Annotated in this window: 110 protein-coding genes, 1 tRNA gene, 1 rRNA gene and 1 pseudogene (1 of these 113 running past the window's edge); 80 read left to right on the top strand and 33 right to left on the bottom strand. The window is 66.8% G+C overall.

Translation table 11 applies throughout. The annotated features are described in order from the left end of the window. The 4 genes from rrf to IBX22_RS35720 all read left to right on the top strand — a co-directional run. A 5S ribosomal RNA gene (gene rrf / locus IBX22_RS35705) occupies positions 1–101 on the top strand; the annotation flags it as partial. A 104-nt stretch (positions 102–205) separates the two neighbouring features. After that, positions 206–811, top strand: a complete 606-nt coding sequence (locus IBX22_RS35710) for a hypothetical protein (protein ID WP_194820259.1) — start codon at positions 206–208, stop codon at positions 809–811. Positions 812–877: 66 nt separating this feature from the next. After that, a complete protein-coding gene (gene argS, locus IBX22_RS35715) occupies positions 878–2,638 on the top strand; it encodes an arginine--tRNA ligase (RefSeq protein WP_194820260.1) in 1,761 nt (586 codons plus the stop codon). 177 nt (positions 2,639–2,815) lie between these two features. Further along, a complete protein-coding gene (locus IBX22_RS35720) occupies positions 2,816–3,634 on the top strand; it encodes a hypothetical protein (RefSeq protein ID WP_194820261.1) in 819 nt (272 codons plus the stop codon). Between the two features lie 3 nt (positions 3,635–3,637). Here the strand turns inward: IBX22_RS35720 and IBX22_RS35725 are convergent, their stop codons facing one another. Next, entirely contained in the window at positions 3,638–4,783 is a 1,146-nt protein-coding gene (locus IBX22_RS35725; RefSeq protein ID WP_194820262.1) for a hypothetical protein, read from the bottom strand. 211 nt (positions 4,784–4,994) lie between these two features. Here IBX22_RS35725 and IBX22_RS35730 point away from each other — a divergent pair, with 211 nt between their 5' ends. From IBX22_RS35730 to hisI, 5 genes are all read left to right on the top strand, one after another. Beyond that, positions 4,995–5,501 carry a hypothetical protein gene (locus IBX22_RS35730; protein ID WP_194820263.1) on the top strand — a complete coding sequence of 169 codons (507 nt, stop codon included), beginning with the start codon at positions 4,995–4,997 and terminating at the stop codon, positions 5,499–5,501. Between the two features lie 94 nt (positions 5,502–5,595). Continuing rightward, positions 5,596–6,327 carry a bifunctional 1-(5-phosphoribosyl)-5-((5-phosphoribosylamino)methylideneamino)imidazole-4-carboxamide isomerase/phosphoribosylanthranilate isomerase PriA gene (gene priA / locus IBX22_RS35735; protein WP_194820264.1) on the top strand — a complete coding sequence of 244 codons (732 nt, stop codon included), beginning with the start codon at positions 5,596–5,598 and terminating at the stop codon, positions 6,325–6,327. A gap of 4 nt (positions 6,328–6,331) precedes the next feature. Next, on the top strand, positions 6,332–7,153 hold the full coding sequence (locus tag IBX22_RS35740; RefSeq protein ID WP_194820265.1) for an inositol monophosphatase: 822 nt from the start codon (positions 6,332–6,334) through the stop codon (positions 7,151–7,153). Between the two features lie 4 nt (positions 7,154–7,157). Then, the gene (gene hisF / locus IBX22_RS35745; protein ID WP_194820266.1) at positions 7,158–7,931 is read left to right on the top strand and encodes an imidazole glycerol phosphate synthase subunit HisF; all 774 of its coding nucleotides are present in this window, start codon (positions 7,158–7,160) and stop codon (positions 7,929–7,931) included. Beyond that, entirely contained in the window at positions 7,928–8,275 is a 348-nt protein-coding gene (gene hisI, locus IBX22_RS35750) for a phosphoribosyl-AMP cyclohydrolase (RefSeq protein ID WP_194820267.1), read from the top strand. Before hisF ends, hisI begins: the two co-directional genes overlap by 4 nt. On the opposite strand, the gene IBX22_RS35755 is transcribed toward hisI, so the two are convergent. The 4 genes from IBX22_RS35755 to IBX22_RS35770 form a co-directional block, all read right to left on the bottom strand. Further along, entirely contained in the window at positions 8,272–8,682 is a 411-nt protein-coding gene (locus IBX22_RS35755; RefSeq protein ID WP_194820268.1) for a MarR family winged helix-turn-helix transcriptional regulator, read from the bottom strand. The genes hisI and IBX22_RS35755 overlap by 4 nt on opposite strands. Before the next feature lie 177 nt (positions 8,683–8,859). Continuing rightward, positions 8,860–9,468: a permease gene (locus IBX22_RS35760; RefSeq protein WP_194820269.1), complete on the bottom strand. Its 609-nt coding sequence runs from the start codon at positions 9,466–9,468 to the stop codon at positions 8,860–8,862. Positions 9,469–9,540: 72 nt separating this feature from the next. Beyond that, the gene (locus tag IBX22_RS35765; RefSeq protein WP_194820270.1) at positions 9,541–10,002 is read right to left on the bottom strand and encodes a peroxiredoxin; all 462 of its coding nucleotides are present in this window, start codon (positions 10,000–10,002) and stop codon (positions 9,541–9,543) included. 96 nt (positions 10,003–10,098) lie between these two features. Then, a complete protein-coding gene (locus IBX22_RS35770; RefSeq protein WP_194820271.1) occupies positions 10,099–10,407 on the bottom strand; it encodes a hypothetical protein in 309 nt (102 codons plus the stop codon). 203 nt (positions 10,408–10,610) lie between these two features. On the opposite strand from IBX22_RS35770, the gene IBX22_RS35775 reads away from it, so the two are divergent. From IBX22_RS35775 to IBX22_RS35825, 11 genes are all read left to right on the top strand, one after another. Continuing rightward, positions 10,611–12,161, top strand: a complete 1,551-nt coding sequence (locus tag IBX22_RS35775; protein ID WP_194820272.1) for an anthranilate synthase component I — start codon at positions 10,611–10,613, stop codon at positions 12,159–12,161. A 5-nt stretch (positions 12,162–12,166) separates the two neighbouring features. Continuing rightward, positions 12,167–12,910 (top strand): TIGR02234 family membrane protein, encoded by a 744-nt coding sequence (locus IBX22_RS35780; protein WP_194820273.1) that lies wholly within the window; start codon positions 12,167–12,169, stop codon positions 12,908–12,910. 183 nt (positions 12,911–13,093) lie between these two features. Next, positions 13,094–13,912: an indole-3-glycerol phosphate synthase TrpC gene (gene trpC, locus IBX22_RS35785; RefSeq protein WP_194820274.1), complete on the top strand. Its 819-nt coding sequence runs from the start codon at positions 13,094–13,096 to the stop codon at positions 13,910–13,912. 2 nt (positions 13,913–13,914) lie between these two features. Next, the gene (gene trpB, locus IBX22_RS35790; RefSeq protein ID WP_194820275.1) at positions 13,915–15,162 is read left to right on the top strand and encodes a tryptophan synthase subunit beta; all 1,248 of its coding nucleotides are present in this window, start codon (positions 13,915–13,917) and stop codon (positions 15,160–15,162) included. Beyond that, the gene (gene trpA / locus IBX22_RS35795; RefSeq protein ID WP_194820276.1) at positions 15,159–15,959 is read left to right on the top strand and encodes a tryptophan synthase subunit alpha; all 801 of its coding nucleotides are present in this window, start codon (positions 15,159–15,161) and stop codon (positions 15,957–15,959) included. The genes trpB and trpA overlap by 4 nt, the downstream gene beginning before the upstream one ends. Positions 15,960–16,021: 62 nt before the next feature. Continuing rightward, positions 16,022–17,179 carry a prolipoprotein diacylglyceryl transferase gene (gene lgt / locus IBX22_RS35800; RefSeq protein WP_309234933.1) on the top strand — a complete coding sequence of 386 codons (1,158 nt, stop codon included), beginning with the start codon at positions 16,022–16,024 and terminating at the stop codon, positions 17,177–17,179. A 91-nt stretch (positions 17,180–17,270) separates the two neighbouring features. Then, positions 17,271–17,762 carry a TM2 domain-containing protein gene (locus IBX22_RS38450; protein ID WP_194820277.1) on the top strand — a complete coding sequence of 164 codons (492 nt, stop codon included), beginning with the start codon at positions 17,271–17,273 and terminating at the stop codon, positions 17,760–17,762. A gap of 147 nt (positions 17,763–17,909) precedes the next feature. Further along, positions 17,910–18,665 (top strand): amino acid ABC transporter substrate-binding protein, encoded by a 756-nt coding sequence (locus tag IBX22_RS35810; RefSeq protein WP_194820278.1) that lies wholly within the window; start codon positions 17,910–17,912, stop codon positions 18,663–18,665. Positions 18,666–18,716: 51 nt separating this feature from the next. Further along, positions 18,717–19,343, top strand: coding sequence for an amino acid ABC transporter permease (locus IBX22_RS35815; RefSeq protein WP_194820413.1), 627 nt, complete (start codon positions 18,717–18,719; stop codon positions 19,341–19,343). An 88-nt stretch (positions 19,344–19,431) separates the two neighbouring features. Beyond that, entirely contained in the window at positions 19,432–20,850 is a 1,419-nt protein-coding gene (pyk, locus tag IBX22_RS35820) for a pyruvate kinase (RefSeq protein WP_194820279.1), read from the top strand. A gap of 1 nt (position 20,851) precedes the next feature. Continuing rightward, positions 20,852–21,760, top strand: a complete 909-nt coding sequence (locus IBX22_RS35825) for an acyl-CoA thioesterase II (protein ID WP_194820280.1) — start codon at positions 20,852–20,854, stop codon at positions 21,758–21,760. Between the two features lie 45 nt (positions 21,761–21,805). On the opposite strand, the gene IBX22_RS35830 is transcribed toward IBX22_RS35825, so the two are convergent. The 5 genes from IBX22_RS35830 to IBX22_RS35850 all read right to left on the bottom strand — a co-directional run bounded on the left by IBX22_RS35830 (position 21,806) and on the right by IBX22_RS35850 (position 27,467). Then, complete coding sequence (locus IBX22_RS35830; protein WP_194820281.1) at positions 21,806–22,216, bottom strand: hypothetical protein; 411 nt, start codon at positions 22,214–22,216, stop codon at positions 21,806–21,808. A gap of 127 nt (positions 22,217–22,343) precedes the next feature. Next, positions 22,344–22,961, bottom strand: a complete 618-nt coding sequence (locus IBX22_RS35835) for a low molecular weight phosphatase family protein (RefSeq protein ID WP_194820282.1) — start codon at positions 22,959–22,961, stop codon at positions 22,344–22,346. Positions 22,962–23,095: 134 nt separating this feature from the next. Then, positions 23,096–24,271 carry a lipase family protein gene (locus tag IBX22_RS35840; RefSeq protein WP_194820283.1) on the bottom strand — a complete coding sequence of 392 codons (1,176 nt, stop codon included), beginning with the start codon at positions 24,269–24,271 and terminating at the stop codon, positions 23,096–23,098. 48 nt (positions 24,272–24,319) lie between these two features. After that, positions 24,320–26,104, bottom strand: a complete 1,785-nt coding sequence (locus IBX22_RS35845) for a gamma-glutamyltransferase family protein (RefSeq protein WP_194820284.1) — start codon at positions 26,102–26,104, stop codon at positions 24,320–24,322. A 10-nt stretch (positions 26,105–26,114) separates the two neighbouring features. Beyond that, positions 26,115–27,467 carry an FAD-dependent oxidoreductase gene (locus tag IBX22_RS35850; RefSeq protein ID WP_194820285.1) on the bottom strand — a complete coding sequence of 451 codons (1,353 nt, stop codon included), beginning with the start codon at positions 27,465–27,467 and terminating at the stop codon, positions 26,115–26,117. A 55-nt stretch (positions 27,468–27,522) separates the two neighbouring features. On the opposite strand from IBX22_RS35850, the gene IBX22_RS35855 reads away from it, so the two are divergent. Next, positions 27,523–28,125 carry a TetR/AcrR family transcriptional regulator gene (locus tag IBX22_RS35855; protein ID WP_194820286.1) on the top strand — a complete coding sequence of 201 codons (603 nt, stop codon included), beginning with the start codon at positions 27,523–27,525 and terminating at the stop codon, positions 28,123–28,125. On the opposite strand, the gene IBX22_RS35860 is transcribed toward IBX22_RS35855, so the two are convergent. Then, positions 28,105–28,800: an alpha/beta fold hydrolase gene (locus tag IBX22_RS35860; protein WP_255526601.1), complete on the bottom strand. Its 696-nt coding sequence runs from the start codon at positions 28,798–28,800 to the stop codon at positions 28,105–28,107. The genes IBX22_RS35855 and IBX22_RS35860 overlap by 21 nt on opposite strands. On the opposite strand from IBX22_RS35860, the gene IBX22_RS35865 reads away from it, so the two are divergent. Together IBX22_RS35865 and IBX22_RS35870 are read left to right on the top strand one after the other, a co-directional pair. After that, positions 28,799–29,005, top strand: a complete 207-nt coding sequence (locus IBX22_RS35865) for a hypothetical protein (RefSeq protein ID WP_194820434.1) — start codon at positions 28,799–28,801, stop codon at positions 29,003–29,005. The two genes, IBX22_RS35860 and IBX22_RS35865, sit on opposite strands and share 2 nt — an antisense overlap. Positions 29,006–29,172: 167 nt before the next feature. Continuing rightward, positions 29,173–30,387: a hypothetical protein gene (locus tag IBX22_RS35870; RefSeq protein ID WP_194820288.1), complete on the top strand. Its 1,215-nt coding sequence runs from the start codon at positions 29,173–29,175 to the stop codon at positions 30,385–30,387. Between the two features lie 140 nt (positions 30,388–30,527). Here the strand turns inward: IBX22_RS35870 and IBX22_RS35875 are convergent, their stop codons facing one another. Continuing rightward, positions 30,528–31,226, bottom strand: a complete 699-nt coding sequence (locus IBX22_RS35875) for a GNAT family N-acetyltransferase (RefSeq protein WP_194820289.1) — start codon at positions 31,224–31,226, stop codon at positions 30,528–30,530. A 392-nt stretch (positions 31,227–31,618) separates the two neighbouring features. On the opposite strand from IBX22_RS35875, the gene IBX22_RS35880 reads away from it, so the two are divergent. Further along, positions 31,619–31,954, top strand: coding sequence for a tyrosine-type recombinase/integrase (locus tag IBX22_RS35880; protein WP_309234935.1), 336 nt, complete (start codon positions 31,619–31,621; stop codon positions 31,952–31,954). A gap of 46 nt (positions 31,955–32,000) precedes the next feature. Here the strand turns inward: IBX22_RS35880 and IBX22_RS35885 are convergent. After that, positions 32,001–32,084, bottom strand: a tRNA-Leu gene (locus tag IBX22_RS35885). 226 nt (positions 32,085–32,310) lie between these two features. Here IBX22_RS35885 and IBX22_RS35890 point away from each other — a divergent pair. From IBX22_RS35890 to polA, 9 genes and pseudogenes are all read left to right on the top strand, one after another. Beyond that, positions 32,311–32,928, top strand: coding sequence for an ANTAR domain-containing response regulator (locus IBX22_RS35890; RefSeq protein ID WP_194820290.1), 618 nt, complete (start codon positions 32,311–32,313; stop codon positions 32,926–32,928). 246 nt (positions 32,929–33,174) lie between these two features. Next, positions 33,175–34,374: a branched-chain amino acid ABC transporter substrate-binding protein gene (locus IBX22_RS35895; protein WP_194820291.1), complete on the top strand. Its 1,200-nt coding sequence runs from the start codon at positions 33,175–33,177 to the stop codon at positions 34,372–34,374. Positions 34,375–34,478: 104 nt separating this feature from the next. Beyond that, positions 34,479–35,546 carry a branched-chain amino acid ABC transporter permease gene (locus IBX22_RS35900; protein ID WP_194820292.1) on the top strand — a complete coding sequence of 356 codons (1,068 nt, stop codon included), beginning with the start codon at positions 34,479–34,481 and terminating at the stop codon, positions 35,544–35,546. Next, positions 35,543–36,976, top strand: a complete 1,434-nt coding sequence (locus IBX22_RS35905; protein WP_194820293.1) for a branched-chain amino acid ABC transporter permease — start codon at positions 35,543–35,545, stop codon at positions 36,974–36,976. Before IBX22_RS35900 ends, IBX22_RS35905 begins: the two co-directional genes overlap by 4 nt. Continuing rightward, positions 36,973–37,926, top strand: a pseudogene (locus IBX22_RS37820) (ABC transporter ATP-binding protein); the annotation flags it as partial. The gene IBX22_RS35905 and the pseudogene IBX22_RS37820, both read left to right, overlap by 4 nt. 198 nt (positions 37,927–38,124) lie before the next feature. Further along, on the top strand, positions 38,125–38,820 hold the full coding sequence (locus tag IBX22_RS37825; RefSeq protein ID WP_228540177.1) for an ABC transporter ATP-binding protein: 696 nt from the start codon (positions 38,125–38,127) through the stop codon (positions 38,818–38,820). Positions 38,821–38,891: 71 nt separating this feature from the next. Beyond that, on the top strand, positions 38,892–40,568 hold the full coding sequence (locus tag IBX22_RS35915; RefSeq protein ID WP_194820295.1) for a DUF885 family protein: 1,677 nt from the start codon (positions 38,892–38,894) through the stop codon (positions 40,566–40,568). 85 nt (positions 40,569–40,653) lie between these two features. Next, positions 40,654–41,670 (top strand): neutral zinc metallopeptidase, encoded by a 1,017-nt coding sequence (locus tag IBX22_RS35920; protein WP_194820296.1) that lies wholly within the window; start codon positions 40,654–40,656, stop codon positions 41,668–41,670. Positions 41,671–41,726: 56 nt separating this feature from the next. Further along, positions 41,727–44,471 (top strand): DNA polymerase I, encoded by a 2,745-nt coding sequence (polA, locus tag IBX22_RS35925; RefSeq protein WP_194820297.1) that lies wholly within the window; start codon positions 41,727–41,729, stop codon positions 44,469–44,471. A 160-nt stretch (positions 44,472–44,631) separates the two neighbouring features. Here polA and IBX22_RS35930 read toward each other — a convergent pair whose 3' ends face one another. Continuing rightward, positions 44,632–45,228 (bottom strand): TetR/AcrR family transcriptional regulator, encoded by a 597-nt coding sequence (locus tag IBX22_RS35930; protein ID WP_194820298.1) that lies wholly within the window; start codon positions 45,226–45,228, stop codon positions 44,632–44,634. A 65-nt stretch (positions 45,229–45,293) separates the two neighbouring features. Here IBX22_RS35930 and IBX22_RS35935 point away from each other — a divergent pair, with 65 nt between their 5' ends. The 3 genes from IBX22_RS35935 to IBX22_RS35940 all read left to right on the top strand — a co-directional run bounded on the left by IBX22_RS35935 (position 45,294) and on the right by IBX22_RS35940 (position 47,516). Continuing rightward, entirely contained in the window at positions 45,294–46,586 is a 1,293-nt protein-coding gene (locus IBX22_RS35935) for a DUF3533 domain-containing protein (protein WP_194820299.1), read from the top strand. Positions 46,587–46,862: 276 nt separating this feature from the next. Then, positions 46,863–46,997 (top strand): hypothetical protein, encoded by a 135-nt coding sequence (locus tag IBX22_RS38105; RefSeq protein ID WP_255526605.1) that lies wholly within the window; start codon positions 46,863–46,865, stop codon positions 46,995–46,997. Between the two features lie 111 nt (positions 46,998–47,108). Continuing rightward, positions 47,109–47,516, top strand: a complete 408-nt coding sequence (locus IBX22_RS35940) for a 2-keto-3-deoxygluconate kinase (RefSeq protein ID WP_228540163.1) — start codon at positions 47,109–47,111, stop codon at positions 47,514–47,516. A 58-nt stretch (positions 47,517–47,574) separates the two neighbouring features. Here IBX22_RS35940 and trxA read toward each other — a convergent pair whose 3' ends face one another. Beyond that, positions 47,575–47,946 (bottom strand): thioredoxin, encoded by a 372-nt coding sequence (trxA, locus tag IBX22_RS35945; protein WP_194820301.1) that lies wholly within the window; start codon positions 47,944–47,946, stop codon positions 47,575–47,577. A 149-nt stretch (positions 47,947–48,095) separates the two neighbouring features. Here trxA and IBX22_RS35950 point away from each other — a divergent pair, with 149 nt between their 5' ends. From IBX22_RS35950 to IBX22_RS35965, 4 genes are all read left to right on the top strand, one after another. Continuing rightward, a complete protein-coding gene (locus tag IBX22_RS35950; RefSeq protein ID WP_194820302.1) occupies positions 48,096–49,187 on the top strand; it encodes an isocitrate/isopropylmalate dehydrogenase family protein in 1,092 nt (363 codons plus the stop codon). Positions 49,188–49,312: 125 nt separating this feature from the next. After that, positions 49,313–50,227 (top strand): ABC transporter substrate-binding protein, encoded by a 915-nt coding sequence (locus IBX22_RS35955; RefSeq protein WP_375540319.1) that lies wholly within the window; start codon positions 49,313–49,315, stop codon positions 50,225–50,227. A gap of 3 nt (positions 50,228–50,230) precedes the next feature. After that, the gene (locus IBX22_RS35960) at positions 50,231–51,187 is read left to right on the top strand and encodes an amino acid ABC transporter permease (protein ID WP_194820303.1); all 957 of its coding nucleotides are present in this window, start codon (positions 50,231–50,233) and stop codon (positions 51,185–51,187) included. Positions 51,188–51,234: 47 nt separating this feature from the next. Continuing rightward, the gene (locus IBX22_RS35965) at positions 51,235–51,987 is read left to right on the top strand and encodes an amino acid ABC transporter ATP-binding protein (protein ID WP_194820415.1); all 753 of its coding nucleotides are present in this window, start codon (positions 51,235–51,237) and stop codon (positions 51,985–51,987) included. A gap of 53 nt (positions 51,988–52,040) precedes the next feature. Here IBX22_RS35965 and IBX22_RS35970 read toward each other — a convergent pair whose 3' ends face one another. Then, a complete protein-coding gene (locus IBX22_RS35970) occupies positions 52,041–52,934 on the bottom strand; it encodes a LysR family transcriptional regulator (RefSeq protein WP_194820304.1) in 894 nt (297 codons plus the stop codon). A 71-nt stretch (positions 52,935–53,005) separates the two neighbouring features. Between IBX22_RS35970 and IBX22_RS35975 the strand changes: the two genes are divergently transcribed. From IBX22_RS35975 to IBX22_RS35995, 5 genes are all read left to right on the top strand, one after another. Further along, positions 53,006–54,361: an FAD-binding oxidoreductase gene (locus IBX22_RS35975; protein WP_194820305.1), complete on the top strand. Its 1,356-nt coding sequence runs from the start codon at positions 53,006–53,008 to the stop codon at positions 54,359–54,361. Positions 54,362–54,719: 358 nt separating this feature from the next. Next, entirely contained in the window at positions 54,720–55,523 is an 804-nt protein-coding gene (locus tag IBX22_RS35980; protein WP_194820306.1) for a GAF and ANTAR domain-containing protein, read from the top strand. Then, complete coding sequence (locus tag IBX22_RS35985; RefSeq protein ID WP_194820307.1) at positions 55,520–56,302, top strand: GAF and ANTAR domain-containing protein; 783 nt, start codon at positions 55,520–55,522, stop codon at positions 56,300–56,302. Before IBX22_RS35980 ends, IBX22_RS35985 begins: the two co-directional genes overlap by 4 nt. A 72-nt stretch (positions 56,303–56,374) precedes the next feature. Beyond that, a complete protein-coding gene (locus tag IBX22_RS35990; protein WP_194820308.1) occupies positions 56,375–57,256 on the top strand; it encodes an SPFH domain-containing protein in 882 nt (293 codons plus the stop codon). 10 nt (positions 57,257–57,266) lie between these two features. Further along, positions 57,267–57,428, top strand: coding sequence for a toxin-antitoxin system HicB family antitoxin (locus IBX22_RS35995; RefSeq protein WP_194820309.1), 162 nt, complete (start codon positions 57,267–57,269; stop codon positions 57,426–57,428). A 13-nt stretch (positions 57,429–57,441) separates the two neighbouring features. On the opposite strand, the gene IBX22_RS36000 is transcribed toward IBX22_RS35995, so the two are convergent. Then, positions 57,442–58,290 (bottom strand): class I SAM-dependent methyltransferase, encoded by an 849-nt coding sequence (locus tag IBX22_RS36000; protein WP_194820310.1) that lies wholly within the window; start codon positions 58,288–58,290, stop codon positions 57,442–57,444. A gap of 290 nt (positions 58,291–58,580) precedes the next feature. Here IBX22_RS36000 and rpsA point away from each other — a divergent pair, with 290 nt between their 5' ends. Beyond that, on the top strand, positions 58,581–60,062 hold the full coding sequence (gene rpsA / locus IBX22_RS36005; RefSeq protein ID WP_194820311.1) for a 30S ribosomal protein S1: 1,482 nt from the start codon (positions 58,581–58,583) through the stop codon (positions 60,060–60,062). 58 nt (positions 60,063–60,120) lie between these two features. On the opposite strand, the gene IBX22_RS36010 is transcribed toward rpsA, so the two are convergent. Then, positions 60,121–60,801, bottom strand: a complete 681-nt coding sequence (locus IBX22_RS36010; protein WP_194820312.1) for an NAD(P)-dependent oxidoreductase — start codon at positions 60,799–60,801, stop codon at positions 60,121–60,123. 90 nt (positions 60,802–60,891) lie between these two features. On the opposite strand from IBX22_RS36010, the gene IBX22_RS36015 reads away from it, so the two are divergent. Both IBX22_RS36015 and IBX22_RS36020 read left to right on the top strand, forming a co-directional pair. Next, complete coding sequence (locus tag IBX22_RS36015; RefSeq protein ID WP_309234936.1) at positions 60,892–61,584, top strand: TetR/AcrR family transcriptional regulator; 693 nt, start codon at positions 60,892–60,894, stop codon at positions 61,582–61,584. A gap of 51 nt (positions 61,585–61,635) precedes the next feature. Then, complete coding sequence (locus IBX22_RS36020) at positions 61,636–63,057, top strand: SPFH domain-containing protein (protein ID WP_194820314.1); 1,422 nt, start codon at positions 61,636–61,638, stop codon at positions 63,055–63,057. Between the two features lie 19 nt (positions 63,058–63,076). Here the strand turns inward: IBX22_RS36020 and IBX22_RS36025 are convergent, their stop codons facing one another. Beyond that, positions 63,077–63,520, bottom strand: coding sequence for an SRPBCC domain-containing protein (locus IBX22_RS36025; RefSeq protein WP_194820315.1), 444 nt, complete (start codon positions 63,518–63,520; stop codon positions 63,077–63,079). Continuing rightward, positions 63,517–63,822 carry a meromycolate extension acyl carrier protein AcpM gene (acpM, locus tag IBX22_RS36030; RefSeq protein ID WP_194820316.1) on the bottom strand — a complete coding sequence of 102 codons (306 nt, stop codon included), beginning with the start codon at positions 63,820–63,822 and terminating at the stop codon, positions 63,517–63,519. The genes IBX22_RS36025 and acpM overlap by 4 nt, the downstream gene beginning before the upstream one ends. 78 nt (positions 63,823–63,900) lie before the next feature. Here acpM and IBX22_RS36035 point away from each other — a divergent pair, with 78 nt between their 5' ends. The 6 genes from IBX22_RS36035 (at position 63,901) to coaE (ending at position 71,372) form a co-directional block, all read left to right on the top strand. Further along, complete coding sequence (locus IBX22_RS36035; protein ID WP_309234937.1) at positions 63,901–64,827, top strand: MerR family transcriptional regulator; 927 nt, start codon at positions 63,901–63,903, stop codon at positions 64,825–64,827. A 65-nt stretch (positions 64,828–64,892) separates the two neighbouring features. After that, positions 64,893–65,870, top strand: a complete 978-nt coding sequence (locus tag IBX22_RS36040; RefSeq protein WP_194820317.1) for an ornithine cyclodeaminase family protein — start codon at positions 64,893–64,895, stop codon at positions 65,868–65,870. An 11-nt stretch (positions 65,871–65,881) separates the two neighbouring features. Continuing rightward, entirely contained in the window at positions 65,882–67,198 is a 1,317-nt protein-coding gene (locus IBX22_RS36045; RefSeq protein WP_194820318.1) for an alanine racemase, read from the top strand. Further along, positions 67,195–68,295, top strand: coding sequence for a PLP-dependent cysteine synthase family protein (locus tag IBX22_RS36050; RefSeq protein ID WP_194820319.1), 1,101 nt, complete (start codon positions 67,195–67,197; stop codon positions 68,293–68,295). Before IBX22_RS36045 ends, IBX22_RS36050 begins: the two co-directional genes overlap by 4 nt. Positions 68,296–68,302: 7 nt before the next feature. Further along, positions 68,303–69,709, top strand: coding sequence for an MATE family efflux transporter (locus IBX22_RS36055; protein ID WP_194820320.1), 1,407 nt, complete (start codon positions 68,303–68,305; stop codon positions 69,707–69,709). 478 nt (positions 69,710–70,187) lie between these two features. After that, a complete protein-coding gene (coaE, locus tag IBX22_RS36060) occupies positions 70,188–71,372 on the top strand; it encodes a dephospho-CoA kinase (protein ID WP_194820321.1) in 1,185 nt (394 codons plus the stop codon). Between the two features lies 1 nt (position 71,373). On the opposite strand, the gene IBX22_RS36065 is transcribed toward coaE, so the two are convergent. Next, positions 71,374–71,898, bottom strand: coding sequence for a DUF402 domain-containing protein (locus IBX22_RS36065; RefSeq protein WP_194820322.1), 525 nt, complete (start codon positions 71,896–71,898; stop codon positions 71,374–71,376). Between the two features lie 114 nt (positions 71,899–72,012). On the opposite strand from IBX22_RS36065, the gene uvrB reads away from it, so the two are divergent. Next, on the top strand, positions 72,013–74,184 hold the full coding sequence (gene uvrB, locus IBX22_RS36070) for an excinuclease ABC subunit UvrB (RefSeq protein WP_194820323.1): 2,172 nt from the start codon (positions 72,013–72,015) through the stop codon (positions 74,182–74,184). Positions 74,185–74,205: 21 nt separating this feature from the next. Here uvrB and IBX22_RS36075 read toward each other — a convergent pair whose 3' ends face one another. Continuing rightward, positions 74,206–74,676 (bottom strand): glyoxalase/bleomycin resistance/extradiol dioxygenase family protein, encoded by a 471-nt coding sequence (locus IBX22_RS36075; protein ID WP_194820324.1) that lies wholly within the window; start codon positions 74,674–74,676, stop codon positions 74,206–74,208. Between the two features lie 71 nt (positions 74,677–74,747). Here IBX22_RS36075 and IBX22_RS36080 point away from each other — a divergent pair, with 71 nt between their 5' ends. From IBX22_RS36080 to IBX22_RS36090, 3 genes are all read left to right on the top strand, one after another. After that, the gene (locus IBX22_RS36080; protein WP_194820325.1) at positions 74,748–75,614 is read left to right on the top strand and encodes a helix-turn-helix domain-containing protein; all 867 of its coding nucleotides are present in this window, start codon (positions 74,748–74,750) and stop codon (positions 75,612–75,614) included. A 2-nt stretch (positions 75,615–75,616) separates the two neighbouring features. Next, entirely contained in the window at positions 75,617–76,033 is a 417-nt protein-coding gene (locus IBX22_RS36085; protein ID WP_194820326.1) for a DoxX family protein, read from the top strand. A gap of 295 nt (positions 76,034–76,328) precedes the next feature. Then, entirely contained in the window at positions 76,329–76,781 is a 453-nt protein-coding gene (locus IBX22_RS36090; RefSeq protein WP_194820327.1) for a universal stress protein, read from the top strand. A 101-nt stretch (positions 76,782–76,882) separates the two neighbouring features. On the opposite strand, the gene IBX22_RS36095 is transcribed toward IBX22_RS36090, so the two are convergent. Genes IBX22_RS36095 through IBX22_RS36105 form a run of 3 tightly spaced genes read right to left on the bottom strand, consistent with a single transcriptional unit; the run spans position 76,883 to position 80,923 of the window. Next, on the bottom strand, positions 76,883–79,150 hold the full coding sequence (locus IBX22_RS36095; RefSeq protein WP_228540164.1) for a 3'-5' exonuclease: 2,268 nt from the start codon (positions 79,148–79,150) through the stop codon (positions 76,883–76,885). Between the two features lie 43 nt (positions 79,151–79,193). Next, positions 79,194–79,520: an antibiotic biosynthesis monooxygenase gene (locus tag IBX22_RS36100; RefSeq protein WP_194820328.1), complete on the bottom strand. Its 327-nt coding sequence runs from the start codon at positions 79,518–79,520 to the stop codon at positions 79,194–79,196. Between the two features lie 11 nt (positions 79,521–79,531). Further along, complete coding sequence (locus IBX22_RS36105; RefSeq protein WP_228540165.1) at positions 79,532–80,923, bottom strand: diguanylate cyclase domain-containing protein; 1,392 nt, start codon at positions 80,921–80,923, stop codon at positions 79,532–79,534. 198 nt (positions 80,924–81,121) lie between these two features. Here IBX22_RS36105 and IBX22_RS36110 point away from each other — a divergent pair, with 198 nt between their 5' ends. Beyond that, on the top strand, positions 81,122–82,303 hold the full coding sequence (locus IBX22_RS36110; protein ID WP_194820329.1) for a beta-ketoacyl synthase N-terminal-like domain-containing protein: 1,182 nt from the start codon (positions 81,122–81,124) through the stop codon (positions 82,301–82,303). On the opposite strand, the gene IBX22_RS36115 is transcribed toward IBX22_RS36110, so the two are convergent. Continuing rightward, positions 82,300–84,045 (bottom strand): GAF domain-containing sensor histidine kinase, encoded by a 1,746-nt coding sequence (locus IBX22_RS36115; RefSeq protein WP_194820330.1) that lies wholly within the window; start codon positions 84,043–84,045, stop codon positions 82,300–82,302. The genes IBX22_RS36110 and IBX22_RS36115 overlap by 4 nt on opposite strands. A 138-nt stretch (positions 84,046–84,183) precedes the next feature. Here IBX22_RS36115 and IBX22_RS36120 point away from each other — a divergent pair, with 138 nt between their 5' ends. Further along, on the top strand, positions 84,184–84,981 hold the full coding sequence (locus IBX22_RS36120) for a sigma 54 modulation/S30EA ribosomal C-terminal domain-containing protein (RefSeq protein ID WP_194820331.1): 798 nt from the start codon (positions 84,184–84,186) through the stop codon (positions 84,979–84,981). A 4-nt stretch (positions 84,982–84,985) separates the two neighbouring features. Here IBX22_RS36120 and IBX22_RS36125 read toward each other — a convergent pair whose 3' ends face one another. Continuing rightward, complete coding sequence (locus IBX22_RS36125; protein WP_194820332.1) at positions 84,986–85,618, bottom strand: response regulator transcription factor; 633 nt, start codon at positions 85,616–85,618, stop codon at positions 84,986–84,988. Between the two features lie 487 nt (positions 85,619–86,105). On the opposite strand from IBX22_RS36125, the gene IBX22_RS36130 reads away from it, so the two are divergent. The 3 genes from IBX22_RS36130 to uvrA all read left to right on the top strand — a co-directional run bounded on the left by IBX22_RS36130 (position 86,106) and on the right by uvrA (position 92,503). Then, entirely contained in the window at positions 86,106–87,164 is a 1,059-nt protein-coding gene (locus IBX22_RS36130; protein WP_194820333.1) for a glycosyltransferase family 4 protein, read from the top strand. A 31-nt stretch (positions 87,165–87,195) separates the two neighbouring features. Further along, positions 87,196–89,289: a glycogen debranching N-terminal domain-containing protein gene (locus IBX22_RS36135; protein WP_309234938.1), complete on the top strand. Its 2,094-nt coding sequence runs from the start codon at positions 87,196–87,198 to the stop codon at positions 89,287–89,289. A 199-nt stretch (positions 89,290–89,488) separates the two neighbouring features. Then, the gene (gene uvrA, locus IBX22_RS36140) at positions 89,489–92,503 is read left to right on the top strand and encodes an excinuclease ABC subunit UvrA (protein ID WP_194820334.1); all 3,015 of its coding nucleotides are present in this window, start codon (positions 89,489–89,491) and stop codon (positions 92,501–92,503) included. Positions 92,504–92,930: 427 nt separating this feature from the next. Here uvrA and IBX22_RS36145 read toward each other — a convergent pair whose 3' ends face one another. Continuing rightward, on the bottom strand, positions 92,931–93,275 hold the full coding sequence (locus IBX22_RS36145) for a DUF1844 domain-containing protein (RefSeq protein ID WP_194820335.1): 345 nt from the start codon (positions 93,273–93,275) through the stop codon (positions 92,931–92,933). A gap of 466 nt (positions 93,276–93,741) precedes the next feature. Here IBX22_RS36145 and infC point away from each other — a divergent pair, with 466 nt between their 5' ends. The 4 genes from infC to IBX22_RS36165 all read left to right on the top strand — a co-directional run bounded on the left by infC (position 93,742) and on the right by IBX22_RS36165 (position 95,949). Beyond that, positions 93,742–94,407, top strand: a complete 666-nt coding sequence (infC, locus tag IBX22_RS36150; protein WP_194820420.1) for a translation initiation factor IF-3 — start codon at positions 93,742–93,744, stop codon at positions 94,405–94,407. 62 nt (positions 94,408–94,469) lie between these two features. After that, positions 94,470–94,664: a 50S ribosomal protein L35 gene (gene rpmI, locus IBX22_RS36155; protein WP_194820336.1), complete on the top strand. Its 195-nt coding sequence runs from the start codon at positions 94,470–94,472 to the stop codon at positions 94,662–94,664. A 74-nt stretch (positions 94,665–94,738) separates the two neighbouring features. Next, positions 94,739–95,125 (top strand): 50S ribosomal protein L20, encoded by a 387-nt coding sequence (rplT, locus tag IBX22_RS36160; protein ID WP_194820337.1) that lies wholly within the window; start codon positions 94,739–94,741, stop codon positions 95,123–95,125. 26 nt (positions 95,126–95,151) lie between these two features. Beyond that, positions 95,152–95,949, top strand: coding sequence for an RNA methyltransferase (locus tag IBX22_RS36165; protein ID WP_194820338.1), 798 nt, complete (start codon positions 95,152–95,154; stop codon positions 95,947–95,949). A 45-nt stretch (positions 95,950–95,994) separates the two neighbouring features. Here the strand turns inward: IBX22_RS36165 and IBX22_RS36170 are convergent, their stop codons facing one another. Continuing rightward, positions 95,995–96,384 (bottom strand): VOC family protein, encoded by a 390-nt coding sequence (locus IBX22_RS36170; RefSeq protein ID WP_228540168.1) that lies wholly within the window; start codon positions 96,382–96,384, stop codon positions 95,995–95,997. A 91-nt stretch (positions 96,385–96,475) separates the two neighbouring features. On the opposite strand from IBX22_RS36170, the gene IBX22_RS36175 reads away from it, so the two are divergent. From IBX22_RS36175 to IBX22_RS36185, 3 genes are all read left to right on the top strand, one after another. Further along, on the top strand, positions 96,476–98,038 hold the full coding sequence (locus IBX22_RS36175) for an APC family permease (RefSeq protein WP_194820339.1): 1,563 nt from the start codon (positions 96,476–96,478) through the stop codon (positions 98,036–98,038). 60 nt (positions 98,039–98,098) lie between these two features. Next, complete coding sequence (locus tag IBX22_RS36180) at positions 98,099–98,782, top strand: class I SAM-dependent methyltransferase (protein WP_309234939.1); 684 nt, start codon at positions 98,099–98,101, stop codon at positions 98,780–98,782. 184 nt (positions 98,783–98,966) lie between these two features. Next, positions 98,967–100,199, top strand: coding sequence for a glycoside hydrolase family 76 protein (locus IBX22_RS36185; protein WP_194820340.1), 1,233 nt, complete (start codon positions 98,967–98,969; stop codon positions 100,197–100,199). Positions 100,200–100,209: 10 nt separating this feature from the next. Here the strand turns inward: IBX22_RS36185 and IBX22_RS36190 are convergent, their stop codons facing one another. After that, positions 100,210–101,628 (bottom strand): MFS transporter, encoded by a 1,419-nt coding sequence (locus tag IBX22_RS36190; RefSeq protein ID WP_194820341.1) that lies wholly within the window; start codon positions 101,626–101,628, stop codon positions 100,210–100,212. Between the two features lie 127 nt (positions 101,629–101,755). Here IBX22_RS36190 and IBX22_RS36195 point away from each other — a divergent pair, with 127 nt between their 5' ends. Further along, on the top strand, positions 101,756–102,316 hold the full coding sequence (locus tag IBX22_RS36195; protein WP_194820342.1) for a TetR/AcrR family transcriptional regulator: 561 nt from the start codon (positions 101,756–101,758) through the stop codon (positions 102,314–102,316). Here the strand turns inward: IBX22_RS36195 and IBX22_RS36200 are convergent, their stop codons facing one another. Further along, complete coding sequence (locus IBX22_RS36200; RefSeq protein ID WP_194820343.1) at positions 102,317–102,673, bottom strand: hypothetical protein; 357 nt, start codon at positions 102,671–102,673, stop codon at positions 102,317–102,319. A 230-nt stretch (positions 102,674–102,903) separates the two neighbouring features. Here IBX22_RS36200 and pheS point away from each other — a divergent pair, with 230 nt between their 5' ends. Both pheS and pheT read left to right on the top strand, forming a co-directional pair. Next, complete coding sequence (gene pheS, locus IBX22_RS36205) at positions 102,904–103,968, top strand: phenylalanine--tRNA ligase subunit alpha (RefSeq protein ID WP_194820423.1); 1,065 nt, start codon at positions 102,904–102,906, stop codon at positions 103,966–103,968. 36 nt (positions 103,969–104,004) lie between these two features. Then, complete coding sequence (pheT, locus tag IBX22_RS36210; protein ID WP_194820344.1) at positions 104,005–106,512, top strand: phenylalanine--tRNA ligase subunit beta; 2,508 nt, start codon at positions 104,005–104,007, stop codon at positions 106,510–106,512. Between the two features lie 154 nt (positions 106,513–106,666). Here the strand turns inward: pheT and IBX22_RS36215 are convergent, their stop codons facing one another. After that, on the bottom strand, positions 106,667–107,377 hold the full coding sequence (locus IBX22_RS36215; protein ID WP_194820345.1) for a cutinase family protein: 711 nt from the start codon (positions 107,375–107,377) through the stop codon (positions 106,667–106,669). A 72-nt stretch (positions 107,378–107,449) separates the two neighbouring features. Further along, a complete protein-coding gene (locus IBX22_RS36220; RefSeq protein WP_194820346.1) occupies positions 107,450–108,028 on the bottom strand; it encodes a hypothetical protein in 579 nt (192 codons plus the stop codon). Between the two features lie 82 nt (positions 108,029–108,110). Here IBX22_RS36220 and IBX22_RS36225 point away from each other — a divergent pair, with 82 nt between their 5' ends. The 7 genes from IBX22_RS36225 to IBX22_RS36255 all read left to right on the top strand — a co-directional run. After that, positions 108,111–108,584 carry a MarR family winged helix-turn-helix transcriptional regulator gene (locus IBX22_RS36225; RefSeq protein ID WP_194820347.1) on the top strand — a complete coding sequence of 158 codons (474 nt, stop codon included), beginning with the start codon at positions 108,111–108,113 and terminating at the stop codon, positions 108,582–108,584. Positions 108,585–108,663: 79 nt separating this feature from the next. Further along, complete coding sequence (locus IBX22_RS36230; protein WP_194820348.1) at positions 108,664–108,966, top strand: DUF427 domain-containing protein; 303 nt, start codon at positions 108,664–108,666, stop codon at positions 108,964–108,966. A gap of 10 nt (positions 108,967–108,976) precedes the next feature. Then, positions 108,977–109,744 carry an alpha/beta hydrolase gene (locus tag IBX22_RS36235; protein WP_194820349.1) on the top strand — a complete coding sequence of 256 codons (768 nt, stop codon included), beginning with the start codon at positions 108,977–108,979 and terminating at the stop codon, positions 109,742–109,744. Positions 109,745–109,777: 33 nt separating this feature from the next. Continuing rightward, positions 109,778–110,284, top strand: a complete 507-nt coding sequence (locus IBX22_RS36240; RefSeq protein ID WP_194820350.1) for a hypothetical protein — start codon at positions 109,778–109,780, stop codon at positions 110,282–110,284. Between the two features lie 33 nt (positions 110,285–110,317). After that, a complete protein-coding gene (locus IBX22_RS36245; RefSeq protein WP_194820351.1) occupies positions 110,318–111,346 on the top strand; it encodes a hypothetical protein in 1,029 nt (342 codons plus the stop codon). Positions 111,347–111,648: 302 nt separating this feature from the next. Further along, the gene (locus IBX22_RS36250; protein ID WP_194820352.1) at positions 111,649–114,021 is read left to right on the top strand and encodes a nitrate- and nitrite sensing domain-containing protein; all 2,373 of its coding nucleotides are present in this window, start codon (positions 111,649–111,651) and stop codon (positions 114,019–114,021) included. Continuing rightward, positions 114,018–114,359: the 5' portion of a roadblock/LC7 domain-containing protein gene (locus IBX22_RS36255; protein ID WP_194820353.1), read on the top strand. The gene runs 90 nt beyond the window's last position; the window shows 342 of its 432 coding nt (coding positions 1–342); the start codon lies at positions 114,018–114,020; its stop codon lies beyond the right edge, outside the window. The genes IBX22_RS36250 and IBX22_RS36255 overlap by 4 nt, the downstream gene beginning before the upstream one ends.

The raw sequence follows: 114,359 nt of genomic DNA on the forward strand, positions 1-114,359 counted from the left end.
GTGGGGAAACGCCCGGTCCCATTCCGAACCCGGAAGCTAAGGCCACCTGCGCCGATGGTACTGCACTCGACAGGGTGTGGGAGAGTAGGACACCGCCGGAACATCATTGCGAAAGGCCCCCAACCATCGGTTGGGGGCCTTTTTGCGTTTCGCTATACTTCGCTCGAAACACGCTGAGCAGTATGGGATTTGGGGGGCGCGAACGATGACTGATCCTTACGGCGGATACGGCTATCAGCAACCGCCACCGCAGGGATATCAGCAACCGCCAGGGTTCGGATACCCGCCCGGTGGTTATCAGCCGCCTCCCGGCGGCTACCCGGTTCCGCCGCCGCGGCGCTCGAATACCGGCCAGATCCTTCTCGCGGTTCTCGGGGTAGTCGTGCTCCTGGTAGGGGTCGGCGTCGTCTTGGCACTGAAGCTCGGAGGTAACTCGGCCGGCGGCGGCAGCAGTCTCGCGGAACTCCAAGTCCCGGTGGTGGGCACGTGCACCGACGGGACCGGCTCGCTCACCTATGAACTGATCATCACGCAGGGCAGCATCAATGGTAAGTACGCCGTGGCGCACTCTTGCGTCGAGCCCAACCTGATCATCGGCAACTGCTACAAAAGCCTGATCGGCTACGACTACGACCCGGGCTGTGAAACCGGCCGCCTCGACCACAAAGTCGACGGCGTGCTCGACACCAAGATATGCGAGCCGCCCGCGGCTGCGGACGTCGTCTTACGCATGAACTTCATCGCCGTATCGCACATGCATTTCGCCAACAAGAAGGAGCACGCCACCTACTGCTTCGTCCCCGTCCCGTGATGCCCGAGTGGGCCACCACTGGATAATTCGATGGACCGGTCTGGTCCTGGGTGCCAGGGTGGGTGGATGGGAGATCAGGGCTCCGAAGTGTTGCCGTTGCTCGGGCAGGTTGCCGCCGCCGTGTCGGAGGCGGTCGGGCGCGTGCGACCTGAGCTGGAGGGCGTGGACCCTGTGGTCCGGCGGTCCGATCGGGCGGATTTCCAATCGAATGTTGCGCTCCCGCTGGCGAAGCGGGTTCAGGGGAAGCCGGTGGAGCTGGCCGGTGAAATCGCTGCGGTGTTGAGCGCGACGGTGGCCTCGGTGGAGGTGTCCGGGCCTGGGTTTCTGAATATCGGTGTGGCCGATAGCGCTATTTGGGCGCAGGTCGCGGCTCGGCTGGGCCATCCTCGGCTGGGTGTCGCGGCGTCGGAGGCGGGGCGGCGCACGGTGATCGATTACTCGGCGCCGAACGTGGCCAAGGAAATGCATGTCGGGCATTTGCGGACGACGATCATCGGGGACAGCCTGGCTCGGGTGCTGGACTTCCTCGGTGCGGCGGTGATTCGCCAGAATCATTTGGGGGACTGGGGAACTCAGTTCGGGATGCTGATCCAATACCTCGACGAACACCCGGACACGCACTGGCATCAGGACGAGGTGGGGAGCGGATCCAGCGCTGTGTCGGCGCTCGACACTCTGTACAAGGCCGCCCGCAAGGAATTCGACGTCGATACCGAATTCGCCGACCGCGCCCGCGCGCGGGTAGTCGCCCTGCAATCGGGTGACCCGGCCACCCGCGCCGCGTGGACAACGATTGTCGCCGAATCCGAAAAGGCGTTCGACGCTGTCTACGCGCGGCTGGGAGTGTTGCTCACGGCGGACGACTACGTCGGTGAATCCTTTTACAATTCGATGCTCGCCGACACGATCGCCGAGCTCGTGGACAAAGGAATCGCCGTCGACAGCGACGGAGCTTTGGTCGTCTTCTCCGAGACGGTGACCGGCCCGGATGACAAGCCGGTCCCCCTGATGGTCCGCAAAGGCGACGGCGGCTACGGCTACGACACCACCGACCTCGCCACCATCCGGTACCGCCTCGCACACCTGCACGCCGAACGGCTGCTGTACATCACCGACTCCCGCCAAGCCCTGCACTTCCGGCTGATCTTCGAAACTGCCCGCCGCGCAGGCTGGCTCACTCCGTCAACCGAGGCCGAGCACATCGCCTTCGGCACGGTCTTGGGCCCGGACGGCCGGCCGTTCAAAACCCGCGCCGGCGGCACCGTCCGCCTCACGGACCTCCTCGATGACGCCGTCGCCCACGCCCGCGCCATCGTCGCGGAAAAGAATCCGCATCTCCCCGCCGCCGAACTCGACGAGATCGCCGAACAAGCCGGCATCGGGGCGGTGAAATACGCCGACCTGTCCACTTCCCGCCTCAAGGACTACACCTTCGACCTCGACCGTATGGTCGCCCTCACTGGAAACACCGGCGTCTACCTGCAATACGCGCACGCCCGCATCCATTCGATCCTGCGCAAGTCCGACGCCGGTGCCTCGGCCATAGACCCCACCGTCGCCCTCCAGCCCGCGGAACGCGCTCTCGCCCTAGGCCTCGACGCCTACAACGACGCCATCACCCAGGTAGCCAAAACCCTGGAGCCGCACCACCTCTGCGTCTACCTCTACAACTTGGCCCGCACCTTCACCACCTTCTACGAAACCTGTCCGGTCCGCACCGCCCCCGACCCGATCCGCGCCAACCGCCTGGCCCTCTGCCACCTCACCGCCCGCACCCTCGCCCACGGCCTATCCCTCCTCGGCATCCCCGCCCCACACCGCATGTGACGGATGTGCGGGCCCATGCCACACCCGCACACCCTGTGCGTAATTGCTCGAGTGGGACACCACAGAGGGCGTACTCGGTGTTCAGCTCAGCCATGTCCCGCTTTGACGTGCAGATACCTGGGGTGCTCGAGTAGTCGTACGGTGTTGGTGGACAGGCCTTTCCGGGAACGTGATGCTATGAGTAAGTTCTGGGGGTTGTTCTGGGCGTCGACGGCTTTGGCGATGGTCGTTGCCGCGCTGCTTATTTGGGGGGACGTGGACGCGGCGACGGTGATCGGGGCGGCGCTGGGGTTTGTGGCGTTCTTCTGGATCGTGGTTGTGGTTACGGTGCCGTGGAATCTCTATTTTTCGGCGCGGCAGGCGCAGCATCGGATCGTTGCGGTGCGGGGGCGCGATATCGCGGTCACGGCGGAGCGTGAGGAGGAGGTGCGGGCGCTCGCCAAGCGGCTGCTGTTCGTTGCCGTTGGCGCACATGTTGTTTCGGCGGTTGTGGCGGCGGCGGTCGCGCTGGTGTCGGGGTACTCGATCGCCTATCTGGTGGCGGGGTTCTTTCTCGTCAGCATCGTGTTGCGGCCTGCCGGAGCGTATTTCGGGTATCTGCGGTATCGCATCGCCGCGATGTCGCGCGATATCTCCTATCCGCCCGATGATGTGCTGGAACTCCGGACGCAGATCACGGCAATGTCGGAGAAGCTCGACGCGCTGGAGACCAGCACAGCGGCGTGGCAGGCATCGGATGCGCGCCAGATCGATGACCTGCGTGGCGATGTGCGGCGGCAGGACGAGCGGGCGCGGGCGGAGCAGCGCACGGTGCGGGAGACTGTCGCCCACGATCATGCTGATCTGCTGGCTCGCGCCGACGCCGTCGACCAGCGGATGACGAAGATGACGGTACGGTTCGACGCGGCGCTGGACGGGGTCACCGATCAGCAGGAGATCCTGGCCGGCCTAAGGGCTTTCGCGCGGTTGATGCGGGAAGCGCCGCAGGCCGGCTGAGACTTATCGCCGGCGGAGGCAGACGGTCATGCCGTTGGTGATTTCGGCGTCCCAGGTGATCTTCGACGTCCAGCCGCCCGGGCAGGCGCCGTCCGGCTCGACCATGCGAGCGATGACCTCACTGTCTGCCGTGGGGTCCGCGCAATCCACCCGCCGGGCGCCGGCGCCGCTGCCCGCACTCGCGGACTGGGTGAGGCACTCGCCCACGTTGGAGTACAGGGCGTGGTCGTTCTCGACGGGACCCATGCACAGCGCCAACACGAAATCGACCTTCTCGCTGCTGTTCATGGAGAAGCCGATGGAGCTCGGAGCGTCCAGGCACTGCGGGCGCTCGGGGCGATGAAAGAGGGTGCGAACGGTCAGGACTCGGTATTTCGCGTCCGGGCCGGCGCAGTCCGTCAACCCGCGAGTGTGCCCGTTTACGCAGCTGCCCACCTGGGCGTTCGCGAAATCCGAGGGGTTGACGGGAACGGTGCAGAGCACGATGGCGCGCCCGCCGAGCGAGGCTTGTGCGAAGGCTTGCCGGGCTGTCGGGTGGGCGCGGCAGGCCTGGTCGACGACCGGAACCTTGTTGTGCAGCTCGGTGGCGATGACCCGGGTGGCACTGCCGTTGACGTCGCAGGTCCCTCGAGTGATCGAGTCACCCGCGCCCTTGACGTCGACGCAGTCGCCGACGGCGACCGCTCCCGGATCGGACTTGTTGTTCCGCGTGGGCGTCAGGCACAGCACCGTCGTGGGTTCCGCCCCGGTCCCGACCGGTTCGGCGACAGCTTTCGTCACGTCGGGGTACTTCGTGCACGCCATATCCAGCGGCCACACCACGTCTTCCCGGGAAGCGATGCGGTACGTCGCGCCCGTGGGGTCCGCGCAGCCGTATTCCGTCGGCACGGTGGGTGTGGTCAGCGAAACACAATCTCCCACAGCCCATTTCAACGGCTCGGGGCGCGTCAGGAAGTATCCGGTGACGGTGCCCGCCGCGGCCAGCACGGTCACCACGAACACTACGAGCGGCACCAGCCACCGCCGCCGGGATTTGGCCGGAACCGGAGGTGCCTGGAAAGGCACCATCGGTGCGGGCGGCAGTGGGTAGGTGGTCACCGGGTCGCCGGGTTCGGCCGGCGCCGTGGGCAGGTCGGATTGGTCGTGCACGGTCGAACTTTCCCCCGGGCTGCCACGAGCAGCGATCGCTTCCTCCGCGACCGCGGAGAAGTTGATCTTAGTGTTGTCCCAATCACCCGTCTACGCAGTTGTTTTCGACATGTTCGGCCGCTGTCTCGGGGTAGACCCCGAGCCGGAATGGGGGCTGATGCCGGATCCGCCCGAGCGCCGGAGAATCTAGCGTCGGTGCCAGGAGGTCGCTATGAAGTCGATCACTATCCCGCTGGCCGTACTGAGCGTGTACTCGGTGGTTGCCGCGTTCGCTTTCGCCACCACCGCCGCCGAGACGCTGCTGCTGTATCCGAATATTTTCCGGGACATCCCGGAGTCGCTGGCAATGACCGAGGACTTCATGAGCGTGGTCGCCGTCGGCGACGTGATGCGCCCGATGGGGATGATGCTGACCCTGTGCGCCTTGGCCGCGCTGGCCACGGCGCTGTGGTTCCGCCGCGCCCGAGGATGGATTGCCGCGTCGCTGGTTTCACTGATCAGCGGGCAGTTCCTGCTCTCGATCCTGTACCAGTGGCCGCGCGCGAGCATCCTGTTCGACGACCGCGATCAGCACACCCTGGACGAAATCGAGCGCGCGGCGACGGAATTCCTGATCGGCCAGGGTTTCCGGATCGCGGCGGCGCTGGCGACGGCGGTATTCGCCGTGGCCGCCGCCCTCGCCTGTTATCGCGCCAGGGTGCTCGCCACCGCGTCCTGAGTCATGGCCGGGTATGCCGGTGGTAATCGGAGACACGTTTGCGCAGGCCCGCCCGGGGACGGCGGAACGCGACGGAGCAACTAAACTGCGACGAGTGAGTCTTGTGCTGCTACCTGCTGTCGATGTCGCCAATGGTGAGGCCGTGCGCCTCGTGCAGGGGGAGGCCGGTAGCGAAACCAACTACGGTTCGCCGCTGGAGGCGGCCCTGGAGTGGCAGCGGGGCGGCGCGGAATGGGTGCATCTGGTCGACCTGGACGCGGCCTTCGGCCGTGGCTCCAACCGTGAACTGCTGGCCGGAGTGATCGGTCAGCTCGACGTTAAGGTCGAACTGTCCGGCGGCATCCGCGACGACGAATCCCTGAAGGCCGCGCTGGCCACCGGCTGCGCGCGCGTCAACCTGGGCACCGCCGCGCTGGAGGACCCGGTCTGGTGCGCCCGCGCGATCAGCGAATACGGCGACCAGATCGCCGTCGGCCTGGACGTCCGCATCATCGACGGCGAGTACCGGCTGCGCGGCCGCGGCTGGGTCAGCGACGGCGGCGACCTGTGGGAGGTGCTCGAGCGCCTGGAGCGTGACGGCTGCACCCGCTACGTGGTCACCGACGTCACCAAGGACGGCACCCTGACCGGCCCCAACCTGGACCTGCTGCGCGAGGTCTGCGCGGCCACGGACGCGCCGGTCATCGCCTCCGGCGGCGTCTCCACGGTCGAGGACCTGATCGCCATCGCCGGGCTCGTCCCGGACGGCGTGGAGGGCTCCATCGTCGGCAAGGCGCTGTACGCAGGACGGTTCACGCTGCCCGAGGCCCTCGCCGCGGTGCGCTGACCGGATGGCCGCCGACCAGATCGCAGACCTGCCCGCACTGCTCGCCACCGCGAGCGAAATCCTCGACGCCGCCATCCCGCGGTACATCGAGGGTATCGGCGCGCCGAGCGCGGTCATGAAGGGCCGCAACGACTTCGCGACCGAACTGGACTTGGAGCTGGAACGCACCATCTCCGGTCAGCTGGAACATCGGACCGGGATCAAGGTGCACGGCGAGGAGTTCGGCGGCCCGCAGCTGACCTCCGGCACCGCCTGGGTGCTCGACCCGATCGATGGCACGTTCAACTACTCCCAGGGGCATCCGCTCGCGGGCATGCTGCTGGCCCTCGTCCACGACGGTGTCCCGCTGCTCGGCCTGACCTGGCTGCCGATCCTGGGCCAGCGCTACGCCGCCAGCACCGACGGGCCGGTACTGCTCAACGATGAACCGATGCCGCGGCTGCCGCAAAGCAAACTCGCCGAGGCGATGATCGGCTTCGGCGCGTTCAACGTCGATTCCGACGGCCGCATCCCGGGGCGTTTCCGCTTCGACCTGCTCGGCCCGCTGAGCAGCCTGTCCTCGCGGGTCCGCATGCACGGCTCGACCGGTATCGACCTGGCGTTCACCGCCGCCGGAATACTCGGCGGCGCGATCGTGTTCGGACATCACCCGTGGGACAACGCGGCCGGTGTCGCGCTCGTTCGCGCGGCCGGTGGCGTGGTGACCGACCTGGCCGGCGATCCGTGGACCATCACCTCCGGTTCGGTGCTGGCCGCCGCACCCGGGGTACACGAAGAACTGCTCGACATGATCAACGCGGTGAACGACACCGACAGTGAAGGATGAGGCAATGACGTTGGCGGTACGCGTGATTCCGTGCCTGGATGTGGACGCGGGCCGGGTCGTCAAGGGCGTCAACTTCGAGAACCTGCGCGACGCCGGCGACCCGGTCGAACTGGCCGCCACCTACGACGCGCAGGGCGCCGACGAGCTCACCTTCCTCGATGTCACCGCCTCCACCGGCGACCGCGGCACCATGATCGACGTGGTCACCCGCACCGCCGAGCAGATCTTCATCCCGCTGACCGTCGGCGGCGGCGTGCGCACGGTCGAGGACGTGGACCGGTTGCTGCGCGCGGGCGCGGACAAGGTGTCGGTGAACACCGCCGCCATCGCCCGTCCGGAGGTGCTGCGCGAGATGTCGGAGCGGTTCGGTTCGCAGTGCATCGTGCTCTCGGTCGACGCGCGCACCGTCCCGCAAGGCCAGCCCGCGACGCCCTCGGGCTGGGAAGTCACCACGCACGGCGGCAAGCGCGGTACCGGCATCGACGCGGTCGAATGGGCCGTGCGCGGCGCCGAACTCGGCGTCGGCGAGATCCTGCTGAACTCGATGGACGCCGACGGCACCAAAGCCGGCTTCGACCTGAAGATGATCGAATCCGTGCGCGCCGCGGTCACGGTCCCGGTGATCGCCAGCGGCGGCGCGGGCGCGCTCGAGCATTTCGCTCCGGCGGTGCACGCGGGCGCGGACGCGGTGCTGGCCGCGAGCGTCTTCCACTTCGGCGACCTCACCATCGGCCAGGTCAAGGACTCCATGCGTGCGGAAGGGATCGTGGTCCGATGAGTTTGGATCCCGCCATCGCGAGTCGCCTCAAGCGCAACGAGGCCGGACTGGTCGCGGCGGTCGCGCAGGAGAAGAGCACCGGGGACGTGCTGATGGTCGCCTGGATGGATGACGAGGCGCTGGCCCGCACGCTGGCGACCCGCAAGGCCACCTACTACTCGCGGTCGCGGCAGCAGTACTGGGTCAAGGGGGAGACCTCCGGGCATACGCAATACGTGCACGAGGTCCGGCTCGACTGCGACGGTGACACCGTGCTGCTGGTGGTCGATCAGGAGGGGGCGGCCTGCCACACGGGCACGCACACCTGCTTCGACAGCGATGTGCTGCTCGGGGAACCGAACTAGTCGTCGGGGTTGGTCAGTGCTTCGGTGAGGCGTTTGGACAGGATCTCGCTGAGTTCGGCCAGCTGCGCGCTCTCTTCGGGGCTGAGCCCATCGAAGACGAGGTGCCGGACCGCGTCCAGATACCCGGGCGCCGCGGCGACGACCTTTTGATATCCGGCGTCGGTGAGCACCGCTTGCACCCCGCGTTTGCCCGCCTGGGTGGAGCGCTCGGCCCACCCCATCCGCTCCAGCTTCGACACCACATGCGACAAGCGCGATAGCGATGAATTAGCTTTGCTGGCCAGGTCGCTCATCTGCAGGCGATGACCTGGTTCTTCGGATAGCAGAGTCAGGACCCAATACTCAAAATGGGTAACCCCGGACTCGCGCTGCAATTGGGTATCCAAGGCGCTCGGCAGCCGGGTCATCAGCGCTACGATCGCGCGCCAAGCTCGCTGTTCAACGGGGTTGAGCCACTTCGTCACTGTGCGCCTTCTCTCGAGCGAAGTGACGTGGGTCCGTCAGATGTTCACAGTCACCCGCGCCATCGAGTTTGCCACGATTTCGCTCGATGGGCACAGAGTTGAGTGGGACGGTGAGACCTTTCACAGTCCGTCATGGCGTGTCGCCTTCGTGTCCGGGTCCACGTAGGTGGTATCCGGCTCGGCGTAGACCGTCTCGGTGCGGGCCGCGGACTTGGCTGCCTGCCGACGCCGCCAGCCGCGGCGTACGTCGAGGAACGCGATGAACAAGAAGAGCGCGATGGCAAGGAGGAAGCCGACGAGGGTGGCCCCGCGGAAGGCGGGGGCGTCGACATCGAGAATCCGCTCGCCGGCATGCGCGGCGTTGTTCCCGCCCCACACGATGGTCAGTGTCATGAGGTTGGGCAGCGCCACGATGACGCCGAGCACTGCAGCGGCCCCGGCGATGAACTTTCCGCCGCGGCGGCGCCACATCGACCCGGCGAACAGCAGCAAGAGCAAGGGGATCAGCGTGCACAGGCCGCCGAGCAGCAGACCCCACCAGATGCCCTTGGAGAAACTGCCGTGGATCGACTCGGCCAGGCGCTGGGCCCACCAGCGCGGGATGAACGCGCTGAGGATGAAGTACGCGACGACCAAGACCCCGACCACGGCGAGTGAGCCGATAAGTCGCCCACGCCAGGTGGAGGTGCTGGAATTCGCGTCGACCGGTTGCCCTTCGCGCATCGTCATACCTGCAGAGTAAGCCGCTGACCAGCTCAAACGGAGGCAGCGCGCCCGGCGTTTCGTACAAATCCGACAGGATTACCCGGCGTTCGCTCGCAGATACTGCAGGGCCTCGTCCGCGTGCACGTCGGCGCGCAGCTCACCGGTGATCACCTTGCCGACGGTGCGGTCGGTCCCGATGACGAAGGTCTGCCGCTTCACCGGCGCGAGCTTGCCGAGCAGGCCACGCTTGACGCCGAACTGCTCGGCCACCGTGCCGTCGACATCCGACAGCAGCGGATAACCCAGCCCCTGCCGTTCGGCGAACCCGGCCTGCACGTCCACCCGATCCGCGCTGATGCCGACGCAGGTGGCGCCGAGCGCCTTGAACTCGGTGGCGAGATCCCGGAAGTGGCACGCCTCCTTGGTGCACACCGGGGTGTTCGCGCCGGGATAGAAGAACAGCACCACGGGTCCGCCGGCGAGCAACTCGTCGAGGGAACGGGTGGTGCCGGTCTGGTCGGGGAGCTCGAACTGGGGAGCGAGCTGGCCTGGCTTCATGAAAACGGACAGTACCGAAAACCACGCATCCCCGGCGGCCACGGCCGTGACGAGGGGAGGAGCGGCCGGGATGCCGGGGATGCGGGACGGGTGACTTCAGACGCCGATGAGGGCGGCGACCTCGGGGTTCTTGATATCCATGACATCGAGGATGCCGTGGGCGCGCAGGAACGGCTTGAGCTCCCGGATGCGGTCGCTGTGGTCGGCGTACTCGTCCGGGAAGTGGTTGCGGTCCAGCGACTCGAGGGCCTTCACATAGGTGACGAAGGAAGCGAGCGCGTTGTAGGTACTGGCGACCTGGGGGCCACCCATGCCGTTCAGTCCGACCATCCGCGGAGGTTGGCCGGGCATCGAGCCCGGCGCGGCGTGCCGGCCCTCCGGCCCCGCCTGTTGCGAGGGGTACATCAATTGTCTCCTCTCGATCTTCGGTACCGCGTGACTGGGATCCAGCTGGTTGAAGGTGGAACGCAGCGAGTGTAGTGACGCCTGCCACATGCCATTTCAGGGCATGAGAACCGGTCGGTTGGACTTGACCGGCTCGTGCGGTTTGCCGGGAACGTCGGCGGGGCGGGTAAGGACAGCGCAGCCGGACTTGGGATGATGGTGCAATGCCTGCCGCGTCCGCTCCCACCACCACGACCCGCGCACAGTTCCATCTCCTGGCCGCGGAGCATCGGGTGGTCCCGGTGATCCGAAAGGTGCTGGCCGACTCCGAAACCCCACTGTCTGCCTACCGCAAGCTGGCCGGGGACCGGGCGGGAACCTTCCTGTTCGAGTCCGCGGAGAACGGTCGCTCCTGGTCGCGCTGGTCGTTCATCGGCGCCGGCAGCCCCTCCGCCTTGACCGTGGTCGACGGCGAAGCCACCTGGCTCGGCAACATCCCTGCGGACGCGCCGTCGGGCGGTGACCCGCTGGAGGCGCTGCGGGAGACCCTGCAGCTGCTACAGACCGAACGCCTACCCGGCCTGCCCCCGCTGACCGGCGGCATGGTCGGCTACCTCGGCTACGACGCCGTGCGCCGCATGGAACGCCTGCCGAACGTGGCCCTCGACGATCTGCAGCTGCCCGAGATGGTCCTGATGCTGGCCACCGACCTCGCCGCGTTCGACCACCACGAGGGCGCGATCACGCTGATCGCCAACGCCGTCAACTGGAACGGCACCACCGAGGGCGTCGACGAGGCCTACGACGACGCGGTGGCCCGGCTGGACCGGATGACCGAAGCGCTCGCCGCGCCCGCGGCGTCCACGGTCTCGGTCTTCGATCAGCCCGAACCGGAGTACATCCGCCGCCGCACCCCCGACGAGTTCGGTGCGGGCGTGCGCCGCCTGGTCAAGGAGATCGAGGCGGGCGAGGCGTTCCAGGTGGTGCTCTCGCAGCGCTTCGAAATGGACTACGACGGTTCCCCGCTGGATCTGTACCGGATGCTGCGGGCCTCGAATCCGAGCCCGTACATGTACCTGATCCACGTCCCGGACGGTGACGGCGGCACGGCTTTCTCGATCGTCGGATCCAGCCCGGAAGCGCTGGTCACCGTGAAAGAGGGGGTGGCGACGACACATCCGATCGCGGGCACCCGCTGGCGCGGCGTCACCGAAGAGGACGACCTGCTGCTGGAGAAGGGCCTGCTCGCGGACGAGAAGGAGAACGCCGAGCATCTGATGCTCGTCGACCTGGGCCGCAATGATCTGGGCCGGGTCTGCCAGCCGGGCACGGTGCGCGTCACCGAGTACCGGCACATCGAGCGCTACAGCCACGTCATGCACCTGGTTTCCACGGTCTCCGGGCGTCTGGCGGCCGGCAAGATCGCGCTGGACGCGGTGCGCGCCTGTTTCCCGGCGGGCACGCTCTCGGGTGCGCCGAAGGTCCGGGCGATGGAACTCATCGAGGAGCTCGAACCGACCCGGCGCGGCATCTATGGCGGCGTGGTCGGCTATCTCGACTTCGCCGGGGACGCCGACACCGCGATCGCGATTCGCACCGCGCTGATCAAGGACGGCACCGCCTACGTGCAGGCCGGCGCGGGTGTCGTCGCGGACTCGGACCCGGATTACGAAGACGTGGAGTCCCGCAACAAGGCGATGGCGGTCCTCAAGGCCATCGCCGCGGCCAAGACGGTGCGGGCCTACGGGGCCGAAATCCGAAGCGAGAACGGCTGATCCGCATGACTGCTGAACCCGATCAACCCCGATCCACCCCGGGCGCGACCCCGCCCGATGCCGGGGCCCGGACTGCGCCCCGCAAGAACGGCGTCCGTGGCGCGATCGCCCTGATGGCGCTGGCCGCCGCTCTCATGTGGGCGTCCTCCCGTTTGACCTGGTACACGGTCTCGTCCTCCGACGGCCTCACCGAGCCCCGCACGGACCACCTGAACGGCAGTGTCTGGTTCGGCGCGCTCACTCCGTTGGCGCTGGTGCTGTTGGCCGCGATCGCCGCTGTGCTGGCCACCCGTGGCTGGCTGCGCCGCCTGATCGGTGTGCTCGTCGCACTGATCGCCGCGGTGACCGCGGTGCCCGCGTTCGCGTTGTTCACCGGTTCCGGGGATCTTCCGGGACGTGCCATGGCGCTGGCGGAATTGCCCGGGCGCGCCGGTTTTACCTCCGGCTACTCCTCGGCGCTGGGCCCCGCCCTGTCCTTCGTCGCGGCGCTGGCGGCGTTCGCGGCGGGTGTCCTGCTCGCCCGCATGCCCCGCGAGGGCACTCAGCTGTCGGGCAAATACGACAATCCGTCCGCGCGCCGCGAGGCGGCCACCGAACAGGTCGAAAACCAGCGCACCGCGGACAAACCGGACGGGCAGCTCTCCGAGCGGGTGCTCTGGGACGCCCTCGACGCGGGCACCGACCCCACCGACGACGGGCCGAAACCCGGTGCGCGGGCCACTGATTCGCGCGGCGGCAAGGCCGACTGACGTGACCGAGACCACTTTCGGCATCCGATTGCCTCGAATTCGCGAGCGGCCCGCGCGCCGCCAGCCCAACCCCGGCGCGACCGGGAATCTGCCCGCCATTTATTCTTTGTCAGCATCGGTGAGACAGCGCCTGGGGGGATTCTCAGGCAGCAAGTCCGTCTCCCCAGAAAGGATTCGAGCCAGATGACGGTACTCGACTCGATTCTCGACGGGGTCCGCGCGGATGTGGCCGCTCGGGAAGCCCTCCTGGATTTCCAGGGCATCAAAGCCGCCGCGACCAAGGCCCCTTCCCCGCTCGACGCGCGCGCCGCGCTCCTCGAAGACGGCATCGGCGTGATCGCGGAGGTCAAGCGGGCCTCGCCCTCCAAGGGCGCGCTCGCCGACATCCCGGACCCGGCCAACCTGGCCAAGGCCTACGAGGACGGCGGCGCCCGGATCATCTCCGTGCTCACCGAGGGCCGCCGCTTCGGCGGTTCGCTCGACGATCTGGACGCGGTCCGCGCCTCGGTGTCGATCCCGATCCTGCGCAAGGATTTCGTGGTCGGCCCGTACCAGATCCACGAGGCGCGCGCCCACGGCGCCGACGTCATCCTGCTGATCGTGGCGGCGCTGGAGCAGGACACCCTCTCCGCGCTGATCGATCGCACCGAATCGCTGGGCATGACCGCCCTGGTCGAGGTGCACACCGAGGAAGAGGCCGACCGCGCGCTGGAAGCCGGCGCCTCGGTGATCGGCGTGAACGCCCGCAACCTGAAGACTCTCGAGGTGGACCGCGACGTGTTCGCGCGGATCGCACCGGGCCTACCCTCCGAGGTCATCCGCATCGCCGAATCCGGGATTCGCGGCACCGCCGATCTGCTCGCCTACGCGGGCGCGGGCGCGGACGCTGTCCTGGTCGGTGAAGGCCTGGTGACCAGTGGTGATCCGCGGGCCGCTGTGCTGCAGCTGGTGACAGCCGGTACGCACCCCTCCTGCCCGAAGCCCGTCCGGCGGGGCCGCTGACGATGAGCGTGCTTCCCAAGGCGAGCGACGGCGTCCACGACAAGAGCAGCCACGAACCCGATCAGGGCGGCCACTGGGGCGCCTACGGCGGACGGCATGTGCCCGAGGCGCTGATGGCCGTGATCGAAGAGGTCACCGCCGAATACGAGAAGTGCCGGACCGACCCCAACTTCCTCGATGAGCTGGATCGGTTGCAGCGCGACTACACCGGGCGGCCGTCGCCGGTGTTCGAATGCACCAGGCTGGCCGAGCACGCCGGTGGTGCGCGCATCCTGCTCAAGCGGGAAGACCTGAACCACACCGGTTCGCACAAGATCAACAATGTGCTGGGTCAGGCGCTGCTGGCCAAGCGGATGGGCAAGACCCGGGTCATCGCCGAAACCGGCGCGGGCCAGCACGGCGTCGCCACCGCCACGGCGTGCGCGCTGCTCGGCCTCGAGTGCATCATCTACATGGGCGCCGTCGACACCGCCCGCCAGGCGCTGAACGTGGCCCGCATGCGGCTGCTCGGCTCCGAGGTGATCTCGGTGGAGACCGGATCGCAGACCCTCAAGGACGCGATCAACGAGGCGCTGCGCGACTGGGTCTCGCACGCCGACGACACCTACTACTGCTTCGGCACCGCCGCGGGCCCGCACCCGTTCCCGATGATGGTGCGCGATTTCCAGCGCATCGTCGGCATGGAGGCGCGCGCCCAGGTACAGACCCAGACCGGGCGCCTGCCCGACGCGGTCGTGGCCTGTGTCGGCGGCGGTTCCAACGCGATCGGCATCTTCCATCCGTTCCTGGACGATAAGGACGTTCGCCTGATCGGTTTCGAGGCGGCCGGTGACGGCGTCGAAACCGGAAGGCACGCGGCCACTTTCACCGGCGGCACCCCCGGTGCGTTCCAGGGCGCTTACTCGTACCTGTTGCAGGACGAGGACGGCCAGACCATCGAATCGCATTCGATCTCGGCCGGTCTGGACTATCCGGGCGTCGGCCCGGAGCACGCGTTCCTCAAGGATGTCGGCCGCGCCGAATACCGGCCGATCACCGACACCGAGGCGATGGACGCGCTGCTGCTGCTGTCCCGTGCCGAGGGCATCATCCCGGCGATCGAATCCGCGCACGCCGTGGCGGGCGCGCTGCAGCTGGGCAAGGAACTCGGCGAGGGCGCGATCATCCTGGTGAACCTGTCCGGTCGCGGCGATAAGGATATGGACACCGCGGCCAAGTGGTTCGGGCTGATCGACGAGGAGCAGAAGTGAGTCAGCAGTCCCGCCTCGCGGAGACTTTCGCCGCGGCGCGCTCGGAGAACCGCGCCGCGCTCATCGGCTACCTGCCCGCGGGCTACCCGGATCTCGACGGGTCCATCGAGGTCTGCAAGGCGATGGTCGAATCCGGTTGCGACATCATCGAAGTGGGCGTCGCGTACTCCGATCCGGTGATGGACGGCCCCACCATCCAGCAGGCCGCCGAGCAGGCGCTGCGCGGGGGCGTGCGGGTCAAGGATGTCTTCACCGTCGTCGAGGCGATCACTCAGGCCGGTGGCCAGGCGGTCGTCATGACCTACTGGAACCCGGTGCTCCGCTACGGCGTGGACCGCTTCGCGCGCGACCTCGCCGGCGCCGGCGGCGCGGGCCTGATCACCCCGAACCTCATCCCCGAGGAAGCCGACGACTGGTTCGTCGCCTCGGCGGCGCACGATCTGGATCGCATCTTCCTGGTCGCGCCCTCCTCCACCGAGGAGCGGTTGGTCAAGACGCTGGAAGCCTCGAGCGGCTTCATCTACGCGGCGTCCACCATGGGCGTCACCGGCGCCCGGGACGCGGTGTCGTCGATGGCGCCCGCGCTGTGCGCCCGCGTGCGCACCCACTCCGACATCCCGATCGGTGTCGGCCTCGGTGTGCGCTCCGGTGCGCAGGCGGCGGAGATCGCTGCCTACGCGGACGGCGTCATCGTCGGTTCGGCCCTCGTCAGCGCCGCGGGCGAAAGCCTGGCCGCGGTGCGCGCGTTGACCGCCGAACTCGCCGAGGGCGTGCGCTCGGCCACCGTTTCGTCCTAGCGGCGACCGGCCCGGCCTCCCCGTCATCCCGGCGAAAGCCGGGACCCAGTACGGTTGCCAGCGTGACCGTACAAGTCTTGGCAGACACCGCGGCGGCCGGAACCAGCGTGCTGGCCTACATCCCCAGCCCGCCGCAGGGGGTGTGGCACCTCGGGCCGCTCCCGCTGCGGGCCTACGCCCTGTGCATCATCATCGGCATCGTCGTCGCCATCTGGTGGGGCGACAAGCGGTGGCAGGCGCGCGGCGGGCAACCGGGGACCGTTCTCGACGTCGCGATGTTCGCGGTGCCCTTCGGCTTGATCGGCGGTCGCCTCTATCACGTGGCCACCGACTGGCAGAAGTACTTCGGCGCCGGCAAGAACCCGATCGAGGCGCTCTACATCTGGCAGGGCGGCCTGGGCATCTGGGGTGCGGTGTTCCTCGGTGGCGTCGGCGCCTGGATCGGCTGCCGGATGTATCGAATCCCGTTGCCCGCCTTCGGTGATGCCATCGCGCCGCCGATCCTGCTGGCCCAGGCCATCGGCCGGCTCGGCAACTACTTCAATCAGGAGCTGTACGGTCGCGAGACCGATCTGCCGTGGGGCCTCGAGATCTACCCGCGCTTCGACGCGAACGGCAAGCTGGACATGATGAACGGCGTCTCCAACGGGATTGCCGAGAAGGTCGTGCAGCCGACGTTCCTCTATGAGCTGCTGTGGAACGTGCTGGTGGTTTACCTGCTGGTGCAGATCGATAAGCGCTACCGGATCGGGCACGGCCGGTTGTTCGCCCTCTACGTGGCGGGTTACTGCGTGGGCCGGTTCGTGGTGGAGCTGCTGCGCGACGACGAGGCCACCCACATCGCGGGTATCCGGATCAACAACTTCACCGCGGCGCTCGTATTCCTCGCTGCCATCGCCTATTTCGTGTTCGCCACCCGCGGCCGGGAAACCCCGGCGCAGCTGCAGCCCGGCGGGATGGAACGGCCCTGGCCGTGGCAGGTCGGTGCATTGCGCAGGGGCGGCGCGGAATCCGAAGCCGCGGACCGCGAGCCTGTCGTCACGCTCGAGAAGACCGAAACCACGGAATCCGCTGCGCCGGACAAAGAATCCGAGCCGGACGTAAACGAAACCGCGACCCCTGGCGATAAGGATCCGGAGACCGGCGACACCGAGCCGGAGGCCGAGCCGTCGGGGATCGATGCGACAAAATCGGGTGATTCGGGCAAGAATGTCACCTGATCGTCGCGGGTAACTTGTTCGCCCCGTTCGGCAGATCGACGAATGCCGGGGGCCGGCAAGGGGTACCCGCGCACGAATGAGGAGGACATCAGTGACCGACCCTTACCAGAACAATCCTGGATACGGCGGCCAGCCACAGTACGGCCCGCCCGGTACGGGTCCTGATCTGAGCAAGCAGCCTTCGGATCCCTATGCGCAGCAGCCCCAGTACGGTCAGCCGTCGGATCCCTACGCCCAGCAGCCGCAGTACGGTCAGCCGCAGTACGGCCAGCCGGGTGGCTACCCGCCGGCCGCCCCGTACGGTGGCATGCCGGGTATGGATCCGGAAGCGCCGTACGGCCGTGACATGTACGGAGTTCCGTTCTCCGACAAGCAGAAGCTGGTTGCGGGTTTGCTGCAGATCTTCCTCGGCGCGTTCGGCGCGGGCCGTTTCTACACCGGCCACACCAATCTCGCGATCGCCCAGATCGCGGTCGTCTGGCTGACCTGTGGTCTCGGTGGCATCTGGCCGCTGATCGACGGCATCCAGATGCTCATGGGCAGCGTGCCCGACGCACACGGACGCCCGCTGCGCGAGGGCTAGACTTAGGCAGGACAACACCCCACTTCGTCCGAAGTGGGGTGTTTTCGTGTGTCAAGTGTTTCGCGCGGCAAGATCGCGATACTGTGCAACGCAGCAGACCCGGAGTAGGTTGGGTCGGATTTTGGGTTGAAGAGACGAGGGATTCCGATGCGCCGCAAGCTATTCGCCGCCGCCATGCTCGCTATCGTCGCCGCCACCGGGCTGTCCGCCTGCGGTAGCGACGATTCGACTGTGCTGAAGGTCGGCACCGAGGGCACCTATGCCCCGTTCAGCTTCCAGGGGCCGGGTCTCAAGCTCACCGGCTACGACGTCGAGATCATCGAGGCGGTCGGTCAGAAGCTGGGCCGCAAGGTGGAATTCGTGCAGACCCCGTGGGACGCGATCTTCGCCGGCCTGGAGTCCAAGCGTTTCGACCTGGTCGCCAACCAGGTGACCGTCAACGACGAGCGCAAGAACAAGTACTCCTTGTCCCAGCCTTACACCACCTCCGAGGGCGTGATCGTCACCAAGGCCGACAACAACGCCATCACCACCCTGGCCGACCTGAACGGCAAGACCTGCGCGCAGTCCGCGACCTCCAACTGGAGCAAGGTCGCCACCAAGGCGGGCGCGAAGGTCGAAGCGGTGGAAGGTTTCGTGCAGGCCATCCAGTTGCTGAAGAACGATCGCGTGGACGCCACCGTCAACGACAACCTCGCCGTCGCCGAGTACAGCACCAAAACCGGCGACACCTCGGTGAAGATCGCGGGCAAGACCGGGGAGACCAGCCAGCAGGCCTTCGCCGCCCGCAAGGACGACAGCAAGCTGGTCGCCGATATCGACAAGGCACTCGGCGACCTGCGCGCCGACGGCACGCTGGCGAAGATCTCCGAGAAGTACTTCGGCACCGACGTCAGCAAGTAACCGCTGGTGGATGCGAATACGAAGGAGCTGATCTGGCAGAACCTGTGGCCGATGCTGAAGGCCACAGTGCAGATGACGTTGCCGCTCACCGCGGTCAGCTTCCTCATCGGCCTGGCGATCGCGCTGTTCGTGGCGCTGGCCCGGATGTCGCCGGTGTGGCCGCTCTCGGCGGCCGCCCGGTTCTACATCTCGATCATCCGGGGCACGCCGCTGCTGGTGCAGCTGTTCATCATCTTCTATGGCCTGCCGCAGTTCGGGATCACCTTCGACCCGATCCCGGCCGCGATCGTGGCGTTCAGCCTCAATGTCGGCGGTTACGCCGCCGAGGTGGTGCGCGCCGCGATCCTGTCGGTGGCGCACGGCCAGTGGGAGGCCGCCGAGGCGCTGGGCATGTCCTATGCGCAGGAGATGCGGCTGATCATCCTGCCGCAGGCGTCGCGGATCGCGGTGCCGCCGCTGTCGAACACCTTGATCTCGTTGGTCAAGGACACCTCGCTCGCGTCCACCATTCTGGTCACCGAGCTGCTGCGGACCGCGCAGGTCGCGGCGGCGCCCACGTTCGACTTCTTCGCCCTCTACGGTGTCGCCGCCGTCTACTACTGGGCGATCTGCCTGGTCCTGGGCTTCGGGCAGACCCGTTTGGAGACGCGACTGTCCCGCCATGTTGCCCGCTCGTAGCTTCACCCAACTGCGGTTCATTATTTTCACCCACTTTTCACCGAGGGCACGGCGTCACCTGGTACCCCTACGGGATTAGGCTCTAACCGTGATGCGACGGACGAAGATTGTGTGCACGCTCGGCCCGGCCACTGCCACCGAGGAACGGATCCGCGAACTCGTCGAGAGCGGGATGGACGTAGCGCGGCTGAACTTCAGCCATGGTGAGCACGCCGACCACGCCGAGAACTACAAGAAGGTGCGGGCGGCCTCCGACGATCTCGGCCGTGCGGTCGGCATTCTCGCCGACCTGCAGGGGCCGAAGATCCGGCTGGGCCGGTTCAAAGAGGGCAAGACGATGTGGGCGACCGGTGAAGAGGTGCGCATCACCGTCGACGAAGTCGAGGGCACCCATGATCGTGTCTCCACCACCTACAAGGAGCTGGCGCAGGACGCCAGAGCCGGCGACCGCCTGCTCGTCGACGACGGCAAGGTCGGCCTGACCGTCACGGCGGTCGACGGCAACGACGTGGTCTGCCGGGTCACCGAGGGCGGCCCGGTCTCCAACAACAAGGGCGTCTCGCTGCCCGGCATGGACGTGTCCGTGCCCGCGCTGTCCGAGAAGGACATCGAGGACCTGGAATTCGCGCTCGAGCTGGGCGTCGACTTCATCGCGCTGTCGTTCGTGCGGTCCCCGTCCGATATCGAGCTGGTGCACGACATCATGGACCGGGTCGGCCGCCGAGTTCCGGTGATCGGCAAGCTGGAGAAGCCGGAAGCCATCGACAACCTCGAGGCCATCGTGCTGGCGTTCGACGCCGTCATGGTCGCCCGCGGTGACCTCGGTGTGGAGCTGCCGCTGGAGCAGGTGCCGCTCGTGCAGAAGCGCGCCGTGCAGATGGCCCGCGAGAACGCCAAGCCGGTCATCGTCGCGACCCAGATGCTGGAGTCGATGATCGAGAACTCGCGCCCCACCCGGGCCGAGGCCTCCGACGTGGCGAACGCGGTGCTCGACGGCGCGGACGCGGTGATGCTCTCCGGCGAGACCTCGGTCGGCGCGTACCCGATCGAAACGGTGCGCACCATGGCGCGGATCGTGAGCGCGGTCGAGGCCGAGTCCACTCAGGTGCCCCCGCTGACCCACGTGCCGCGCACCAAGCGTGGCGTGATCTCCTACGCGGCCCGCGATATCGGCGAGCGGCTCAACGCCAAGGCGCTGGTGGCGTTCACCCAGTCCGGTGACACGGTGCGCCGCCTGGCTCGCCTGCACACCCCGCTGCCGCTGCTCGCGTTCACCCCGCTGCCGGAGGTGCGCAGCCAGCTGTCGCTGACCTGGGGCACCGAAACCTTCATCGTGCCGACCGTGGACAGCACCGACGCCATGATCCATCAGGTCGATGTCGCACTGCTTTCGCTGGGTCGTTATCAGAAAGGTGACCTCGTGGTCATCGTGGCCGGGTCGCCGCCGGGTACTGTCGGGTCCACCAACCTGATTCATGTGCACCGCATCGGCGAGGAGGACCACTGATTTGTCTACATCCCTAGGCGGTTCTGTCGGGCTCGGGGCGGCTTCTGGCTCGTCCGATCTCGACGTGCTGCTGGGCTTGCTCGATCTCGAGCAGGTCGACGAGGACGTCTTCGTCGGCCAGCATCCGGCGAAGGTGTGGAGCCGCACCTTCGGCGGGCAGCTGGTGTCACAGGCCATCATGGCGGCCGGGCGCACCTGCGGTGACCGTCCCGTGCACGCCGTGAACGCGCATTTCGTGCGCGGCGGCGACACCAAGCAGCCCATCGAATACCGCGTCGACCGGCATCGCGACGGCCGCGCTTTCGCCAACCGCACCGTCACCGCCACCCAGGACGGGCAGGAACTGTTCGTCATGCTGGCCGCGTTCCAGGATTGGGGCAAGGGGCTGGAGCATTCGCATGCCCAGCCGCAGGTGCCGGATCCGGAGACGCTGCCGCGGGTGGAGGAGAGCTTCGAAGGCTTGGAAGACAAGCTGGAGATGTTCGTCAAGGCGCCGCATCCGATCGACATGCGCTACACCAACGATCCGGCCTGGATTCTGAAGGGCACGGGGGAGCGGCTGAACCACAACCGCGTCTGGATGAAGGCGGACGGGAAGCTGCCCGACGATCCGCTGATCCACGTTGCGACGCTGGGCTATTCGTCGGACACCACGGTGCTGGATTCGATCATCACCACGCACGGCCTGTCCTGGGGCCTGGATCGGATCGTGGCGGCCACGGTGAACCACTCCATCTGGTTCCATCGGCCGTTCCGGTTCGACGACTGGGCGCTGTACTGCACCGAGTCGCCGGTGGCGGCGGGCTCGCGCGGGCTGGCCACCGGCCGGTTCTACTCGCGCTCGGGTGAACTGCTCGCGACGACCGTGCAGGAAGGCCTGATTCGGCACTTTCCGGCGCGCTCGCGCTAGATCGATCGCTGGGAGCCCCGTCGTCCTCGGACGGCGGGGTTTCTTTTACAGGTACTCGCGTTCGAATTCGAAGTCGAAACTGTCGCGCCGTTGTGTCCGGATCGTCCGGGGAATTTCCAGATCTGTGGTGGCTCCGGCTGTTTCGAGCATTAGCTTGCGTTCCAGGGCGGCCAGCCCGGGGGCGGTGAGATCGCGGGGCGCCCCGACGAGGCTCAGCGCGATTTCATAGGTGCGCCGGCTGCCCGGATCGACATCGGGATGATCTACCCGCCATTGCGATTCGAGGACGATATGCGCCGCGTCCTCCGGATCGACGGGGAGGGTGAATCTCCACGCGAACACTTCGCGATCTTGCAGGTGGTCGTCGACGACCTCGCGGACCGTCTCGACCACATGGTCGAGAGTTTCCGGTGTCACATAAACATGGAGCGAAACATCCGAAATGCGTTTCGGCATGTCGATTCCTGTCGTGTCCGAACCAGCTACGGCGGAAATGTGTCCGCCGGGAGTGTAGTACCGCTTTGGTACGAATCACAGAGGCGACGGCGATTTGCCCGGCGCGTCCGGTGTTTCGCATCCGGTGTCACCGGATGCGCTGTGCCGCCAGGAAGCTCGCGAGCGGGGGCGGACCGGCCTCGGGGCCTACCACCAGGCCGGGCTCGTCCTGGGCGGGGCGGCTCTGTTCCTGCGGCGCGAGCGCGACCAGCAGGGGCACAAGCGCTTCGGCGATGCGGTCGCCCACTTCGCAATACGCGGATTCGGATAACCCGACCGGGTCGGCGATGTTCTCCCGCCCGACCAGCGACAGATCATTGCGCGCCACGTGCAATTCCGCGATGGTGTGCGCCCCGGTGACTTTCGCGATCCGATGCGCCTCCAGCAGCGTGAAAGTCCGGGCCCCCACCCCGAATCCCATATCCGCGATCTGATCCCGGATCTGCTCGGTCATCGTCAGCACCAGATCGGCCCGATCGATCATTTCCGGTTTCAGTTTGCGCGCCCGAAACCCCTCCGGATCCGCCCCCAGCCCCGTAATAGTCTGCGCAGCAAGCGGTTCCACCGGAAACCCGACCAACGCCCGGGTCCCGGCGCTTTCCGCGGTAAGCCCCGCCAGCCCATATTCGACCGCCACGGACCGCGTCAGCCGCTCGGCAATCACCGACCGACAGACATTGCCGTTACAGACGAACAGGACGTGCATGCGCTCACGCTAAATCGCCCGCCCGAGTTCCAAAACCACTCCGGCCACGAATCACACCCGCGCAGAAACATATTCATCTGGGCTTAGCGCGTCGTACACCGACCGCACCGGCGGGCGCGGTCGGAGGGCGATTGTCAGTGACTCGGCAGGACCTCGGCGAGGAAGGCCGCGGTGTCGGGACGCGACTGGGGCAGCAGCGTGAAGTGGGTGGCCGAGGGGTAGAGGCGCAGGCGGCTGTCGACGTTGTTCTGCTGGAGTTGCTGCTGGAGCAGCAGCGTGGTGGGCAGCGGCTGCACGGTGTCGGCTGCGCCCTGCAGAAGTAGCAGGGGCTGGTGGTAGCCGGTGGTGGGGGCGGCCATGTAGTCGCGCAGGGCGGCAGACAGGGCCGGATCGGCGAGCGGTTTCGCGAACAACTGTCCGAAGGGCTTGCCCTTGACCGCTGCTGTCGCGGCGTCCAGGCAGCCTTCGCCGGCTTGTGCGAGGGCGAGCACCTGCCGGCCGCGGTCGCTCAGATGATCGAGCGCCGCGAGCTCCGGGCGGGCGTGTTGCAGGCCGGCCAGAATCATCAGGACCCGGACCTGCAGGCCATCGGGGAACGGCACGGCCAGGTCCGGTCCGGAGAGCGCGGTGATCAGGTCTTCGTAGTTGCTGGTCGCGCCGAAGGCGGCGGTGCCGCGCAGGTCGAGCTCCGGGGCGTAGGCGGCGGACAGATGGGCCGCGTACAGCGCCGCGTGGCCGCCGATGGAATGTCCGGCCAGCGCATAGGAGTCAGACAGTTCGGCGTCGAGGCGGTGGCCGGCGCGGACGATGTCGAGCATCGCGTGTCCTTCGGCCCGCCCGGCCAGGTATTCGTAGACGCCCGGTGCGCCGAGCCCGATGTAGTCCGTGGCCGTCACGGCGTAACCCTGGGCCAGATAGTCCGACATTTGCGGTGTTTCGTCGTGGGAATCCGCGTGTCCGCCCATGAGATTGGGTGCGCATCCCTGCGACATGCCGCTGGTGCCGTGGCCCCAGGACACCACTCGCCAGCCGCCCGGCGGGGGAGTGCCGGCGGGCAGGTAGACCGTGCCGCCGCTGACCTGCGGCTCACCGTTCTGTCCGGTGGTCCGGTAGACGATCCGAAAACCTTTGGCGGCCGCCGGGATCAGCTCGGCCGTATCCAGCGACCGGGTCGACACCAGGGTCCCCGGCGCTGTCGCCGGCTCTGCCGCGGCCACTCCGGCGGCCAGGACCGAACACGTGGCGATCAGCGGCGCCACGACCGTGCGCCGCAGGGAGAACTTGGCCTGCTGGGTTGTCGTATTCCGCATGGAACACCTCTCGTGTAGGGGTTGAAATGAACTGCTGTGTCCGGTGAATCAGCGACCGGCCGCGTAGCCCTGCATGCCGCGAGGATTGGCGGCCGCCGACAGCACGCCTGTCTCGGGGTCGCGGGCGACGGCACACAGGCGCCCTTCCGACCAGGCGTCGGTGACCGTGATCCGATGGCCGCGCCGCCGCAGTTCTGTCAAGACTTCGTCGCCGATGCGGGATTCCATGGTCACCGCGCCCGGATTCATCGCACGGGGGTAAAAGGAGCCGGGGAAGCTGTCCTGATGCCAGTTCGGTGCGTCGATCGCCGCTTGCAGATCCCACTGGCCGCCGACCCTTCCGCCGCCGAGGACGAGTTCCAGGAAGAAATGCAGGCTCCACTGGTCCTGCTGGTCGCCGCCGGGCGTGCCGAACGCCAGCACGGGCTCGCCGTCCCGCAGCGCCATCGAGGGACTGAGCGTGGTCCGGGGGCGGCGGCCCGGTGCCAGCGAGTTCGGTAGACCCGGTTCGAGCCAGGCCATCTGCAACCGGGTACCCAGCGGGAATCCCAATTCCGGCACGACCGGATTGGATTGCAGCCAGCCTCCGCTGGGCGTGGCGGCGATCATGTTGCCCCAGCGGTCCACGACGTCGAGATGGCAGGTGTCGCCGCGGGTGACGCCCGTCGCGGCCACCGTCGGCTCGCCGATGCCCAGCGAAACCTGTTCCGGTGCAACCGAAGCGGCATGGCTGCTCAGTTCCGGTGCGCGGCCACCCGGTCTGCCCGGTCGCAGCCGCAAAGACGCCTCCGGACCGATCAGGGCACGGCGCGCCGTGTTGTAGGACGGCGACAGCAACTCCGCCAACGGTATCGCCGCGCCGTCGCCGTACCAGGCCTCGCGGTCCGCCATCGCGAGCTTCGAGCCTTCGATCAGCGTGTGGTAGTAGTCGGCCGTGCCGTGGTCGAGGTGTTCGGGGAGCAGCGCGAGCTGTTGCAGGAACACCGGACCTTGGCTCCACAGCCCGGGCTTCGCGATCGTCCAGCCGTTCCAGGTGTAGGTGGCCGGATTCTCGTATGTCGCGGTGTAATTCGCGAGGTCGTCTCCGGTCATGGTGCCGGCGTGGCGCGTTCCCGAGCTGTCCATCGTGGGCCGCTCCGACGCGGCGCAGAGCGCTTCGGCGATGAATCCCTCACGCCAGGCGCGGCGCGCGCTCTCGATCTGCGCCGCGCGGTCGGCGCTCGCGGCCTCGGCGTCGGAGATCAGTCGCTGCCAGGTCCGTGCCAGAGCCGGATTCTTCAGCAATTGTCCTGGCGCGGGCGGCTTTCCGCCGGGCAGGTACAGCGCGGCCGAGGTGGTCCACTCGGTTTCGAAGAGGCGCCGCATCCAGGACACGGTGCTGGAGACGTCCTCGAGAACCGGGTGCCCGTGCTCGGCGTACCAGATCGCGGCGGCCAGCACCTCCGACAGCGGCTTGGTGCCGTGGTCGCGCAGCAGCAGCATCCAGGCGTCGAAGGCGCCCGGGACCGCGGCGGCCAACGGCCCGGTGCCGGGTACCAAATCCAATCCCAAGTCGGTGTAGTGCGCGATCGTCGCGCCCGCCGGCGCGGGGCCTTGCCCGCACAGCACCCGGGGTGTCCGCCCGGCGGAAGCGAGAATTATCGGTACCTCCCCGGCCGGTCCGTTCAGATGCGGCTCGACCACATGCAGGGTGAAGGCCGCCGAGACCGCGGCATCGAAAGCGTTGCCGCCGTTCTCCAGCACCGCCATGGCCGCCGCCGAGGCGAGCCAATGCGTAGACGAGACCATGCCGAACGTGCCCTGCAGGGTCGGCCGTGTGGTGAAGTTGCCCATTGTCGATCCTTCAGCGGAGGGTGAGAATTTCGCGGGCGGCGCGGTGCCCGGATTCGATTGCGCCATCGATGTATCCGGCCCAGCGGGTCGCGGTTTCGGTACCGGCCCAGTGCAGCGGGCCGGTCGGGCGACGCAGCTCCGGACCGAAGCGGGTCAGCGTCGAGGGGGTCGCGAAGGCGCCGTAGCAGCCGCGGCTGAAAGGTTCGCTGGCCCAGTCCTGTTCGAAGTAGTGGACGGGGTTGCGCGCCTTGGGGCCGAAATACGCCGCGAGATCGTCGAGTACGGCATCGCGTCGCGCTTTCGGCGACAGTCGCGCGGCGGTCTGCGCGTGGGTGGCTTCGAGGAATCCGACCAGGACGCCCGGGCCCGCGCCGGGCGGACCGGCGTCGAAGACGGTGCCGAGCGCGCGCCGGTCGCTGTTGGCCTGCCCGGACAAACCCTGTGCGCGCCAGAACGATTCGTCGTAGACCGCGTTGACCTTGATGGTCCAGCCCATCGGCAGCCGTTGCAGCAGCTGCGCGCGTTCGGCGGGCAGGTCCGGGGTGAACCGGATCCGGTGGGCCAGCGGCGGCGGGACCGCGACGACGGCGTGCCGGGCCCGCCACTGCCGTCGCCCGGCTCGTACCCGGACCTTGTTGTCACGCCAGTCGATTTCGGTCACCGGGGCGCGCAGGATGACGCGCTCGCCCAGCTCCTCGGCCATGGTGATCGACAGTCGCTGCGTGCCGCCCACGACCCGATCCTGTTGTGCGCCACCGGTCGTGTTGATCAGCGAGTCCAGGCCGCCACCGGAATGAATGTAGAACTGCGCCCACAGCGCCGACATGTCCTCCGGTTCGGCACACCACACCGCCTGGGTGACCAGCCGGAAGAACGCGCGCCCGGTCGGTGTGCGTAAGTGCTTGCGCAACCATGTTTCGAAGGTCTGGCTGTCGAGGTCCCGCGCGTGCGGGGCCGTCCACGGAGCATGCAGCGGAATTCGCCGAGCGGACCTATCGAGCATCAGCTGCGCCACACCGATGTCCGCTAGTGCGAGCGGACCCAGCGGCGGTATTCGGCCCTGATAGCGACGCACCCGACCGCCGAAGTCGCTGATGTTCGCGCCCTCATCGTGCGTCGGGAACGTGGTGAACCCGAGTTCGCGCACCAATCCCAGTACCCGATCCTGCCCCGGGCCGACCCACATACCGCCCGCTTCGACATACGAATCACTGTCCGGCACTTCGACATTGAGGGTGCGCCCGCCGACCCGGTCCCGGGCCTCCAGCACCACCACCTCGCGCCCGGCCGCCGTGAGGGCGCGGGCCGCCGTCAGTCCGGCCGCTCCGGCTCCCACCACGATCACGTCAACGAGTTCCGACATCCGCATACACCTAACATCTCAGATACACGATGTATGTGAATGTAGTCTTGTCGCTGTGACTGTCAAGGGACGACGAGCGGAATACGCCGAAGCCACCCGGACCGCCCTGCTGGAGGCGGGCCGCAAGCTGTTCATCGAACGGCGCTACGGGGACTTGTCCGCCGACGAGATCGCGCGCGCCGCCCGCCTCACCCGCGGCGCCGTGTACCACCACTTCACCGGCGGAAAACCCGGATTGTTCGAGGCCGTCTTCGAACAGGTCGAGCAGGAACTGACCGACCGGCTGACCGCCGCACTCGGCGCCCCAGGTGACCCTTGGGACACCGCGGTCCGCGCCTTGAACGTCTTCCTCGACGAATGCACCGACGTCGCCTACCAGCGCATCGTCCTCCAGGAAGGCCCCGCCGCCCTGGGCTGGGACCGCTGGCGCGAACTCGACGAACAACACATGGTCGGCCTCATCCGCGACCTGGTCGCGCAACTGATTCGCGCCGAGGTCTTCCGCCCCCGCTCACCCGACCTCACCGCCCGCGCCATCTACGGCCTGCTCACCGAACTCGCCTGGACCCTCGCCGACACCACCGACGATCAGGTCCGCCACGAAGCCGGCCAGATCGCCCTCGACATGATCAGCTCTCTACGCCGCCACCCCGAATAGCGTTTGAGCCCAAAAGTTTCTACCGGGTGAAGCGGGCGATGTCTTCGGCCACGCGCCGGGGTGCTTCGAAGGGAACGAGTGACCGAGGGCGGGGTAGATCCGCAGTTCCGAACCGGGGATGTAGCGATGCAGAACGGCGGAGTTGGCGGCGGGTTCTTGCTCGTCGTTCTCGGCGCCCAGGATCAGGGTGGGCAGCCGCAGAGCCGGCAGGCTGCTGACGACATTGGCCGACGGGTTGACCAGCCAGTCGGTCAACGCGGCGCGCTGCCGGTTGAGTCCGGTCAGGTCGACGCCGATCCGGTTGGGGCGCAGCGCTGTTCGTTGCCGCCATGCGGCCAGCGCGTCGGGGTGGCCGCTGAAATACAGCGGAATGACCCGCTCCGCGGGCGCTGTCGGGTCGAACGCCGGCGCGCCGCGAACCAGTGCGGGCAGATCCGGCAGCACCTGCTGTGTTCCACCAGGACCGGTGCCCATCAGGATCAGCGCGCCGACGTCGCCAGGATGGTCCACCGCCAAACGTTGCGCGACAAAGCCTCCGAGCGAGTAGCCCACGACGGTAGGCCGGTCCAGTTGGAGAGCCTGGATGAGACCGGCAGCTTGATCCGCCAACTGCTGAACGGTCAACAGCGCGGATGCGCTGGCCGCGGTCCGCGCCGCGCCGTCGGAATCGAACATGACGACACGATTGGTCGCGGCCAACCGGTCGAGCAGCGCCGGATCCCACAACGCGCTCGTGGTGGTGCACTCGATTCAACTTGACCGCTCGGGCGCGAACCCCATCGCGTCGGGCGGATCTGTTGTCGTGCACCGAAAATGGACAATCGACGACGAAGCGCTCACGCCGGTCTCCTTCCGTTACCGAGTCCCCTCCACCCCGTAGCAGCAGCCCTGGTGGTCTGCAGTGGAGCTCCGCGACGTTGAGACGGTTTTGGAAAACGCCCGCATGGGGCAGCAAGCGGGGCGCGTGCTGGTGCGTAACACTGATAGGGCGCCGGACGATTCGCAAAAGGGGGAGTTAATCCGACTTCGAGAGGGGTGTTACAAGTAATGGCCAGTCATCCAGCGAATGACGTCGATGCACAGGGCTGGATGCCCATATTTGACGACGTCGATCGAAATAACGCAGCTCCGGCCGGGCACGGAGAATCTACTTTTACGTTCCTCAACCGCATCCCCGGTGAATACTGGGAGCAGGTACGCCTGCTTTTGCAGGCTTGGGCAAGCCGGATCGACCACCCGGGTGAATACGAATCAATTCGGAGCAGATTTCGTAAGGCGGACAACTACGTTTTTAACAGTACGTTCTTGGAGCTATACCTCCATGAATGTTTGCTTAGAGCGGGATATGCTGTCACAATCCACCCCGACGTCCCTGGCACCTCGCGTCATCCCGATTTCTACGCCGAGCGTGATGGCGAGGGGTTCTACCTTGAAGCAATCTCGCCGGCAGCTAGCGATGAAGTCAAAGGTCGGGCTGCACGAACGGCACAGTTGTATGACTCGGTGAACTCGATAAGAAGTAACAACTTCCATCTCTGGGTTACTGAATTGACAACCGGAGCTAGATCTGTGCGTGTGAGACAGTTGCGAAATATGCTTGAAGTCTGGCTGGATTCACTCGACCCCGATGACTTCACCGAGGTTTCGCAGTGGCCTGTGAAAGATTGGCAGTGCGACGACTGGCATGCATCCTTCAAAGCAATGCCGAAAGCTACCCATCACCGAACGGCCCATGTGGAGGCTATCGGAGTTTACCCCGCGACAGTCCAGCGTGTCGACGATGCACCGACAATCCTCGGCGCTTTGTCGAAAAAGCATAAAAGATATGGCGACTTAGCGAAACCGTATATTGTCGCTATTGGAACGTACATACTCGGAACGGACCGATTTGATGAAAGTAATGCCCTTTACGGCAACTTGGAGTACGAGCTCATGTTCGCGCCTGATGGCGAACTGGCGCGAGTGCAGCCGGTCCGCGACAGAAATGGCTTTTTCGGCATACCGGATTCCTGGAAAAACTGTCACGTCTCTGCGGTGCTGTTGGCAAACCAGTTGATGCCATATCATTTCCATAAGTCCTCGGTTGCCACGCTCGAGTTATGGAGACACCCCGGAGCGCATTATCAGCTCGCTCACGAGTTGGGTATGCCATGGGCTGAGATCACTTTCAATAATGGATTGGGCGTCAAGCCTAGTCCAATCGACCCACTAGAATTCTTTGGCCTTCCTAGCGATTGGCTTGCCGGCAATCCATGGGCCTAGCAGTAGCTCTCGATGCCTGCGGCGAGCTCACTTTCACCGTAGGAGGAGAATGTCGGTTCGGGTCGTCTAAACCATTCCGGGGTCGGCTCGCCTTGTACGCAAAGCTTTCCCAATCTCGCCGGCCGCGCGTTTCATCTGGACTATCGGATAACAGGACCGTCGCTCGCGTCAGTGAATACCAACGCTGGGCTCGCGCCGAGGCTGCAGGCGAACAATCGCTCCCCAACTTCAGCAAGCACCCCGAATCTAGCTCCTGTGACCGGACCTAGATCGAGCCCGTAACCGTTTCCAGCAATGGCGAACCCGAGGGATTCGTAGAACGGTTCGAGGCGGCGGTCGGCGGAAAAGGATCCATAGACCAACTGCACCCCTCCGGCTTTCATGATCTCGAGGGCGTGCCGGACCGGCCGCCCTCCGCCGCCCGCTCCGCGGTGCTCCCGATCGATGGCAACGATCTCAAGCTTCATTAGGCGCACCAGCGTTGCCTCTTGTACTTCGGAGCCGAACGGTGCTACACCATCGACGTATCCACGTTGCGGTCTCGCCACCAGGCCACCGATGACTTGCCCTTCGACGTCGGCGCTGAGTACGACACTTCGCGCATAAATTGCCCTCGCGACGCCGTGCCTTCGCATGGTCCTCGTCAATTGGATCCTGAATTCTGGTCGCACTGCGATGCCAAGCTGATTCTTTCGCTGTGCTCGCGATAGTGACGGACCGTTGCCGCCGACGATGCTGTCCCCGACCCCCGCGAGTTCCACCCACCGGCTGTAGTGCTGTTCGATCTCTGCCGCCGAAGCGTGCTTGATCCTGATGTCGTGTTCCGGCTGAATCCCCATGTGCTGCATTGTGATCCATGGCACTGGCATCGCGACGATAACCACAAATATGGGGGCCGGGACTGCCGGCGGAGGTGTGTCTGCCCCAAGCGATCCATTGGGGTTCTGCAGGGGGTTGTGCGCCCCCGTTGCCCGACTCCATCAGCGGCTTAGTTCGTGTTGCCCTCCCCGTACAGGGTCGCGTCTCGCCCGCAGCTGCGGGTTTGGTTGTCCGAAAGTAAGGGCGAGAGCAATTTCGGGGCTTGCGGCCGCGGTAATGCCATGAGACAGAGCGTAGACACCGTCTGTACCCACTGCGATCACAGTGACCAGTGTCGACGTTGCAACAAGGCCGACTCTGGTGGCCAAATGTTCGACGAGAGTATCTGGCCGCCGGTGCGGGGTTTGGAAACGTGCGTACTTATTTCGCCCTCTCATCTGGTGTTTTCGCGGTGCTGTCTGCTTGCCTGCCGCACGGACACCTAGAGGGAGTTCCGCTGGGTGTTCGATCAGGCGACGAAGATATGGGTTTGGAAGGTGTTGTGCCACATAGTCTTCGGCACACCGCCGCATCGCTGGCGATCAGCGCTGGGGCGAACATCGAGGTGGTGCAGAAGATGCTGGGCCACAAGACGGCGACGCTGACCCTGGATCTCTACGGGCATCTATTCCCGGACGATCTCGACACCGTGGCCGACGGGATGGATGCCGGAGCGAAAGCTGCTGCGGACCAATTGCGGACTGCATGAGGGGGAAAGATCGGTGGCGGCTCCCAAAAAGGGGCCGCCACCTCGGTGCCGATGGTGGGACTCGAACCCACACATCCTTTCGGATAACGGTTTTTGAGACCGTCGCGTCTGCCAGTTCCGCCACATCGGCTAGCACCGGGAGAGAACTATAGCCCGTCGGTGGCGCAAACCGCGAACCGGTTGCGACTTGTGTCACCGCCACCCGGTTTGCGCAGGGTATATACGGTCTGAGCGCGGGTGAACGGTACTCTTTACATCACTCGACGCCCGCGGCGGGCGGGCGGAGGCTTGGGTAGATCGGTCTCGGCTGCCGTGCGGTGCGTTGGGACAGGCATCGGAACCAGAGGGGTCTACCTATGAGTGAAACAGCAGGGGGCGCCGGCTCGAAGCGCGACGCCGGGGCGAAGCGAGTCGTCGTTGCTGAGGATGAGGCGCTCATTCGGATGGATCTGGTGGAGATGCTGACCGAAGAGGGCTACCTGGTCGTCGGTGAGGCCGGCGACGGTCAGCAGGCGGTGGATCTGGCCGTGGAGCATCGCCCGGATCTGGTCATCATGGATGTGAAGATGCCGCGCCGCGACGGTATCGACGCCGCTGCGGAGATCGCCTCCAGACGTGTTGCGCCCGTGGTCATCCTGACCGCGTTCAGTCAGCGCGATTTAGTGGAGCGGGCCCGCGACGCCGGCGCCATGGCCTATTTGGTGAAGCCGTTCACCAAGTCGGACCTGGTGCCCGCCATCGAGCTGGCCGCCAGCCGCTTCCACGAGATCACCGCGCTGGAGAGCGAAGTCGCCAATCTGTCCGACCGGCTGGAGACGCGCAAGCTGGTCGAGCGCGCCAAGGGTGTGCTCATGCAGACCCATGGTCTCTCGGAACCGCAGGCTTTCAAGTGGATTCAGCGCACCGCGATGGATCGCCGCACTACGATGAAAGCGGTAGCCGAGGTAGTGCTGGAGAACTTGACACCGAAGTGACCAAAGACGGTCGTTTGCCAGCCCTCGGTCGCTGGGGGCTGGAAAATTTGCTCAGACTTCACGCGATCTTCAGAAAACCTTCGAAATAACCGCACTCGCATCATCCGAATGTGATGCGGATCTAACGTACCGGCGCTATGTTCTGGACGGGCCAACGTAGTAGGTCCACCCTGATGAGGGTTCAGCAGGACGTAGAGGTGAGACGTGCTTAGTTCGACATGGCGCAGTCGTTCCACGCGAGGCGCATTGGTTATCAGCGCTGCCGCCGCGCTGGTGCTGTCCGGATGCAGTGACAAGTCGACCGATGATGGGAAGGCCACCGGGACCGAGGGGAACGGTGGCGCTCTGACCATCACCCCGGTCGCGCAGGTCGACACCGACGGCAAGGAAGTGCCGGCCGCCACGACGGCCAAGGCCGCCGATCCGGCCGGTGACGGCAAGGCCACCTGCCCGGCGGGCACGGCCATCGCTTTCGCCGGACCGCGAACCGGTCCGAACGCGCAGCTCGGACTCAATATCGAGTACGGCATCAAGGTCTCGCTCAAGGCGCACAACGACGCGAACCCGGGATGCAAGATCGAGCTCAAGACCTTCGACACCGAGGGTGATCCGCAGAAGGCCACCTCGGTGATTCCGCAGATCATCAACGATCAGTCGATTGTCGGCCTGGTCGGCCCGACCTTCTCCGGCGAGACCCGGGCGACCGGCAAGATCATCAGCGACGCCGGCCTGGCCGCGCTGACCGCCTCGGCCACCAACGCCGGTCTCACCAAGAACGGCTGGACCCACTTCTTCCGCGGCCTGGCCAACGACGACGTACAGGGCCCGTCCGTCGGCAAGTACCTGGTCAACACCGCCAAGTACAAGAAGGTCTGCGTCGTCGAGGACAACAGCGACTACGGCACCGGCCTGGCCAAGAGCATCAAGGAAGGCCTCGGTGCCGCCGCGGACCCGAGCTGCGCCGCCGCCATCAAGGCCGGTGACAAGGACTTCTCGGCCACCGTCACCAAGATCAAGGGCGCGAACCCGGACGCGATCTTCTTCGCCGGCTACTACGCCGAGGGTGCGCCGTTCGCGGCCCAGCTGAAGTCCGGTGGCGTGAAGGCCACCTTCGTCGGCCCGGACGGTGTCAACGATCCGCAGTTCATCCGGCAGGCCGGTAGCGCGGCCAAGGGCGCCACGCTGACCTGCCCGTGCGGTCCGGCTCCGGAGAAGTTCACCAAGGACTACCAGGCGATCAACAACGAAGCGCCCGGTGTGTACTCGGTCGAGGGCTACGACCTGTCGACGATCCTGTTCAAGGGCATCGACTCGGGCAAGCAGACCCGGGCGGACCTGCTCGCGTTCGTGAAGTCCTACAGCGGTGACGGGCTGGCCCGTAACTACAAGTGGAGCCCGGACGGCGAGCTGGAAAAAGCGCTCATCTGGATTTACACGGTCAAGTAGTCGGGTAGCCCGCGGGCACGACAACGCAGCACGCATGGGGTTCGTGCGAATCCCATGCGTGCTGCTTTCGTGACCCGGGGCGATTGGATGAGGGCGAAATACGCATGACAACAACCGCATTGGCCGACGGAGTACAACTCCTCGGCGGATCGATCGACTTCAACTACAACGGAGTGATCGATAATTTCTGGCAACTGACCGTTGACGGAGTGACCTACGGCGCCATATACGCCCTGGTCGCCGTGGGCTATACCTTGGTCTACGGCGTGCTGCGGCTCATCAATTTCGCGCACTCGGAAATCTTCATGCTCGGCTTGTTCGGGCAGCTGATCGGCCTGCTGATCTTCGGCTTCTCCCCGGCGCCGGACGCGTATTCCCAGGGCGCCGCCCTGACGGTCGTGTTCCTGGTGGGGGCGGGCCTGATCGGCGCGCTCATCTCCGGCGGCGCCGCAGTCGGTTTGGAACGTATCGCCTACCGCCCGCTGCGCCGGCGCGGTGCGAAACCGCTGAGCTTTCTGATCACCGCCATCGGCATGTCGTTCGTGCTGCAGGAATTCGTGCACTACATCCTGCCGAAGTTGAAGTTGCCGGAGCAGGTGGGCCCGATCGGCGGCACCACGCTGGGCGGCACCAATGCGCAGCAGGGTGTGCAGATGGTCGAGCAGACCGATCTGTTCGGCTTCGGTGGCGCCTCCATCACGAACATCATGATCATCATCGTGGCCGCGGCGGTAGTCCTCGCGATCGGCACCGAATACCTGATCAACAGAACGAAATTCGGCCGCGGCATCCGCGCCGTGGCACAGGACCCGGACACCGCCACGCTGATGGGCGTGTCCCGCGAGCGGGTCATCATGCTGACCTTCCTCATCGGCGGCATCCTCGCCGGTGCGGCGGCTTTGCTCTACACGATCAAGATCCCGAACGGGATCATCTATTCCGGTGGATTCATCCTCGGCATCAAGGCGTTCAGCGCGGCGGTGCTGGGCGGTATCGGCAACCTGCGCGGCGCGCTGCTCGGTGGCCTGATCCTCGGTGTGGTGGAGCAGTACGGCCAGTTGTTCTTCGGCACCCAGTGGCGTGACGTGGTCGCGTTCGTGGTGCTGGTGTTGGTGCTGATGATCCGGCCTACCGGCATCCTCGGCGAGAGTCTCGGAAGGGCACGGGCATGACGGAGCTGACCAAAGCCGCGGGCCCCGATTCGCCTGTGACGCATGACCGGCGAGGCATCGGCGACGGGCTGCGCTCCTGGTGGGACGGCCTCAGCCGCCCGGGCCAGTGGGGTGTCGGTGTCCCGTTCATCGTCCTGCTGGCGCTGCTGCCGCTGTTCCCGCCACCGCTGCTGGACACCCCGTCCTACAACTTCGGGTTGGTGATGGCCAAGGTCGCGATGTTCTGCCTGATCGCGATCGGCCTGAATGTCGTTGTCGGCCAAGCGGGTTTGCTCGACCTCGGTTACGTCGGCTTCTACGCGGTCGGCGCCTACACCGTAGCCTTGCTCACGAGTAAGAACAGTCCGTGGAATCAGACCGATGGTGGCTGGCTCAACCCGAGTTGGGCCTGGTTGGCGTGTCTGCCGCTGGCGGTCTTGGTGACTGCGATCTCCGGCCTGATACTCGGGTCACCGACACTGCGGCTGCGCGGCGACTACCTGGCCATCGTGACGCTGGGCTTCGGTGAGATCGTCCGCCTGCTCGCCGACAACCTCGGTGAGATCACCAACGGCAGTCTCGGCCTGTCCGAGGTCGCCTACCCGCGGATCGGTGAATCCGAGGCCAAGCCTGACGGCGTGTTCTCCGCCGGCAACGTCGGCGACGCGGACTCGGCGAACCTGCTCGACCGCGCCAGCTACGGAACCTACTGGTACTGGCTGGGTATGGGGCTGATCATCCTCATGCTGCTGATCGTCGGCAATCTGGAACGCAGCCGAGTCGGCCGCTCCTGGGTGGCGATCCGCGAGGACGAGGACGTCGCCGAGATCATGGGCGTGCAGACCTTCAAGTACAAACTGTGGGCTTTCATGATCGGCGCCGCGGTCGGCGGTATGTCGGGCGCGATCTACGCCGGGCAGGTGCAGTTCGTGAACCCGACCCGGTTCGACATCGTCAACTCGATGCTGTTCCTCTGCGCGGTCGTCATCGGCGGCCAGGGCAACAAGCTCGGCGTGCTCGCGGGTGCGTTCATCATCGCCTACCTGCCCGACCGGCTCGCCTCGGTGCGGATGGTGAACGACGAGGCCACCGGTTACACGCTGCTGATCCTCGACGTGGCGGTGTTCATCGCGCTGGCGGTGTACTGGAAGTGGGCCCAGCGGAATCTGGACCTCGGCGGCTGGCGAAAACGCTTGGTGATCAGCGGCATGGTGTTCACCGGCGTGATGGGTGCGCTGCTGGTGGGAAGTGTGCTGTTGTTCCGGCCGGGTGGCGCGCAGTCGCTCGGTGACCTCAAATATCTGTACTTCGGTATCGCGTTGGTGGTGATGATGATTCTGCGTCCGCAGGGTCTGTTCCCGGTGCGGCAGAAACTGCTCACCTACGGCAGGCAGGTCTACCAGGCGGTGCGCCGCCCGGCCCAGCCCGACACGGATGGAGCGGGACGATGACCGGCCCGGGCGCGGGTGACGCGCTGTTCGACAACGAGGACATGGCCGCGGGTCATGTGGCGCCGCCGGAGCCGGAGGAGAGCGCCGGTGAGGTCGACGTCACCGCGGTGATCCCGGAACTCGGCGATGCCGAGACGGTCGCCGAAGTGGTTGCGCCACACCGGGAAATCGAGACCGCGGTCGGTGCGCCACTGCTGCGCACCGAGGGTCTCACGGTGAAGTTCGGTGGTCTCACCGCGCTGGACTCGCTGGATTTCGAGATCCGCCGCGGCGAGATTCTCGGTCTCATCGGGCCCAACGGCGCGGGCAAGACGACCTGCTTCAACGCCATCACCGGTGTCTACAAACCGTCTTCGGGTCTGGTGTACTTCGACGGCAAGCCGCTGACGAAGTCCAAGCGCAACGAGATCACCCGGCTGGGCATCGCGCGTACGTTCCAGAACGTGCGGTTGTTCAACGAGATGACCGCGCTGGAGAACGTGGTGGTCGGCACCGACGCCCGGCACAAGACCTCGGTGCCGGGTGCGATCATCCGCACGCCGCGGCATCGGCGCGAGGAGCGCGACGCCATCGAGCGGGGCATGGCGCTGCTCGAATTCGTCGGTATCGCACCGCGTGCGGTGGAGAAGGCGCGCAATCTCTCCTATGGCGATCAGCGCCGCCTGGAGATCGCGCGCGCGTTGGCCACCGAGCCGAAGCTGCTGTGCCTGGACGAGCCGGCCGCCGGGTTCAACCCGGCCGAGAAGGCCGCGCTGATGGATCTGATCCGTAAGATCCGCGACGACGGGTTCACCGTGCTGCTCATCGAGCACGACATGCGCCTGGTCATGGGTGTGACGGACCGGATCGTGGTGCTGGAGTTCGGGCGCAAGATCGCCGACGGGCTGCCCGCGGAGGTGCGCGAGAACCCGGACGTGATCGCGGCGTACCTGGGTGTGCCCGACGACGAGGCCCGAGCGGCGGAAGCCGAGCCGGACTCCGAAGTCGAATCCGAGGTTGCCGCAACGGATATGGCCGATCCGCCGACTCAGGTGCTGCCGATTCCCGAGCCGGGCCGCGGGCCCGACAAGGTGTCGTTCACCAAGGATCGGGCGGCCGAGCCGGACCGCGATTTCAGCGACGCCCCGGTGCTGCTGGAAGTCCAGGACATGGTCGTCAACTACGGCAGAATCCAGGCGCTGCACGGGATTTCGCTGAAGGTGGCCGAAGGCGAGCTGGTCACCCTGCTCGGCGCCAACGGTGCCGGCAAGACGACCACCATGCGGGCGCTGTCGGGTCTGCTGCCGCTGACCCGCGGCAAGATCCTGTTCGAGGGCCGCGACATCACCGGCGTGAAAGCGCACGAGCGGGTGACCGACGGGCTCATCCAGGCGCCGGAGGGCCGCGGTGTGTTCCCCGGCATGACGGTGCAGGAAAACCTCGACATGGGTTGCTACGGCAGGCCTTTCAAGGTGAAGGCGGAGTACGAACAGACACTGGACTGGGTGTTCGAACTCTTCCCGCGCCTGTCCGAACGCCGTAAGCAGGTCGGCGGCACGCTCTCCGGTGGTGAGCAGCAGATGCTGGCCATAGGCCGGTCCCTGATGGCGCGGCCGCGGCTGCTGCTGCTCGACGAGCCGTCGATGGGGCTGGCGCCCATGGTGATCCAGCAGATCTTCAAGATCATCAGCGAGATCAACCGGCAGGGCACCACCGTGCTGATGGTGGAGCAGAACGCGCAGCAGGCGCTGGTGCGCAGCGACCGCGCCTACATCCTGGAGACCGGTGAGGTCACCAAGTCGGGCACCGGCGGGGATCTGCTCGTCGACTCGGCGGTGAAGTCGGCCTACCTGGGTGTTGGTTAAGCTCAGCCAAAGCAACGGCGGCACATCGGGTTTCCGGTGTGCCGCCGCTGCTGTCTTGGCATGATGGGCCCATGAACTCCCACGAAGAGTTGATCAACCTGGCCGATCAGTATTGGGACAGCAAGCTCGAAGCGTCGCCCACCGCCGCGACGCTGCTGGGCGACCACCGCTTCGACGACCGAATCGAAGACCTGTCCGCCGAAGCCGAAGCACGGCTGCTCGGGACCTGCCGCGAACTACTGGAGCAGGTCGACGCCCTGGACCCGGGCGGGCTGAGCGCACAGGACCGCACCACCCGCAGCCTGCTGCACGCCGAGCTCACCGGCGCGATCGACCATTTGTCCTGGCGGCCATTGGAAATGGCCTCCGATCAGATGATGGGCGTGCACGCGGAGCTGCTGACCATGGCCCCGCAGATCAGCGCGCCGAAACCCGAGCACGCCACGGCGCTGGTGCAGCGGCACCGCCAGATCGGCACCCTGCTGGAACAGGCGGTCGAACGCTTCCGCGCCGGCTTGGCCGCGGGGCGCGCACCGGCGAAGATCACCATCGAGCGGTCGCTGAATCAGCTCGACGGCTACCTGGACTCCGATCTCACCGGCGACGCGTTCGTCACCCTCGACGGCCCGCCGGACTGGGACGGCGAGGAAGCCTGGCGCGCCGAATTGGCGCAGGTGGCAGCCGAAGTCATCCGCCCGGCCTTCCGTCGCTACCGCGCGGCGCTCGCCGAGGAACTGCTGCCGGTGGCGCGGCCGGACGAGCGGGCCGGACTCTGCTGGCTCGGCGACGATGGCGCCGACATCTACACCCGGTTGCTGCGCGAGCACACCACGCTGCCCGATCTGGGAGCCGAAGAGATCCACCGCACCGGGCTGGCCGAATTGGAGTCGCTGCGTGCGGAATACGCGGAGCTCGGGGCGCGCCAGTTCGGCACCTCCGACCTCGCGGAGATCTTCCACCGGCTGCGCGAGGACCGGGAACTGCGCTACCGCGACGGCGACGAAATCATGACCGACGCACGCAGCGCGCTGACCGTGGCCACCGCGGAGATGAAGAACTGGTTCGGGCGGCTGCCCCAGGCCTCCTGCGACATCGTGCCGGTACCGGAATTCCTGGAGGCGGATTCCGCCACCGCCTATTACTTTCCGCCGCCGGCCGACAACTCCCGCCCCGGCACCTACTTCGTCAACCGGCACCAGCCGACCGAGCAGCTGCGCTACGAAACCGCCTCGGTGGCCTATCACGAGGCCATTCCGGGGCATCACCTGCAGCTGGCCATCGCCAACGAACTCGACCATCTGCCGCGCTTCCAGCGCCAGTCCTTCGCCAACACCGCGTTCGTAGAAGGCTGGGCGCTGTACGCCGAACGGCTGGCCGACGAAATGGGTTTGTACGCCGACGATCTGGGCCGACTCGGCATGCTGGCCGGGGATTCGTGGCGTTCCTGCCGGTTGGTCGTCGACACCGGTATCCATGCCATGGGCTGGACCCGGCAGCAGGCCGTCGACTTCATGATCGCCAATGCGCCGGTGGGCGAGAACCACATTCGCATGGAGGTCGATCGCTATATCGCGATGCCCGGTCAAGCCGTCGCGTACAAGACGGGGCAGATCGAAATTCGCTCCCGGCGTGCGGAAGTCGAACGGAAACTCGGAAACGCGTTCGATATCAAAGCTTTCCACGACGTCGTGCTCGGCTCCGGTTCGGTCAGTCTGCCGGTGCTACGGGAACTCGTTGCCACACTGTGACCCGCGGAGGGCCTGCCCGAGTTGCAGGCCCCCGCGCCGTCGGCTTCCATAGAAGGGCGTCGACGGACCTTGGTCAGGGGGAAACATGAACCAGCCGTTGACATCTCGCCAGCCGCCCCGAAACAGTGGGCGCGGGCTCCCGGTCACCGCGATTTGCGGCGCGATCGCCATCATCGCCATGGTCGGTTTCGTCGTGGCCGCGGGATGGCCCGCGGGCGCACCCCGTCCGGCCGACCGGGCCGGTGCGATCGCGATGGGCGCCGGGCTCGCTTTCGGTCCCGGATTCACCGGCGCCCCTTCGGATCCCGCGAAACCGGCCGGCTACTCCGCCGCGCCGGTGGATCCGGTGCGACTATCGGGCGCGGCGCAATTCCCCTCCAGCCGGCAGGTGTACGCGCTGGCCGATCACCCGTTGTTCGCCCAGCATGTCGGGTTGACGAAGGTCGACTGCACGCTGCCGGGGTGGGGCGCGGACGCCGAGTCGGCCCGCGCGTTCTACGTTGCCGCCATCGACTGCCTGGACGCCGCGTGGGAGCCGACGCTGCGCGGTGCGGGGCTGCCGTTCCGCTCGCCGCGGGTGGCCGTGCCCGCGCAGGCCGGGACCCGCAGCAGCCCGTGCGGCCAGGAGGAGGGTGACACCGCCGAATCCTTCTACTGCACCCTCGACGAGACGATCATCCTGCCCTTCGACGGCTTGCGCTCGGTGACCACCGGATCCCGGCGCGGCGCCCAGCTGGCCGCGCTGGCCCACGAATACGGGCACCACATCCAATCGCTGATCGGCGTCATGCGCGCCTATCTGGACAAACGCACCGGCCTCGGCTGGGACTCCGGCCCGGGCCAGGAGCAGAGCCGCCGGCTGGACCTGCAGGCCGCGTGCTTCGCCGGGATGTTCCTCGGCAGAAACTACGGCCGCGCTGATCTGGATCAGCAGACCTGGGACGAGGCGGTGCGGGTCACCCGGGTCGCCGGTGATCGTCCGGGGTACGCGCGGCTGCACGGCACCGACTTCAACGTGTGGGGCTGGTGGAAATGGGGCGCCGATCTGGGCGATACGGCCGAGTGCAACACCTGGTATTCGGCCGCGCCCTATGTGGCGTGAGCAGTGATTCCCGCCCTGCCGTGGACTTGTCGGTGGGTCTCAATAGACTCTGACACGTGACTCCAGCGACCACCGATCAGCGTCCGAGTTCAGGCTCCAGTACCTCCGTCGAAGCGCCGGGGGAGCGGCCGACGCTGCTGTTGCTGGATGGCCATTCCGTGGCCTATCGCGCGTTCTTCGCGCTGCCCGCGGAGAACTTCAAAACCGTCACCGGGCAGACCACCAACGCGGTGTACGGCTTCACCGCGATGCTGATCAACCTGTTGCGCGACGAGAAGCCCAGCCATGTGGCGGCGGCGTTCGACGTGTCCCGCAAGACCTTCCGCTCCGAGGCGTATCCGGAGTACAAGGCCAACCGCAGCCAGACGCCGGACGAGTTCCGCGGGCAGGTCGAGCTCACCAAAGACGTGCTGGGCGCGATGGGCATTCCGGTGATGGCGATCGATGGTTTCGAAGCCGACGATTTGATCGCCACGCTCACCACCCAGGCCACCGCGCAGGGTTTCCGCGTGCTCATCGTCTCCGGCGACCGCGACGCCATCCAATTGGTCAATGACGATGTCACCGTGCTGTACCCGCGCAAGGGCGTCTCGGATCTCACCCGCTTCACCCCCGACGAGGTGATGACGAAGTACGGCCTCACCCCGGCCCAGTACCCGGATTACGCGGCGCTGCGCGGCGACCCGAGCGACAACCTGCCCGGCATCCCCGGGGTGGGGGAGAAGACCGCCGCCAAGTGGATCCGCGAGTACGGGGATCTGAACACCTTGGTGGAGAAGGTCGACGAGGTGAAGGGCAAGGTCGGTGACGCCTTGCGCGCCAACCTGTCCAGCGTGGTGCTCAACCGCCAGCTCACCGAGATGGTCCGCGACGTCCCGCTGCCCTACACCCCCGATCAGCTGGCCCAGCAGCCGTGGGACCGCAACAAGATCCACCAGCTCTTCGACGACCTGGAATTCCGGGTGCTGCGCGACCGGCTGTTCGAGACGCTCGCGCCCAAGGAGCCGGAAGCCGAGTCGGGCTTCGAGATCAGTGGTGGCGCCCTGGAAATCGGCGGCGTCGCGTCCTGGCTCGCCGAGCACGCCGGAGCCGGTGTGCGCCACGGTGTTTCCATTGTCGGCAGCGGCATCCCCGGCAACGGTGATGTGAAGGCCCTTGCCATCGCGGCCGCCGACGACGAGAGCGGCTACATCGACGTCACCGTGCTCACCCCGGAAGACGAAGCGGCCCTGGGCGCCTGGCTCGCCGACCCGGCGGTGCCCAAGGCGCTGCACGAGGCCAAATCCGCCATGCACATGCTGCGCGGGCGCGGCTGGACCCTCGGCGGGCTCACCAGCGACACCGCCCTGGCCGCCTACCTGGTCCGCCCCGGCCAGCGCAGCTTCAACCTCGACGACCTCTCGCTGCGTTACCTGCGCCGCGAGTTGCGCGCCGAAACCGATGACACGCAACAGCTCTCGCTGCTCGACGACGCCGACACCGTCGACGCCGAGACCGCGCAGACCGAAATGCTGCGGGCCCGCGCGGTGCTCGATCTCGCCGCGGCGCTCGATATCGAACTCCAGCAGATCGAATCCGTAGCGCTGCTCGACGATATGGAGCTGCCGCTGCTGGGTGTGCTGGGCCGCCTGGAGGATGCGGGTATCGCCGTCGACGTCGACCAGCTGGAGACGCTGCAGCGCCAGTTCGCCGACAAGGTCAGCGAGGCAGCCAACGCCGCCTACGAGGTGATCGGCAAGCAGATCAACCTGGGCTCGCCGAAGCAGCTGCAGGTGGTGCTGTTCGACGAGCTCGACATGCCGAAGACCAAGCGCACCAAGACCGGCTACACCACCGACGCCGACGCGCTGGAATCGCTGTTCGAGAAGACCGAGCACCCGTTCCTGCAGCACCTGCTCGAGCATCGCGACGCGACGCGGCTGAAGGTCACCGTCGACGGCCTGCTCAAGTCGGTCGCCGAGGACGGGCGCATCCACACCACGTTCAACCAGACCATCGCCGCCACCGGCCGGCTGTCCTCCACCGAGCCGAACCTGCAGAACATCCCCATCCGCACCGACACCGGCCGCCAGATCCGCGACACCTTCGTCGTCGGCCCCGGTTACACGGAGCTGATGACCGCCGACTACAGCCAGATCGAAATGCGCATCATGGCGCATCTTTCCGGTGACGAGGGCCTGATCGAGGCCTTCAACTCCGGCGAGGATCTGCACACCTTCGTCGCCTCGAAGGCCTTCGACATCCCGCTCTCGGAAGTGCATCCGGAGATGCGCCGCCGCATCAAGGCAATGTCCTACGGTCTCGCCTACGGCCTGAGCGCTTTCGGCCTGTCCGCGCAGCTGAAGATCAGCACGCAGGAGGCCAAGGAGCAGATGGACGTCTACTTCGAGCGCTTCGGCGGCATCCGCGACTACCTGCAGGACGTCGTCGACCAGGCCCGCAAGGTCGGCTACACCGAGACCCTCTTCGGCCGCCGCCGCTACCTGCCCGACCTGGATTCCAGCAACCGCCAACGCCGCGAAGCCGCCGAACGCATGGCCCTCAACGCCCCCATCCAGGGCACCGCCGCCGACATCATCAAGGTGGCGATGATCAACGTGAACAAGGCGATCCAGGCCGCGGGCCTCCAGTCCCGCATGCTCCTGCAAATCCACGACGAACTCGTCTTCGAGGTCGCCGACGGCGAGCGGGAAGCCCTGGAATCCCTCGCCCGCGAACACATGGCCTCGGCCATCAACCTGTCTGTGCCACTGGACGTCTCGGTCGGCACCGGCCGCAGCTGGGATTCCGCGGCACACTGACGCGCGAGACCCGTTCGGAAACGGCGGCCGCCACGCCAGGTGGTGCCGCCATTCGGCGGGTTCCCTTGCGGTCGCGTCGGTTTCGGTGATCGACGGGAGTGATATCGGGGCTGGTGTTCGGTGTGTCGGCCCCGATATGACTCCCCTCGATGGCTCTCGTTCAGCGGGGTTGCAGGCCGAGCATTACGTGGTCGACGAGGTCCTCGAGCCATTCGTCGGCGGCTTCGGGGGCGACGAGGCCGGAGGCGAGGAAGGTGGCCAGGCCCTGCAGGGCGGCTACTGCGGTGAGGGCGATGCGGCGGGGGTCGCCGGGAATGATTTCGCCGCGGGCTTGGGCCTCGGCGATCAGGGTGACGGGGATGGCGAAGGCGCGGTCTACGGCCTGGGACATGACGTCGCCGGCTACGGGGCTGTGGCGGCGGGCAAACATCAGCGCCAGCAGGGCTGAGTTTTCGGTGGCGAAGCGCAGGTAGGTGCGGGCCATGGTGTGGATCGTGTCGGTGGATGACGTTGTGGGGGTGAGGTTTTCGAAGTCGGCGCCGAGGCGCTCGAAGCCGGCGACGGCGAGTGCGTCGAGCAGCGCCTGCTTGTCGCGGAAGTGGCGGGTGGGTGCGCCGTGACTGACCCCGGTGTCGCGCGCCAGTTGACGCAGCGACAGTCCGTCGACGCCGGATTCGCGCAGCGTGGCCTCCGCGCGCTGCAGCAGCTCGGCGCGGAGGTCGCCGTGGTGATACGAGCGTGCGCGGATTGCGGTCATGGTGAGTGCAGGATAACAACATGTAGGCGTTGACTACTTTGTAGGCACTGCCTACATTCGACTGCATGACGGTTCGGACCTTCACCGCCCCGGTCGCGCTCCTGACGGTGTTCGCGGCGCTCCTCGCCACCATGTACCTCGGCTACGCCAGCAATACGGAAAAGAACCTGCACGACTTCCCGATCGCGCTCGTCAACCAGGATCTCGGCGACACGATCGACGGCACGCCGACCAACATCGGCGCCCAGATCACCGATGCGTTGGTCGCGGGCATCCCGGCCGACAAGGTCGATCTGCGCGTCGTCGGAATCGCCAGCGCCCGAGCGCAATTGGAGAACGGTCAGGTCTACGGCGCGATCGTCATCCCCTCCGACTTCACCAAGCGGCTGGCCATTCTCGGCGCCGCGTCCGTGATCCCCGGTGACATCGAGCGCCCGGTCATCACGGTGCAGAGCAACCCGCGCATCGGCCCCTATACCGCCGGCATCATGTCGCGCATCGCCGACCGCGCCCTGGCGCAGGTGCAGCAGACCGTCGGCAAGAATCTCGCAGACCGCGTACACGCCACCGTGGGTCCGGAGGGATCCGCCCAGATCAGCGGCGCGGCCCGCCTGGCCATCGCCGACCCGATCCGCATCGTCGACGTCCCGTTCCGCCCCATGCCCGACGGCGCGGGCCAAGGCCTGGTCGCCTTCTTCTACACCCTGATCCTACTGCTGGCCGGCTTCACCGGCGCCATGATCATCCACACCCTCATCGACTCCGTCCTCGGTTTCACCCCCACCGAATACGGCCCCTGGTTCGTCCATCCACCCGCCACCGGCACCAGCCGCCTGCGCACCCTGCTCATCAAATGGGCGGTCATCGGCGCCGCCGCCCCCATCCTGTCGGCCGTATTCCTCGGCACCGCAAAGCTTTTGGGCATCCCCGTGACCAGCCCCCTGCTGCTCTGGCTCTACGGCACCCTCGCCATCATCGCCGTCGGCTTTACTGCCCTGTCGGTCCTGGCGACCTTCGGCACCGCAGGCCTGATGATCAACCTCGTCCTCTTCATAGTCCTCGGCCTCCCGTCCTCAGCCGCCACCGTCCCCCTGGAAGCCGTCCCCACCTACATCGCCGCCCTGGCCCGCTTCGAGCCCATGCACCAGATCTACCTGGCCGTCCGCGCCATCCTCCTCTTCGACGGCCGCGCCGAAGCCGGCCTCGCCCAAGGCATCTGGATGACCATGATCGGCCTGGCAGTCGGCGCAACCCTCGGCGTCGCAGCAACTTTCGCCTACGACCACCGCGGCTTGCACCGCACAACCGACGCCCCCACCTCGCCGAACGCAACCCGCACACCAGCACTAGCTTCCTGACCAGAGCGGGGCCAGCGGAGGCCCACGTAGCACCCGCCCCCCACCAAGTCCTCAGCACCTCAGGGTGAACGCCGAGCGAAGCGAGGCAAGCCCGAAGCAGTGCGGCACCGGGGAAGCGAAGCGCCCCCGGTGCCCATCCGAACTCAGTAGGCGGGACGAAAGCCGAGCGACAGCGAGGCTTCGTCGCGACTACCTGCGCGGATGATACTCATGAGTAGCGAATTCCACTGCGGAATATGCTTGCTAATACGCCTCGTTATGCCTATTCTCGATCGCGTGCCGAATCCCGCCTGCCGCCACAGCATCGTGCTGACCGTCGCGACCCGCGACGCACTCAGTGCTGTGCTCCCGCTCACCGCGATGGTGGCGCAGGCGCGACTTCTCGTAGTACCCCGCCGTAGCGGGGTCTGATTCGGACCGGCCCCCTCGCTGCGGGCTGTTGATTGTTGAAGCTGGTCCCCTCCACCGACATTCTTCGGGAAGACCTGAATCGCAATGACCACATTGACTTTTGATACGCACATGTTCATCTCCGCCGCGCCCAAGGGCTTGCGCGCCGAATGTGCCGGCCTGACGCCGGAACAGTTCTACGACCGGTACTGCGGCCACGACGGCCCGATCCGGATCAGCGACTGGGCCGCGACCGGCGGGCGCCTGGCCGCCTTCACCGCGACGCTGGAGTTCGCCGATCATCTGCGCTCGGTCGCCGCCATCGGCAGCCCGGTGGCGGCGCTCACCTCGGCGCTCTACGACGAGGGCTACCCGGTGGAGATCCTGCAGTTCCATCAGCGCCGCACCGAGCTCGGCACCGCCACTTTCGTGCAGTGCGAGTTCAACGGACGACGCGGCTGGGGCGCGGCACTCGCGGATGGCAGCGCCGAATCCACTGCTCGCGCAATGATTTCCGGCGTCAACCGGCTCGGCTCGTAACCCACGCGGCAAGCGGGCCGTTCACCACGAATGGTGAACGGCCCGCTGCTGGGTCGTCCTACTCCGCCGTCGCCTGCTGCTCGGCCAGCTGCTTGCGCACCTCGTCCATGTCCAGGTCCTTGATCTGGGTGACGAGGTCCTCCAGCGCGGCCGGCGGCAGCGCGCCCGGCTGCGCGAAGACGAGCACGCCCTCGCGGAACGCCATGATCGTGGGGATCGAGCGGATGTTCGCGGCGGCCGCGAGCCCCTGCTCGGCCTCGGTGTCGACCTTGCCGTGCACGACATCGGGGTACTTCTCCGAGGAAGCCTCGAAGGTCGGTGCGAATTGCTTGCACGGTCCGCACCAGTCGGCCCAGAAGTCGACGAGTACCACGTCGTTTCCGGTGACTACCTCATCGAAGTTCTGCTGCGTCAGCGTCTGGGTGGCCATGACGTCCTCTCGTCTAGTTTGTCGCCAGCTGTAACGCCCGGCGCGGGCTCTATCTTCCCCGCGCCGATTACCCAGTGCGGGCGGGGTGCAACCTCGCTCGGCGTGTCCGGAGCCCGGTGGGCCGACCCGGGCCCGGTGGGCGGGAGGATATGGCCGTGAGCAGAGCGAAGGAACGGCTACGACTAGGCCTGATCGACGGTGACGGCATCGGACCCGAGGTCGTGCGGGCCACCCGGCAGGTGGTGGACGAGGCCCTGTCCGCGGCCGGCGCGCCGCCCGTCGACTGGGTGCCGCTGCTGATGGGCCACCGCGCCATCGAGGAATTCGGTGACCCACTCCCGGAGCAGACGCTGCAGACCCTCGAAGGTCTCGACGCCTGGATTCTCGGCCCGCACGACAACGCTTCCTACGCTGCCGAACATCGCCGCGGCGTCGCCCCGGGCGGCGCGATTCGCAAGCACTTCGGGCTCTACGCCAACATCCGGCCCGCCCGTGCCTTCCAAGGCGTCCGCGCCACGGCCCCCGACATCGATCTGGTGATCGTCCGGGAGAACAGCGAAGGCTTCTACGCCGACCGCAATATGTTCGCCGGATCCGGCGAGTTCCGTCCGACTCCGGACGTCGCGATGGCGGTCGGCGTCGTCACCCGGCGCGCCTGCGAGCTCATCGCCCACGAAGCGTTCCGCCTGGCCTCGGTGCGCCGCAAGAAGGTCACGATCGTGCACAAGGCCAACGTGCTGCCGATGACCATGGGCCTGTTCCGCGATGTCTGCTATGAGATTGCGCACTCCTATCCCGGCGTCCAGGTCGGGGACGAACATGTCGACGCCATGGCCGCGCATCTGGTCCGCGCGCCGGCCGAGTTCGACGTCGTGGTCACCGAAAACCTCTTCGGCGACATCCTTTCCGATCTCGCGGGCGAGCTCAGCGGCTCGCTAGGCATGGCGGCCTCGCTGAATTGCTCGGCCACCCGCGCCATGGCGCAGGCTGTGCACGGCGCCGCGCCGAGCCTGGCCGGGCACAACCGAGCCAACCCGGTCGCACTCCAACTGTCTGCTGCGATGTTGCTGAATTGGCTGGGTACCCGCGACAACGAGTCCGCCCTGGTGCACGCGGGTGAACGGATCGAGCACGCGGTGGCAGCGACCTTCGAGGCCGGGATCGCCACGGCCGATCTCGGCGGCATCGCCTCCACCAGCGAATTCACCGAGCAGATTTGTGCTAGGGTCCACCGCCGGTAGTCGATTGCCTGTCTGGATGAGTTCTGCACAGGGCGGGGTTAATCTTCCGTTTCTTGCCAGCACGAAGCGTCTCGGTCGCTTAGATTGCCAAACGGGTGGTAAAACCCGGGTTTCACGTATCCGAAATGTGGAGGGCTGCTGTGTCTGTTCGTACCGTGCTTGGCAGGCGCGCGTTGGAGGTGATGTGCGTACTCACCGGTGGCGCACTGATCCTGACGGGTTGTTCGAATACCGAAGAGACCGGACCTGCGGTCTCGAAGGAAAAGGTGGAGAAGGTCGACTCGATCGCGTCGACGCTCCCTGACAAGATCAAGTCCTCCGGCAAGCTCGTAGTCGGGGTCAACATCCCCTACCAGCCCAACGAGTGGAAAGACGGCGACAAGATCGTCGGCTTCGACGTCGACCTGATGGACGCCGTGGCCAGCGTGCTGGGCGTGAAGGCCGACTACGTCGAGTCCGCCTTCGACAAGATCATCCCCGCGACCCAGGCCGGCACCTACGACCTCGGCATGTCCTCGATCACCGATACGAAGGAACGCGAGCAGCAGGTCGACTTCGCCAACTACTTCATCGCCGGTGTCCAGTGGGCGCAGCCGAAGGGTAAGGCGATCGACCCGGACAATGCCTGCGGTAAGCGAGTCGCGGTGCAGGCCACCACGTATGAGCACACCGAGGAAGTGCCCGCCAAGAGCGCCAAGTGCGTCGCCGACGGCAAGGCCCCGATCGACATCAAGGCTTTCGACGAGCAGAGCGCCGCGACCAACGCGCTGATCCTCGGCCAGGTCGACGGCATGTCCGCCGACTCGCCCGTCACCGCGTACGCGATCAAGCAGAGCGAAGGCAAGATCGAGGAAGCCGGCCCGGTTTTCGAGTCGCAGCCTTACGGCTGGGCTGTGGCCAAGGGCTCGCCGCTGGCGGGCGTTCTGCAGAAGGCGCTGCAGCACCTGATCGATAACGGCCAGTACAAGAAGATCTGCGAGAACTGGGGTGTCCAGGAAGGCGCGATCACCAAGGCCGGTATCAACGGAGCCGTGGGCTGATCGATGTCCGACCCGAATACCGACACCGTGCCCGGCGATCCCGGGCACGGTGGGGGCTCAGCCGAGCCGGAACCGATCAAAGCGGTTCCGCTGCGCCGGCCGGGCCGCTGGATCGCCGCGGCCCTCATTCTCGTTCTGCTCGGACTGTTCCTCTACGGCGCCGCCACCAAAGAGGAATACAAGTGGTCCACCTTCGGGAAGTACCTCTTCGATAAGCGCATCCTCGACGGCGCGCTGGTCACCCTGGAACTGACGGTGCTGTCGATGGCGCTGGCCATCGCGCTGGGCATCGTGCTCGCGGTGATGCGGCTGTCGCCGAATCCGGTGCTGCGCTCGGTTGCCTGGGTGTATCTCTGGATCTTCCGCGGCACCCCGGTCTACGTGCAGCTGGTGTTCTGGGGCCTGTTCCCCTCGCTGTACAAGCACATCGTCCTCGGCGTGCCGTTCGGGCCGTCGTTCGTGGACTTCAATGTGCAGGAGTTGCAGGCCGCGTTCCTGTTCGCGGTCATCGGCCTCGGCTTGAACGAGGCCGCGTACATGGCCGAGATCGTCCGGGCCGGAATCAATTCCGTCGGTGAAGGACAGCGGGAGGCCTCGGTCGCGCTCGGCATGTCCTGGACCCAGACCATGCGCCGGACCGTGCTGCCCCAGGCGATGCGGGTGATCATCCCGCCTACCGGCAACGAACTCATCGGCATGCTGAAGACCACCTCGCTGGTCACCGCGCTGCCGCTGACCACCGACCTCTACGGCCGGGCCCGCGACATCTCCAGTGTCAACGCCCAGCCGGTACCGTTGCTGCTGGTCACCGCGGCTTGGTATCTGGCGATCACCAGTGTGCTGATGGTCGGGCAGTTCTACCTGGAGCGGTACTACTCGCGCGGGATCTCCCGGCAGTTGACCGCCAAGCAGTTGCAGGAACTGGCCGATGCCCAGGGCCCGGTGGAGAAGGCGAAATGACAGACCTTTCCAAGATCGACAAGGTCGAGACGACCGCCCGGCTGCCCATGATCGTCGCCGATCGGGTGTGCAAGAACTTCGGTGCGCTGCAGGTGCTCAAGGGCATCACGCTCGAAGTGGGCCGTGGTGAGGTGCTGTGCCTGATCGGGCCCTCGGGCTCGGGCAAGTCCACCTTCCTGCGCTGCATCAACCACCTGGAGCAGGTGAACGCCGGCCGGCTCTACGTCGACGGCGAGCTGGTCGGCTACCGCCAGAAGGGTGACAAGCTCTACGAGCTGCACCCGCGCGACGCCGCCAAGCAGCGCCGCGACATCGGCATGGTGTTCCAGCACTTCAACCTGTTCCCGCACCGCACGGCGCTGGAGAACATCGTCGAAGCGCCGACTCAGGTGAAGAAGGTCAAGAAGGCCGACGCGATCGTCAAAGCGAAGGAACTGCTGGACCGGGTCGGCATGGCGGACAAGGCGAATGCCTATCCGGCACAGCTCTCCGGCGGCCAGCAGCAGCGGGTCGCCATCGCCCGAGCGCTGGCCATGGATCCGAAGCTGATGCTGTTCGACGAGCCCACCTCGGCGCTGGACCCGGAGCTCGTCGGTGAGGTGCTGCAGGTGATGCGGGAGCTCGCCGCCGACGGCATGACCATGGTCGTGGTGACCCATGAGATGGGCTTCGCCCGCGAGGTCGCCGACCAGCTGGTGTTCATGGACGCCGGTGTGGTGGTCGAATCCGGTGTGCCGCGTGAGCTTTTGGCGGACCCGAAGCACGAACGCACCAAGTCGTTCCTATCGCGGTTGCTGTAGTCACTGCTCTGATCGACAGTGTGGACCGGTCCCTGGGGCCGGTCCACACTCGTTTATGGGGTGAGTGCGATACGCAGTTGACCCAGTAGGACTTTCGTCGCCGGGTTGCCGGGGCGGTCGCGTCGCCAGACCAGGGCCAGCTGACCGCGCAGCTGCGGGTCGGTGATTTCTAGTGTGTGGACACCGAATTCGGCTGCTTCTTGCGCCGTGAGCGCGGGAACCACGGCCGTGCCGAGCCCATGGGAGGCGAGTTGCAGCAGGACACCGGGATTGGCGGCCTCGAAGGCTACCTCGGGTTCGAGTCCGGCTGCGGCGCACGCGTGTTCGAGGACGCCGCGTAGGCCCGTACCGCGGGGCAGGCAGATCAACCGGCGTTCGGCCAGCTCCGCCAAGGTGATTCGGGTACGGGACGGCTCGCTGTCCGGCGCGACGGCGGCGACGACCGCGGTATCCAGCACGATATCGACGCCGAAGGTCGCGTCGAGCGCGGTGCCGGTCAGGCCGATCAGCGCGATATCGAGATCGCCGTGCCGCAGTGCGTCGAGCATTTCCTCGGAGGTGTGTTCGCTCAGGCTGATTCCGACCTGGGGGTGGTCGGAGTGGAAGGCCGCCAGCACCGCGGCCAGATCGAAATTCTCACCCGCGATACCGGAGACGAAGCCGAGGCGGACCTGCCCGCGCAGCAGGCCGGTGAATTCGTCGACGGTGTCGGTGACCTGTTCGACCGCTGCCAGAGCGGCGCGGGCGTGCGGGAGTACCGCCGCGCCGACGGGCGTGAGCGTGACCGACCGGGCCCCGCGCTCCAGCAGCGGCTGGCCGAGCTCCCGTTCCAGCTGCCGGATTTGTGCGCTCAGCCCCGGCTGGGCGAGATGCAGGCGCGCTGCGGCACGGGTGAAGTTGGCTTCCTCCACGACGGTGACGAAGTAACGGAGCTGACGCAGTTCCATAACTGATGATTCTAGCTACGATAAAAACTATCTGTTGTACTTCTTGCTCTGGGCGGAGCAAGGTCGAAGGCATGGGAAACGCAAAGCAGTTCATCGACTCCAAGGCCGGTGTGATCTTCCGGCTCGGCGAGGCCGGGTACGACGAGGAGATCGCGGGCTTCCAGACCGCCTACACGCACCGGCCCGCCGTGGTGGTCGCCGCCCGGCACGCCGAGGACGTGCGGGCTGCGGTGGAATACGCCGCGCGCCAGGGCCTTCCGGTCGCGGTGCAGGCCACCGGGCACGGGCTGTCCGTTCCCGCCGATGGCGGCGGCGTGCTGATCAGTACCCGCCGGATGACCGATATCCGCATCGATCCCGAGACTCGGACCGCGCGTGTCGCCGCGGGTGTTCAGGCCGGTGATCTGATCCGGGCCGCCGCCGAGCACGGGCTCGCGCCACTGAACGGCTCCTCGCCGTCGGTCGGTGTGGTCGGATACACCCTCGGTGGTGGAATCGGGCTGCTGGCACGGGAATTCGGCTATGCCGCGGACCATGTCCGGCGGATCGAACTGGTCACCGCCGACGGCCGGATGCGCACCCTGACTCCCGGTGACGAGTTCTTCGGCGCGGTCCTCGGTACCGGCAGCAACTTCGGTGTGGTGACCGCATTGGAACTAGATCTGGTGCCGGTAACCACCGTGTACGGCGGGCAGTTGATGTTCGACACTCCGCTGGTCGAACCGGCGCTTCGGGCCTGGCGGGAGTGGACCGCCACGATGCCCGATCAGCTCACCTCGACCATCGCGATGCTCGCCTTCCCGGATATCCCGCAGGTGCCGGAGCCGATGCGAGGCCGGTTCGTGGCATCGATCCGGGTGGCGTTCAACGGTTCTCGCGAAGAGGGGGAGCGCCTGGTTGCCCCGCTGCGCGCGGTAGGGGACCGGTTGAAGGACGACCTGCGCGAGATGCCGTACACCGAATCGCACACCATCCACAGCGACCCGGACCACCCGCACGGCTACGCCGCCACCAACGCCATGCTGGGCGAGCTGACCCCGGACACATTGTCCGCCTTGCTTTCCGTGGCCGGACCCGGTGGACCGGTGCAGGCAGTACTCGACATCCGGCACCTCGGCGGCGAACTCGGCAAGCCCAGCCCGAACGGATCCGCGGTGGATCATCGTGAGGCGGCCTATGTCGTCCGGGCCATCGCAATGAGTGACGGCATCGCATCGCCGGAGAGTCTCACGAAGATCCGAACCGCGCTGGGGCCGTGGACGATCGGCCATAGCCTGAACTTCCTCTACGGCGCTGCTGCCGCCGCGGACGAAGTCCAGACTCGCGCCGGGTACGCACCGGACACCTACGCCCGTCTCGCCGAACTCAAGCGCGAGTACGACCCGCACAACATGTTCCGCTTCAACCGAAATATCCGGCCGATCTGAATTCCGGACTGCCGCCCCCGGGCAGGCGCAGCGGCGTGTTCGCCGCCTCGAGCGCCGTCCGGATCGCGGCCGTCGCCTTGGCCGGGTCGCCAGGCTGGGTGCCGCGAAGTCCGCGGCCTGGCCTCGAGCGAACTCGCTCTCGCCTGGCGTCGAGACGACAACAGTCCGCTGGTTCGCGGCTATATCGAAGCGTGCCGACTGGCTACATCCGGGCGGCTCTAGCCGAGGTTCCGCCGACGCGCTCGGCACCGGTCGGCGGCTGTTACCGGGGGCGTCCCGGCGGTACGGTGAGAACAACGGCGGAGTTGCACATACGGATTCGCGCGGCGCTGCCCTCGATTCGAGAGGGGTGTGCACAGTGGACGACTCATCGAACGGTCGCGCCGGCCCTCCGGGCGGGCGCGACCGCTTTCCCGAAGCGGATTTCCGGCGCATTCCGGAGACGTCGCTGTTCATCGGCATCAGCACACTGTGCGCCGCTGCGGTGCGGTTGACCGGTGCCGACGGGGCCGCGGTCGCGGTGCTGACCTCCGATACCTCGACCCGGGAATTGGTCTACGCCACCGACGCGGTGGCCCAGCAACTCGACGAGTTGCAGTTCGTCGTCGGTGAAGGACCGTGCCTGACCGCCTACCGGGACAACCGCGCTGAAATATGGCCGGAATTGGGTGCCGGCCCAGCGGCCGAGCGCTGGCCGGCCCTGACGCCGGAAATGCTGAACCTCGGGGTGCGGGCGACGTTCGCTTTCCCGGTACCCGGTGCGCGCCGGCCGATCGGAGTGCTCGAGCTGTACAGCAAGACCGTCGGTGCGCTCGCCGAGGGTGCGGAGCACTCGGCAGCCGGGTGCGCGCTTGCCATCGGGAAGGCTCTGCAAACGAATTGGCAAGAGCGGGTGGTCGCCGCGGGCGGCGTCGAATCCGCCTTGGAGCGCAGCGGATTCCAGGATCCGAGCCTGGGGGAGCTGGGGGAGTTCTCCCGCTCCGAGGTGTACGTGGCCTCCGGCATGGCCGCGGTGCAGCTCGGAGTCTCGGCCGAGCAGGGCCTGGACCGGTTGCGTGCCTACACCTATGCGCAGGGGCGCCCGATCACCGAAGTGGCGGCCGATATCGTCGCTCGGCGGTTGTCCTTGCGGGACCAGCGCGACATCGAGGGGCATGGATGACGAATACCGCACGAACGCGGCTGGCGGTGGCGGAGCTGACTGCGACGCTGACCACCGATTTCGATGTGCCGACGCTCCTTCAGTCGGTTGCCAGGCATGCCCGGGACGGATTCGACGCGTACTCCGCGGTCGTCGTGCTGCTTGACCGCCATGGCGGGAGTCACCCCGCGGTCCATCTCGTCGCGGAGGCGCTGCGGCACGGCATTTCGGCAGATCCGTTGTTGCACAACGCCGGGCCCGGCCTGAGTAGCGCCCGCGACGGCACCGTCACCATGATCGGCGACATCGTGGCGGAGAAGAATCCCCGGTGGGCTTCGTATCGGCAGCGGGCGATGGCCGCCGGGCTGCGCGGGGTCCGCGCGTTCCCGGTGACGGCGTTCGGCCTGCCGCTCGGCGCGCTGGTGGTACACACCGACAACGCCTGGGGTACGTTGCGGCCCAACGATTTCGGTCAGACCCTGGCCGACCTGGTGGCGATCGCCTTGTCGTCCGGCCCGATCGAGAGCCGCCGGGCCAGCACCTCCGACAACGTGGACGCGGTCCTGCGAGGCACCACGGTGATCTCGTTCGCGGTGGGCGTTCTCGCCGAATATTTCCAGCTGGATGTCGAGCAGGCTCGGGATCGTCTGCTGCGGCTGGCTCGCACCCATGGGCGCACCCCCACCGCGCACGCGCGCGAAATCATTGCCGCACTACATGTTTCGCCGGTCGATCCGGCGGTCTCCGGTGCGCTGCACGAGCCGCCGGAGCTCGCGCCACCGCGCCATATCGATCTCTGAATGTCCGAGGCTGTATTCGAGCGGGCAATCCGTGCTATCTTAGTGATATCACTTTGATACTCGGAGGATGTCATGAAACTCAGGCCCGCTTTCCACGTCAACGGCTTCCTCGTGCTGTTGGGCTGGTTGGTGCTCACCCTCTTCTTCGGCGGTGTGGCCGTGTTCGGCTTCATCGCGGCCAAGGACGAGAACGTCCCCGCCCTGATCGCGGCGATCGCGGCCTGCGTCGTGGTCGTCGTGCTGTTGCTGCTGGCCACCGGGCTCACCATCGTGAACCCGAACGAAGCCAAGGTGGTGCAGTTCTTCGGCCGCTACGTCGGCTCGATCAGCGAACCCGGCTTCTACTCGACGATTCCGCTCACCGACCGCAAGAGCATCTCGCTGCGCGTGCGTAACTTCGAGACCCAGAAGCTGAAGGTCAACGACGCCGACGGCAACCCCGTCGAGATCGCCGCCGTGGTCGTGTACCGCGTCTTCGACAGCTTCAAGGCCGCCTTCGCGGTCGACGATTACGAGGAGTACGTCGAGACCCAGTCCGAGGCCGCCGTCCGCCACCTCGCCACCACCCACCCCTACGACGCCCACGACGACGAGCGCACCAGCCTGCGCGACGGCGCCGAGGTCGCCGAGGAGCTCACCATCGAGCTGCGTGAGCGCACCGAGCTGGCGGGCATCGAGGTCTTGGAAGCCCGCATCACCCACCTCGCCTACGCCCCGGAGATCGCCCAGGCCATGCTGGTCCGCCAGCAGGCCAACCAGGTCGTCGCCGCCCGCACTCGCATCGTCGAGGGCGCCGTCGGCATGGTCGGCCTCGCCCTGGATCGCCTCGCCGAGCAGGGCTTGGTCGAACTCGACGAGGAACGAAGGGCTGCAATGGTTTCCAACCTGCTGGTGGTGCTCTGCAGCGACCGAGCCATTCAGCCCGTCGTCAACACCGGCACCCTCTACAACTAGAGGTCGGCTCATGCCCGCCGAACGCAAGAAGCTCTTGCTGCGGCTCGACCCGGCCGTCCACGAAGCCCTGGCCAAGTGGGCGGCCGACGACCTCCGCAGCATCAACGCCCAAATCGAATACGCGCTCCGCCGGGCCTTGAAAGAGGCCGGGCGCGACCCGAAACAGAAATAAGCCGGCCTGGCCTTCAGGCCGGCTTTTCGGTGACGAAGATGGCGGTGCCGGGGAAGAGTTCGCCGCGCAGCGGACTCCACTGGCCCCATTCGCGGTTCAGCCATTCCGGCCAGTCGGGTTCGATGATGTCGATGACGAGCAGGCCGGCGGCGACGATCTCGCGGACGCGGTCGCCGATGGTGCGGTGGTGTTCGACGTAGGTCGGGTCGCCGTCGGAGTCGACCTCTACATAGGGGGTGCGGTCGAAATAGGGGATGGCGGCGGTGAGGCCGGCGGGGCCCGGATCGTCGGGGAAGATCCAGCGGATCGGGTGGTTGACCGAGAAGACCCAGCGCCCGCCCGGCTGCAATACCCGGGCGACCTCGCGCATCACCTGGGCGGAGTCGGCGACGAACGGGACCGCGCCGAAGGCCGAGCAGGCCAGGTCGAAGGAGGCGTCGGCGAAAGGCAGGGCTTCGGCGCCCGCCTGGACCAGCGGGACCCGGGGGCCACCCGCGGCCATGGCGGCCAGGCCGCGCTCGAGCATCTTGCCGGAGATGTCCAAGCCGACCGGGTGCGCGCCGTGGCCGGCCAGCCAGCGTGAGCACGGCGCCGAGCCGCAGCCGATCTCCAGGATCCGCTTACCGACGATGTCACCGAGCAGGTGCATGTCACCTTCGTGTAACCCCTCCGGGCACCAGACGAACTCGCCGCCGGGGGAGTCCACACCCAGGAAGTCGGCGTGCGTCTGGTGATACTGGTCGGCGTCGGCGTCCCACCATCGGCGGCTGGCTCGCTGACTGTCGGCCGAGCCGATTCGGGTACGCGTCGTCCCGGTGGTTCCTAGCAGTGCATTTGCTTGCGCATGGCGATCTTCCGACACGCCGTCACCATATCGCGGCGTGGCGTGCGGACCGGTTTGCCCGCGCCCATCAAGGTCGCGTACGCTGAACGTCGCGAGTTCCTTGTTCCTTGCTGTGTATCCGTCCGGAAGTAACGATCCATCGACGGTTACAGAGTACTGAGTAACGACAGGACCCGTGCTGAGTTTCACGAGTGGGGTTTGCGGTACGTTCCTTTGTGTCCGTCGTCGCATCGTCGCGGTGAGAACGCAGCGTACCGAAAGTTCCAATGTCCGCAACCGACCACAATCCGTCCGGAGCAAACCGACATATGCCCACCACCGTCACCTCGCCGCAGGTAGCCGTCAATGACATCGGCTCTGCCGAGGATTTCCTCGCCGCCATCGACGCCACGATCAAGTACTTCAACGACGGCGACATCGTCGAAGGAACCATCGTCAAGGTCGACCGCGACGAGGTCCTGCTCGACATCGGTTACAAGACCGAAGGCGTCATCCCCTCCCGCGAGCTCTCCATCAAACACGATGTCGACCCGAACGAGGTCGTTTCCGTGGGTGATGAGGTCGAGGCTCTCGTCCTCACCAAGGAGGACAAAGAGGGTCGTCTGATCCTGTCGAAGAAGCGGGCACAGTACGAACGTGCGTGGGGCACCATCGAGGAGCTCAAGGAGAAGGACGAGGCCGTCAAGGGCACCGTCATCGAGGTCGTCAAGGGCGGCCTGATCCTCGACATCGGCCTCCGTGGCTTCCTCCCCGCCTCGCTCGTCGAGATGCGTCGCGTCCGCGATCTCCAGCCGTACGTCGGCAAGGAGATCGAGGCCAAGATCATCGAGCTGGACAAGAACCGCAACAACGTGGTTCTGTCCCGCCGCGCATGGCTCGAGCAGACCCAGTCCGAGGTCCGCAGCGAGTTCCTGCACCAGCTGCAGAAGGGCCAGGTCCGCAAGGGCGTCGTGTCCTCCATCGTCAACTTCGGTGCCTTCGTGGACCTGGGTGGCGTCGACGGCCTGGTGCACGTCTCCGAGCTGTCCTGGAAGCACATCGACCACCCGTCCGAGGTTGTCGAGGTCGGCACCGAGGTCACCGTCGAGGTTCTCGACGTCGACCTGGACCGCGAGCGTGTCTCCCTGTCGCTCAAGGCGACTCAGGAAGATCCGTGGCGTCAGTTCGCCCGCACCCACGCGATCGGCCAGATCGTCCCGGGCAAGGTCACCAAGCTGGTTCCGTTCGGCGCCTTCGTGCGCGTCGAAGAGGGCATCGAGGGCCTGGTGCACATCTCCGAGCTGGCCGAGCGCCACGTGGAGGTCCCGGACCAGGTTGTCGCCGTCGGCGACGACGCGATGGTCAAGGTCATCGACATCGACCTGGAGCGTCGCCGGATCTCGCTGTCGCTGAAGCAGGCGAACGAGGATTACCACGCCGAGTTCGACCCGTCGAAGTACGGCATGGCCGACAGCTACGACGATCAGGGCAACTACATCTTCCCCGAGGGCTTCGATCCCGACACCAACGAGTGGCTCGAGGGTTCGGACAAGGTCCGGGAAGAGTGGGAAGGCCGCTACGCCGAGGCGGAGCGTCGCCACAAGATGCACACCGCTCAGATGGAGAAGATGGCGGCCGACGCGGCTGCCGAGGCTGCCAACGGCACCACCGCCGGCAACTACTCCTCCGAGAGCGGTTCGCAGGCTGCGTCTTCCTCGTCCTCCTCCAGCTCGACCGAGTCGACCGGCGGTTCGCTGGCCAGCGACGCGCAGCTGGCGGCTCTGCGGGAGAAGCTCTCCGGCAACGCCTGATTCGCATAGGCAATAACTCGAAGGCCCCGATCCAATGGATCGGGGCCTTCGGGCTTTTCTAAGCGGCGGCGACGGTGAAGCGCCGCTGGAGATAGCGCGGGCGCTCCGCCTCGTCGATTAGTGCGACCGCGAGATCCTCGGCCGAGATATCCGCTTCGCCCGGCAGCATCTGGTCACCGCCGATGCGGTACCGGCCGGTGCGGGTGCCGGGATCGATGCGGCCCGAGGACGGGCTCAGGTAGGCCCAGTTGCGGTTCGACAGCCGGTAGACGTTCAACGCGTCGCGCAGCGCGAGCACCACCGTGCGGTATTCGGCGGGCACGCCGAGCACGTCGGTGAGGATCTCGGTGAATTCCGGTCCGGTGTCGACCAATTGGAGCCCCGGCGCGACCTCCAGGCTGCCTCCGCCGCCGACGGCGATGAGCCGGGTCTCCGGGTGCTGTTCCAGTGCGCGGACCATCGCCTGTGCACCGAGCACGAAATTCTCGGCCTTGGCGATGGTGTCGTCGATGCCGTGGCCCGCGTTCACCGCGCTGATCACCACATCCAGCCCGCTGATCGCGGTGGCGATGCTGTCGGTGTCGAGCCAGTCGGCCACCTGCCAGTCCGCACCGTCCGGTGCGGCGGGAAAGCGTGCCGAATCCCGCGCGAACGCGGTGACCTGATGCTCGCGGCGTTGGGCCTCGGCCACCACCCGGGCCCCGATGACCCCGGTCGCGCCGAACACTCCGATCTTCATGATGCTCCTAAATCTGCATGCGGTTCATTTACTACACGGCGTTCAGTATTTGCACGGCTGATAGTAGCGAAACGCTGTAGAGTGTCAACCGTGGTACAGAGTCGACGGGAACGTCTCCGGGTCGAAGCGACGGCGGAGATCAAGGCGATCGCCCTGCGTCTGCTGGCCGAAAGTGGCCCCGACGCAGTGACTTTGCGCGCCATCGCGCGTGAAATGGGCGTGACCGCCGGTGCGCTCTACGGCTACTTCGCCACCCGCGACGAGCTGATCACCACCCTGATTTCCGACGTCTACACCGCGCTGGTCGACCGCGTGGAAGCCGCACGCGATGCCATTCCCGAGAGCGATCCGGCGGCCCGGATCATCGCCTGGGGCACCACGGTGCGGGAATGGGCCATCGAGAACCCGGCCGGTTTCCGCCTGATCTACGGCGATCCGGTCCTCGGCTACCAACCACCGCCCGGCGGCCCCGCCCGCACGGCGGAGATGCGTGCCTGCAACGGCCTGGTGGGCTTGGCGTCCGCGGCTTGGCCGCGCGCCGCGAAGTCCCAGACCATCGGTGACGCGAAGTGGTCCGACTTCGACCAAGGCTTGGCCGACCATGTGCGCGAGGAGTTTCCGGATCTGCCCCCGGCGGGTCTCGCGCTCGCTCTGCGGATGTGGGGTCGCATGCACGGCCTCGTCGCCCTCGAGATCTACGGCCATCTCCGCCCGCAATCGCAGGATCCCGCCAAGCTCTTTCACACCGAGATGCTGGATCTGGTGCGCTCACTGAGCCTCTGAGCTCGCTGAAATCCATTGGGGGACGCGCTGTTTGCCGGGTAGTGTGCGGCCATGGGGAGCAATCCGGGCAAGAACACGTATTTGGACCAGGTCGTAGCGCAGTCGGCCGCCCTCGAGGACGATCTGCGGACCCGTAAGCCGGTGCCCGTTGCGGCGGCGGCGCCGGGTGCGCCCGCACCGCGTGGGGCGCTGGCGAAGCGGGCGGATCGGGTCGGGTCGACGGCGCAGGGGGAGGGGGCCGGGCCGGTCGAGGTGCGGGTGACCGGGTTCTGGCGGTGGCAGACGGTGCTGGTGCCGCCGAATGCTTTTGTGGTGCATACCCGGCGGGGCCGGAGCGAGCCCATGCATATCGGGCTCGGGGTGTCGTTCGGGTTCAATCCGGCCACCGATTCGTACCTGGTGGTGCCGGGTGCGATGCAGACCATCCTGATCAACGCCTACTGCATTTGCAGTGAGCTGCAAGGGGTGCTGGTGCAGGGGTACGTGCAGTGGATCATCGAGGATTTCGCCACCGCGTACCGCAAACTGGATTTCTCCGACGCGGAGGATCCCATGCGGCTGGTCAATATTCAGCTGCGGGAGCAGGCCGAGGCCGCCATCAAGGACAAGGTCTCCACGATGGGCGTGCGAGATGTGCTCAGCGACAAGCAGCCCATCATCGAAGAGCTCACCGCGCGCCTGCGGGCGGTCGCCGAGGGATCCGCCGACGCGACCGGCAACGGACCGGGCGACCGCGGCCTCGGGCTGCGCATCGTCACTGTGCAGATCAAGGAAGCGGTGGTCAGTTCGTCCACGCTGTGGGAGAACTTGCAGAAGCCCTACCGCAGCGAGCAGAACCAGATCGCCCGGCTCGCCGAACTCGCCGCGCAGGAGGTGATTTCGGCGCGCGAGACGGCCGCGAACCGATCCGCCGAGGAACGCCGCATCGAAAACGAACGCGAGCTCGCCGAGCTGCGCGCCCGCAACGAAGCCGCCCGTTTCGACCGCGAAACCGTCGAACAGCTGCGCCGGACCACCCGCGAACACGACGACCAGCGAGCGATCGCCGACCTCGCTCAGGAAACCGCGCTGCACGCCCTACGCCTGGAACGCGAACAGCACGACCAGCAGGTCGAGAACCTGCGCCGCCGACAGGAACTGGAGAGCCAGGAGCTCGACGCCAAGCTGGCCCGCGCCGCAGCCGAAGCGCAGGCCCAGCACAACGGGGAACTACTCGCCCTGGAACGCGACCGGGTCCGGGTCGACACCGCGAACACGCAGAACGCCGCGAATCTGCAGTCGCAACTGGTCGACGGCCTGCCGGAGATCGTCGGGAACTTGCCCAAACCGGCGGAGTTGAAGTCCTACCAGATCGGCGGAGACCTCTCGACGGTCTCCGCGTTGCTCACCCAGATCGGCGCAGTAGTCGAATCCTGGTCGGCGGCAAAGGGGTCTGAGCTCAATGGTGCGCCGCCGAAGCCGGACCCGCAGTAGCTCGAAAGCCGCGGGCGTCTCAGCGGCGGATCACTTCGCCGAGCCGCGGCAGGAGATTGCGTTTCCAGCTGCGCTCCATGGCATTACGGGCCATCTTCTGTCGACGGTCTGCGATATCGAAACCTGTCTGTGTCAACAGAAGTCGAGTGCCGCGACCCTGCGGCCACAGCGTCCAGTCGACAATCCACCGGGTGGGATAGTCGGCCTGCGGATAGTTCGAGCTGTAGGTCAGCCGCTCGCGCGGCTGGGCCGTGAGCACCTCGCAGACGATCTCATTGATAATGGCATTGGGGATGGTGAAGCGGAATCGGGTTCCGGCCGAGGCGGCGAAGCCGGTCGGTCGAAGCAGCCACCGCTCCAACAGGTCGGGTTCGGTCAATGCGCGCCACACGGCGTCGGATGGCTGCGGGAAGAAGCTGCCGAGTTCGATCGCGGCTGGATTCAAATGGGTGTCGGCAATCAATTCCCTTGGCCTTCCTTGAATTTCGCCTCCATCTCCGCGGCGAGTCGCGGCTGCTCGGCCTCCATCTTCTGGACGTAGACGACCGCGTCTGCGACGGTTCGCAAGCTCGCCAGGTCTTCGTCCGGGATCTTGACGGCGTACTTGTCCTCGAGCTGTACGGCGATCTCCACCAGCGACAGTGAGTCGATGTCGAGGTCTTCGACGAAGGCTTTCTCGACCGTCACCTCGTCGGCCTCGATGCCCGTCACTTCTTCGACGATCTCCGCGATGCCGGCGACGATTTCTTCCTGCGTGGTAGCCACGAATCAGTCTCCTGTGTAATCAGTTGTCCGGTACGCCATTACGCTAGGAGCTCCACCGGGGTGGAGGTTCAACAAGTTGTGACAGACAACACACAAGCCAGCGTGGTGATGAGCATCGGGGAGTTGGCGCGCAGCGCTGGTCTCGCGGTGCGAACAATCCGGTTCTATTGCGACGAGGGCATTCTGGAATCTCGCCGTAGCGCGGGCGGGCATCGAATCTTCGATGCCGAGGCCGCCACCGAACGAGTGCTGCTGATTCGCCGTTTGCGTGCGCTCGGTCTCGGGCTGGGCGCGATCACCGAGGTGCTGCACGGAGAGCGGTCGCTGGAGGAGGCGATAACTGCCGAAAGTGCGCGCCTCGACGTCGAATTCCGGTCGCTGGGCTGGCGGCGGGCGGCACTGCGAGCAGTCGAGGCCGCTGCCCCGGGGCAGCGCGCCTCGCGCCTCGCGTTGCTTGCCGCCGCGCACGACGGTGTTGCGGCACATGATTGCCTCGTGCAGTTCTGGAGACGTGTCCTCGATCCGCTGCCGCGCGGGGATGTGGAGATGTGGCTGTGCGGGAATGTTCCAGACCCACCGGCTGATCCCGGTGTCGACGAAGTTGTCGCCTACGCCGAGTTGGCTGCGCTCGTGGCCGACCGTGCGATGGACAGTGTTGTGCGACAGCAATTCTGGCGGTATCGGCCGGACCTCATTCGTGACCGCCACGGCCTCTACATCGAGATGGGCGACGTTATGTGCGACGTGGTGTCGCGCATCTCCGAAGGGGCGCGACCGCGCGAGGGCAGCGAACTCGACGGCTTCGTCAACGCTCACGCCGACGCCCGCGGTGAACGCGACTCCCGGCGCTTCCGTGCGCAACTCCTGGCCGGCGCCACCGACGACGACCAGCGGATTCATCGTTACTGGGCATTGACAGATCAGGTCCTCGGCGACCGCGTCACTGTCGGGCGAGCCCACAACTGGGTGTACAAGGCACTGGCCGACTCCGCCGACGCGCACTGAAACGCTATGGCATGGGTCACCATGGTACTGACAATCATTGTCAGTAAGGTTTAGGATGCTGTTCTATGACCCAAGCCATGCACGTATTGACCCGGACCGATTTGCACGACGTCGAGCTCACCCCGGCCGAGGTCATCGAAATCGTGGAAGAGGCCTATCTGGCTTTCGCGCAAGGGGATTCGCGGTGCCCCGTGAAGCTGATGATGCCCATCCCGAAGACCGAGCGGGATGCGGTGTCGTATTCGATGCTCGGATATGACGGGTCGCTGGAGCAGGTCGGGTTCAAGACCTCGTATCGGCAGGGTAGTGAGAGCGCCGAGAAGTACTACACGACAATCAGTTTGTACGACGATGTGACGGGGCTGCCGTTCGCGTTCATGGATTGTCAGCGGGTGGGTGCGGCTCGCACGCCGGCGACCACGGCGATCACCGCGAAGCATTGTGCGCGCGAAGGGGCGACGAGTGCGTTGATGCTCGGCACCGGGGTGCAGGGGCGAAATACGTTGCCGTACTTGGCAACCGCGCTGCCGCGGTTGGAAAGATTGCGGTTGTTCGGCACTCATCCGGACGGGATCGCCGAGAGTGTCGCCATCATGCGGCGCTGGTTCCCCGACCGCGAGATCGACCTGGTCGACGACGTGCCTTCGGCGGTGGCGGAGTCGGACATCGTCGTGGTCGCTTCCGGGCGGGCGGCGCATCCGAAGGTGCGCACCGAGTGGTTGCGGCCGGGTGGGTTGCTCATCTCGGTGGCGAGCAAAGGAGTGGAGAGCGGGGCGTTGCGGCAGGCCGACTACGCGATCGCGACCAGCACCGGCCAATTGGGTGTCACCGGAACACGTTTGGCTGGGTCCGGTGAAACGGTCCGGATCGATGCCGAGCTTCCGCAGATCGTTGCAGGCCGGGCTCCGGGACGGCGCGCCGACGATGATCGAGTCTTCGCGTTCTCCAGCGGAATGATCATCACCGACATTCCGGTGGCGCATGCGCTGGCCACCCGCGCGGTGGCGGCCGGGCGCGGACAGCGGGTGGAACTGTGGACCTGAGCACCGAGTTGATGAAACTGACTGCACTGGAACAGGAGTGGCAGCGTCGGGTGCGGTCCGAGCCGGACTTGCTGTTCGACATCCACCATGCCGTCGGCGGGCCGTTCCATGTCGTCTACCCGCAGCAGTTCGAGCAGAACCTGCGGTCGTTTCAGGAAGTGCTTGCCGTACATCGGGTTCCGGGGCGGGTCTACTACGGAAAGAAGGCGAACAAGGCGGGCTGCTGGCTCGATGTCGTCGCCGACTTCGACGGATCGGTGGACGTGGCGAGCGAACCGGAGCTGGTGCACGCGCTCGCGCATGGTGTGCGAGGCCGCGATATCGGCGTGACGGGCGCGGCCAAGAGTGCCGAGCTGCTGCGGCTCGCCGCCCGGCACGATTGTGTGGTGGCCGTCGACGCGCTCGACGAGCTCGAGCGACTCGCCGAGATAGCCGGAAGGTCCGGCCGGGTACGAATCCTGTTGCGCCGCCTACCCCCTAACGCACCGCACAGCCGGTTCGGCTTGTCGGAGCCCGACCTCGAAGCGGCCGTCACCCGGTGCGGACAACTCGATGCGGTCGACCTGATCGGCTTCTCCTTCCATCTCGACGGCTACCAGGTGCGGCCACGCGCCGAGCTCGCCTATGACCTGATCACCCTGTGCGCCAAGGCAAAAGCTCAGGGCCACCCGATCTCCGCCATCTCCATCGGCGGCGGCTTCGCTTGCAGCTACCTGAGCGAGGCGGACTGGGCGGCGTTCACCGAACGCGGCACCGGCCAGCTGTTCCACGCGGGCAAACGATTCGACAAGTTCTATCCCTACGCGCAGGGGCCGAACGGCGCGGCCATGCTCGACGCGATCCTCACCACCGGCTTCGACGGCCGGACCTTGGCAGATCACCTGCGCGCCAACGACGTCGAACTGTTCCTCGAACCCGGCCGCGCCCTGCTCATCGACGCCGGTTTCACCGCTTTCCCGGTACTCGGTTTCAAACGCAATGCCGACCACGGAATCACGACGGTGCAGGGATTGAGCATGAGCGTGTCCGAACAATGGAAAGGCAGCGAATTCCTGCCCGATCCCATTCTGCTGCCGCGCAACGCCGATTCCGCCGCGACCCCGATCGCCTCCTGCGTCGGCGGCTCCAGCTGCATGGAATACGACGTGCTCACCTGGCGCAAGATCATCCTGCCGCAGCGCCCGGAATTCGGTGATCTGCTGCTGTATCCGAATACCGCCGGATATCAGATGGACAAGAACGAAAGCGAATTCCATCAACTGCCGCTACCGCCGAAGGTGGTGGTCACCGACGACGGCGACCGGCTGCACTGGAGGCTGGACCGGTGACGCGGCTGCCCCGGATCCGGGAGAACGTCGTTCGGCACGCCTCCGAATTGATCGGCGCCACCCCACTGCTCGAACTCACCCGCACCGGCGCGGGCAGCCGCCTGCTGCTCAAGCTGGAGCAGTTCAACCCGACCGGCTCGGCGAAGGTGCGGATGGCGCGGGAGATGGTGCTCCAAGCCGAACGGGACGGCCTGCTGCGTCCCGGCGGGCACATCGTCGAACCCACCTCCGGCAATACCGGGACCGGTCTGGCCCTGATGGCGCTGGAACGCGGCTACACCTTCACCGCCGTCGTCGACGGGCACGCGGCCCAGGACAAGTTGCGCGCCATGAAAGCCATGGGGGCACAACTGGTTCGAGTGGACGGCGCGGATACCGGCGGTCCGAGCACGGTCGAGCGCCGCCGGGTCGCCGGCGAGATCGCCGCGGCCACCGGCGCGTATCGCCCGGACCAGCACAACAATCCGCACAACAACGCGGGCTATCGCGAACTGGCGGGCGAACTGCACACCGATCTGAACACCGACGTCGACTACCTGGTCGGCGCGGTCGGCACCGGCGGATCCCTCTGCGGCACAGTCGAAGAGCTACGCCGACTGGGTTCGCGGGTGCGGGCGATCGGCATCGAACCCGCCGGTTCGATCATCTTCGGCGGTCCCGCCGGTCGCTACTGGCAGACCGGCGCGGGCAGCCCCGCCGGATTCGCGGTCGGCGGCAACGTGAAATACGCCGCCATCGACGAGGCCTGCCAGGTCGGCGACGTGGACGCTTTCGCCACCGCGCGGGTGGTGGCGCGGCGCATCGGCATCCTGATCGGCGGTACCGCGGGCGCGGCGGTGTTCGCGGCCTTGCGCAGGCTGGTGCAGCTGCCGGCGGGCAGTACCGCGGTGGTGCTGGCCTGCGACGCGGGGGAGAAGTACCTCGACACCGTCTACGACGAGGACTGGCTGCTGGCCCGCGGGCTGTATTCCGAAGCGGCACAACAGCGCGTCCTCCGGCTGTTCGACGCCTACGACGCATCGCTGCGGCTGGCCGCCGCCGATGCCTGCCGCGCGGGGTTCGACAGCGACCGCGCGCTGGCCAAGACGGGAAGTTGAAAGACCCATGAGATTTCGAACAAGCGACTATCGCGTGATCGTCGCGCTGGCCGCGCCCATCGCCGGCATCCAGCTCGCCCAAGTCGCGCTGACCACTGTGGATCTGGCCATGATGGGCCTGCTCGGCATCGCCGCGGTGGCGGCGGGCGGCTTGGCGCTGCTGCTCTACAACCAGATCCGCACCATGTGCGTCGGCATGGTCACCGGCGTCGGCAACATGGTGGCGGGTGCCGTCGGCCGGGGCGAAAAGCGCACCGGAACAGGCGAACTCGACGACCAGGCGCGGGCCGAGGTGCGCGGTTACGTGCGGGCCGCCTTGGCCGTCGCGACCGTGATCGCAGTGGCGGGCGCGCTGATCCTGAGCGGGCTCGGCTACGCACTGACCTGGCTCGGCCAGGATCCTGCCGTTCTGGATCTGGCCCGCCCGATCATCTGGACGCTGGCGCCCGGCCTGATCCCGATGCTGTGGCTGAACGTGCTGCGCCAGTACGCGGTCGGCATGCGCCGCGCCGGTTCGCTGCTGCGGGTGACGCTGCTGTCCATCGCCGTCAACGCCGGGCTGAACGCGCTGTTCATCTTCGGCTGGTTCGGCGTCCCGGAACTCGGCCTGGCCGGAATCGGATTGTCCACCACGCTGGTTCAGCTCTGGACCTTCGGCACCTATCTGTCCAGCGTGCGCCGCGATCCCGTGCTCGGCGAGCTGCTCTCGCTGCAAGCCTGGCGCGCCGACCCCGGCACCGTCCGGCGCATCGTCTCGATGGGCACCCCGATCTCGCTCACCTACGGCGCGGAAGCCGCCGTCACCTCGGTCGCGACGCTGCTGATGGGTGGTTTCGGGCCGGTCGCGCTGGCCGCGAGCAATATCGTGAACCAACTGGCCTACATCGTCTATCAGGTGAATATCGGCCTGTCCCAAGGCTCGTCGATCCTGGTCAGCCGGACCATCGGACAGGGGGAGTGGGAGCAGGTGCGCGGTGTCGCCCAGCGGACCTTCGTCCTCGGGTTCGGATTCATGACCCTGGTCGGCGGCTGCTACGTCCTGTTCCCGCGCACCGTGCTGGCACCGTTCCTCGGCTCCCACCACGACGACACGGCAGTGGTCGCGGCGGCCTCGGCGCTGTTGTGGTTCGCGATCGCGCAGCAGTACTGCAAGGGCTCACAGAACCTGTGCATCGGACTGCTGCGCGGCATCGGCAATACGAAAGCCGGACTACGCAATACGTTGATCGGCTACTTCGCCGTCGGAATCCCCGCCATGGTGGTGTTCGGATACGGCCTGGATTGGCGGGGTCCCGGTATCTGGCTCGGGTTGTGTCTGGGATTCGGCACGACTGCGGCGCTGGTGTGGCGCACTTTCCTGCACAGCGTGCCGAAATCGGGTCAGCTGGCGGTAGCGGGTGCCGGTGCCCAATAGACCGCCGCCGTGGAGCGCTTCCGCATGGCGGCGAAGCTATGGCGGGCGGGGCTGAGCAATGCGGTGAACCAAGAGCGACGATGCTCGGCGAGCGCGGCCGCGACGGCAGGGATCTGGAGGCAGTGCACGCCCCCTGCCATACCCAAACGGTGGCGACCCGTCTGGTGGATTCTGGTGCTCAATCGTGTTCCTTTGCTAGCTGGTTCTCTGGCCTGGATCGCCTGCGCCGAAGATTAGCCGAAGAAATGGGTGTGTCAGAGTATTTTGCGGAAGTAATTGGCGTGGCGTGTCGGAAAGTTCGCGGGTCGGAGCCCGCTTCTGCCGAAAATGTTGCGAATTGGTCTCAGCGGCGTCACGGAACGGGAAAGGGTTAGCTGGGCGGGTGAATCCGGCTGCGGCGGTGGGTAATCAGCTGAGCCGGAGCATCGGACGGCGGGGGGTGCGCGGCGGTGTGGGCGGTGGATGCGAGACTGGTCCGATGTTGCGGATCGGCCTCACCGGAGGCATGGGAGCGGGCAAGTCGACGGTGGCGCGGATTCTGGCCGAACGCGGCGCGGTCCTCATTGATTCCGACGTGATAGCCAGGGAAGTCGTCGCGCCCGGCACCGAGGGGCTGGCCGCGTTGGTGGCCGCGTTCGGCGACGACATTCTCGCCGAGGACGGCAGCCTGGACCGGCCCGCACTGGCCGCGCGCGCGTTCGCCGACGACGAATCCCGCGCCACGTTGAATTCCATTACGCATCCATTGGTGGGTAAACGCACCGGCGAGTTGATTTCCGCCGCGGCGCCGGATGCGATTCTGGTGCAAGATATTCCGTTGCTTGTCGAGAATGGTCTCGCGCCATTGATGAATCTGGTTCTGGTCGTCGATGTCGAGGCCGAAACCCGGATCCGGCGGCTGGTCGAATTCCGCGGTGTTTCCGAAATCGATGCGCGCGCGCGTATTTCGGCGCAGGCCACCGACGAGCAGCGGCGCGCGGTCGCGGATGTGCTGCTGGACAACAACGGTGCGCCCGGCGCGATCGACGCGGTGGTGCACCGGTTGTGGGACGAGCGGCTGGTGCCCTTCGAGCAGAACAAGCGCACCGGCAGTCCGGCCAAGGGTGAGCTGCGGCTGGTGCCCGCCGATCCGGACTGGGCGGCACAGGCGCAGCGGATCATCGCGCGGTTGTGGGTCGCCTGCGGTGCGGCGGCGCAGCGGATCGACCACATCGGGTCCACCGCGGTGCCCGGGCTCGACGCCAAGGACGTGATCGACATCCAGATCACCGTGGCCGATATGGCAGCCGCCGACGGACTGCTGACCGCGTTGGCGGAGGCGGGCTTCCCGCGCAAAGACGATGTGACAGACGACAATCCGAAGCCGACCGAGGGGGATCCGGCGGGCGCTGATCATGCACTGTGGACCAAGCGGTTGCACGGCAGTGCCGACCCGGGTCGCCCGGCCAACGTGCATATCCGCGCGGAAGGCACACCCGGACAGCGGTTCGCGCTCGAGTTCCGCGACTGGCTGCGTTCGGACGCGGCGGCCCGCGCCGAATACCTCGAGGTGAAGCGCGAAGCCGAAGCCAAGGCTGCCGGGCTGTCCGGCGCGGCGGCCGCCGACGCCTACTACGGCGTGAAGGAACCTTGGTTCGACGCGGCTTACGAACGGCTGCGCTGAGTCAGCGCCAGGTCAGCTCGATGCCCTGGCCGGTCAGCCAGCGTTCCAGCGAATAGCCGTTGGCGGCGATGCCGTCCATGGTGCTGGCGGCGTGCTCGATCGCGGCCTGCGCCTCGGTCAGGTCGAGGTAGCCCGCGGCGTGCGCGGCCAGCAGTTCGTCGACATCGAGCAGTTCGCTGTCGCGCCCGGTGCGCACCGTGATGTCGAGATAGTGGTCGACCGACTTCCAGCGCTGCGGGCCGACCTGGCTGTACGCACCGAGATCCAGGTAGTAGTCCTGGTCGCGCTGATGCGCGGGGTTGAAGTGGAAGACGGTCGCGCGCAACGACAGCTTCGGCAGCAGCCAGGACTCGATGTAGTGGAACTCCACGTGATCGGAGGAGCGCGCCATGTACAGGCCCCAGGGCGCCACCTGATAGCTGTCGACCTCGCGGACGAACCCCTTGGGGTCCGTATTGGTCAGGCTCGCGAGGTCGAAGTACTCGACCTTGGGTGGGTGCAGGTCCACTGCCGGTGCCTGTGTCATGCACTCAGAATCTACCGTCGACGGCGCTACGTCGAGTCGTAAAGGTAGCTGTGTTGTTCACGGCGCCTTATCGCGGCCGCGAAACTTGTCGGTGCCTGCGCTTACGCTGGGTACATGGCTTTCGCTACCGAGATCCCTGATGAGGCTCAGCCGCCGCTCGCGCATTCGGAGTTCCGCCCGGTCGGGGAGATCGAGCGCTCCGAAGCGCGGATCCAGGTGGTCAGTGATCTGAAACCGGCCGGCGACCAGCCCGCCGCCATCGCCGAGCTGGAACGGCGGATCACCGCCGGCGAGCGCGATGTGGTGCTGCTCGGCGCCACCGGCACCGGTAAGTCGGCCACCACGGCCTGGCTCATCGAGAAGCTGCAGCGACCCACCCTGGTGATGGCGCCGAACAAGACGCTGGCCGCCCAGCTCGCCAACGAGCTGCGGGAGATGCTGCCGAACAACGCGGTCGAGTACTTCGTTTCGTACTACGACTACTACCAGCCCGAGGCGTACATCGCGCAGACCGATACCTACATCGAGAAGGACAGCTCGATCAACGACGATGTCGAGCGGCTGCGGCACTCGGCGACGTCGAGCCTGCTGTCGCGGCGCGATGTCGTGGTGGTCGCGTCGGTGTCGTGCATCTACGGCCTCGGTACCCCGCAGTCCTACCTGGATCGCTCGGTGTCGCTCGAGGTGGGCAACGAGATCGATCGCGATGCCCTGCTGCGGCTGCTGGTCGACGTGCAGTACACCCGCAACGACATGTCCTTTGTGCGTGGCTCGTTCCGGGTGCGCGGCGACACCGTCGAGATCATCCCCTCCTACGAGGAGCTCGCGGTCCGCATCGAGTTCTTCGGCGACGAGATCGAAGCGCTCTACTATCTGCATCCGCTCACCGGCGACGTGGTGCGGCAGGTCGATCGGCTGCGTATCTTCCCGGCCACCCACTATGTGGCGGGCCCGGAGCGGATGGAGCGCGCGGTCAAGGAGATCGAGGCCGAGCTCGAGCAGCGCCTGGCCGAGTTCGAGCGTCAGGGCAAGCTGCTGGAGGCACAGCGGCTGCGCATGCGCACCCAATACGACATCGAGATGATCCGCCAGGTCGGGTTCTGCTCCGGCATCGAGAACTACTCGCGCCATATCGACGGCCGCCCCGCCGGTTCCGCGCCCGCCACCCTGATCGACTACTTCCCCGACGACTTCCTGCTCGTCATCGACGAATCGCACGTCACTGTGCCGCAGATCGGCGGCATGTACGAGGGCGACATGTCGCGCAAGCGCAACCTGGTGGAGTTCGGCTTCCGGCTCCCGTCCGCGATCGACAACCGCCCGCTCACCTGGGAAGAGTTCGCCGACCGGATCGGGCAGACGGTGTATCTGTCGGCCACTCCCGGTCCCTACGAGCTGGGCCAGGCCGGTGGTGAGGTGGTCGAGCAGGTCATCCGCCCGACCGGCCTGGTCGACCCGAAGGTCATCGTCAAACCCACCAAGGGCCAGATCGACGACCTGCTGCATGAGATCCGGCTGCGCACCGAGCGCGACGAGCGAGTGCTGGTCACCACCCTTACCAAGAAGATGTCCGAGGATCTCACCGACTACCTGCTCGGCCTCGGCGTGCGCGTGCGCTACCTGCACTCCGAGATCGACACGCTGCGCCGCGTGGAACTGCTGCGTCAGCTGCGCCTGGGCGAATACGACGTCCTGGTCGGCATCAACCTGCTTCGTGAGGGCCTCGACCTGCCCGAGGTTTCGCTGGTCGCCATCCTCGACGCCGACAAGGAAGGCTTCCTGCGTAGCAGCACCAGCCTGATCCAGACCATCGGCCGCGCGGCCCGCAACGTCTCCGGCGAAGTCCACATGTACGCCGACAAGATCACCGACTCGATGCAGCACGCCATCGAGGAGACCGACCGCCGCCGCGCCAAACAGGTTGCCTACAACGAAAAAATGGGCATCGACCCGCAGCCGCTGCGCAAGAAGATCGCCGACATCCTCGATCAGGTCTACCAGGAAGCCGACGATTCCGAGGTCGCCGTCGGCGGCTCCGGTCGCAACGCCAGCCGCGGCCGGCGCGCCCAGGGCGAACCGGGCCGGGCCGTCAGCGCCGGCGTCTACGAGGGGCGCGACATCAAGTCGATGCCGCGCGCCGAACTGGCCGACCTGGTCAAGGAAATGACCGCCCAGATGATGAACGCCGCACGCGAGTTGCAGTTCGAGCTGGCGGGCCGCCTCCGCGACGAGATCGCCGACCTGAAGAAGGAACTGCGCGGCATGGACGCCGCCGGCCTGAGCTGAGCCGCACCGATGACAGCGGGATCAGCTCTGCTGCGCCATCCATTCGTTGACGCGGCGCTCGGCCTCTTCACGCGGCACGTCCTCGACCCGGGTCATGACCGCCCAGCGGTGGCCGAACGGGTCGATGACGACCCCGAAACGGTCGCCGGTGACGAAAGTTTGCGGGTCCTCGGCGGTGCGGGCGCCGTGTTCGCGGGCGCGGGCGATGGTGGCATCGACATCGGGGCAGTAGTGCACGATCGAGGTGTGCACCCATTCGCCGTTGGGGGCTTGGACGCCATTGTCGGGGATGGGCATGCCCATCTGCAGCGTCGAGTCGCCGATCTTCAGTTCGGCGTGGGCGGCCTGTCCGTCGGGCAGGTCGCTGCGGCTGATGACTTCGGCGCCGAACACTGCGCTATAGAAATCGATGGCCTTGTTCGCGTCGGCGACAGCGAGGAAACAGGTGATCGAATGGTAGTCGGCGGGAATCGGATTCACGGTGTTCGTCATGCAAACAAGTCTGCTCGGCGGCCGGAAAATGGTCTTGTAAGAACGCGACACCACGATCGGCAGGCGCGCTGATGCCCAGGTGGACGCCCGCGACCGCGCCCCTCGAGGATGTCAAAGGCATCCTGCACCCGGGCGAGCAGGCGCGGCATCGCACCTTGAACCGATTACCCGCGGGACCGGGTGTCGCCGCCTTCGTCGACTGGTATTGGTCGGTGCGCTGGGACCTGCGCGGCAAGCCGCCCTACTCCGCCGAGGTGCTGTCGTTCCCGTGCGTGAACGTCACCTTCGAACGTGACAACGCCCGGGTGGGCGGTTTCGTCAACGGCGTGTGCACGACCAAGTACATCCGCGAATTGTCCGGTGCCGGAGAGACTTTCGGAGTCCGGTTCCGCGCGGGCGGTTTCGGCGCTTTCACCGGCCTGGACGTCGGGACGCTGCGGGACCGCGTGGTCGACCTGGCCGAGGTATTCCCCGATGCCGCCGCCCTGACCGATCGGGTGCTCGCCGCGCAGACGGACGAGCAGCGCCGCGTCCTCGTCGAGGACTATCTCGCTCCGCGCGCCGCCCAGGAAGACCACGCCTATCGGCAGGTGCTCGAGATCATCGCCGCAATGGCCGAGGATCCGGCACTCACGCGCGTCGACCAGATCACCGAACGCTTCGATATCCCCATCCGCACTCTGCAGCGTCTGTTCCGCCGCTATGTGGGCGCCGCGCCGAAATGGGTGCTGCGCCGCTACCGGCTGCAGGACGGCGCCGATCTACTCGCCAAAGGGCGCAGCGCGGATTTGGCCGCGCTCGCGATAGAACTCGGCTATTTCGACCAAGCGCATTTCTCCCGGGAGTTCGCCGCCGAAGTCGGAATGCCTCCGCTGGAATACGCCCGTAATTCGATACGCTCGGCCGAGGATCTTCAGCAAATACTCGGAGAGGTGTGACTGTGGACGCAGTAGTGCTGATCGGGCGGGTTTTGTTCTCGGTGTTGTTCCTGGGTTCGGCAATGGGCCATTTCACGAATACCGAGGCGATGGCGGGCTACGCGCAGAGCCAAGGGGTCCCGTCGCCCAAGGCCGGTGTCCTGGCCTCCGGGGCGCTGATGGGCCTCGGCGCGCTGAGCGTCCTGTTCGGGATCTGGGCCGATGCGGGGATGCTCCTGCTGGCCATCGTCCTGCTCCCCGTCACCTTCATGATGCACGCGTTCTGGAAGGACACCGATCCGGAGGCCAAGCAGGCCCAGATGATCCAGTTCAACAAGAACCTCGCGCTGATCGGCGCGGCGCTCATGTTGTTCGCGTTCTTCGCCCGCACCCCCGAACTCGGCCTCACCCTGACCGGCCCGCTTTTCGATCAGGACTGACGCGCAATACTGTGTTGTGATGAATCTCCCAGAGCTGCAACGAGGTTCGTGACAAGTTGTGATGCGTCACAGAAATGGCCGCAACGAATTGGATCGGCGCAGGTAGCTTCGGCCCCGGCGCCATTCACTCGGCCGGTGCGTGGCTCTGAAAGCCGGACACCACCGAGTGTGATGTGTTGCGATTTCTGATATTTCCCCCCGTTTTACGGCTATGGTCGACCGCAGTCGCCGCGACGGTGCTCCGACTTGTCCGGATGCGCCGACCGTAGGCACCCGACCCAAAGTTGGAGGAAAGATGACCGCCTACCGGACCATTGTTGTCGGTACCGATGGCTCGGACTCGTCGTATGTCGCCGTCGAGAAGGCCGCCGCGCTGGCCGGCGCCGCCGATGCCACGCTGATCGTCGCCTGCGCCTACTACCCGACCGACGACCGCGACGTAGCCGCCGCTGCCGACGTGCTCAAGGAAGAGGCCTACCAGGTGCGCGGCTCCGCGCCGACGAACGAGATCCTGCGGGTCGCCCGCGACCGCGCCACCGAGGCCGGCGCCAAGGACATCGTCGAGCGCGCCGTCGTCGGCGAGCCCGTCGAATCGCTGCTCAACCTGGTGCGTGAGGTCGACGCCGACCTGCTCGTGGTCGGTAACCGGGGCCTGAACACCCTGGCAGGTCGTCTGCTCGGCTCGGTGCCCTCGGATGTGGCGCGCAAATCGCGGTCGGACGTGCTGATCGTGCACACCGTCCGCTAGTCGGCCGCGTCCTACCGCGGTCGTCCCGGCGAACGCCGGGATCCAGACAGCAGCGAAGCCCCGTACGGCCCGGAGAACCGGTGCGGTACGGGGCTTCTGTGTCAGCTCAGTGCGCCGAGCACCCCGGGCAGCTCGCCCGTGTGGAACACCGTGAGCCGCTGGGTCGCACGCGTCAGCGCCACATAGAGATCGTTGAGCCCACGAGGCGACTCGTCCAGAATTTTCTGGGGCTCCGCCAGGAACACCGCGTCGAATTCCAGACCTTTCACATCGTGCACCGTCAGCACCGACACCGATTCCCCTGCCAGCTCCGAGAATTCGGTCAGCAGGTCGTGTGGCACGATCACCGCGCTGGTGCCGGGCCCCTGCTCCCGCGCCACCGCTTCCCGCACCGCCGCGACCATCTCCTCGGCCGAGACTTGGTGCGCCACAGGAGGATTCCCGCTCTCGCGCACCGACCGCGGCACCGTCGCGTCCGGATCGATGGCGGCGAGCACATCGGCCGCAACGGCCATGATCTCCGCGGGCGTGCGGTAGTTCACCGTCAGCTCGGTCAGCTTCCACCGTTGCGCCACATAGGGTTCCAGCATTCGCTGCCACGACGACGCGCCCGCCGGGTCGCCGGTCTGCGCGACGTCACCGACCACTGTGATCCACCGGTTCGGGATGCGCCGCATCACCATTCGCCACGCCATCTCCGAAAGTTCTTGCGCCTCATCGATGATGACGTGCCCGTAGGTCCAGGTGCGGTCGCCCGCGGCCCGTTCGGCGGTGGTCTGGTTGCTGCGGTAGGCCTGCCGGTCGGCGAGCTGGGAGGCGTCGATGAGGTCGTAGGCCATCAGGATCTCGTCGGCGTCCAGTGCGTCCTCGACCTCGGCGGCCGCGGATCCGGTCAGGATGTCGAGAGCTTCCTGCGCCTCGGCGATCTGCGCGTGCCGGCGGCGGCGCGCCCGTTCGCGGTCCTCGGTGTCGTCGACGCCGAGTAGTTCGGCCAGCTCGTCCAGCAAAGGCGCGTCGGCGGCACTGAATTCACCGTTGTGCGGGCGCAGCAGCTCGGCCCGATCGCCGGCGGACAGCGCCGACGCCACCCGGTCGAGCCGCTTCGGATCGGCCAGCAGGTCGCCCAGCACCTCCTGTGGCGTCAGGATCGGCCACAGCTTCGCGATCGCCGCCTGCACCTCCGGATCGGACTTCATCTCGTCCCGGATCTCGGCGATATCGGTTCGGCTGAGCAGACTTTGACCACCGGACAGGTCCGCGCCCATGGTCTGGGCCACCTGATCGGTCAGCGCGTCGATGACCGAGCTCGCGAAGATCGGCCGCGCCAGGTTGTGCGGCCGCCGCGAGGACCGGGCCCGGCCGCGCGCCTTGGTGGCGATCCGGCGATCCAGGGTCGCCGGATAGCCGTCGAAGCTGAGCCGGATCGGATCGGCGGGCGCCTCCTGCCGGTCCCGCACCGCCTGCTTGAGCACCTCGACGATCTCGAGGGCCCCCTTGATCTCGCCGGCCCGCAGCGAATCCTCCCGGGTCGCTTTGACTCCCGGGTACAGGTCGCCGACGGTGGACAGCAGCACACCGGTCTCACCGAGCGAGGGCAGCACCTGCCCGATGTAGTCGAGGAAGGTCGCGTTCGGCCCGATGATCAGCACACCGCTCTTGGCCAGTTGCTGCCGATAGGTATAGAGCAGGAAGGCCGCGCGGTGCAGCGCGACGGCGGTCTTGCCGGTACCCGGCCCGCCCTGCACCACCAGCACGCTTTTGTGCTCGGAGCGGATGATCGTGTCCTGCTCGGACTGGATCGTCTCCACGATGTCGTTCATGTGGCCGGTGCGCGCGGCGTTCAACGCCGCCAGCAGTGCGCTCTCGCTGCCCACACCGCCGTCGCCCTCGACCATGCCATCCCGTTCGGCGGCTGCGAGATCGAGGTATTCGTCGTTGACGGCGGTGACCCGGCGATTGCGGGTGCGAATGTGCCGGCGCCTGGTCACGCCGTCCGGGGCGGCGGTGGTGGCCAGATAGAAGGGCCGGGCCAGCGGGGCCCGCCAGTCCAGCAGCAATGTCTCGTAGTCGTCCTGCTCGTCGAGGATCCCGAGTCGGCCGATGTAGCGGGTGGCCTCGTCACCGGTCAAATCGATGCGCCCGAAACACAATCCGTGTTCGGCGGCGTCGTACTTCGCCAGATCCTCGTGGTAGAGCTGACTGAACGACTCCCGCTCACTGCGGGCCTGCGGCGTGCCACCGTTTTCCAGCAGCACGGTCTTGAGGCGGTTCTGCGCGTAGGCGCGCATACCGTCGAGCCGGTCGTACAGGACCGACAGGTAGGCCTGTTCCTGTTCTAACTCGCGGTCCTGAGCGAGAGGGTCGGGCAAACTGAACTCCTTGGGTAACCGCGTGAAAACAAGGTTGTCGAGTCTACTGCGGATTTCCCGCCCTCGCCGCCACCGCAGGTAGGGTCACCGGCGCGAAGTGCAGCACCGTCGGAAACGGATCGTAGAAGTGGTGCAGCAGCGCCTTCCACTCCTGATACTCCGGCGAGCCGCGGAACCCCTCGACGTGGTCTTCGAGCCGGTCCCATTCGACCAGAAGCAGGTAGTTGCCGGGGTCTTCGACGCACCGGGACAGCGACAGCGATCGGAACCCCGGCATCCCGGCGATGATCGGCTGGGCGCGCGCGAAGGCTGCCTCGAACGCCTCCGACAATTCGGCTCGGACCGGCAGCAGGACATGTTCGATGATCACGAGAGAAGCCTTCAGGACGCGTGGGTGTTGTTGGGGCGGCGGCCCTTGACGGTGGCTTCGCGGTCGCCGACGGGCTTGGCGCGGTACATGGCCACATCGGCGTCGTGGAGTACCGCTTCGGGGGAGCGGTGGTCGCCCTGCACCAGCTCGGTGACGCCGATGGAGGCGTTGACCTCGATGCGGTGGCCGCGCGCGACGATCGGCTCGGACATGGTGGAGCGCAGCCGCTGGACCAGCGCGTCCAGGTCCTCGCGGCGGGTCGGCCCGGCCAGCAGCACCAGGAATTCGTCGCCGCCGAGTCGTCCGACCACATCGTCGCCGCGCAGCGCCCGCTGCAGCCGCTGCGCGACGATCTGCAGGACGGTGTCGCCGATGGCGTGGCCCAGTGTGTCGTTGATCGCCTTGAATCCGTCCAGGTCGATGAACAGCACCGTGGACACCTGCTGATCCGCGCTGGACCTACCCGCCCCGCCGGCTGCCGTCCCCGAGGTGGCCAGGGCGGCCGCGAGCTGGGACAGGATCAGCGATCGGTTCGCCAGCCCGGTCAGCGAATCGTGGGTGGCCTGATACTCCAATTGCCTACGGCTGGCGCGGAATTCGGTGACATCGGCGAAGGAGGACACCGCGGGGGAGGCCGGGTCGTCCGGATTCAGCAGCCGGCTCGAGCCGGAGAGCCAGCGGCGCTGCCCGTCGGCGCGGTCCACCCCGAAGGTGTAGCCGGTGATCGTTTCGCCGGTTTCCAGGGTGCGCGCGATCGGGTGCCGCGACGGCGGCAGCGGCTGCGCGTTCGCGTCCAGCAGCACCATCGGTAGTTCGTGGATGCTCAGGCCGACCAGCTCCTCGGCGTGTTCGGGCTTACCGAAGATGCGCCCGGCCGCCGGATTGGCCGATTCGATGCGGCCGTTGCGATCGATGACGACCACGCCCTCTTCGAGCTGCGAAACGACCGTGGTGAAGTGTTCCTCGGCCAGGCGCTGGGCCTGCTCGGCGGCGCGCTGGGCGGTCAGATCGTGGATGACCACCTGGTAGGCGAAATGGTGCTGCCAGGGCGTCAGCACCGACACCGTCTCCACCGGCACCGGGCGCCCGTCCAGGCGCAGCAGCTGCATCTCGGTGGGGTGCGAGGCGGCACCCGCGGTGGTGAGGTGGCTGATCCGGTCGAGCATGCCCGGCACCGAATCGGGATGGACGAATTGGGTGACCGGTTTCCCCAGGAGGTCCTCGGCGCCGGCGGCCCCCAGTAAGCGGATGGCGGCTCGGTTCACGTAGACGACGAGACCGTCCTGGTGCACACAGACCCCGTCCGGGGTGTGATCGACCAGTGACCGGTACCGCTGCGCGAGCTCCTCGGCCTCAGACGTACTGGCCGGGGTGTTCTCGCCGCCTATCCCTTCCGAACCCAACTCCGAACCCCCGATCGTTCGACCGACTTATGGCAATTGGAACATGGGAATTATCCTGGTATCGACATGAACAAGATCACGTCGGTATAGCGGTATTTTTCGTGGCTGTTCGATCACAGTCCGGCTCTTCATCGGGTGCTGCCCGGAGATCATTACAGGTTTATCGAACATCGACAGCGCAGGCCGAGGAGCAAGGCTATGCCAGGGGTCAACGCGAGAACGATAAAGCACCAAGATCATATAGCCGGCATCGGCGCGGTCACCGGATACGGCTGGGGCCGTGAGGCGCTCTGGCAGGGGCTGATCAGCGGCAAATCCGCGGCTACGCTGCAGTCCGGCTACGGCCGGGACCGGAACGAGCACGCCTGGGTGGCGCTGGTGCCCGACGGCGGTGATCCGTCGATCAGCAAGAGCCGCTACGGCCGCGCCATTCACGAGGCGGCGCGCGAGGCCATCGCCGACGCCACCGCGCGCGGCTGGCGCCCGGGCGGCACCGTCGGCCTGGTGCACGCGATCGTGCTCGGCGACGTGGTGAATTGGCGTGACTTCTACCTCGTCGACCACGGGCACCGCCGCTCCCGCGACTACCTGCCGCTGCTGCCCTCGACGCCGATCTCGATGCTGATGCAGGAGTTCGGTTTCCACGGTCCCTCCATGAATGTCTCGGCGGCCTGCAGCTCGGCCAATGTCGGTCTGATCACGGCCAAGCTCTGGCTGGACGCGGGCGTCGCCGATGACGTCATCTGCGTGGCTTCGGATATGTCCGCGACTCCGGACATGCTCGAGCATTTCGTGCATATGGGCGCGGCGGTGGCCGACGCCGAACCCATGGACGCCTGCCGCCCCTTCCAGCGCGGCAGCCGCGGGTTCAGCATGGCCGAGGCCTCGATGGCATTCGTACTGACCAAAGCCGTGGATCGGCCCTACGCCGCGATCGTCGGCGGCGGCATGACCAACGACGCCTATCACGTGGTGTCGGTGGAGCCCGATCACAAGCAGATCATCGATTGCGCGCGGCGCGCGCTGGCACAGGCCGGTCTGAGACCGGAGGACATCGCCTACTTCAACGCGCACGGCACCGGCACCCGCCAATGCGGTGCCGCCGAAACCGACCTGATGGCAAGGATGTTCGACGACGGACCGCTGATCTACGCGCTCAAGCCGCTGGCCGGGCACAGTCAGGGCGCGGCCGCCGGCGTCGAGGTGGCGGCCGCGGCCATGGGCTACGAGCGCCGCATCGTTCCGGCCGCGCCGATCGTCGCGCAGGCGCATCCGCGGCTGCTGGACGGCCCGCAACCGTTCCAGGGCGGGTACACCCTCAAAGCGGCTCTCGGAATGGGCGGTCATAATTCCATGCTCGTCCTCGGGGAGCCGGGCTAGCCGGTCGGCAGCGGCACCGACCAGCACAGCCGGGTACCGGGTAGCTCGTCCGGATTGCCGCTGGGCCGGATCGCGGGCCCGATGATGAACTCGCCGTTGGCCTTCTCGGCGCGCTGCTCCAGATTGCGCAGTCCACTGCGGATGACGTGATGTGGGATGCCCCAGCCGTCGTCGATCACCACGATGGTCAGGTTGTCGTCGACGCTGATCTCCACCGTGACGACGCTGCCGCCGGAATGCCGCACCGCGTTGCTCACCGCTTCCCGCACCACCGCCTCGGCGTGGTCGGCGAGTTCGGCCTCCAGCACCGACAGCGGCCCGGTCACTTGCAGGCTGCCGCGCAGCGGAGTGTCCGAAGTCTGCTGGCGCACCGCGTCTTCCAGGCGCTGCTGCAGCCGGCTGGTCTGCGCGTCGCCGCCGTGCAGGTCGAAGATCGAGGTGCGGATCTCCTGCACCACCTCCTGCAGATCGGCGACGCCGGTCGAGATCCGTTGCCGCACATCGGGGACCTGGGCCTGTGGCTCCGCGGCCTGCAGGCTCAGGCCGATCGCGAACAGCCGCTGGATGACATGGTCGTGCAGGTCGCGCGCGATGCGGTCGCGGTCGGCGAGGATGTCGAGTTCGCGCATCCGGCGCTGGGTGCCGGCCAGCTGCATGGCCAGCGCCGCCTGATCGGTGAAAGCCGCGGTGAGTTCGACGAGTTCGTCCGGGTAGGGCGCGGAACCGGCGGGGCGCACCGCGACCAGCACGCCCAGCGTCGCGTCGGGCGTGCACAGCGGCAGGATCAGCACCGGCCCCACGTCGGCCAGCGGCACACCGAGATCGATGGCGCCCGCGTCGTCGAAGCGCAGCGGCGTACGGCGATGGAACGCCTCGCCCAGCGCGGTGCCTTCGGTGAGCACCAGCCAGCCCTCGTGCCCGGTTCCCGGCCCGGACCACTGGGTCAGCGTCAATTCGCTGACCTCACCGGCACGGCGCTGTATTCCGGTCGCGCCGGCCAGGAACGCGCGGTGCGAACCCGTCAGCGTGCGCGCGTGGTCGACGACGTGGGCGAGGACCTGTTCGGATTCGGTGCCCGCGAGGAATTCGGTGGCGATATCGCGGGTCGCCTCGATCCAAGCCTGCCGGGTGCGCGCGGATTCGTAGAGCCGGGCGTTGTCGACGGCGATGCCCGCGGCGGCGGCCAGCGCCTGGACCAGGACGTCGTCGTCCTCGGTGAACGGCTGACCACCGGCTTTCTCGGTGAGATACAGGCTGCCGAAGACTTCGTCGCGGATCCGGACCGGCACGCCGAGGAAGGTACGCATCGGCGGGTGGCCGGGTGGAAGGCCCACGGACTCCGGATGTTTGGTGAGGTCTTCCAGGCGCAACGGTTTGCTGCGATGGAACACCGCGCCGAGCACGCCGTGCCCCTCGGGGAGTTTGCCGATGCTTCCCCGGACCTGTTCGTCCATGCCCTCGTCGAGGAATTGGGCCACCTGCATGTCGTGGCCGAGCACCGCGAGCGCGCCGTAGCGGGCGTCTACCAGACTTGTCGCGGTGCGCACGATGGCGCGCAAGGTGTCGTCCAGGTCCAGCCCGGAGGTTACTGTCAGCATCGCCTCGACCAGGCCGTCCATCCGGTCGCGCGAGTCGATGATGAGCTCGACGCGTTCTTTGACCTCGCTGAGCAGCTCGCGCAGTCGTAGCTGGGACAGCGTGTCGCGCACCGAGTACAGGTCGTTGCCGCGGTCGTCGGGCATCTCGACTTCTCTCCTGAGCGGGGCGCGAAGTGCGTTGGTCCCAGTCTAATTCGCGGATCAAGGACTTTCGGCCCTGTTCGCGGCAGCGTTGCGGGAGTGGGATAGGGGCATCAGGTGAATAGAGAGCAGAGGTGTCCTATGAATTCGTCGCAGGCGTTGTATTCGGAGCGTGGCAACACGCGGGGCAACTCGGAGCAGTGGACTACCGCCGCGGATCCGGGTCTCGCGGTCACAACGCGCGGTGCGGTACCCGCGGCGGATGTCACCCGGGCGGTGCGGGCCATCGGCCGTGTGCTGCGCCGGCATCACCTGGATGTCCCTGCCCGAGTGCGGGTTACCGCGCCCGCCGACGGCGATCAGCCCACGGTGGTGCAGGCCAATGTGCGGTTGCACGACACTCCGGCGCGGGTGCAGGTCACCGGGCCGCGCGGGTTCGCGGTCACCTTCGCGGTGGAGCGGCTGGACCGGCAGATCGCCCGGCTGGCCTCGAATCAGTCTCGGGCCTGGCCGGATCCGGCCCGGCCGCCGCTGGCTCGGGTCACCGAGCCGCGTCCGGTGGTGCGCCGCAAGTCGGTCTCGCTGCTCACCGGCACTCCCGGCGAGGCGATGGCGATCCTGGACGCGATGGATTACGACGCCTACCTCTTCCTCGATCAGGAGACGGGGGAGGAGGCGATCGTGCACTGGTGTGAGTTGCTCGGCGTCGGGGTCGCGCGCCAGCACAGCACCGAGGAGCCCGAGGAGCAGACGGTGAATTCGCTTCCGCTCAGCGTGGATTCGGAGCCCGCCCCGCAGCTCACCGAGCTGGATGCCGCCGCCTGGCTGTGCCGGTCCGGCCTGCCCTACCTGTTCTTCACCGACGCCGACAGCGGACGCGGCCGGCTGCTCTACCGTCGCTACGACGGTGACTTGAGCATCGTGGTGCCCGCCGAATAGCAGGTCAGCCCTCACGCAGTTTGGAGGCCAGCACCGCCGCCTGGGTGCGGCGCTCCATACCCAGCTTGGCCAGCAGCCGGGAGACGTAGTTCTTGACCGTCTTCTCCGCCAGGAACATCCGTGCGGCGATCTGCCGGTTGGTGAGTCCTTCGCCGAGCAAGGCGAGCAGGCGGCGCTCCTGGTCGGTGAGACCGGCCAGGGGGCCGTCGTTTTCGGTGCTGTTGCGCAAACGCGCCTTCAGCGCCGCCGCCGCCCGGGTGTCGAGCAACGAGCGGCCCGACCCGACCGCCTTGATCGCCTCCGCGAGCTCCATCCCCTTGATGTTCTTCACCACATAGCCGCCCGCGCCCGCCAGGATGGCATCGAGCATGGCGTGCTCGTCGGTGTAGGAAGTCAGGATGAGACACCGCAATCCGTCGTTTTCGGCGAGCAGATCGCGGCACAGTTCGATGCCGTTGCCGTCGGGCAGGCGAACATCGAGCACCGCCACGTCGGGGCGCAGCGCGCGGATGCCGGCCATGGCATGAGCGACATCGCCGGCCTCGCCGATCACCGACAGCTCCGGATCGCTTTCCAGCAGGTCGATGAGGCCGCGGCGGACGATCTCGTGGTCGTCGACCAGGAACACTCTGAGCACCACGGCCTCCCACCGGCGAACGGGCTACTACGCCAAGGTATCTCGTCGCGGGTAGTCGCGGCTACACCCGGGCGAGGCCGGTTCGAGATCGCACGGTGAATTACGAGTAATGCCGACTCGAATTGCGTGACACGCCAGAACTCTCCCGCCCGGAAAGAATCTTGCTCACAAAAAACAGTGCCGCGATTGCGGTTTCGAGTATCATAGGACCGAAGTCATTCAAAGAGGGCTTATGGCAGCGGAGCCGCGGGGCCCGTGCACAGTAATCTCGGACAATGGCATATTCAGCAACTCTTGATTTCAGTAATATTTTCGGTCCACCGCGCAACTGTCCTGGTTGTGGTTCGGGTGCGGTCGGTATCTACGACGACCAGCGGGATGCCCGCTTCCACTGCCTCGACTGCGGTGCGCGCTGGCGACTAGCGCACGGGAGGACGATTGTGGAATCCCTGATCGGAGAAGACGACAGCGGCATACGGGCGGCCCGATGAAGATCGGACTTATTGTTCCGCCCTGGGTTCCGGTTCCGCCGCCTGCTTATGGCGGCACCGAAGCCGTAGTCGGAAACCTGGCTATCGGTCTGGATCGGCTCGGCCATGATGTTCACCTTTTCACCGTTGGCGAGTCGACCTGTCCGGTCAAATGTTCGTATCTGTTCGAACATCCGACCGCACAGATCGGCGTCGGTGAGGCCGAATTGATGCACGTGCTGCACGCCTACGAGGCGCTCAGCGATTGCGACATCATTCACGACCACACCTCGCTCGGGCCGTTCATCGGTGCCTCGGCCGGCGGTCCGCCGGTGGTGGTGACCAACCACGGCCCCTTTACGCCCATGCGCCAGGACATGTTCCGCGCCATGGCCGAACAGCACGCGCACATCATCGCGATCTCCGAATCCCAGAAACGGGCGGCGGGCGACAAGGTGCCCATCGACGAGGTCATCCATCACGGCATCGACCTCGACGACTACCGGTACGGGCCGGGCGACGGCGGCTATGTGGTGTTCGTCGGCCGGATGAATCCGGAGAAGGGCGTGCATCGCGCGGTGCAGGTGGCGCGGCTGGCGAAGCGAAAGCTGCTGCTGATCACCAAGATCAGAGAACCCGAGGAGTGGGCCTACTACAAAGAGCGGGTGCGCCCGCTGATGGGGCCCGACGATCCGGAGCCGCGCGAAGAGCCCCTGGCGACGCGCGTGGAGCTGGTCCGGCACGCCGACGCGCTGATCAATCCCATCGGCTGGCCCGAACCTTTCGGTCTGGTCATGGCCGAGTCATTGGCTTGCGGCACACCGGTTCTGGCGTTCCCGAACGGCGCCGCGCCGGAGATCGTGGAACACGAGCGCACCGGGTTCCTGTGCCGCGATATCTGGGACATGGCCGACGCTTTGGACCGTGTCGGCACCATAGATCGGCGCGTTTGCCGGAATTCGGCGGAGCGACGGTTTAGCCTGCTCCGCATGGCCCGTGACCATGAGCGGCTCTACCGCCGCATACTGACCGGTGAACGGACGAGCCGGGCGATGGTGCCCGAAACGGTGTCGTGAGGGAGGACGAAGCGCGACCCGAAGTCACACCGTGGTGAACAATCCCTGGGGTGACGCCACCGGTGAGGTGAGCGAGCCCAGTGTTGTCGGTGCCGGTGTGACGCTGGTGGAAGGTTCGACCTTCTGCATCAGCGAAAGCGGTGGCGTCATCAATCCGAACCGTCCGGAAGGGTTGTTCGTACGGGACACCAGGGTGGTGTCGCACTGGCGGTTGACCGTGGATGGTCAACCGCCGCAACCCCTTACCGTGCAGTACGCCGATCCGTACAGTGCGACGCTGCTGGCCCGCACGCCGCCGCGGGCCGGCCGTGCCGACAGCACCGCACTGGTGGTGCTCGGCCGGCACGTCGGCGATGGCATGCGAGAAGACCTCACCGTCCGCAACCTCTCCGGTGACCCCATCACCTGCGTCGTCGCCCTCGAAATGGATGCCGACTTCGCCGATTTGTTCGAGGTGAAGGAAGGCCGCATCGGTGAAGGCGTGGTGACCCAGTGCCGGGTCGTCGACGAAGGCGCGTTCGAGATCAGCCGGCCCGATCTGAAGCTGGCGGTCACCGTCGCCGGATCCGGGGCCACCGCCACCGAGCGTGAATTGCGCTGGCGGGTCATGCTTCCCGCGCGCGGCGAATGGTCGACCTGTATCCAATACCAGCCCGCCCTCGGCACCACCCCGGTGACGCCGCGCTACGGCTGCGGCAGCCCGGTCTCGCACAGCGAGCCGTATCAGCGGCTGCGCGACTGGTACCAGAACTCACCGAACGTGCTCACCGAGGACGAAAACCTGGCCGCCGTCTTGCAGCGTGCCGTCGGCGATCTCGGCGCGTTGCGCATCTTCGACCCCGGCCATCCCGAACGCGCGGTTGTCGCGGCGGGTGCGCCCTGGTTCATGGCGCTGTTCGGGCGGGACTCGCTGCTCACCTCGTGGATGGTGCTGCCGCTGGATCGGCAGCTCGCCGTCGGCACGCTGCAGAGCCTGGCGGGCATGCAGGGCGATCAGATTCGCCCTGTTCAGGAGGAACAACCCGGCCGCATCCCGCACGAGGTGCGGTTCGGCCGCGCCGCGACACTGCTGCTGGGCGGCGACACCGTCTATTACGGCACCGCCGACGCCACACCACTGTTCGTCATGCTGCTCGGCGAACTGAACCGCTGGGGCCTGGACGCCAAGACCCGCGACGAACTGCTGCCGCACGCCGACCGCGCGCTGGAGTGGATCGAGCAGTACGGGGACATGGACGGCGACGGCTTCGTCGAATACGCCCGCGCCGCCGAACACGGCCTGGCCAACCAGGGCTGGAAAGACTCCTGGGACGGCGTCAATTTCGTCGACGGCAGCATGCCGCACGCGCCGATCGCGCTCGCCGAGGTGCAGGGCTACGTCTACGCGGCCTACCTGGCGCGCGCCGACCTGGCCGACGACACCGGCGAGGACGAACTGGCGGTGCGGTTGCGAGCGAAGGCCGCGCGGCTCAAGAAGGCGTTCAACGAACAGTTCTGGCTGCCCGAGAAGGGCTGGTACGCCATCGGACTGGACCGGGACAAGCGCCCGATCGACGCGCTGACCTCGAATATGGGCCACTGCCTGTGGACCGGCATCGTGGACGACGACAAGGCGCAAGCCGTCGCCGATCATCTGCTGTCCCCGGAGATGTTCAGCGGCTGGGGGATTCGCACCCTCGGCACCAATATGGGCGCCTACAACCCGGTCAGTTACCACAACGGCTCGGTGTGGCCGCACGACAACGCGATCTGCGCGGCCGGGCTGATGCGCTACGGCTTCACCGAGCACGCCAACCGCGTGGTCGACGGCGTGCTCGATGCCGCGGGCCGGTTCGGGCATCGCCTGCCGGAGCTGTTCTGCGGTTTCGACCGCTCCGAGTTCGCGTCCCCGGTGCCCTACCCGACCTCCTGCTCGCCGCAGGCCTGGGCCTCGGCGACGCCGCTGCTGTTCTTGCGGACCATGCTCCGGCTGGAACCCGGGAACAGTGACAAGGTGGTCGACCCGGTGATCCCGCAGCGCTATCTGCCGTTGCGCGTGACCGGGCTGCGGGTCGGCGACGATGTGCTGACCGTCACGGTGAACGACGCCGGGTTCCGCGTGCACGGACTCTCCCGGGACCAGTGACGACCGGGCGCTGACCCGGTCATCTCGGTGTCACCCCGCATCGCCGATGCGGGGAATCCGTGCGTCCGGCATCCTGTTGAAAAGGGGAGGTCAGTCGGGCGGGGCAGTCGCTCGGCAAAACTTGTCGGTGGGTCGGCCTAGCATGACGGCGGGGGTCAGTCTGTACGCAAGCCGACACGTTCGAGAAGGGACTCACCTGGTGGCGGAACGCCTCACTGTGCGCGGAGCTCGGGAGCACAACCTCAAGGGGGTCGACCTCGACCTGCCCCGCGACAGTCTCATCGTGTTCACCGGTCTTTCCGGCTCGGGCAAATCCAGTCTTGCCTTCGACACGATCTTCGCCGAGGGCCAGCGGCGGTATGTGGAGTCGCTCTCGGCCTACGCGCGCCAGTTCCTCGGGCAGATGGACAAGCCCGATGTCGATTTCATCGAGGGTCTCTCGCCCGCGGTGTCGATCGACCAGAAGTCGACCAACCGCAACCCGCGCTCGACCGTCGGCACCATCACCGAGGTCTACGACTACCTGCGCCTGCTCTACGCCCGCGCGGGCACACCGCACTGCCCGACCTGTGGCGAGCTGATCGCGCGGCAGACACCGCAGCAGATCGTCGATCAGGTGCTGGCCATGGAGGAGGGCATCAAGTTCCAGGTGCTCGCCCCGGTGGTGCGCACCCGCAAGGGTGAGTTCGTCGATCTGTTCGAATCGCTCAACACCCAGGGCTACTCGCGGGTGCGGGTGGACGGCGTGGTGTATCCGCTCACGGATCCGCCGAAGCTGAAGAAGCAGGAGAAGCACGACGTCGAGGTGGTCGTCGACCGCCTCGCGGTGAAGCCGGGTTCCAAACAGCGCCTGACCGATTCGATCGAGACGGCGTTGCGCCTGGCCGACGGCATCGTGGTGCTCGACTTCGTCGACCGCGACGAGCACGCCCATGATCGGGAGCGCCGCTTCTCCGAGCGGCTGGCCTGCCCGAACGGCCACCCGCTCGACATCGAGGATCTCGAGCCGCGCTCGTTCTCGTTCAACTCGCCCTACGGCGCCTGCCCGGACTGCACCGGCCTGGGCATCCGCAAGGAGGTCGACCCGGATCTCGTTGTGCCCGATCCGGAGTTGAGCCTGGCCGAGGGCGCGATCGCGCCGTGGTCGCGGGGCCAGACCGCCGAGTACTTCAACCGGCTGCTGTCCGGTCTCGCCGCCTCGGTCGGCTTCTCCATGGACACCGCGTGGCAGGACCTGCCGCAGAAGGCCCGGAAGGCGGTGCTCGAGGGCAGCTCCGACCAGGTGCATGTCTCCTACACCAACCGCTACGGCCGGAAGCGTTCGTACTACGCCGATTTCGAAGGCGTGATGCCGTTCCTGCAGCGGCGCATGGAGAACACCGACTCCGAGCAGATGAAAGAGCACTACGACGGGTACATGCGCGATGTGCCGTGCCCGGTCTGTGACGGTGCCCGCCTGCGCCCGGAGATCCTCGCGGTCACCCTCGGCGCCGGTGGCGATCACAAGTCCATCGCCGAGGTCAGCGATCTGTCCATCGGCGACTGCTCGCACTTCCTGAACGCCCTGACGCTGGGGGAGCGGGAAGCCGCGATCGCCGGGCAGGTGCTCAAGGAGGTGCAGGCGCGGCTGGGCTTCCTGCTCGATGTCGGCCTGGAGTACCTGTCGCTGTCCCGTGCCGCCGCGACACTGTCCGGCGGTGAGGCGCAACGCATCCGGCTCGCCACCCAGATCGGTTCCGGTCTGGTCGGCGTGCTGTACGTGCTCGACGAGCCGTCCATCGGCCTGCATCAGCGGGACAACCGGCGGTTGATCGAAACCCTCACGCGCCTGCGCAATCTCGGCAACACGCTGATCGTGGTGGAGCACGACGAGGACACCATCCGCGCCTCCGACTGGGTCGTCGACATCGGCCCGCTCGCGGGTGAGCACGGCGGTCAGGTGGTGCACAGCGGTCCCTATCAGGAGCTGCTCACCGAGCCGAAATCGCTGACCGGCGCGTACCTTTCGGGCCGCGAACGGATCGAGCTGCCGCTGGTGCGGCGCCCGATCGACAAGAAGCGCCAGCTCACTGTGATGGGCGCGAGCGAGCACAACCTGCGTAATGTCGACGTCAACTTCCCGCTGGGCGTGCTCACCGCCGTCACCGGTGTCTCCGGTTCCGGTAAGTCCACGCTGGTCAACGACATCCTGGCCACCGTGCTGGCGAACAAGCTGAACGGCGCCCGCCAGGTGCCGGGCCGGCATCTGCGGATCAAGGGCCTGGATCATCTGGACAAGCTGGTGCAGGTGGACCAGTCGCCGATCGGACGCACTCCGCGCTCCAACCCGGCCACCTACACGGGTGTGTTCGACAAGATCCGCACCCTGTTCGCCGCCACCACCGAGGCGAAGGTGCGCGGTTACCAGCCGGGCCGGTTCTCGTTCAACGTCAAGGGCGGGCGCTGCGAAGCCTGTTCCGGCGACGGCACTTTGAAGATCGAGATGAACTTTCTGCCGGACGTGTACGTCCCGTGCGAGGTGTGCCAGGGCGCGCGCTACAACCGGGAAACCCTCGAGGTGCACTACAAGGGCAAGACCATCGCCGAGGTGCTGGACATGTCCATCGAGGAGGGCGCGGAATTCTTCGAGCCGATCACCTCGATCCACCGGTACCTGAAGACGCTGGTCGACGTCGGCCTGGGTTACGTGCGGCTCGGCCAGAGCGCACCGACCCTGTCCGGCGGTGAGGCGCAGCGGGTGAAGCTGTCGGCGGAACTGCAGAAGCGTTCCACCGGCCGCACCGTCTACATCCTGGACGAGCCGACCACAGGCCTGCACTTCGAGGACATCCGCAAGCTGCTCAAGGTGATCAACGGGTTGGTCGACAAGGGCAACACGGTGATCGTCATCGAGCACAACCTGGATGTCATCAAGACTTCCGACTGGGTCATCGACATGGGTCCCGAAGGTGGTTCCGGTGGCGGCACCGTGGTCGCCGAAGGCACTCCGGAAGATGTTGCCGCCGTGGCGGGCAGCTACACCGGGCAGTTCCTGAAGGAAGTGCTCGAGCAGCCGGCCGCGCCGAAGAAGGCCGCCGCGAAGAAGGCGCCGGCGAAGAAGGCCGCCGCCAAGAAGGCAGCGGCCCCGAAGGCCGCGGCCGCGAAGGAGCCGGCGAAGAAGACGCCGGAGCAGACCGCCAAGCGCCTGGCCCGAAAGGCCGCCGCGCTGCGCTGATGTCCTGAACAGACCTGTGGCGTCGTCCGATTCCGGGCGGCGCCACAGTGCTTTCCGAAACCGCCCCGAAAGTGAAACACGCGTGTGTACGATCTGCTCACCTGTTCGAGACCGACCGGACAGCAGTGAGAAAGGAACACGCGATGGAAGGCGTGGATATCGGTGCCATCATCACCCAGATCCTGGGCTTGATCACCGGCTCGTCGCTGAACTACACGCCGGGCAAATAGGCGCCGGCGATCTCGGAAGGAAGCACACCATGGACAGCGGAAGCGCGGGCTTCGGCGCCCTCTTCACGGCACTCGCCAACTTGATCTCCAGCGGCTCATCCATCTCGGTGACTCCGCCGCCGGCGTAAGACCGGCTGAACGACAGAACGGGATCGGCGCGCGGCCGATCCCGTTCTGGTATTTCCAGGTACTGCGGCTCAGTACACCGGGCCGGTGTACTTCTCGCCCGGGCCCTTGCCCGGCTCGTCCGGATGCGCCGACGCTTCGCGGAACGCGCGCTGCAGCGACTGCAGTGCCTCGCGGATCGGGCCCGCGTGCGGCCCCAGGTACTCCACCGACGCCGTGACCAGCCCGGCCAGGGCGGTGATCACGCGCCGGGCCTCGTCCAGATCGCGGCGCGGGCTGTTGTCCGGATCCTCGTCGGCGAGCCCGAGCTTCTCCGCGGCCGAGCTCATGAGCATGACGGCGGCGCGGCTGATCACCTCGACGGCGGGGATGTCGGCCAGGTCGCGAACGGCGGTGTCGTCGGGCTGTTCAGTCATGGTCGAAACCCTAGGCGGCGAACTCGGCAGGACATCGAGCGGCGTCCTCATATATGGTGCAGATCGCTCCCGCGCGCGGAATTTCCCCTGCTGAACAGGCGGTCGAGCCACGATTTCGGTTATAGCCGTCTGGACTGTTAGACTATTCGCTGACGACCGCCCCGGGTCGTTCTCGTTTGTGAGTGCATCCTGGGGCAGATAAGTGGAGCCCGACTCCCACCGTTGCCCGCGAGTAATCGTAGAGGTCAAACGGTCCGGTCATCCGCTCAGCTTTGAGCGGATCTTGTGTGGTAGTGCTGGTTTGAATAAACCCAGCTCGTGCACGAGGTAGGCGTGCGTTGCGTACGTCTGAAGACCGGTCGACTCGGGCCCCGTAGCGGTAGAAATACCGCTCGGGGCCTTTGTGTTGAAAAAGGGGTTGCAGTTATAGCGTCGTCCGACGACACCGCTTGACCTAGGAGGCCCCATCAGCACTGAGACCCGCATCAACGATCGCATCCGTGTTCCCGAGGTTCGGCTCATCGGACCCAGCGGCGAGCAGGTTGGGATCGTGCGTGTTGAAGATGCACTACGCGTCGCCCTCGAAGCCGATCTCGACCTGGTCGAGGTGGCCCCGGATGCCCGTCCGCCGGTCTGCAAGATCATGGACTACGGCAAGTTCAAATACGAGACGGCGCAGAAGGCGCGCGAGTCTCGCAAGAACCAAGTTCAGACCGTGATCAAGGAGCAGAAGCTCCGGCCGAAGATCGACGATCACGACTACGAGACCAAGAAGCGCAACGTGGTTCGCTTCCTCGAAGCCGGATCCAAGGTCAAGGTGACGATCATGTTCCGTGGCCGCGAGCAGTCGCGTCCGGAACTGGGTTTCCGGTTGTTGCAGCGCCTGGGCGCCGACGTCGCCGAGTTGGGTTTCGTCGAGACCTCCGCCAAGCAGGACGGTCGCAATATGACCATGGTCCTCGCCCCGCACAAGGGTGCGAAGACGCGGGTTAAGGCTCAGGAGGATTCGGCTGCGCGGCCTGCGTCGCGCCCCGCCGCCACTCCGGCGCCTGCGGCTCCCGCCCCCGCCGCGGAAGCACCCGCCGCGGAAGCACCGGCCGCCGAGCCTTCGGCTCCGGCCGATCCGCAGTAGTACCGATCAGCACACCGGTGATCCTCCCAGGGAGTACCGGCACGACCAGATAGAGGAACCCCATGCCGAAGATGAAGAGCCACAGCGGCGCCTCGAAGCGTTTCAAGGTTTCGGGCCGCGGCAAGCTGCTGCGCCAGCAGGCCAACCGTCGCCACCTGCTCGAGCACAAGTCGAGCCGCCGGACTCGTCGTCTGGACGGCACGGAGTCGGTTGCGGCCGTCGACGTTCCCCGCGTGAAGCGGCTGCTCGGCCTCTGAGGCCTGAAGCAGCATTCGACACCGACCAACCGGGCGCCACATCGCGCCCCCTATTTCGACTTAAGGACTGACCAGTGGCACGCGTCAAAAGGGCCGTAAACGCTCAGAAGAAGCGCCGTTCCATCCTCGAGGCCTCCAAGGGCTACCGGGGCCAGCGCTCGCGGTTGTACCGCAAGGCCAAGGAACAGCAGCTGCACTCGCTCACCTACGCCTACCGGGACCGCCGGGCGCGCAAGGGTGACTTCCGTAAGCTGTGGATCGCCCGCATCAACGCCGCGGCGCGCATCAACGACATCACCTACAACCGCTTCATCCAGGGCCTGAAGGCCGCGGGTGTCGAGGTCGACCGCAAGATCCTCGCCGAGCTCGCCGTCTCCGACGCCGAAGCCTTCGCCGGCCTGGTCGCGATCGCCAAGGCCGCGCTGCCGGCCGATGTCAACGCTCCGGCTTCGGCTGCCTGAGATTGACCGATACTTCGGAACGACCCGTGGATCCGCTCGCACCGAGCAATCCACGGGTCGTTTCCGCTTCTAAGCTGCATCGGTCGGCGCAGCGCCGCAAGACCGGGCAGTTCCTCGCCGAGGGCGCGAACTCCGTTGCCGCCGCGCTGGATACCGGCCGCGTGCACGAGCTGTTCTACTCGCTGGACGCCGCGACCCGCGAGCACGAGCTGATCGCCGGTGCCGCCGCCTCCGGTGTGCGCACCACGCTGGTCAGCGACCGTGCGGCCCAGCACCTCGGAGAAACCGTCACCGCACCGGGTCTCGTGGCCGTGTGCGATCTGCTCGATGTGCCGCTGGCCGACGTGCTCGCCGAGCAGCCCCGCATTTTGGCCGTCCCGGTCGAAATTTCCGAGCCCGGCAATGCGGGCACCTTGATCCGGGTCGCCGATTCCGTCGGCGCCGACGGTGTGGTGCTGGCCGGTGACACTGTCGATCCGCACAACGGCAAATGCGTCCGCGCCAGCGCGGGCAGCCTCTTCCACGTCCCGGTCGCACGCAGCCGCGATGTCACCGAAACCCTGGATGCGATTGCGGCAGCGGGCATTACGCTCCTCGCCACCGCCGCCGACGGCGAAATCGACCTGGACGACGCCGACCACCTCTTCACCGGTCCGGTCGCCTGGCTCTTCGGCAACGAGGCCCACGGCCTCGACCCCGCCGTCACCGCCCGCGCCGACCACCGCATCCGCATCCCCATCCGCGGCCGTGCCGAAAGCCTCAACCTGGCCACCGCCGCCGCGATCTGCCTCTACGCGAACTCCCGCATCCGCTACGCGAAATAGCCTCGGCGGCAACGCCTCTCGTCGTCCGTGCACCGGTGCGGGAGCTCAGTGAAATTGCTCGAACATCAGCTGATATCCATCGAGATCCTGACCCGTGAACACGCGGGCCCAGCCTGCCTCTTCGGGTTCCAGCACGATCGGCAAGCCCTCGGTACGCCACAGTTCGTACATGGCGTCCAGATCCTTGGTGGGTATGCCGAAACCGACACCGAGGCCGAGTGGACCTGATCGGACCCGCCGTTCCTCTTCGGCGTTGTAGTAGCCGTGATTGTTCAGGTCCGAGAGGATCAACCAGGTGTTGCCGTAGGTCAGGTAGCGCAGATTCGGTTCTTGGTCGTTGGGGATTTCCCGGAAACCGATCTTCAGGTAGAGGCGGCGGGAGGCTTCCAGGTCGCGGACCCGCAAGCCGACTTTCAGTTGTTTGGCGCCCATCATGATCACCGAGCTTAATCGCGGTCCACCCTGCCGATCTCGGGCGCGGGCGTGCCGATTCGGTGTGCTGAATGGTTGCCCGTAGCCTTGTCCGGTGACATCGCCCAGCACTCTGCGGTCCGGAGCGCTCTCCCTGGTCTCCTCGGTGGTGATCGGGGTGGCCTCGGCGGGACCCGCCTACAGTATTACCGCCACCCTCGGTCTCGTCGTGGCGGCAGTGGGGTTGCAGTCGCCGATCATCGTGGTGCTGGCCTTCGTGCCGATGTTGCTGGTGGCCATCGGGTATCGGGATCTGAACGAGGTGGAACCCGATCCGGGCACCACGTTCGTGTGGGCGACGCGGGCGTTCGGGCCGTTCACGGGGTGGATGGCCGGGTGGGCGATCGTGGTGTCGGATCTGCTGGTGATGGCGAGCTTGGCTCAGGTGAGCGCGCAGTACACCTTTCATCTGTTCGGCGCGGACGGCATCGGTTCTGATGCCACGAGCTTGTGGGTGCTGCTGGTGGGCATCGTCTATCTCGTCGTGATGACCGCGGTGGCGGTGGCGGGCATCGATGTGTCGGCGCGCTTGCAGTCGGTGCTGCTGACCATCGAATTCGGGATGCTGGTGGTTTTCTCGGTGGTTGCTCTGATCCGCGTGGCCTTCGGGAACGCGGCGGCCGGGGCGAGCATGCCGCAGTGGGAGTGGTTCAACCCCTTCGCGATCGGGTCGTTCTCGTCGTTCGTGAACGCGCTGCTGCTGATGGCGTTCATCTACTGGGGCTGGGATTCGGCGGTCTCGGTGAACCAGGAGACAGTCGATCCGCGGCGCACCCCGGGCCGGGCGGCGGTGCTGTCGACGATCACGCTCGTTGCCCTGTACCTGTTGGTGACGGTGGCGGCCCAGGCGTTCGCGGGCACCGGCACCGACGGGCTCGGCCTGGCCAACCCGGATCACGTGGACGACGTGCTCGGCGCACTGGGTGTGGCGGTGTTCGGGGACAGCGCGATTGGTAGCGTCGCTGTGCACCTGTTGTTCTTGATGGTGCTCACGTCGGCGGCGGCCTCCACTCAGACCACCATTCTCCCCACCGCACGCACCACCTATTCGATGGCACTGCACCGCGCCCTGCCAGCGGTATTCGGCCGCATCCATCCCCGCTTCCGCACACCGGTGGTCTCCACCATCGCCTTCGGCGCGATCTCGATCGTGCTCTACGTAGCGTTGAACTTCGCCTCGGGCGGCCGCCTCATCGCCGAGGCGGTCACCGCGATCGGCATCTCCATCGGCGTCTACTACGGCCTCACCGGCGTCAGCTGCGCCTGGCTCTACCGCCACCGATTCGCCTCCGACCCACGGGCACTCGTCATGAAGGGCCTGCTCCCGGCCTTCGGCGGTTGCATGCTCCTGTTCGCGGCGGCCTGGACCGCCGTCACCTCCTGGCAGCCGGAAGACGAGGGCTCCTACTGGCGACTCCCGTTCCCGCCGCACTGGCAGATCGGCTCGATCTTCTTGCTCGGCGTCGGCACCCTGCTCCTCGGCATCCCGCTCTACTTCACCCTGGCCCGCCGCATGCCCCCGTTCTTCCGCGGCGAGATCCTCGCCCGCGAACTCCCGCACCCCACCGAGGAGATCATCGAATCCGACGCGATGGAGCACGTCGGCAACCCGAAATAGTCCGCACCGCAGACCTTCTCGTGACTGGCTGCACGCCAGTGCGGAACGTAGAGTCTGAGGGTGGATGACGTGCGGTTACTCGATGATGTGGCGCTGGAACTCTCCTCGGTCGTCGCGAACAACGCGATGAACCGGGAGCGGCGGCTCACGGGGTCCAATGGATACGGGCGCGATCTCGGCATCGATGTGGCCGAGCTGATTCGACAGCGCCTGGCCGACGGTGCGGAAACCTTCCGCTGGCTCGACTTGTGTTGTGGCTCGGGCAAAGCGCTGCTCGAATGCAGGGAAGTCGTTGACGACGAACGACTGCGGATCACCGGCGTCGATCTGGTGGACGCTTTCGTGAGTGCCCCGCCCCGGGGCGTCGAGTTCGTCACGGCTTCGGTCACCACCTGGAGCCCAGCCGATCGCTTCGACCTGATCACCTGCGTGCACGGCTTGCATTACCTCGGTGACAAACTGAGAACCCTTGCCGCGATTGCCTCTTGGCTCACCGACTCCGGATTGTTCGTCGCGAACCTGGACCTGTCCAGCATCCAGTCGGCCGACGCGCGTCCGCTCGATCGCCGCCTGCGCACCGCGTTGCGCTCGAACGGTTTCGACTACGACGGGCGGCGCCGGCGGATCTCGCGCCGGGGCGGCGGCTCGGTGGTACTGCCCTTCGACTACGCCGGTGCCGACGACCAGGCGGGCCCGAACTACACCGGACAACCAGCTGTGAACTCCTACTATCGGTCGCGGTAGCTATCGTGTGGTCGTGACTGGAGGTTGGTGGTTTCGGCGGGTCGCTGTGGTCTGCATTTCCGGTCTGCTCCTGGCAGCGTGCGCGAATCCGCGCCCTGACACTCGAACAGAGCACTCGCAGGTCCGGGTATGGGGACGCGCGATCACGCTGATCACGACTGGTGGCGCTGCCTCAGCGAACATCGTGAACGCTCAGTCCGGCGACTCCGTGTGGCTCGAGCGTGCAGGTGGCGAAAGGCTGGATACCGCAATCATTTCCGCGGCGGCCACGGCGGGGGAGACGCGGTCACACCGGCGCGGCGACGGGCTGTTGCGCGCCTGCGGAAAAGCCGGTGACCGGGCGGAAATCCGCTGTACCCGATGGACCGGTCCGCGGGATACCGCACCGGACCGGCGGGCTCGGGCTGTCGACCGGTTGCTGGACCGATACGACCACGGGACCGGCCTCTGGGAGAACGATTCCAGCACCTGGCAGAGCGCGAACGCGCTGACCACCGTCCTCGATTTCGTGGCCCGCACCGACGACACCCAGTACCTCGCCTACGTAGCCGAAACCTATCGGCACGGTGACGTGGCCCGGCTTGGAATCCCCAGGCGGACCGGCTACAACGACGACGAACTGTGGTGGGCGTTGGCGTGGATCCGCGCCTTCGACCTCACCCGCGATCCCCGCTATCTCACTGCCGCACAGGCGATTGTCGACGGCCTCGCCGATCAACAGGCATCGTTCTGCGGCGGTGGGCTGGCGTGGGCGCGCACCGGAACCGATCCGGAGCAGCGCCCGTGGACCCAGGTGAACGCCATCACCAACGCCCTGTACCTCACGGCGACCGCCCAGCTGAGCACCCGCGTGGACACCGCGAACCGTTCGTCGTATCTCGCTCGCGCACAATCGATCTGGGAGTGGTTCAGCACCGGTGCCGGCCGTGCCTTGCTCGACAGCTCCGGACTGGTCAACGACCATCTGGACCAGTACGCCGATACCTGCGTACTCGTCGACCAGGACACGCGGTGGACCTACGGCCAAGGCGCGATGATCGGCGGGCTCGTGGCCATGTTCCAAGCGACAGGCAGCGACGAGCTGATCGCCGCCGCCGATCGCATCGCCGCGGCGACAACCCGCGCGGCCTCACCGTTCATCCGCGATGGTGTCCTCCAGGAGCCGAGCGCCACCGGTTGCCCCGGCCCGAGCTGCCGGGACGCGGAAACCTTCAAGGGTGTCTTCATACGTAACTACCGCGACCTGCTGGACACCCGCCGTTCGCGCGTGGCCACCGTGAACTTCCTTGTCCGCCAGGTGAACTCCCTGCCCGGCGCTGATGAGTTCGGCTTCCGTTGGCTGGGCCCGCCGCAACCCGACGACCTGCCCAACTTCGCCACCCAAGCAGCGGCACTGGACGTTCTCAACGCCGCATGAGCCGTAAAGCTCAGTGCCCGGCGTGGACCAGCCGCGGAACGAACAGTGAGACCACAGCGCCGACCGCCACGATGACCGCGCCGACCCAGATGGCCGGGACCAGCCCATCGACGTAAGCCTGCGGGTCGGTGTAGGAGCCATAGGAGGCGAATACCGAGGCCAGGATGGCGACACCCATCGCGACGCCGACCTCGCGCACAGTGCTGTTGGTGCCCGACGCCATCGCTTGTTCGTCGGGTCCGGCACTGGCCATGACCACGGTGGCGCTCGGAGCGAAGGTGAGGCCCATGCCGATACCGCCGAGCAGGAACGGCCCCACGAACGCGGCGTAACCGACGTCGACGGTGGTGATGAGCGCCATCCAGGCCAGCGCCGCGGTCAGCATGAACTGCCCGGTCGCCAGCAGGGTGCGGGCCCCGACCTTGTCCACGATGGCGCCCGCGAGCGGAGCGACGAACATCGGCGCCAGTGTCCACGGCATCGTGCGGATGCCCGATTCGAGCGGCGAATAGCCTTGCACCACTTGGAAATACTGCGCGACCAGGAAGATCGTGCCGAAGACGCCGACGGAGAAAGCGAAGCCGGTGATGTTGGCGACGCGGAAGGCGCGGGACCGGAACAACCGCAGCGGCAGCATCGGGTGCGGTGTCTTCAATTCCCACACGATCATCGCGGCCAGCAGGGCCGCGCCGCCGATCAGGGCGCCCAGCACCTGGGCGGAGGTCCAGCCATCCTCGGCGCCGTGGATGACACCCCACACGACGGCGAGCACGCCACCGGCCGACAGCACCAGCCCGAGCGGGTCGAGTTTGCGTGCGCCACCGAAGGATTCGTTCAGGGCCCACGCCACGAACGGCACCGCCAGAATCCCGATCGGCACGTTCAGCCAGAAGATCCATTGCCAGTTCAAGCCTTCGACGACCGCGCCGCCGACCAGCGGGCCGAGCGCGATGCCGAGTCCGGTGATGCCACCCCAGATGCCGATGGCGGCGCTGCGCATTTGCTCGGGCACCGCGACCGACAGCAGCGTCAGCGACAGCGGTAGTACACCGGCCGCGCCGACACCCTGAATTGCCCTGGCCAGGATCAGCATCCACGGTTCGGTGGCCAGCGCGCAGGCGGCCGAGGCCACGGTGAACAGCGCGATGCCCGCCAGGAAGATCCGGCGGCGGCCGAGGCGGTCGCCGATGGCGGCGGCGGTGAGCAGCAGCGAGGCGAAGGACAGCGTGTAGGCGTTGACGAACCACTGCAGGTCGGTCAGCGAGGCGCCGAGTTCGGTGCGGATCACCGGCAGCGCGTTGGTCACGACGAGGTTGTCGAGCACGACCATGAACATCGGGATGCCGACGGCGGCGAGGACCGCGGCGATCGGGCGGGGGCGGCGTGGCGCGTCCGTGGAGTCGATCTTCGGCGCGAGGGTTTCGGTCATGTCCAGCCTTATTTGTAATTGACTGATAACTAACTGATCGAAGAGTATGCATCGACTGATAACATGTCAACACCGCCGTGAAAGGAGCCCAGTGAGTTCCACCAGGCCGAGTTCGACAAGGACTCGTATGACCGCGACCGACCGTCGCACCGAAGTGCTCGCCGCCGCTGTCTCCGCCTTCGCCGAATCCGGCTATGCCGCAACGAAAACCGACGAGATCGCGCGCCGCGCGGGTGTCTCGCAGCCGTATGTGATCCGGCTGTTCGGCACCAAGCAGCAGCTGTTCGTCGCGGTGATCCAGCAGGTCTGTGGCCGGATCGAGGAAATCTTCCGCGAGGCCGTCGTCGACCTCGACCCCGGTGCGACCCCGGCTGAGGCGATCCTGGCCCTCGGCAAGGCCTACGACACCTTCCTCGACGAACGCGACCCGCCGCTTGGCATGCTGCACGGCTTCACCGCCAGCGGCGACCCGGTGATCGGCGACGCCGTCCGTGCCGGTTTCGGCGGCATCTACGACCTGGTCCGCGAACTGACCGGAGCCTCGGTCACCGAGGCCCGCCGCTTCGTCGCCACCGGCATGCTGCTCACCGTGATGAGCGCGATGCGGGTGGTCGGCGACGACGCCATCGCGGCCCCGTGGGCAGTCGAGATCTTCGACGACATCCAGGCCTCGCCCGACGCGGGCTGATCAGGCGTTCCGGATCGCCTGATCGAGGATGCCGAGCACCTCGTCGAGCTTGTTGACGACGAACAACTCGACCGACCCGTCCGACAGCTCCAGCCGCAGCCGCCTGCGCAGCCCGCCGTTGAACAGCGAGCCGTCCGCCTCCTGCGCCCCTACCGCCCGGATCGCGCCCAGCGGTGCGTGCCAGGAGCGGCCGCCGGTGGCCCCGTCGAGCTGGTTCGGCTCGAACAGCAGTCGCGTCTGCGTGAGATAGAGCCGCCCGCCGATCGCGCGGTTCCGCGACTGCGAGTGGTTGGCGAAGTGCTTCCAGGTCACCGTTTCGGAGTCCGCCAGTTTGGGTGAGCGCAGCCAGATACCCATGTGTTTCCTCCACCGATAGCCCGCGGTGCGGCGAAAGCCGTTGCCGCCCAATTAGAACCTAGCAGCCGGCCGGGGCGACCGGCCCACGGCGGATTCGGACAATTCGCACTGGTGGCGCACGGTGGGCGCGGCCGGGCGGTAATCCGGATGAAGTGCGCACCGGGCATCGAATACGATTGCGACCAGCAGCAATCCTATTTACCAGCCGATCCCCAGGGGAGAGTCGAACCATCGTGGCCGACAACGACGCAGTCGAGCAGACCGGCACCGCGCTGACCGAGGAGGCCCTCGCGGCCGCCGCGGCCGAGGCCGAGAAGGCGTTCGCGGCTGCTGCCGACCTGGACGCGCTCGCGGTCGCGAAGACCGAGTACATGGGCGGCAAGTCGCCGATCGCGCTGGCGCAGCGGTCCCTGGGCACCCTCCCCAAGGAGGAGAAGGCCGACGCGGGCAAGCGAGTGAACGTGGCCCGGCAGCGGGTGTCGCAGGCGTTCGAGACGCGGCAGCAGGAGTTGCAGGCCGAGCGCGACGCCGCGGTGCTGGTCGCCGAGTCGATCGATGTCACGCTGCCCGCCGCCCGCACCGCCGCGGGTGCGCGTCATCCGATCACCGTGCTCTCCGAGCAGATCGCCGACGTGTTCGTCGCCATGGGCTGGGAGATCGCCGAAGGCCCCGAGGTCGAGACCGAGCACTTCAACTTCGACGCGCTGAACTTCCCGCCGGATCACCCGGCGCGCGCCATGCAGGACACCTTCTATATCGCGCCGGAAACTTCGCGGCAGGTGCTGCGCACCCACACCTCGCCGGTGCAGGTGCGTTCGATGCTGACGCGCGAGCTGCCGATCTATGTGGCCTGCCCCGGTCGCACCTTCCGCACCGACGAGCTCGATGCCACCCATTCGCCGGTGTTCTCGCAGATCGAAGGCTTGGCCGTCGACAAGGGCCTGACCATGGCGCATCTGAAGGGCACCTTGGATCTGCTGGCCCGGGCGCTGTTCGGTCCCGAGTCGAAGATCCGGATGCGGCCGAGCTTCTTCCCGTTCACCGAGCCGTCGGCCGAGATGGACGTCTGGTTCCCGGATAAGAAGGGCGGCGCCGGCTGGGTCGAGTGGGGCGGCTGCGGCATGGTGAACCCGAAGGTGCTCATCGCCAGCGGCATCGACCCCGAGGTGTACAGCGGTTTCGCCTTCGGCCTGGGCATCGAGCGCACCCTGCAGTTCCGCAACGGCCTGCCCGATATGCGCGAGATCATCGAGGGCGACGTGCGGTTCACCGTGCCCTTCGGCATCCAGTCCTGACCTGACCATCACCCGATCGAGGAAGCGAAACAACCCGTGCGAGTAGCGCAGTCCTGGCTGACCGAAATCCTGCGGCGCACCACCCCCGAGTGGGCCGTGACGCCGGAGGAGCTCGACGCCGCGTTCGTGCGGGTCGGCCTGGAGGTCGAGGAGGTCCAGACCCTCGAGCGGATCAGCGGTGACGGCGAGGGGCCGTTCCTGGTGGTCGGCCGGGTCGCCGAGATCACCGAACTGACCGAGTTCAAGAAGCCGATCCGGTTCTGCAAGGTCGATATCGGCAAGCCGGATCACCTGCAGGAGATCGTCTGCGGTGCGACCAACTTCGTGGTCGGCGACCTGGTGGTCGTGGTGCTGCCCGGCGGTGTGCTGCCCGGTGGCTTCCAGATCTCCTCGCGCAAAACCTACGGTCACACCTCCAACGGCATGATCTGCTCGCTGTCCGAACTGGGCATCGGCAAGGAACACAACGGCATCCTGGTGCTGCGGCCCGGCACCGCCGAGCCCGGCGCGGACGCGAACGAGCTGCTGGGCCTGGGTGATTCGGTGATCGAGCTGGCCATCACCCCCGACCGTGGTTACGCGTTCTCGATGCGCGGCGTGGCACGCGAGGTCGCCTGCGGCTACGACCTGGAGTACGCCGATCCGGCGGTCCGCACGCTGCCCGACTCGCAAGAGGAGGCATGGGCGGTCAAGCTCGAGCCGGAGTCGCTGTGCACTCGTTTCGCGGTGCGCCGGGTCACCGGCATCGATCCCGCCGCCATCAGCCCGTGGTGGCTGCAGCGGCGACTGCTGCTCGCCGGCGTGCGCCCGATCTCCCCGGCCGTCGACGTCACCAACTACGTGATGCTCGAACTGGGTCAGCCGCTGCACTCCTTCGACGCGTCGAAGGTCAACGGCACCTTGGTGGTTCGCCGCGCCAACCGGGGCGAGACGCTGCGCACCCTCGACGACGCCGAGCGCACACTCGACGCCGAAGATGTGGTGATCGCCGACAATTCCGGCGTGATCTCCCTCGCGGGCACCATGGGCGGCGCCACCACCGAGGTGAGCGACGACTCCACCGACATCCTGCTCGAGGCCGCGACCTGGAACCCGGTCGCGATCGCTCGCACCGTGCGCCGGCACAAGCTGCCCTCGGAGGCGGCGAAGCGTTTCGAGCGCGTCGTCGATCCCGAGGTGAACCTCGCCGCGCTCGATCGCGCAGCGAGCTTACTGGTCGAAATCGCCGGTGGCACAGTCGAATCCGGGGTCACCGATGTGCGGGTCCCGGCGCCGGCCGCGGCCCCGATCCGGATGGACATCGATCTGCCCGACCGCACCGCCGGCATCGGCTACCCGACCGGTACCTCGGCGCGTCGCCTGGCTCAGGTCGGCTGTCAGGTCGAGGTGGGCGTCAGCGACGGCGGCCACGGCCAGCTGGTCGTCACCCCGCCGAGCTGGCGGCCCGACCTCACCCAGCCCGCCGACCTGGTCGAAGAGGTGCTGCGGCTGGAGGGCCTGGACAAGATCCCGTCCGTGCTGCCCACCGCCCCCGCCGGGCGTGGTCTCACCGCGGCGCAGCGCCGTCTGCGGGCGGTCAGCCGGGCGCTGGCGTTCAGCGGCGCCGTCGAGGTCCCGTCTCCGGTCTTCATGTCCAGTAACGTCTTCGACGTGTGGGGCCTGGATGCCGACGATCCGCGCCGCAACACCATGAAGGTGCTCAACCCGCTCGATGTGGAACGCGCCGACCTGCCCACCACCCTGCTGCCGGGCCTGCTGGAGGTGGCGGGACGCAACATCTCCCGCGGCGCGCGCGACCTCGCCATCTACGCCGTGGCCCAGATCGTGCAGCCGAGCGACAACACCCGCGCGATCGACGCCCTCCCGGTCGACCGCCGCCCCACCGACGAGCAGATCGCCGAACTGAACGACTCGCTCCCGCATCAGCCGATGCACATCGCCGTCGTCCTCACCGGCCGCCGCGACCCTCGCGGTCCGTGGGGCCAGGGCCGCCCGGCCGAAGCCGCCGACGCGTTCGCACTCGCCGACGCCGCGGCCGCTGCCGCGGGTGTCACCCTCGAGCGCCGCGCCGCCGCCCACCTCCCATGGCACCCGGGCCGCTGCGCCGAACTGCTCGTCGACGGCGTGGTCGTCGGCCACGCCGGCGAACTGCACCCGGCCGTCCTGGAACGCTCCGGCCTGCCGAAGCGCACCTGCGCCGTCGAACTCGACCTCGACGCCCTCCCACTCCGCGAAACCCGCCCGGCCCCCACGGTCTACCCGTTCCCGGCGGTCCTGCAGGACGTCTCGGTCAGCGTCGAAAAGACAGTCCCGGCAGCGTCGGTCGAATCCGCTCTCCGCTCCGGCAGCGGCGACCTCCTCGAAGACATCGTCCTCTTCGACGTCTACGAAGGCGCCCAGGCGGGCGAGGGCCGCAAATCCCTCACCTACGCCCTCCGCTTCCGGGCCCCCGACCGCACCCTCACCGAAGACGAAGCCTCCGCCGCCCGCGACTCCGCCGTCGCCGCAGCCGCCGCCTCGGTCGGCGCAGTCATCCGCGGCTAACCTATCCAGATCCCCAAGACCCCTGTGGCGCAACGCCACAGGGGTCTTGTGCCTCTCCCGCCACCCCCATCAAGATCACCAGGACCTGGTGGCGGAGCTACTCGCGCAATGCCGCCACTGTTGCCTGGTGATCTTGATGGGGGTGGACCCGCGGTCAGTGGGATCGGAGGCGGTCCTGGATGAAGGCTGCGGCTTGGTCGCGGGTGTCGTTGACGAAGTATGCGACGTGGCCGTAGGTGAGGGCGTTGGAGAATCCGGCGGCTGGGTCGCCGCCGTTGCAGACCAGGTCTCCGGCGGAGCAGTAATCGCGTAGCCGGTCGGCGAATTGGGCGAGTGCGCCGGTGGGGCGTGGCTGGAGGCCGGTCAGGGCCGGGTCGAAGGTGCCGCGGTTGTAGGGTTCGGCGTTGTTGAAATTAGGGTTGCCGAACAGGGCGACGGCGGAAATCTGGGCCGCTGCCTTGTCTGACAATCGGGAACTGAGGACTTCGCCGGCGACCCGGGCTCCCTGGGAGTAGCCCAGGACGACCAGCTGCTGCCCGGGGCAGGTGGCCGCGGCGGTGTTCAGCAAGTTGGTCAGACTCTCTGCGCCTCTGATGGCGCTGTCCGGATCGCGGTTCGCGGGGTACGGCAGTTCGGTTACCCTGCCGCCGTTTTCCTGGGCGACCCGCATGGCCAATGGGGTCAGCAGGAGGCTGCCGAGCTGGGGCTCGAACGTGCCTCGAATGCTGATGACCCGCAAGTCATCGCAGCCGCCGGAGTTGTCGGCGTTGGCAGTCGCGGCCGGGACGCCCGCCACCGCCAACGCCGCCACAGCGACACCGGCCAAGCGCCGCAAGGAAATCGGGTACTGCAACTGTCCGCGCATGGCACGACCCTATTGGCGAGGGTCTTGCGGCTCAAGCCTTTGTACTGCCTGAATCGAGCTCGACCGTCGTTCCTACGCCGGAGCCGGTGTGCGGCGATAGGCGAAGACCCGGTGGCCGTCGCGGGCGGCCGTGGCAGTCAGCAATGCGCCCGTGGCCAGGACGGTGACGGCGTATCCGCTCATGTCGTCGAAGCCGACAGAAGTGAGCATCGCGAGGGCGAAAGCGGCCAGCAACGCAGACGTGGCGGAAGCGGTTGCCCGCGTGGCGAATCCGACGACGAGGGCGAGGCCGAGCACAGCCTCCAGTGCGGTGGCTGTGACGGCGGCGGGGGAGGTGAGCGCGTGCAGGAAGGTGGGTAGCAGGGAACGGGTGTAGTCGGTGAAGGCGTCGAACGACCCCCAGGAAATGCCGGGATCTCCTGGGGCGCCGAGGAATCCGAAGCGGTCGGCCACCGAACCCAGGAGTAGGAGGCCGAGCGCGGTGCGGACGACGATGTTGATCGCCCGGATCCGTGCCGCGGTGCCGAGTTGGATGGCGACGCAGGCGACAGCGACGGCAGTGATCCACCCGATCGCGCCGTGCATGAACAGGATCCAGATCAGTTCCACCGTCAGAGCGACTCCAGTGAGAACCATTGCGGCTGTGCGCATCTTCGTGCCTCTCGAGTAGTAAGGTTCCTTACTAACAGTAGGAGTGGAAGGAATTATGGTCAAGCGCCTTACTAATCCGTTGGTGGATCGCCCCGCACCGCTGGGGAACTTGCTGTCCGCGGCGGCCCGCACGCTGGCAGCCGAGCTGGATGCGGGGATCGCAGCCGCGGGCTTCGAGGATGTGCGCGCGGCACACGCGCCGGTGTTCCAGCTGATCGAGCCCTCAGGCACCCGGCTGACGGTCTTGGCGGACCGGGCCGGAATGACGAAACAGGCCATGGGAGAACTGGTCCGGCACCTGGACCGGCAGGGCTACGTCGAACTGACCGGCGACCCGGACGACCGCCGAGCCAAACTGGTCCGCCTGACCAAACGCGGCTGGGCCGTCGTCGACGCGGGCGTCGCCGTGATCGAACACTTCGATCAGCACCTGGACGAAATCGTCGGCGCCGACGAGGTCACCCGCCTGCGCCGCACCCTGCTCCGCATCATCGACGGCGCCGCCTCGACCTACGCGAACAAACCCCAAACCACCGCCGCCATGCGCGTCGAATAACCAGTGGCACATGGTTGAGGCGGTGGGAATTGGGGGTGCTGGGTTGGCGTTGAGTGGGAAGACGACCTCGAGGAGGATTATGAGCGTGCGAGCTGTCTGGAATGGCGTGGTGCTGGCCGAGAGTGCCGACACGGTGATCGTGGAGGGCAATCACTACTTTCCGCCGGAGTCGGTCAACAAGGAGTACTTCGAAACCAGCGACACCCACACGTTCTGTCCGTGGAAGGGCACGGCCTCGTATTACACGGTGGCCGTCGGCGGCGAGACGAATCGGGATGCCGCCTGGTACTACCCGGACCCGAAGCCGGAAGCCGAGCAGGTGCGGGACCGGGTCGCTTTCTGGAAGGGTGTCGACGTGGTCGAGGCGGGCGCGGGCGAGTAAGAAGAGGGGCATGCGACATCCGGCGAGCCCCATTCTGAACGCGCTGACGTACATGCGGGATCGGCGGATCCTGCAGACGCCGGACGTGCTCGGGCTGGCGTACCGGGATCTGTCGATCGAAACCGCCGACGGTGAAACCGTCCACGCCTGGTGGCTGCCTGCACGGCGATCGATCGGGCATGTGTTGTTCGCGCACGGCAATGCCGGGAACATCGGTGATCGCGTGCCGATCTACGCGCTGCTGACCGACGCCGGATTCGACGTCCTCGCCTTCGACTACCGCGGATACGGGCGCAGTACCGGGCGTCCGAGCGAACACGGCACCTACCTCGATGCCCGGGCGGCCCGCCAGGCGCTGCTCGAGCAACCCGGCGTCGATCCGGATCGCATTGTCTACCTTGGCAAGTCGCTCGGTGGCGGCGTGATGCTGGAGCTGGCCACCGAGCATCCGCCGGCGGGGCTGATCCTGGTGTCCACCTTCACCGGAATCCGCGACGCCGCCCGCTCGGTGTACCCGTTCTTGCCCGCGCCGTTCGTGCCGAATGCGTACCCGAGTCTGCGGCGCATCCGGAAACTCCAAGCTCCCGTCCTGATTACGCACGGCGACCAGGACGACCTCCTGCCGCTGCGGCACGCCGAGCGCCTGTACGCCGCCGCCCGGGAGCCGAAGCAACTGGAAGTCTTCGCCGGCGCCGGCCACAACGACCTGATCTTCTCCGCTGGTTCGCGGTGGATCGACCTCGTCAGCACCTGGTCGAAAGGCGTCCTGCAGCGCTAGGCCAGGTGCCGCGCGCGTGCGTAGCCTGGCTTTATGACTGAGTACAGCGAGATCTCCGCCCGGCTGGCGGCGTTGCCGGACGCGGAATTGACCACCGTGCTGCAGGCGGCGACGGTCGGTCGGCCCGCGTTCTGGGCGGTGCGCGCCGCCCTCGACGAAATGGCGGGGGTGGGCCATATCGCCCCGGGTGGGGATGTGAGTCCCACCACTGAATCGGTACAAACGCATGACCAGGCCTCGGGCGGTGGGGCATCGGGCCAGGTCGGAGCTGCTTCTGCGGTACCGGTGGTACCGGTACACCCCGCCGGTATCCCGGCATCGCCCGCCGCGGGCGGATATTCCAGCGGTGGAGTCCCTACTTTCGAGTCAGTTCGCGATAAGGTCGAGCAGCGCTTCGGCACCGCGCAGGGGATGGGCGAACTCGACCGGCAGACCCCGGCGGGCCGCAGCGCCGATGAGCAGTGGGAGGCGCGCGAGAAGGCCGCGCGCGAGCGTCTGGATCAGATTCGGAAATCGGTGCACGACAACGACAATCCGTAATTCTGGTCCGGGCATACCGGACGAAGGAAGAATATGAGCGAGCCGCGCGAGATCGCCGAACGACTACTCGATGCCCAGGTGGAGTTCCTGCTCGCCGAGGTGACCGGCGAGCGTTTCGCGGAGGTCGTCGCGCGCGACACCGAAGCGGTGCTCGGGGTCGCCGACACCCTCGTCTTCCGTGATGTCGTGCAGATCGACGACGCCAAGGAAACCGTCCGCAATGTCATCGAGCTGATCGGCGGCAGCCCTGTCATCGCCGATATGGTCGGCGTCTTCGCCGATTCGATCTACGACAACATCGCCGAGAATCACGACTACACCCTCGGCCAGGTCGTCGACCGGGAGCCCGTGGAAGCGTTGCTGGAGAAGATCTTCGGCATGCACCAGGCGCAGGAGCGGATCCTGGACCGGCTCACCGAGAGCCCACTGGTCGCCACCGTCGCCTCCAAGTTCGTCGACAAGCTGATCAACGACTTCATGGCCACCAATCGGGAACGCGCGGAGAAGATTCCGGGCGTCTCCTCGCTGATGTCGCTGGGCCAGTCCGCCGCCAACCGCGCCAAGAAGGTCGCCGACAGCACCTTTGTCGGTGATCTCGCCGGCAAGGGCGCGATGTTCGCGCTCAAGCGCACCAACAACGCGATCCGCGAGATGCTGCGCGACGCGCCCGTGCACTCCGCGGCCATGGAATTCTGGGATCTGCACGCCGACGAGCCGGTCAGCGGCCTGCGGGAGTACCTGTCCCAGAAGGACCTCAACGAGCTGGTGCTGATCTGCTATGAGATCGCGATGACCACCCGGGAGAAGGAATTCTTCGGTGAACTCGTCGACGAGTGCGTCGAGGTGTTCTTCACCAAGTACGGCGACTACACCCTCGCCGCGATGCTCCCCGAGCTCGGTTTGTCCGGCGACGACATCGCCAAGGAGATCCTGCGCTACGGCCCCGCCGTGATCGAGGGTGCGAAGTCGAACGGCGTGCTGGCCAAGCTGATTCGCGAGCGGCTGGAGCCGTTCTATACCTCTGATGTGGTGCTGGGCATCCTCGGAGACGTCACCAAGTAATACGTTCCAGCGTAAGCCGGGGTTCGAAGTTCGGGCCCCGGCTTTGACGTATGCCCGCGGTTTGCGGGGAGTTCTGATTCGGGACTGCCGACCGGGTCGGCGTCACCGTCACCGGCGCTCCGGTGTGAGCGGATTGAAACTACGAAAATTGTTGATTACCAGCGTGTATCCATACCTGGGCATTGTCGGTTTCGCGCTGTTCCGCCGTTGACACACGGTACCCGTTGTGGAAATTTGCTCCCTGTCTTTTCCGTGCGCTCGCCGTGGAGCTGCCACGGCCTACGCGATGGAGGAGCAAGGTGGTGCGTACACGTCCGAAGCCGGAATCAGCCGGTGCGGCAACGGCTGTCGCACCCGGATTGGTCCGGCCGCGCACCATTCGCGGGCAATTGGCACGAATCCTGCTGGTATCGCTGACCTTGGTTTTCGCGCTGCTCGGTCTTGCCATCGCCGGGGAAGTCCAATCCTATTGGCGCAGTGGGGATACCGTCGCCGAGGTCGGTCTCGCCCTGGCTGTGCAGGACGTGCTGCACGAGACCCAGCGGGAACGCGGTCTCAGCAATGGCTGGCTGGGCGGTGGTCTGCTCGAGCAGGCGGTCACCGAACAGCGCGGTAACACCGACCGGGCGCTGCGGACGCTCGACTCCGCGCTGGCCGGGAACGCGCCCGGCGTGGTGCCGGTGCGGCCGGCCGCCGGCCACCTTTCCGGGCTGGCCGATATCCGCGCCCGCATCGACGCCAGGCATATCGCGCGCCCGGCGGCGTTCCAGTTCTACACCGATGCCATCAACGCGCTGAACCACCTCGAACCGGGCTTGGACCAGGCCGCTGACGCCGAGGTCCGGCACGGTTTGCAGGCGCTCTACGCGCTCGCCGAAGCGAAGGAGCAGACGGCGCGGGAACGCGGGTTCCTCAACGGTGTCTTCGCCGCCGACGGGTTCGGACCCGGCGAGTATGTGCAGTTCCTCGATATCCGTGCCGCGAAGCTGGCCGGTCTCGCGGCGTTCGGCCGGGACGCCACCAGCGCCCAGCAGGAGCTGCTGGACGCCGCCATGCGCAGCGAAAATGCCACCAGGGCAACCGAATCCGAGAATATCGCGATCGGTTCCAGCGCCGGTCCGCTGACCCGATCGGTGGACGCGAACACCTGGTGGGCGCAGATGACCGCCGTCATCGACGGACAGCGTGAGGTGCAACAGGCAGTCGGCGATGCCGTCCGGCACCGCGCCGAGGGCCTGCGTACCAACGCGGCGCTAGAGCTGGGCGGGTTCGTGCTGCTCGCCCTGGTCGCGCTGGCCGCCGAAATCGCCCTGGTCTTGGCCAGTTTGCGCGCCATCGTGCGTCCACTGGCCACCCTCGCCGCCGAGGCCGACGACATCGCCAGTCGCCGCCTGCCCGAGGTCATCGCGGCCTGGCAGACCGCCGACTCCCGGCCCGACCCGCCCGCCCCGGTCCGCACCCCACCCGGCGCGAGCGTCGAAATCGCCGCTGTCGCAGATGCTTTGGACCGAGTCCAAACCACCGCCTACGAATTGTCGTCCCAGCAGGCGCTGTTGCGCCGCAACAGCACCGAGTCCATGGCGAACCTGGCCCGCCGCAACCAGAACCTGGTGCGCCGCCAACTCGGTTTGATCAGCGAGTTCGAACGCGAGGAAATGGACCCCAAGGCCCTGTCCAACCTCTTCGAACTCGATCATCTCGCCACCCGCATGCGCCGCAACGCCGAAAGCCTTCTGGTCCTGGTCGGCGAGGCCAGCCCCCGCCGCTGGACCGCACCCATCCCGCTCACCGACGTCATCCGCGCCGGCCTCTCCGAAGTCGACGACTACCGCCGCGTCGCCCTGCGCCGCATCGACGACATCGCCGTCACCGGCGCCGTCGGCAGCGAACTGGCGCACATGCTCGCCGAACTGATCGAAAACGGCCTGGCCTTTTCCCCACCCGACCTCGAAGTCGAAATCTACGGCCGCAAAATCCCCACCGGCTACGTTCTCGCCGTCGTCGACCACGGCATCGGCATGCCCGCCGACCAACTCGCCGAAGCCAACTCCCGCCTCCGCGGCGCCACCGACTTCCTCCTCACTCCCACCCGCTACCTGGGCCACTACGTCGTCGGCCGCCTGGCTCGCCGCCTCGGTATCGAAGTGGAACTCACCGTCTCCCCGGTCAGCGGCGTCGTCGCCCGTCTGCTGCTACCGCCGGAACTCCTTGGCGGAGAGCAGGTTCAGCCCAAATCGCCTGCCGCGGCGGCGCAACAGCTGGTGCCGAGAAACGAATCCCCAGCCGCCGAACCAGTGACCAGTGAACCCGCTGTCTTCGCAATCAACAGTGCGAAACCCGCAATGCTGGGCCGCGGGGTGTATATCGGTGCCGACGGAAACCCGTCGGAAGCACGGACTTCCGTGCCAGAGGCCCTCCTGGGAACGCGACTTCCCAAGCATGCGGCGCCCGCCGACGAGCCTGACAGTGTCCAGCGGACCCGGAACGGACTCGTCAAGCGCACCAAGCGTTCTCGGCCGCCCGAGGCTGCGGCGCAGCGCCCTACCGCCCCGCGGCCGCCGAGCACCCCGCAGCCGGAGCGGACCCCCGAGGAGGTGCGCGGCATGCTGGCCGCGTTCCGGGCCGGACATCAGCGTGGTGGTCCTTCGGAGGCCGCCGTAAAGGAGAGCCAATGACCACACATCTACCGACCGCCACCGATCCGCATACCTTCAACTGGTTGCTGGCCAACTTCGTCCGCAATACCGATGGGGTGCGTGACACCGTGGCGGTGTCCTCCGACGGGCTGCTCATCGCCATGTCCGAGGGACTGGACCGCAACGGTGCGGACCGGCTCGCCGCGATGGTGTCGGGTCTGTCGAGTTTGGCCCGAAGTGCCTCGCGCAGTTACGCGTTCGACGGATTGAAGCTGATCATGATCGAGATGCAGCGGGGATTTCTGCTGGTGTCCGCGCTCGGTGACGGGAGCTGTCTCGGCGTGATCGCCGATGGCGGATGCGATGTCGGGCTGGTG

Origin of the sequence: Nocardia sp. XZ_19_385, from assembly GCF_015355755.1 — a bacterium.
Classification (GTDB): Bacteria; Actinomycetota; Actinomycetes; order Mycobacteriales; family Mycobacteriaceae; genus Nocardia.

Bases quoted from the DNA above. Each gene is read 5' to 3' on its own strand.
- IBX22_RS35710 (WP_194820259.1), top strand. From the start codon at position 206: ATGACTGATCCTTACGGCGGATACGGCTATCAGCAACCGCCACCGCAG.
- argS (WP_194820260.1), top strand. From the start codon at position 878: ATGGGAGATCAGGGCTCCGAAGTGTTGCCGTTGCTCGGGCAGGTTGCC.
- IBX22_RS35720 (WP_194820261.1), top strand. From the start codon at position 2,816: ATGAGTAAGTTCTGGGGGTTGTTCTGGGCGTCGACGGCTTTGGCGATG.
- IBX22_RS35730 (WP_194820263.1), top strand. From the start codon at position 4,995: ATGAAGTCGATCACTATCCCGCTGGCCGTACTGAGCGTGTACTCGGTG.
- IBX22_RS35740 (WP_194820265.1), top strand. From the start codon at position 6,332: ATGGCCGCCGACCAGATCGCAGACCTGCCCGCACTGCTCGCCACCGCG.
- hisF (WP_194820266.1), top strand. From the start codon at position 7,158: ATGACGTTGGCGGTACGCGTGATTCCGTGCCTGGATGTGGACGCGGGC.
- hisI (WP_194820267.1), top strand. From the start codon at position 7,928: ATGAGTTTGGATCCCGCCATCGCGAGTCGCCTCAAGCGCAACGAGGCC.
- IBX22_RS35755 (WP_194820268.1), bottom strand. From the start codon at position 8,682: ATGACCCGGCTGCCGAGCGCCTTGGATACCCAATTGCAGCGCGAGTCC.
- IBX22_RS35760 (WP_194820269.1), bottom strand. From the start codon at position 9,468: ATGACGATGCGCGAAGGGCAACCGGTCGACGCGAATTCCAGCACCTCC.
- IBX22_RS35765 (WP_194820270.1), bottom strand. From the start codon at position 10,002: ATGAAGCCAGGCCAGCTCGCTCCCCAGTTCGAGCTCCCCGACCAGACC.
- IBX22_RS35770 (WP_194820271.1), bottom strand. From the start codon at position 10,407: ATGTACCCCTCGCAACAGGCGGGGCCGGAGGGCCGGCACGCCGCGCCG.
- IBX22_RS35775 (WP_194820272.1), top strand. From the start codon at position 10,611: ATGCCTGCCGCGTCCGCTCCCACCACCACGACCCGCGCACAGTTCCAT.
- IBX22_RS35780 (WP_194820273.1), top strand. From the start codon at position 12,167: ATGACTGCTGAACCCGATCAACCCCGATCCACCCCGGGCGCGACCCCG.
- trpC (WP_194820274.1), top strand. From the start codon at position 13,094: ATGACGGTACTCGACTCGATTCTCGACGGGGTCCGCGCGGATGTGGCC.
- trpB (WP_194820275.1), top strand. From the start codon at position 13,915: ATGAGCGTGCTTCCCAAGGCGAGCGACGGCGTCCACGACAAGAGCAGC.
- IBX22_RS35810 (WP_194820278.1), top strand. From the start codon at position 17,910: ATGCGCCGCAAGCTATTCGCCGCCGCCATGCTCGCTATCGTCGCCGCC.
- IBX22_RS35815 (WP_194820413.1), top strand. From the start codon at position 18,717: ATGCTGAAGGCCACAGTGCAGATGACGTTGCCGCTCACCGCGGTCAGC.
- IBX22_RS35830 (WP_194820281.1), bottom strand. From the start codon at position 22,216: ATGCCGAAACGCATTTCGGATGTTTCGCTCCATGTTTATGTGACACCG.
- IBX22_RS35835 (WP_194820282.1), bottom strand. From the start codon at position 22,961: ATGCACGTCCTGTTCGTCTGTAACGGCAATGTCTGTCGGTCGGTGATT.
- IBX22_RS35840 (WP_194820283.1), bottom strand. From the start codon at position 24,271: ATGCGGAATACGACAACCCAGCAGGCCAAGTTCTCCCTGCGGCGCACG.
- IBX22_RS35845 (WP_194820284.1), bottom strand. From the start codon at position 26,104: ATGGGCAACTTCACCACACGGCCGACCCTGCAGGGCACGTTCGGCATG.
- IBX22_RS35850 (WP_194820285.1), bottom strand. From the start codon at position 27,467: ATGTCGGAACTCGTTGACGTGATCGTGGTGGGAGCCGGAGCGGCCGGA.
- IBX22_RS35865 (WP_194820434.1), top strand. From the start codon at position 28,799: ATGACGACACGATTGGTCGCGGCCAACCGGTCGAGCAGCGCCGGATCC.
- IBX22_RS35860 (WP_255526601.1), bottom strand. From the start codon at position 28,800: ATGTTCGATTCCGACGGCGCGGCGCGGACCGCGGCCAGCGCATCCGCG.
- IBX22_RS35870 (WP_194820288.1), top strand. From the start codon at position 29,173: ATGGCCAGTCATCCAGCGAATGACGTCGATGCACAGGGCTGGATGCCC.
- IBX22_RS35875 (WP_194820289.1), bottom strand. From the start codon at position 31,226: ATGGGGATTCAGCCGGAACACGACATCAGGATCAAGCACGCTTCGGCG.
- IBX22_RS35890 (WP_194820290.1), top strand. From the start codon at position 32,311: ATGAGTGAAACAGCAGGGGGCGCCGGCTCGAAGCGCGACGCCGGGGCG.
- IBX22_RS35900 (WP_194820292.1), top strand. From the start codon at position 34,479: ATGACAACAACCGCATTGGCCGACGGAGTACAACTCCTCGGCGGATCG.
- IBX22_RS35905 (WP_194820293.1), top strand. From the start codon at position 35,543: ATGACGGAGCTGACCAAAGCCGCGGGCCCCGATTCGCCTGTGACGCAT.
- IBX22_RS37825 (WP_228540177.1), top strand. From the start codon at position 38,125: ATGGTCGTCAACTACGGCAGAATCCAGGCGCTGCACGGGATTTCGCTG.
- IBX22_RS35915 (WP_194820295.1), top strand. From the start codon at position 38,892: ATGAACTCCCACGAAGAGTTGATCAACCTGGCCGATCAGTATTGGGAC.
- IBX22_RS35920 (WP_194820296.1), top strand. From the start codon at position 40,654: ATGAACCAGCCGTTGACATCTCGCCAGCCGCCCCGAAACAGTGGGCGC.
- IBX22_RS35930 (WP_194820298.1), bottom strand. From the start codon at position 45,228: ATGACCGCAATCCGCGCACGCTCGTATCACCACGGCGACCTCCGCGCC.
- IBX22_RS35935 (WP_194820299.1), top strand. From the start codon at position 45,294: ATGACGGTTCGGACCTTCACCGCCCCGGTCGCGCTCCTGACGGTGTTC.
- IBX22_RS35940 (WP_228540163.1), top strand. From the start codon at position 47,109: ATGTTCATCTCCGCCGCGCCCAAGGGCTTGCGCGCCGAATGTGCCGGC.
- trxA (WP_194820301.1), bottom strand. From the start codon at position 47,946: ATGGCCACCCAGACGCTGACGCAGCAGAACTTCGATGAGGTAGTCACC.
- IBX22_RS35950 (WP_194820302.1), top strand. From the start codon at position 48,096: ATGGCCGTGAGCAGAGCGAAGGAACGGCTACGACTAGGCCTGATCGAC.
- IBX22_RS35955 (WP_375540319.1), top strand. From the start codon at position 49,313: ATGTGGAGGGCTGCTGTGTCTGTTCGTACCGTGCTTGGCAGGCGCGCG.
- IBX22_RS35960 (WP_194820303.1), top strand. From the start codon at position 50,231: ATGTCCGACCCGAATACCGACACCGTGCCCGGCGATCCCGGGCACGGT.
- IBX22_RS35965 (WP_194820415.1), top strand. From the start codon at position 51,235: ATGATCGTCGCCGATCGGGTGTGCAAGAACTTCGGTGCGCTGCAGGTG.
- IBX22_RS35970 (WP_194820304.1), bottom strand. From the start codon at position 52,934: ATGGAACTGCGTCAGCTCCGTTACTTCGTCACCGTCGTGGAGGAAGCC.
- IBX22_RS35975 (WP_194820305.1), top strand. From the start codon at position 53,006: ATGGGAAACGCAAAGCAGTTCATCGACTCCAAGGCCGGTGTGATCTTC.
- IBX22_RS35985 (WP_194820307.1), top strand. From the start codon at position 55,520: ATGACGAATACCGCACGAACGCGGCTGGCGGTGGCGGAGCTGACTGCG.
- IBX22_RS35990 (WP_194820308.1), top strand. From the start codon at position 56,375: ATGAAACTCAGGCCCGCTTTCCACGTCAACGGCTTCCTCGTGCTGTTG.
- IBX22_RS35995 (WP_194820309.1), top strand. From the start codon at position 57,267: ATGCCCGCCGAACGCAAGAAGCTCTTGCTGCGGCTCGACCCGGCCGTC.
- rpsA (WP_194820311.1), top strand. From the start codon at position 58,581: ATGCCCACCACCGTCACCTCGCCGCAGGTAGCCGTCAATGACATCGGC.
- IBX22_RS36010 (WP_194820312.1), bottom strand. From the start codon at position 60,801: ATGAAGATCGGAGTGTTCGGCGCGACCGGGGTCATCGGGGCCCGGGTG.
- IBX22_RS36020 (WP_194820314.1), top strand. From the start codon at position 61,636: ATGGGGAGCAATCCGGGCAAGAACACGTATTTGGACCAGGTCGTAGCG.
- IBX22_RS36040 (WP_194820317.1), top strand. From the start codon at position 64,893: ATGACCCAAGCCATGCACGTATTGACCCGGACCGATTTGCACGACGTC.
- IBX22_RS36045 (WP_194820318.1), top strand. From the start codon at position 65,882: ATGAAACTGACTGCACTGGAACAGGAGTGGCAGCGTCGGGTGCGGTCC.
- IBX22_RS36055 (WP_194820320.1), top strand. From the start codon at position 68,303: ATGAGATTTCGAACAAGCGACTATCGCGTGATCGTCGCGCTGGCCGCG.
- coaE (WP_194820321.1), top strand. From the start codon at position 70,188: ATGTTGCGGATCGGCCTCACCGGAGGCATGGGAGCGGGCAAGTCGACG.
- IBX22_RS36065 (WP_194820322.1), bottom strand. From the start codon at position 71,898: ATGACACAGGCACCGGCAGTGGACCTGCACCCACCCAAGGTCGAGTAC.
- uvrB (WP_194820323.1), top strand. From the start codon at position 72,013: ATGGCTTTCGCTACCGAGATCCCTGATGAGGCTCAGCCGCCGCTCGCG.
- IBX22_RS36075 (WP_194820324.1), bottom strand. From the start codon at position 74,676: ATGACGAACACCGTGAATCCGATTCCCGCCGACTACCATTCGATCACC.
- IBX22_RS36080 (WP_194820325.1), top strand. From the start codon at position 74,748: ATGCCCAGGTGGACGCCCGCGACCGCGCCCCTCGAGGATGTCAAAGGC.
- IBX22_RS36090 (WP_194820327.1), top strand. From the start codon at position 76,329: ATGACCGCCTACCGGACCATTGTTGTCGGTACCGATGGCTCGGACTCG.
- IBX22_RS36110 (WP_194820329.1), top strand. From the start codon at position 81,122: ATGCCAGGGGTCAACGCGAGAACGATAAAGCACCAAGATCATATAGCC.
- IBX22_RS36115 (WP_194820330.1), bottom strand. From the start codon at position 84,045: ATGCCCGACGACCGCGGCAACGACCTGTACTCGGTGCGCGACACGCTG.
- IBX22_RS36120 (WP_194820331.1), top strand. From the start codon at position 84,184: ATGAATTCGTCGCAGGCGTTGTATTCGGAGCGTGGCAACACGCGGGGC.
- IBX22_RS36130 (WP_194820333.1), top strand. From the start codon at position 86,106: ATGAAGATCGGACTTATTGTTCCGCCCTGGGTTCCGGTTCCGCCGCCT.
- IBX22_RS36145 (WP_194820335.1), bottom strand. From the start codon at position 93,275: ATGACTGAACAGCCCGACGACACCGCCGTTCGCGACCTGGCCGACATC.
- rpmI (WP_194820336.1), top strand. From the start codon at position 94,470: ATGCCGAAGATGAAGAGCCACAGCGGCGCCTCGAAGCGTTTCAAGGTT.
- IBX22_RS36170 (WP_228540168.1), bottom strand. From the start codon at position 96,384: ATGATGGGCGCCAAACAACTGAAAGTCGGCTTGCGGGTCCGCGACCTG.
- IBX22_RS36190 (WP_194820341.1), bottom strand. From the start codon at position 101,628: ATGACCGAAACCCTCGCGCCGAAGATCGACTCCACGGACGCGCCACGC.
- IBX22_RS36195 (WP_194820342.1), top strand. From the start codon at position 101,756: ATGACCGCGACCGACCGTCGCACCGAAGTGCTCGCCGCCGCTGTCTCC.
- IBX22_RS36200 (WP_194820343.1), bottom strand. From the start codon at position 102,673: ATGGGTATCTGGCTGCGCTCACCCAAACTGGCGGACTCCGAAACGGTG.
- IBX22_RS36215 (WP_194820345.1), bottom strand. From the start codon at position 107,377: ATGCGCGGACAGTTGCAGTACCCGATTTCCTTGCGGCGCTTGGCCGGT.
- IBX22_RS36220 (WP_194820346.1), bottom strand. From the start codon at position 108,028: ATGCGCACAGCCGCAATGGTTCTCACTGGAGTCGCTCTGACGGTGGAA.
- IBX22_RS36230 (WP_194820348.1), top strand. From the start codon at position 108,664: ATGAGCGTGCGAGCTGTCTGGAATGGCGTGGTGCTGGCCGAGAGTGCC.
- IBX22_RS36235 (WP_194820349.1), top strand. From the start codon at position 108,977: ATGCGACATCCGGCGAGCCCCATTCTGAACGCGCTGACGTACATGCGG.
- IBX22_RS36240 (WP_194820350.1), top strand. From the start codon at position 109,778: ATGACTGAGTACAGCGAGATCTCCGCCCGGCTGGCGGCGTTGCCGGAC.
- IBX22_RS36245 (WP_194820351.1), top strand. From the start codon at position 110,318: ATGAGCGAGCCGCGCGAGATCGCCGAACGACTACTCGATGCCCAGGTG.